This is a genomic window from Streptomyces sp. NBC_01197 (assembly GCF_036010505.1).
In the GTDB taxonomy this organism is placed as follows: Bacteria; Actinomycetota; Actinomycetes; order Streptomycetales; family Streptomycetaceae; genus Streptomyces.
In genome coordinates this window covers 4288137-4401927 of the sequence record NZ_CP108569.1, presented here as the reverse complement: position 1 = coordinate 4401927, position 113791 = coordinate 4288137, and the positions used below count along the sequence as shown (strand labels likewise).

Here is a 113791-nt window from a genome sequence, read left to right as displayed (position 1 = left end):
ATGGGTGGCGACCACCGGGTCCCACTCCTCCTCGGACATGTTGAAGAGCATCCGCTCCCGGAGGATCCCGGCGACGCAGACGACGCCGTCGATCCGCCCGTACTGCGCCAGCGCGACATCGACGATCCGCTGTCCGCCCGCCATCGTCGAGATGTCGTCGGCGACCGCGACCGCCTGGCCGCCCGCCGCGACGATCTCCTTGACGACGGACGCCGCGACTTCGCTCTCGGGTTCCCCGCCTTCGATCGGAACGCCGTAGTCGTTGACGACGACCCGGGCGCCCTCGGCTGCGGCCGCGAGGGCGACAGCCCTGCCGATGCCACGCCCTGCGCCTGTCACAGCGATGACTTTGCCTGCCAAGAAGTTCCCCATACCCGGCCCCTTCCCGCGGTTTCTGACGACCCGTTAGATTTTACGGGTAGTCAGACAGCCGAGCACAAGACCCCCGGAGGGCCCGATGTCACTGCCGGCCGCATTCCACGACATCGCCACACGCGTAAACAACTGGGGCCGTTGGGGCGCCGACGACGAGATCGGCACCCTGAACCTGATCACCGACAAGGTCGTACGGGAGGCCGCCGCGACAGTGCGCAGCGGCCGCCGCGTCCCGCTGGCGATCACTCTGGAACAGGACGGCGTACAGACCGGGATGATCCCGGGGCGGGTGAACCCGCTGCACGCGATGGTGCAGATCAACCAGGAGCTGTTCGGTCCCGGCACGGTGGCCACCAGCGACGACATCGTGACCATGAGCCTGCAGACGGGCACCCACTGGGACGCGCTCACCCACGCGTCGCACTCCGGGAAGCTCTACAACGGCCGCCCGGCAGATTCGATCACAGCCCACGGCGGAGCCGAGTTCAGCGGGATCGGCACGGTGCGGCACATCGTGTCGCGGGGGGTGCTGCTCGACGTGGCGCGCGCCAGGGGCGTGGACCGGCTGGAGGGCGGCCGGGCGGTGACGCCGGACGACCTGGAGGCGGCCCAGGAGCTCGCGGGGACCGAGGTACGCGCCGGGGACATCGCGCTCGTACGGACCGGGCAGATCCAGCTGTATTTCAGTGGTGACAAGACCGGCTACACCTACCCGTCGCCCGGGCTCTCGATCCGCACCCCGGAGTGGTTCCACGCCAGGGATGTGGCGGCGGTCGCCAACGACACCGTGACCTTCGAGATCTTCCCGCCCGAGAACGAGGAGCTGTGGATGCCCGTACACGCGCTGCATCTGGTCGAGATGGGGATGCCGCAGGGACAGAACTGGAACCTCGAAGAGTTGTCCACAGCCTGTGCGGAAGCGGGCCAGTACAGCTTCCTGCTCTCCGCGACACCCGAGCCATTCGCGGGCGGCACGGGGTCGCCGGTCGCACCGGTGGCGCTTCTCTGACCCGGCCCTGTCCATGGGGCCCGCCCTGACCACAGGGCCCGTCCGGGCCGTCGCGCCACCCCGACCACCGGGCCCGTCCGGCCGCAGAGCCCGCCCCGGCCGTGGTTCCGGGTGGCGGCGTCACGACAGCCGCCACCCGGAACGGCGCGGGCACCCGCCCCTCCCTGCCCGAGAGAGGCCGGCGCCGAACGCGATCCGTACACACCGAGATCCGAGCCCCCACACCCCCCGGCATCCCTGGCGTCCCCCCACGGGTGGATCGCTCCTGCAAGAGTGATCAGGTCGCCACTCCGCGTCAACACCAGGGCAGCGCTTTGTGAGTTACACCCGAAAGGTGACGGCGCGCGAGGGGTCATATGCCCCGGGCTCGCGAATAACCTCCATGCGCTCCGGCGCACTTCCGGCGGTCTCACATACGCCCGGATCAACCTGGCACGCCCCCCGGTCGACCTCGCACCAGATGGACTTGCCGCGCCCCTCGGGCTGCCAGCCCCAGCGGTCCGCGAGCCCGTCGACCAGTTCGAGACCGCGCCCGTTGGTGTCCTCGCCCTCCGCATGCCGAGGCCGGGGCGGACAGGCGCTGGCGTCGGCCACCTCGACCCGTACCGTGCCGGCGTCGTCGGACGGGCCGAACAACATCCGCAGCACCGCCGGACACCCCGTGTGCACCACGGCGTTGGTCACCAGTTCCGAGATCAGCAGAATCAGCGTCTCGGCGAGTGGTTCGTCAACCCTTATCCCGGACCCGACCAGCCTGGACCGCGCCCACCTACGGGCCCGCCCCACCTCCGCGGGATCGGGTCCGACCTCCAGCTGAACCTGAAGCACCTGCACCGCTCACACCATCCGAACCGGCCGGGGGTACCCCCCAGTGCTTTCCAAGCACCGGGGGAACATCGCCTAGCGCCTCTCAGGGATCACGGAACGTGATTCCCTTGAGAGACAGCATGGTTGACGTACAGTCACCGCAACAAGCGCTTCAGGCATATTCCAGCGCGAAGGAGTAGGCGTGGTGCATACTGTGCGACGCCTGCTGCGGACAGTCGAACGAAGGCACTTCTCGCACCCACGTACGGTACGAACGGCGCGCATTCCCCGGCCCGCTGCCACCTCAGAGGTGCCAACGGGGCATCCGAGCAACACGGTCATTCGCATCCCACGGAGCGTACCGGAGCGTGACGCCGACTCCGGCCCGTGACGGCCCTGTCGAAGGACACAACCCGGTATCAACGCACGGTGACGCTCCGGTAACCCTCACACCAGACCTCACAGCCGACCTCACAGGATCTCCCGGCAGACCTCCCGGCCGCCTCACAGCGCCGCGGCGATCAGCTCTTCGGCCTCGGCCCCGGTGATCCACTGCCCGGCCCTCACCCAGGCCCGTTTCAGATGAAGATGAACATCTGACTCCCAGGTGAATCCCATGCCGCCGTGTACCTGGAGACAGTCCCGGGCGTTGCGGACGGCAGCGTCGTCGGCGAGCAGCTTGGCCCCCGCGGCATCGGTATCCGCACCGCCCCAGCGCCCTTCGGAGGTCACCGCCGCCGCGTACACCGCGGCCCTGGCGAGCTCGGTCCGTACGAGCATCCCGGCGCAGAGGTGCTTGACGGCCTGGAAGGCGCCGATCGGCCGGCCGAACTGCTCACGCTCCTTCGCGTACTGGACGGCCAGTTCGGTGGTACGCGCCGCACTGCCGAGCTGGAGGGCCGCCGTGAGCACGGCCGCGGCGGACCGGCCGGGATGTTCGGGTCCGCCGGTCACCCGGTGCAGCGGTGTCAGCGGGTCCACCGACCGTACGGGGCGGGCATCGCCGGCCTCGCCCACCACCTCGTCGGCCTCCGCGAGCCACTCCACCAGCGCCCCGTCCGAGGCCGCGACGACGGTCCGCCCGGTGTCGGCGCCCGGCACCGTTCCAGCCGCGAGATGCGTGGCGACCAGCGGGCCCGGCAGCAGCGCCCGCCCCGCCTCCTCGAAGACGAGGACGGCCTCGGGCAGCCCGAGCCCGACCCCGCCGTCCGCCTCGGGCAGCCGGAGCGAGAAGAGCCCGGCGTCGCCCAGCTCCCGCCACAGGGCGCGGTCGATGGCCGGCCGCTCCACGGCGGCCCGCAGCGCCTCCCGGCCGAAGCGGCCGTCCAGCAGCGCGCGGAAGCCGGTACGCAGGGCCAGTTGATCGTCGGTGAGCCGGAACTCCATCAGCGCTCCTTGGGGAGGCCGAGGATTCGCTCGGCGACGATGTTCTGCTGAATCTGCGAGGTGCCCGCGGCGATCGTGTACGAGAGCGAGGACAGCCGGTCCTGGTTCCAGGGGTGCGCGAGGTCGAGGGCGTCGGGGCCCAGCACATCGGCGGCCGCCTCGTACAGCTCCTGGCGGGCCTGCGAGTAGCGGAGCTTGAAGACCGAGCCGCCGATCCCCGGCACCCCGAAACCGCCCCCGCCGCGGCTCCCCACGCCCCCGCCCTGCGACTCGCTCACATTCCACTGGGTGAGCCGCCACAGCGCGGCGAACTCGGCGCCGAGCCGGCCCAGTCGGCGGCGCAGCGCCGGGTCCTCCCAGCGGCCGTTGTCCCGTGCTGTACGGGCCAGTTCGCCCAGGGTGCGGCGGCAGGCGACGACCTCGCCCACGAAGGCGGTGCCGCGCTCGTAGGAGAGGGTGACCATCGTGACGCGCCAGCCGTCGTTCTCTGCGCCGACCCGGTCGGTGACCGGTATCCGTACGTCGTCGAGGAACATCTCGGCGAACTCGGTGGACCCGGCGAGCGTCCGAAGCGGCCGTACGGTCACGCCGGGGGCGTCCATCCGCATCGCGAGCCAGGTGATGCCGCGGTGCTTGGGCACCGCGTCGCTGACCGGTTCCGTACGGACCAGCAGCTCGCACCAGTCGGCGACCTCGGCGTGCGAGGTCCAGACCTTGGATCCGCTGACCACATAGTGATCGCCGTCCCGTACCGCCCTGGTCCGCAGCGACGCCAGGTCCGACCCTGCGCCGGGCTCGCTGAATCCCTGGCACCAGACCTCGTCCCCGCGCAGCACCGGCGGCAGCCAGCGGGCCCGCTGCTCCACGGTCCCCTCGGCGGCGATCGTCGGGCCGGCGTGCAGCAGCCCGACGAAGTTCGCCCCGACGTAAGGGGCTCCGGCCCGCTCCGTCTCCTCCAGGAAGATCAGGTGCTGGGTGGGGGTGGCACCGCGACCGCCCGCGTCGGCCGGCCAGTGCAGCCCCGCGTACCCGGCCTCGTACAGCATCCGCTGCCACGCCGTGTCGTACGCGCGCCGCCCCGGCCAGTCCAGCGGGTCCGGCGCGGGCGGCAGCGCCGGGAGAGCTTTCGCGAGCCACTCCTTCAGCTGCCCGCGGAAGACCTCCTCGTCCTGCGTGTACCTGAGGTCCATCAGGGTGTCCCTTCCGGCTGTCCGGTGGCCCGATATCCGCCGGGGCGGAGACCCGACGGATATCCATCGGGTACCCCGCCGGGGACCTGATGGGCCGTCAGATGACAGGCTAGCTCCGGCCCCCTGGACCGACAAGGCACGGAGCCCTACGCTCTCCACACGATCTGACTACCCGTCAGCTGGCTCGTCGGCATGAGGGAGTTCGGGGTATGGGAGTTCGGGGCATGGACGACACCGCACACGCACTGGGCGCGTCCCGCACGCTGTGGGAACTGGTCGACCGCCGCGCCGGGCTGACCCCGGACCGGCCCGTCCTGCTCCAGGGCGACCGCATCCTGACCTTCGGGGAGCTGCGGGACGGCGCCGAGCGCGTCGCCGCCGGGCTGTACGGGATGGGGGTACGGCCGGGCAGCGTGGTCGCCTGGCAGCTGCCGACCCGGATCGAGACGGTGCTGCTCTCATTCGCCCTGGCCAGGCTCGGCGCGGTCCAGTCGCCGGTGATCCCGTTCTACCGGGACCGCGAGGTCGGCTTCGCGCTCCGCGAGTCCCGGGCGGACTTCTTCGCCGTACCGGGCACCTGGCGCGGCCACGACCACACATCCATGGCGGAACGGCTGGGCGCCCGGGGCGTCTTCGAGGCGTACGACGCCCTCCCGGACGGCGATCCCGCCGTACTCCCACCCCCGCCCGCCGACGGCACCGCGGTCCGCTGGATCTACTGGACGTCCGGCACCACGTCCGACCCCAAGGGCGTGCTGCACACGGACCGTTCACTGATCGCGGGCGGCTCCTGCCTGGCCCACGCCCTGCACCTCACGGCGGACGACGTCGGCTCGATGGCCTTCCCCTTCGCGCACATCGGCGGCCCGGACTACACGGTGATGCTGCTCCTGTACGGCTTCCCTGCCGTGCTGTTCGAGCACTTCGCGATGGACACGGCGCTGCCCGAGTACCGCAGGCACGGGGTGACGGTCGCGGGCGGCTCCACCGCGTTCTACTCGATGTTCCTCACCGAGCAGCGCAAGGTGCCCGGACAGCGGCTGGTCCCCACCCTGCGGCTGCTGGCCGGCGGCGGTGCGCCGAAGCCGCCGGAGATCTACCACGCGGTGGTACGGGAGATGGGCGTCCAGCTCACCCACGGCTACGGCATGACGGAGGTCCCCATGATCACCATGGGAGCCCCCGACGACACGGCCGAGAACCTCGCCACCACGGAGGGCCGTCCGCCGGCCGGGATGGAGATCCGCATCGTGGACCCGGAGGGCAAACCGCTGCCCGCGGGGGTCGACGGCGAGGTGCGGCTGCGCGGCGAGGCGGTCTGCCAGGGGTACTCGGGCCCCGCCCAGGCGACGGGTGTCTTCGACGCCGACGGCTTCCTGGTCACCGGCGATGTGGGCCACCTCAAGGAGACCGGCCATCTCGTGCTGACCGGGCGGATGAAGGACATCATCATCCGCAAGGGCGAGAACATCTCGGCCAAGGAGATAGAGGACCTGCTGCACCAGCACCCGGCGGTCGCCGACGCGGCGGTCGTCGGGCTCCCGGACCAGGAGCGCGGCGAGCGGGTGTGCGCGGTGATCGAGCGGCGGCCCGGCGCCGAGGACCTGACGCCGGCAGCCATGTCGGCGTTCCTGCGCGGCGAGGGCCTCTCCGTACACAAACTGCCGGAGCAGCTGGAGCTGGTGGACGCCCTGCCGCGCAACGACGCGCTGCGGAAGGTACTCAAGTACAAGCTGCGGGAGTTGTACGGCTGAGGGGCGGGGACGGCTAGGGGGCTCAGCGCGGGAGCAGCAGGAGGCTTACGCGCGGCGCACCCGGACGGTCAGCGGGTTCACGATGTCGTTGGCGCCGCCCCCGTACTGCTTGTCGTGGAAGGTCTCGCCGGGCTGGGAGCCGTAGAGACGGAAGAACCACTTGCCCTGCCAGGCCAGTTTGTCCGTGCCGAGCTTCTGGAACTCCTGCTGGGCGTTCTGGCGCGTGGTGCCGGCGAGTTCCTGGATCATCGCGGTGACCTTGTCGCTGTCGAAGACGCCCTGCGGTGTCTTGCCCCGGTAGCCGTTCAGGACCGACCTCGTCTTCTCCTGATACGCCTTGAACAGCTTCTTCTCCAGGGCCTTCAGCGCACCCTGGGCGTTGTAGTTGCGGTTGTAGTTCTCCAGCGTGACCCAGGACTCCTCGTCCATGCTGCGGGCGACGACCCCGGCGAAGTGGTAGTTCCAGATGTCGTCGGCGGCGCGGTCCGTGAACTCCTCACCGTCGGGCACCGTGGCGAAGTCGCGCTTGTCGTCGTCGCCGACGGAGTGGGTGCCGAAGCCCTCCCCGACCAGCGGCCGGGCGTACTGGTTGACGCCCATCTCCTGTGCGGCCCGGTCCGCTTCGGCGGGCCGCTCGCGCAGGGTGGTTCCGTAGTCCCGGGCCACCTCCGGCTCCTTGGGGACCTCGGTGCCGCTCGCCGCCGCGGCGGCCTCCGCCGGGTTGGTCGTACCGCCGGAACGCGCGGTCTTGTCCAGGTGATGGGCGAGGTGCAGACCGACCTTCTCGCGCCAGGGCGCGGCGCCGCCGTTCCCGGACATCACCACCTGCATCTGGTAGGAGCCCACGACCTTGCGCGCCACGTCGATGCATTTGGCCTGCAGCAGGTCGGCGAAGCGGCCGGCCTTCTGCCGGGTGGCGGCGTCCGCCGTGACCGGGGTGACCTTGCCCAGCGTCCCCGCGGCCGTCTTGATCTGCGCGCCGCCCCGGACGAGCGTGTACGCGCTGCCGACCTCCTTCAGCCGAGCCACCGCGTGCTGGAACACCTCGTCCGACGCGTAGAACTCCTTGGGTTCCCGCTCGGTGTCGTGCACGGCGAGCGTGCCGTCGTCGGAGAACCGGAGGCTGACGTCGCCCGGGTGGTGGTCCTGGGCGTCCACATGGTCCACATGATGGCCGATCAGGCCGTCCGGCTGCCGGCGGCCGTCGCGCAGGACGCCCTCCGGGGCCTGTGTGGTGAAGTGCGCATCGTCGCCGCCACCGACGATGCCGGTCGGGGCGCCGGTCCGTACCCGCTGGATGGCGGGCGCGGCAACGGGCGCCGCGGAACCCGCACCACGGGACGCGAGACCGGCCACCGCCGCGTTCCCCGCTGCGCGTTGGAGGGCGAGAAGCCCCTGCGGGGAGCGGACCGCGAGGTCGCGCTGTACGGGGAGGGCGGGGACGCTCGGGCGCCTGACGGTGCCCGCAGCCGCGGGCAGCCCGCTCTCGCGCTTCGACTGTTGGCTGCGCATACGCCCTCCCGAGACGGCACCACGCCGGCGGATCCGGCGGCGGGTCCCGTCCGGCTCCGGGCCCCTGGTTCTCCCCCATCATTACCGCACGGCCGCCCAGTTCATTAAGGGCCCCAGGGGCAAACCTGCGGGCACAGTGGTTCGCCGGCCCGGCCCGGGGCGCTCGCTACGCCGAGATCGGCTGCGCGTCGTCCGCCGTGGCGTCGTACACGTCCGCGTACACCTCGAAGAGCCGCCGGACTCCCAGCGCTCCCAGCACCTTGTTCACGTGCGCGGCGCCGCCCTGGCCCGACATGCCGTCCACTTCGCCGCCGCCCGGCAGGATCAGCCGCAGCCGGCCCTGGCAGGAGCGCATCAGTCTGCGGGCCGCGATCAGTACGCCGACGCCGCTGGAGTCGCAGAACACCACGTCCGACAGGTCGAGCACCACGTCGTGGCAACCGACGGCCACCGCGTCATGGACACGCTGCCGGACCTCGGGGGAGCTCACCAGGTCCATTTCACCCGATATGCGCAGGACGAGCCATACACCGCGTTCGGCTTCGATCACGTTCAGCATCACGGGACTGGACCTCTCCGCTGTCGGTCTGCCGGTCCGGAAGATCCGGAAGTTTGCGTTCCACACGGGCGGCTGCCCCACCGATCGCTCATGAAACACCGCCCCCACCATAAACGCGCAGACGATTTCATACAGAAGAGATCACATTGAGTCGCCATCGACGTTACCGATCAAGGGAATCGGTCAAGGAAGCCGATCAAGGAGCGGTCAACGGCCGGACCGGCAGCGGAGAACCGGGCGGCGGAGAACCGAACGGCACACCGGGGGCGGCCGCCCCCCTATCACCCCGGGCCGGTCCGCGACCGTACTTGGTGCAAACAGGCGCACTCCGCAGGCCCTGCGGTTACTGTCGAAAGGTACGAGAGGCAGATGTTTGGGGGACTCATGCCGAAGGACGCACCACCCCGCTGGGACCGCAGGATGCAGCAGCGGCTCGCGCGGGGTGAGGCAGCCGCGCTGGGCGAGCTGTACGACCGGTTCGCCTCCCTCGTACACAGCCTGGCCCACCGCGTGCTGGACGACGACGACGCGGCCGACCGCGTCACCCGTGAGGTCTTCGTGCACGTCTGGGAGAACCCGGAGGAGTACGAGCCGAAGCACGGTTCCATGCGGTCCTGGGTCGCCACACTCGCCCACCGCCAGGCCGTCGAGCGACTGCGCCAGGCCGAGACGGCCTCCCTCGCCGCCCGTGGCGAATCCACCACGGAGGAGACGGAAGAGCTTGAGCAGAAGGTGCGCAAGGCGTCGGCTGCGGCCCGCGCCGACTACATCGTGACCTCCATGCCGGCACCGCTGCGCGCCGCGCTGGAGCTCGCGTATTTCCAGCGCAGGGACTACCGGCAGACCGCGGCCGACCTCGGAGTCACCGAGGACGAGGCCCGGCGGCGGCTCCGGCTCGGCCTTCAACTGCTCTCCACGGCCAACACCAGGCCGGCCGACGGGGCCTCTCCGCCCGGATACGGCCGTGCCCTGTGACGGGGCCGGCAGAGGAACCGGCCGGATGCCCCGATGAGGACGTTCCAGCGCGGATACCGGGTCCGCGCGAGGCCGCCGACGACCTGGCCTCCCTTCCGACGACGCCGACCCCGCCTCCGGTGAAGCTCTCGCACAAGGTCCTGAAGTCGCTGCTCGGCGCCTGGGCGCTGTCGGCCTGCTCCCCCGAGGAGACCGAGGGGGTCGAGGACCACCTCACCGACTGCGCGCCCTGTGCGGACGAGGCGCTGCGCCTGCGGGACGCCGTGGCGCTGCTGCACACTGAGCGGAACCTCGACCTGGACCCGCTGCTGCGGGGACGGGTCCTCCAGGGCTGCCTGGGCCGCAGGCCGGCCCGCATCCCGGTGCCGGAGTGGGCGGCGCCGTACGACGCGGAGACCGCCAGGCTGGACGCCCTGCTGAACGACTTCGGCGACGCCGAGTGGCACGCCCCGCTACGGCTGAAGTGGTTCGAGGACGAGCACGCCACCTCCCGGCGGACGACCGTCGCCGGCGTCATCGGGCATCTGCTGACCGTCGACGGCCTGGTCTCGACCGCGCTCGGCCTTGACGACGGACTGGACGGCATCCTGGGCAGCGAGCCGCCGCTTTCCCCCACGGAGCGCAGCGAGCGGTACTGGCGAGCGCTCACCGCTCCCCCGAACCGTACGATCCGCGAGCCGTGGCGCGAGCAGAGCCACACCCTGATCCGTACGGTCTCCTTCGCGGGCCAGGACGTCCCGCAGATCTCCGTACCGTACGGGGAGTTCAGCCTGCCGCTGCGGGACTCACTCCTGGACCGCGCCTTCGAGTGCTGGGTGCACGCCGGGGACATCGCGGAGGCCGTGGACTATCCGTACGACCCGCCGACCTCGGCCCATCTCAACCTCATGATCGACCTGGCGGCCCGGATGCTGCCTGTCACGCTGGCGGGCCGCCGTCGTTCAGGACTGGCGAACACGAGGCCGTCCGGGCCGGTGCCGGAAGGGCGGCCGGGCCGTTCGCTGCGGCTGGAGATCGAGGGCGCGGGCGGCGGCGACTGGTACATCTCACTGGACTCCCCGGCCGTGAAGGGCTCGCCCGACCACGCGGTTGCGCATGTCGCCCTGGACGGCGGGGAGTTCTGCCGGCTGGCGGCGGGGCACGTGGAGCCGGAGGAGGCGGTCGCCGGACAGGAGGGCGACCGCGAGGCGATCCGTGACGTGCTGTTCGCTGCGGCGTCGCTCAGCCGGATGTAGGGCGGCGGGGCGCTCACGCGATGCCGCGATGCTATCGGCGTTACCCCACGGCTTCCCAAGGGCTTCCCAAGGGCTTCCCAAGGGCTTCCGGGCAGCCTGCCCGTTCCGGACGAGAACGGCGGCGTCCTACGAGAACAACGGCGGCGTCCTACGAGAACAGAGGCCCTACGTGAACACCACCGTGCGGCGGCCGTTCAGCAGGATCCGGTGCTCCGCATGCCACTTCACCGCCCGCGCGAGCGCCTGGCACTCCACGTCCCGACCGATCGCGACCAGCTGGTCGGGGGTGACCGCGTGGTCCACCCGCTCGACCTCCTGCTCGATGATCGGGCCCTCGTCGAGGTCGGCCGTCACATAGTGCGCCGTCGCGCCGATCACCTTCACGCCCCGCGCATGCGCCTGGTGGTACGGCTTCGCACCCTTGAAGCTCGGCAGGAAGGAGTGGTGGATGTTGATGATCCGGCCGTTCAGTGCCTTGCAGAGGTCGTCCGAGATGACCTGCATGTAGCGGGCGAGCACCACCAGCTCGACGTTCTCCCTGCGGACCAGGTCGAGCAGTTCCGCCTCGGCTGCCGCCTTGTTGTCCTTCGTCACCGGGATGTGGTGGAAGGGGATGCCGTACGAGCCGGCCAGTTCGGCGAAGTCCGGGTGGTTGGAGACCACAGCGGCGATCTCGACGGGCAGCGCGCCCGTACGGGACCGGAAGAGCAGGTCGTTCAGGCAGTGGCCGAACTTGCTGACCATCAGGACGATCCGCATCCGGTCATCGGCGCGGTGCAGCTGCCAGTCCATGTCGAAGGCGTCACCCACGGCGGCGAAGCTCGCGCGCAGCTTCTCCAGGGACACCGGCTGCTCGGCAGCGAAATGCACCCGCATGAAGAAGAGGCCGGTGTCCCGGTCCCCGAACTGCTGGCTGTCCTCGATGTTGCACCCCGTGATGAACAGGTAGCTCGACACGGCATGCACAATGCCCTGTTTGTCCGGGCAGGAAAGCGTGAGGACGTACTGGTCGGTCATGACAGCAGGGTGCCACAACCGTCCGCCGTCAGGCGGCCCTGGTCACGATGCGGAGCACTTCCAGGGTGCGCGGCGCCACATCGGGGTCGTCACCGTCGGCGGTCGCCAGCCGGACATGGGCCTCGCGGGCGGCGCGTACCGCCTCCGGCCAGCCATGGTGCTCCATATAGACCGATACGGGAGCATCCGCCCCGACCTGGTGCATGATGCGCAGCACACGGAGCACGGCCACGTCCACGAGTGCGGCCTCGCCGGAGTCCCGGAAGACCGTCCCGACGTACTTCTCGGCGGACCAGTTGTCGAGCCAGGTGTCCTCGACCAGCCGGTACACGGCGTCGGTTATGTCCCCGTACTCCGCACGGCCCGCCAGCCAGCACTCCTGGTGGAAGGCCGGATCGGAGAGCATATGCAGCGCGGAGCGCACATTGGCGCGCCAGCGCCACCACGGCATGTCAGTCAACGGCATGCCGTCCATGGTGGTGGAGCGACGGCCGCGGCGGGAAGCGTTCGGGGAACCTTGCACGATTTCGATCGTACGTTCCCGCCGGACGGAGTCTGCCGGACCCCCGTAATTCACCCTGCCGTCACTCAGCGTTGAGGTCGGGCCACCGCCGCGTTACCCGCGGCGCGGCAGGGTTGCCGACCATGACCGGTTGGCGACGTTCCCTCACCGTCCTCGCGCTCTGCACGGCAGTCGGGGCCTCCTCCTCACTGGTCGCCGGCTGTGGGTCGCTGCCCGGGGAGCAGGGCGGGTCCAGCGGCACGGTCACCGTCATGACCTGGGCTCCCGAGTCCACCAGGGCGACCAATATGCCGGGGATGCCCGCCATGGCCGCCGCCTACGCCCGCTGGGTCAACGCCAGGGGCGGTATCAACGGCCACCGGCTCCGCGTCCTCACCTGCAACGACCACAACGACCTGATCGGCGCCGGGAACTGCGCCGAGGGGGCGGTCAAGGAGGGCGTGGTCGCGGTCGTCGGCTCGTACAGCCTCTACGGCCAGTCGTTCATGCCGCCGCTCGAAGCGGCGGGCATCCCGTACATCGGCGGGTACGGCGTCTCCAGCGAGGAGTTCAACTCCGCGCTCTCCTACCCGGTTAACGGCGGCCAGGCGTCCCTGCTCGCGGGCAGCGGGCGGCAGCTCGCCCGGGACTGCGACCGGGTCGCGCTGGTCAGGCCCGAGACCGTCGACGGCGACGAGCTGCCGAACCTCCTCGACACCGGTCTCGGGGAGGGCGGCCGGGGCCCGGCCAAGGACATCCCCACCACCGAGGACGCGAGTGAGTACGGCGCGCAGGCCGCCGAGGCGCTCAGGGCCGTGGGCACGGGGCCGGGTTCGCTGCCCTCCGGCGGCGGGACGACCGGTAGCGGGACCGGCACCGGATGTGTGGGTGCGGTGCTCGGCGACCGTACGCAGACGTTCGTCGACTCGTTCCGGCGGCAGGAGGGGGCCGGCCCGCCCGACGGGCCGGGCCGGCAGGTGCGGATCGCCTCGGTGCTGGGCAGCGTCGGGCAGGGCCTGGTCGACAGCACGGGCGGCAAGGACGGGCCGTACGAAGGCGCGTACGTCACCGGCTGGTACCCGGTGGCGGGAGATCCGCGCTGGCAGCCGATGCGCGACGTGATCGACAAGTACGCCTTCAACGACAACAGGATCGACCCAGCCGACGCCGGCGTGCAGACCACCTGGATCGCGTACACCGCGCTGAAGGAGGTCATCGAGTCGCTCGGCGAGGGCCACATCACGGCGGACGACCTGACCGGGGCGCTCGACGGCGGGCTCGCCGTACGGACCGGCGGACTCACCCCCACCCTGCGGTGGCGCTTCCAGGACATGCTGGCGTCGCGGGACTTCCCCCGGCTGGTGAACCACCAGGTGACCTACCAAGTGGTGCGCCGGGGGCGGCTGGTGGCGCTGCGGAAGGGCGCGGTGGATGTGGGGCCGACGCTGGAGAAGGCGTCACTGTCGGAGTGAGGCAGCGGGAATGCGCGCGGGCAGGCAGTCCGGGCCGCAGTGCGACAGGTGGGCAGGCGCGGGGGCAGGCAGTCCGGGCCCCTCCCCCGCCGTCCCCGCTGTCAGAGCTGGTCGCCCCTGCGCTGCGTCAGGCTGTACTTGTCCGCGATGGCGTTCCACAGGGTGGACGCCTGCTTCTTCGCCGCGGTGGCCTGGCCACTGGCCGCGTCCCCGCGGCCGGCCGCCGGAGTCCGCTTGGCGTGGCCGTGCTTGCACTCCTTCTTGCCGTTGGCCGCGACGGCGTGGGCCCAGTCCGCGTACTGCTCGTCGGCGGTCGCCGAGGCGTTCCACCCCGTGGTCAGCGCGCTGGTCAGCTTGGCGTGGTCCGGCAGCTTGTCGACCGAGAGCGCGCCGAGCCGGGTCACCAGCGCGTGGCGCTGCTTGGCCGCGCCGCGCAGGTCCGACGCCGCCTTCGGCAGGTCCTGGCAGGAGCGGATGTTGCCGACCGCCGCGATCACCGCTGAGCGGCTGTTGTTGCTGTCGGCGAGCAGCTTGTCGAGCGCGACGGCCTGCGGCTGCGCCGGATCCTTCGCCGCCTCGGGCGCCGCCTTCGAGCCGGTGGTCGATGTGGCGCCCGCGGGCTGCGTGTCGTCCTTCTTGCCCGAGCCGCCCCCGCTGAGCAGCGCACCCGCGCCCAGGCCGATGACGGCGCAGCCGACGACGACAGCGGCGATGATCGGCGTACGGGACTTGCGCCGGGCTGTTCCGGCGTCGGCCCGGGAGGACGGTTCCGGGGCGTATTGCGGCGGCTGCGCGCCGGATTGCTGCGGTCGGCCGTACGGGCCGTTGCCGGGCGGGGCGTTGTGCGGGGCGCCGCCGCCGTACGGGGCGTTGCCGTAGGGGGGCTGGGCGTCGAAGCGCGGCAACTGCTGCGTCTCACCGGCGGCTTGCGGCCCCGCCGCGTTGTCCGTACGGAACAGGTTGTCGAACTCGGCGGGCGGCTGCCGGTCCTCGGGGGCGCCAGGTCTGATGCGATAGGGAGCGCCGGAGGGGGCGGGCGGGACCGGCGGCAGGAACTGCGTGGGGTCCGCGTCCGACCCGGGGGCGGCCGGGGCGGGCCCGGACTGCTGGTGGTAGCCCAGGTACTGGGTGGACTCCGCCGGGCCCTCGGGCGGAGTGGGGACGGGGGCGATGAACTGCGTCGCGTCGCTGTCGCCCGCGCCCGGAACGGCCTCGGGGGGCAACGGCTGCGCGAATGAAGGGGTTTGCGGTGAACCGTGTGCGGGGTTGTGCCCCGGCCCGGACGGCTGCGCGGCGGGGGGCAGCGGCTGGTACGGCTGCGGCTGGTACGGCTGCGGCTGGTACGGCTGCTGCTGCTGCTGCGGCATGGGCTGCTGGAACTGCGGCTGCTGGTGCGGCTGCTGGAGCTGCGGTTGCTGCTGCGCCTGCTGCTGATACGGCTGCGGAAGTTGCTGCTGCTGGTGCGGCGGGGGCAACTGCTGCTGGTGCGGCTGCTGAGGTATGTGCGGAGGCTGCTGCTGGGGCGGCTGGGATCCGCCGTCCTGGGGCCCCCAGGGCTGGCCCCACGGCTGGCCACCGGCCGGGATCGTGTGCTCGCCCGCGACTTCCGGGATCCACGGACCACTCCCGTCGGACGGCAGTACGACACCTTCGTGCGCGCGCCGCACAGCTGGAAGCTGCGGCTCGTCGCCCTGTCCGTTCTGCGTCACCGGGACTCCTACTGCACGTGGACCTACGGAATCGTCGGTTCACGCTACCGGGTGAATCGACGCGTCTGCCACGGGGCGGTGGATGGGGGTGTGCGATGTAACACATGAGGGGTGCCTGGCGCTGTTCTTGGGGCGGTGGAGGTGCGCGTACGGGGCGGGTGGCTTGTTCTCGCCCCTGCCGTACGCGGGTTGCCACAGCCCGCACACAGGACAGGTCGATGAGTCGGGCCGGGCCACAACGGGTCGGGTCGGTGCCCAGCTCTCCGATCGCGGGCACCGGTCCGCACCGCCTCCTTCCCCCTTCCCCTTCCCCCGGTGCCCGAGCCACTACGCCGCCAGGATGTCCATCCGCGCCCCCAGCTCCCGGACCACCGTCTCCTCCCCGAACGGCTCCAGCCGCCCCCGCAGGTCGTCCAGGTAGTCCGCCCCCCGGCCCGACCGCACCGTGCCCAGCAGTTCCACCGCGCGGGTCCCCGCCCGGCAGGCCTGTTCCACCTCTCGCTGCTGGAGCTGCGCCGTGGCCAGCAGGACCAGACCGATCCCCCGGCGGCGGGCCTTCGTCTCCGGAAGGCCGGCCAGGGCCTCCTCGGCGCGGCTCGCGCCCGCCGCCCCCTGGCCCAGGTCGCGGTGGCAGTGCGCCAGTTCGTCCGCCAGATACGCGCCGTCGAAGTGGGCGATCCACTCCGGGTCGTCGCCCGCGTCCGTACCGGACTCCGCACGGTCCATCGCCGCCAGGGCCCGCCCCGCCACCGCTTCGGCGGCCCGTGCGTCGCCCATCAGCGCGTGGCCGCGCGCCTCCGCCGCGTAGAACATCGACTCGGCGCGCGGCGTGACCCGCCCGCGCGCGCCCTCCTGAGCCGCCCGCGCGAGCTGCGCGATCTCGCGCGGGGTGCCGAGTTCCGCGGCGAGGTGGCTCATCGAAGCGGCCAGCACATAGCCGCCGTAACCGCGGTCGCCCGCCGCCTGGGCCAGCCGCAGGGCCTGGATGTAGTAGCGCTGGGCGAGTCCGGGCTGACCGGTGTCGACCGCCATGTACCCGGCGAGTTCGGTCAGCCTGGCGACGGCGGCGAACAGCTCGCGGCCCACCCCGTCGCGGTACGAACCGGCCAGCAGCCCGGACACCACGCTGTTCAGGTAGTGGACGACGATCGGCCGCACATGGCCGCTGCCGAACCGGTGGTCCAGCTCCGTGAGCGCGGCGGTCGTCGCCCGCACCGCCTGGACGTCGGACAGCCCGACCCGCGCCCCGGCGGCCCGCGCCACCTGCGCATCCGCTCCGGTGATCAGCCAGTCCCGGCTCGGCTCGACCAGCGCGGACGCGGCGACCGTGGACCCGGAGAGGAAGTCACGGCGCCCGACGTCGCTGCGCCACAGCTCACAGACCTGCTCGATCGCGCCCAGCACGGTCGGCGAGAACTGCAGCCCGACCCCGGAGGCCAGGTTCTTTCCGTCGGCCATCCCGATCTCGTCGATCGTGACCGTACGGCTGAGCTTGCGGCCCAGCGCCTCGGCGATGATGCCGGGCGCCCGGCCACGCGGCTGCTGCCCGCGCAGCCATCGCGCGACGGACGTCTTGTCGTAGCGGAGATCGACACCGCGCTCCGCCCCCACCATGTTGACGCGGCGGGCGAGTCCGGCGTTGGAGCAGCCGGCTTCCTGGATGAGTGCCTGAAGCCGTTCATTGGGCTGACGGGCGACGAGAGGCCTGGCGGCCATGAATACCCCCTGATACGTGCGGCGATCACTGATCCGGTCGGGTTGATCACTGCCCGGGAAATGTCGGGAGAATGCGGTGAAAGACGGGAGTAATCCCGGCATTCTTCTTGACACCCCGCTGAGGGATACCCGCTCCAGGGGGTGCATTCGCCTGCGCGCCCCCGCCCATGCCTCCATGCGCCCCGTATGCCGTCAAACCGCCGCTCTCCCCGGCGTATTGACCCCGTAACCCCAGGTGACGGCGGGAGTTGAGCTGTTCGTGAAAGAGACCACCACGGGTACGCAAGCCGCACAGATCCCCCAGCAGCGCACGGAACTGCTGCTGGACAGCGCCGTACGGTACGCGGAGGAACGGCACTGGGACGTGCTCCCCGGCACCTGGCTGGAGGCGAGGGAAGGCGTCGAGCGGTGCTCCTGCGGTGACGTCGCGTGCTCCGCGCCCGGCGCACACCCCACGCGCCCCGACTGGGCGGCCGAGGCCACCGGCAGCGCCACAGCCGCCCGCGCCCGGTGGTCCAAGCAGCCGCGTGCCTCGATCCTGCTGCCGACCGGACGGACCTTCGACGCCATCGACGTCCCCGAGACCGCGGGCTTCCTCGCGCTGGCCCGGATGGAACGGCTGGACGTCACACTCGGCCCGGTGACCTGCACGCCGCACCGCCGGATGCTCTTCTTCGTACTGCCGGGCGCCGGGGCCAAAGTACCTGATCTGGTACGGAGGCTGGGGTGGGCGCCGTCCACGATCGACCTGGTGGTCCGCGGCGAGGGCGACTACGTCGCGGCGCCGCCCACCCGGGTCGGGGCCGCCGGGGCCGTGCAGTGGGCGCGGCGGCCGACGGCCGCCAACCGCTGGCTGCCCGACGCGGACGAGCTGACCGGCCCCCTCGCGTACGCCTGCGGCCAGGAGACCCGGCCGGTAGCCGATAGCCGGTAGCCGGTAGCCGGTAGCGAGTTGATTGCCACAGGCGGCCTGGAACCGGGTCCTGGATGCAGGGCCCGGCCGGGCGGCAAGCGACCGTAGGGTGGGCGCAAGAGCTGGGACTCCGAAAGGCGCTGCACCATGCCGGACCAGGCAGCCGTACGGGTTAAGGGACTGTGGAAGCGGTTCGGGGAGCAGATCGCGGTCGCCGGGATCGATCTCGATCTGCCCGCGGGCCAGTTCATCGGCCTGGTCGGCCCCAACGGGGCGGGCAAGACCACCACTCTCTCCATGGTGACGGGCCTGCTCAGGCCCGACCAGGGCACCGTCGAAGTGGCGGGCCACGACGTCTGGCAGGACCCCGTAGCGGTCAAGTCCCGGATCGGCGTACTGCCCGAGGGACTGCGGCTGTTCGAGCGGCTGTCGGGGCGTGAACTCCTCGCGTACAGCGGGCGGCTGCGCGGACTGCCCGGCCCCGAGGTCGACAAGCGGGCCACCCAACTCCTGGACGTACTCGACCTGGCGGGCGCCCAGCACAAGCTGGTGGTCGACTACTCGACCGGGATGCGCAAGAAGATCGGGCTGGCCGCCGCGCTGCTGCACAACCCCGAAGTGCTCTTCCTGGACGAGCCGTTCGAGGGCGTCGACCCGGTCTCCGCGCAGACGATCCGCGGCGTGCTGGAGCGCTACACCCGCTCCGGCGCGACGGTCGTCTTCTCCAGCCATGTGATGGAGCTGGTCGAGTCGCTCTGCGACTGGGTGGCGGTGATGGCGGGCGGCCGGATCCGCGCCCAGGGACCGCTCGCCGAGGTACGCGGAACCGCGCCTTCCCTCCAGGAGGCGTTCCTCGAACTGGTCGGCGCGCACGGCAGGCACGCCGGGGACAGCCTCGACTGGCTGGGCGGGAGCCCGCGATGACCGCGACGACCGCCACCGCCCCGGACACCCAGCGGCCCGCCCCCTCCCTCACCGCCGTCTTCATCGGGCTGAAGCTCTCCCTGCTCCGCAACGGCCTGCGCCAGTCGTCGGGCCGCAGGGCCGCGTACATCGCGTCGGTCGCCGGCTCCCTGTTCTTCGCGGCGCTGTTGCTTCTCGGCCTCGTCCTGCTGCACGGCCACCCGCACGCGGCCACCCTGACGGTCATCCTCATGCTCGTGCTCGCGGTGGGGTGGGCGGCGATGCCGCTGTTCTTCCCCGGCGGGGACGAGACGCTGGACCCGAGCCGTCTGGTGATGCTGCCGCTGCGCCCGCAACCGCTCGTACGGGCCCTGCTCGCCGCCTCGCTGGTGGGCATCGGGCCGCTGTTCACGCTCTGTCTGGCGGTCGGTTCCGCCTTCGCCGTGGCGACGAACGCGGCGGCAGCGGTGGCCGCCGTCATCGCCGTTCCGCTCACCGTGCTGAGCTGTGTGGCGCTGGCGCGGACGGTGGCCGCCGCCAACGTGCGGCTGCTCACCTCGCGCAAGGGCCGCGATCTGGCCGTACTGAGCGGTCTGGTGATCGCGATCGGTATCCAGGCGGTCAACTTCGGTGCGCAGCGGCTCGGCAGGGCCGGCGGACTTTCCGCACTCGACCCGACCGGGGACGTGGTGCGGTGGCTGCCGCCGGCCTCGGCGATCGGCGCGGTCGACTCGGCGAGCGCCGGCTCGTACGGAGCGGCCGTGGCCCAACTCGCCATCGCGGCGGCCTTCCTGGTGATCATGCTCCAAGCCTGGCGGCGCACCCTGGTCCGGCTGATGACCTCGCCGGACGGCTCGACGCTCGCGGCGGCCGGACCGAGCCGCAAGGAGTCGGCGGGGGGTTTCTCGCGGCTGCTGCCCGAGGGCCGTACGGGCACGGTGATGCTCCGGACCCTGCGCTACGTCTGGCGCGACCCGAAGACCAAGGCCGCGTGGATCGCCTCGCTCGCGATCGGACTGATCGTGCCCCTGCTCAACGCGGTGCAGGGCAGCGGTTCCATCTACTTCTCGTGCTTCGCCGCGGGGATGCTCGGCATCCAGATGTACAACCAGTTCGGCCAGGACACCTCCGCGTTCTGGATGGTCGCGCAGACCATCTCGTCGCCCCGGGACGCGTTCGTCGAACTGCGGTCGCGCGCCCTGGCCCTCGGCCTGATCACCGTCCCCTACACCGCTCTGGTCACGGTGGTCACGGCCGGTCTGCTCGGCGACTGGGGCGCGTTGCCCGAGGCGATGGGGCTGGCGTTCGCCCTGCTCGGCGCGATGCTGGGGACGGGCGCCGTGACCTCGGCCCGCTTCCCGTACTCGATCCCGCAGGACAACGCCCACAAGAACGTCGCCCCGGGGCAGGCGGGGCTCGCCTGGATCTCCATCTTCGGCGGAATGGTCTCGGCGGCGCTGCTCTGCTCACCGGTGATCGCCCTGCTGATCGCCCTGCACGTCACGGGCCACGAGCCCTATCTGTGGATGCTGCTGCCGCTGGGCGCGGTGTACGGGACGGCGGCGGCCTGGGCAGGACTGCGGGCGGCCGCACCCCAGGCTGCCGGCCGGCTGCCGGAGATCCTCCTGGCGGTCAGCAAGGGGTGAGCTCTGGGGCAGCGAGGGGCCTGGGGGGGGCCGGGGGGCCAGGGGGCTTGCCCGCCCGGCCCCCGCTACTGCGCGACCACCGCGTCCAGGAACGGCTCTATCGCCGCCCGCCACGCCTCGGGCTGGTCGTAGTGGATCAGATGGGCCGCGTCGGCCACTTCCGCGTATTCACCGCGGGGCAGCACCCTGACCATCTCCTGTGACTCCGCCCGGCCCAGCTCGCCGTCCAGTCCGCGGACCACCAGTGCCGGGCACTGCACCTGAGCCAGCTCCTCCCAGTGCGCGTCGAAGACCCAGGTCTCACGGGACTTCAGCATCTGGCGCCGGGAGAAGACCGGCCGCCAGCCGTCGGCGCTCTCCGCCATCACCTCGGCGAAGAACTCACCGCGGGACGGATTCGGGCGCTCCACCCAGGGGTCGTCCTCGCCGAACCACTTCCGTACGTCGGCGAGCGTCGCGAAGGGGACGGGCCAGGAGCTGAACCAGTCCTCCCATTCGCGCTGGGAGGCGACCCCCAGGGCGGAGGCCCGCATGTCGCAGATGATCACGGCCCGGACCAGGTCCGGCCGTTTGGCCGCGAGCTGCCAGGCGGTGAGGGCGCCCATCGAGTGGCCGATGAGGGTGACGGGGGCGAGCCCCAGCTGAACGATCGCGGCCTCCGCGTCGGCCACGTAGGCGTCCCGGGTGTACGGGCCTTCGGCCGGCTTGTCGCTGCGTCCGTGGCCGCGCTGGTCGAGGGCGACCGCGCGGTGCCGCTCGGAGAGCCAGCGCGCGGTGGACGCCCAGTGCGAGGCGCGGCCCATCAGCCCGTGCAGCAGTAAGACGCCGGGCGGGCGCTCGGCGCCCCCGTCGGTGTCCTTGGGCGGGTCGGCGAACTCCCAGGCGGCAAGGCGTACGCCGTCGGGTCCGGTCACGTCGATGCGCTGCACCATGTTCTGGCACCCCCTTCAGTCCCCCGGGTGGTCGGTCCGCACCTGCCGCAGGCCGCTCAGGTGGTAGATCCATGTCGCGTCACACAGGCTATCGAACTCGCATTCGAAAATACGGTTCCCCTCCTCAACACCCCACCTTCGAGTGACAACTCCCGAGGATTGAGGGTTGCTGCCCGGGGGAGATTTCGTGCGGGGGGCGGACCACTCGGGGATGAGGGTCCGCTCAGGCCGACCTTGAGAGCTCGGGGCTCCAGGTCGGCGCGGGGAGGTCAGGCCCCGGCGCTTCCGAGCGCCGGGGCCCTCTGCGTGCGGGGCCTCCTGGTGCGGGGCCCGGCATGGGACCCGCTGCGGGGCCCGGTGAGTCCGCGACAGACGCATGCATCTGCTCCCCTCCCTACCGGACGGGCGGGCCGCATCGGGCCGCGACAGGTCCGGACCTGACACCGTCGTCAGGTCATAGGCGTCAGCCTCGCACGGGTTACGTGCGGCCGGGGCCGTTCCCGCACCATTGCGCGGGCCGACCGCAACCGCCCGCCCAGCGCACGACGGACCTCTGCTTCCAGGACCTCTGCTTCTGCACTACCGCTACCGCACTACTTGCTGTCGCACTACTGCTACCGCTATTGCTGCCGCTCTGGCTACTGCTTGGCCACAAAGACGTGCGAAGCCACTTCGGGGTTGAGCTCGGCGGCCTCGCCGCCGCTGCCCACCAGGACCCCGCCGGGCGACTCCGTGACACTCACCACCGAGCCGGGCTGCACCCCCGCGCGACGCAGCGTGTACATCAGCTGGGCGTCGGTCTGGATGGGCTCGCCGATCCGGCGCACCACCACGTTCTTCCCGTCGGCGCCCGGATCCAGCTCGGCCAGGCTCAGCAGGCCCTCGTCGAGGAAGGGGTCCGCCTCGGCCTTCTCGCCCAGCTCCTCCAGACCCGGGATCGGATTGCCGTACGGCGACTCCGTGGGATGGCGCAGCAGCTCCAGCACGCGCCGCTCCACCGCCTCGCTCATCACGTGCTCCCAGCGGCAGGCCTCGGCATGCACCTGCTCCCACTCCAGGCCGATCACGTCGACAAGGAGGCACTCGGCGAGCCGGTGCTTGCGCATGACGCGCGTCGCCAGCCGCCGGCCCTCCTCCGTCAGCTCCAGATGCCGGTCGCTCGCGACGGCCACCAGGCCGTCACGCTCCATGCGCGCCACGGTCTGGCTGACCGTCGGCCCGCTCTGGTCGAGCCGCTCCGCGATGCGGGCCCGCATGGGGACCACACCTTCCTCCTCCAGCTCAAGGATGGTGCGGAGGTACATCTCCGTAGTGTCGATCAGCCCACTCATACGTGCCCCTATGCTCCGCTACCGCTATGGCCCTCATCCAATTCTGACGCATACCTCCGACAACCGGTCCGCGCAGGACGTGGGCGGTATTGACACCGCCCTGGTACGGACCGCACCGTGATGCGCATGAGCAGCGAGAACAGCGGGAGCAGCGGCCTTGCCGGCGAGTTCTTCGACGCCGCGATCGGCCTGCTTCGCCAGGTGCGCGACGAGGAGTCACAGAACGTGGCGGCGGCCGGTTCCGCGATAGCCGACACCGTGCAGGCGGGCGGCCGCCTCTTCGCCTTCGGCGCGGGCCACTCCTCGCTGGCCGCTCAGGATGTGGTCTACCGCGCGGGCGGCCTCGCCCTGATGAACCTGCTCGCTGTCCCCGGCACCCTCGGCGTCGACGTCAGGCCGGCCACGCTCGGCTCGGCCCTGGAGCGGGTCGACGGTCTCGCGAGCGCCGTGCTCCACTCCAGTCCGGCCGCGGCCGGCGACGTACTCGTGATCATCTCGCTCTCCGGGCGCAACGCGCTCCCCGTGGAGATGGCGATGAGCGCCCGTGCCCTGGGTCTGAAGGTCATCGGCGTGACGTCGGTGGCGTACACGAAAGAGACCACGTCACGGCACTCCTCCGGTACGTACCTCAAGGACCACTGCGACATCGTGGTGGACAGCAGGATCCCGGTGGGCGACGCGGAGCTCACCGCCGAGGGGGTCGAGGCCCCCTTCGCGCCCGCGTCGACCGTCGTCGCCAGCGCACTGATGCAGGCGATGATGGCCTCGGCGGCAGGCGCACTGGCCCACCGCGGCATCGAGCCACCGCTGCTGCGCTCGGGCAACGTCGACGGCGGGCACGAGTGGAACGGCCGGGTGTTCACGGAGTACCGCGACCGGATCTTCTACCAGCACTGAGGTTGGACGCCCCTTATTCCTCATTCCTCCGCACGCGAGCACGCGGCACCCCCGGCTGTGCTTTCATCCAGCAGGGTTGCGTACATATCAACCGGAACTCTCATTGAGTACACCGTGGTTCGGCCATAGGTTCGCGCCGAGACCGACACCGCGGTGTGTCCGACTGCCGGGATCACCGCACCCGCTCCCGCAGGAGGACAGGAACATGCTTGACGCCTTCACCCCCTGGCCCGAAGAGGAAGCGGCAGGCTACCGGCGGGCCGGGCACTGGCAGGGCCGCACGCTCGGCGATCTGCTGCGGGACTGGGCACGTGAACACAGCACGCGGACCGCTCTGGTGCACAGCGGCAGCCGCATGACGTACGCGAATCTGAACCGGCGGGTGGACCGCGTGGCCGCCGGTCTCCGGCTGCGCGGCATCCGTCCGGGAGACCGGGTGGTGGTGCAGCTGCCGAATGTGCCCGAGTTCGTCGTGACGGTGTTCGCGCTCTTCCGAACCGGGGCGATCCCGGTGTTGTGCCCCGTCGCTCACCGTGCTGCCGAGATCAGCCATCTCGTCCGCAGGACCGGGGCTGTCGGCTACGTCGGTCCCGATTCCTACCGCAATTTCGACCACGCCGGGATGGCTTCCGGCATCTCCGCCGAATTCCCCTTCCTGCGGCGCGTCTTCACCTGGTCCGGGGCCGGTACGCCGGCCGGCGGGTTCTCCGTGTCGTCGGACGGGTGCCTCTCCTTCCCGCTGAGCTCCATCGACGCCCCGCCCGAGCCCGACCCGCCGCTCGACGCCGGGTCGGTGGCCTTCTTCCTGTTGCCCGGCTTCCTGTCGTCCGGCTTGCTGATGTCCGGCGGGAGGGCCGCACTGGGAACGCCCGCCCCGCCCGAGCTGATCCCGCGTGCCCATGACGACTACGCGTACCAGACCCGCGCCACCGGCGAACTCCTCGGGCTCACCCGGGAGGACGTGTATCTGGCGGCTCTGCCTGCGGAGTCCAACTTCGCCTTCGGCTGCCCCGGCATCGTCGGCACTCTCGCCGTCGGCGGAACCGTCGTCCTGATCGAGGACCCGGGACCCGCGGAGGCCTTCCGCGCCATCGAAGGCGAACGCGTGACGTTCACGTCCGTCGTACCGGCCATCGCCTCGCAGTGGCTGGACGCCCTGCCCGGCGCGGCAGAGGATCTGTCGAGTCTGCGGGTGATGCAGATCGGGGGAGCACCTCTGCACCGTGCGTCGGCGGAACGTCTGGCGCCCGGATCGGGCTGCCGGGTGCAGAAGGTGTACGCAAGGGGCGAAGGGGTCTTGTCCGCCGTCCGCCTGGACGCACCCGGCAACCTCATCATCGAGCAGGCGTCACAGGCGTAAACAGGCTTCAGCGGCGTCACAGGCATCACCGGCGCCCAGGGGCCGACCGGCACACTCATCGCCAACTTGCAGCTCAGCGAGGTGGTCAGGCGCTGTCCTCCGGCCGGTACTCGCCGGCCCGGGGCGGCTGTGCCCGGTCCGCCAGTGCCTGCGCCAGGTCGATGGCGGAAGCCACCCGTACGGCGAAGCTCTCCGCGTACACCGCGTCGGGCCGTTCGAAGGCGAGGCGGCTCGCCCCGCGCAGGAACGTCACGACCCCCAGCGTCCTCCCCCGGCTCCGCAGCACCGTGCACAGCGCGTGCACGGTGCCCGGCGGCCACTGCCGCTCCGACGCCCACGCGGCGGATGCGCCCCTGGCCGTACCTTCCGCCGAAGCCGACGCCGAAGCTGACGCGGACGCGGATACGGGTGTGGATGCCGACGCCGACCTGGGCGCGGCCGCCGCGCTGGTCCGTACCGCTCCGGTCCTGGCCACCGCCTGGAGCGCCGGATGGCCCGCCTGGTAGCGCACCGGCAGGGCGGCGCCCGCCGCCGGCAGGCACGGCCCGGACGCGCCTCCGGATGGCGTCTCTGCCACCCGTACGAGCCGCTCGGCCGGCGCCCCCGCGGAGGAGGGCCCGGACGAGCCGGAGAGCGCGTCGGCGGATATGCCGGTGCTGTCAGCTCTGTTGCCGGTGCTGTCGGCTCCGTCGGCTCCGTCGGCTCCGTCGATGATGTCGATCAGCGCATGGTCGGCGAACCCGGCCAGCGCGAAGTCCAGATACGACGTCGCCGCCTCCATCGGGTCCTCGCACTCGGCGGCCACCCGCGAGGCGCGGTGCAGCTGGTTGCCCCGGAAGCGGAGCCGGCTCGCCTCCTGCTCGGCCTGCTTGGCCGCGGTGATGTCGCGGAACAGCCAGCCGACCCCAAGCGGAACCGGCTCCTCCGTAAGCGGTGAGGCCAGCCGCAGGAACCCGCTGCGCCAGCAGCGCCGCCGCTCACCCTCCGCAGTGCGCAGCGTCACCCACATATCGGCGGGCGCCGGAAGCGCCCCTTCGGCCAGTACGTGCTGGAGCGCGCCCTCCAGTTCCTCGACGCCCTGCACGATCAGGTCGCCCAGCGGGCGTCCCAGCAGCGTGGTGCGCCCCGCCGAGAGCGCCCTCGCGGCATGGGCGTTGACGACGGTCGGCCGCAGATCGACATCGACCAGGACGACCCCCCAGGAGGCGTCGTCGAACATGGCCTCGCTGAGCGCGATCGCCCGTTCCAGATCGATCTGCGCGTGGACCTCGCCGAACGCGCAGTACACCCCGGCCGGTGTGCCGTCCGGACCGCGCACCCCGGAGGACTGGGTCCGTACGAGCACCCGCCCGCCGTCCTTGCGCAGCAGCGCGAACTCGTGGACCTGGCGGCCCGGCCCGCGCATCGCCGTCATCAGCCGGCCCTGCACCTCGCCGGCGTCCGCGGCCCGTACCGCCCAGCCCGCGAAGCCGGTACGCCCGACGGCCTCGTCGGCTGACCAGCCGAGAATCCGCTCGGCCTCGCGATTCCAGTGCGTGACTACCCCGTCCGCGTCGAACGCGCAGAGCGCGGCGTCCATCCCGTCCAGCAGAGCCGCCAGCAGATCGGAGCCCGGGCTGCCCGGGTCACCGGAACCACCGGCACCGTCGGAACCACCGGCACCGTCGGGAGCGCCGGGCGGAACACCGGGACCAGGAACCCCTCCAGCCCCCGATGCCCCACCGGGCTCGGGCTCATCGGGCCCCAGCGCACTGGCTGCCTCGATCCGGGAACCACTCATCCGGCACCCCCAACAGGACGCGTCCGCCGCATGTACTGCATGTACCGCACGTCAGATCATTCAACGCGAACGTGACGCAGCGCACACCCGACTTACGGAAATAAGTTCCGGCCATGGCAAGTCCATACGGCCGGGGTGCCGGGTTCCAGCCGTTCTCCCCCGGCCTCGCCCCCCGCTGATTAATTCGGTTGAACCGGTCCGGAGGGGCTCCTAAAGTCGGCGGCACGCTAGAAGGGAGGTGTTCCGGAAGTGATTTCTTCTCGGACTTGCGAGGTGGCTGCGGGCTGACGGCCCGTCGTCGCACTCTGTGCAGTGCCGGCAGACCGCCGGCCGAAATCCCAAGCAGTCACCGACCCGCGGGCTCGCCGGTAAGTCCGGCCGGCTCCTCCGCAAGGAGGGACCAGAGCCCGCGGGTTTCTGCGTGCACAGCCCAGTGCAGGAACCCCGCCCGGAGGCCGCGCCGGACGCCGCGTGCAGAAGCCCGTTCAGAGGCCCCCGGGCGCACCCGTACGCATCCCCCTCAAGGGCAGAGCCGCTCCACACGCCACGCCGGACCCGTCTCGCCGCTCTCCGTGCGTACGTACCGCAGCCGGTCGTGCAGCCTGTTCTCGTGGCCCTGCCAGAATTCCGCCGTGCCGGGAGCCACCCGGTAACCGCCCCAGTCCTCCGGCACCGGGACCTCGGTGCCCTCCGGGTAGCGGGCCGCCAACTCCTCGTAACGGCTGGTCAGTTCCTCGCGTGAGGCGATCACCGACGACTGGGCGCTCGCCCACGCGCCGAGCTGTGAGCCGTGCGGGCGGGTGCGGAAGTACCCCACCGTCTCCTCGCGGGCGATACGGGATGCCGTGCCCGTGACCATGATCTGGCGGGCGATCCGGTGCCAGGGGAAGAGCAGCGAGACCTGGGGGTTGGCGGCCAGTTCGAGGCCCTTGCGGGAGCCGTAGTTGGTGAAGAAGACGAAGCCGTCCGCGTCGAAGTGCTTGAGCAGCACCGTACGGGCGGATGGGCTGCCCTGCGGGGTCGCGGTCGAGACGACCATCGCGTTCGGTTCGTGCAGTCCGCCCGCGACGGCGTCGGCGAACCAGCGGGCGAACTGGTCCATCGGAGCGGCGGCGAGGTCCGCCTCCGCGAGGACGGAGGAACGGTACTGCTCGCGCATCACGGCGGGATTCAGATCATGGTTCGGCACGGGACCATCCTGCCGCAAAGGGGATGTGTGCCGGATGTCACGCTTCCCCGCACCGGCGGGAGCCGTCAGACTCGTCCCTCCGCCCCCGGACATGCCAGCCGACATGTCCACCACACCGAACCGCCCTGAATCGACCCGAAGGCCGAACCCAGCCCGCCGAACCCAGCCCGCCGAACCCGTAGACCGAACGCATCACGAGGAGCCGCCCGATGTCCGACGCCGCTGCCGCAGCCGCTTTCGTACCCGGACTCGAAGGAGTCGTCGCATTCGAGACCGAGATCGCCGAACCGGACAAGGAGGGCGGCGCGCTGCGGTACCGCGGCGTCGACATCGAGGATCTGGTCGGCCAGGTGTCCTTCGGGAACGTCTGGGGTCTGCTGGTCGACGGCGCGTTCAATCCCGGGCTGCCGCCCGCCGAGCCGTTCCCGATCCCGGTGCACTCCGGGGACATCCGGGTCGACGTGCAGTCCGCGCTGGCGATGCTCGCGCCCGTCTGGGGCCTGAAACCGCTGCTCGACATCGACGAGCGCACCGCGCGTGACGATCTGGCGCGCGCGGCCGTGATGGCCCTCTCGTACGTCGCCCAGTCGGCGCGTGGCCAGGGCAGCCCGATGGTTCCGCAGAGCGAGATCGACAAGGCGGATTCGGTCGTCGAGCGCTTCATGATCCGCTGGCGCGGTGAGCCGGATCCCAAGCACGTCAAGGCGGTTGACGCGTACTGGACGTCGGCCGCCGAGCACGGAATGAACGCCTCCACCTTCACCGCCCGGGTCATCGCGTCGACCGGCGCCGATGTCGCCGCCGCACTCTCGGGTGCGGTGGGCGCGATGTCCGGGCCGCTGCACGGCGGGGCGCCGTCGCGGGTACTCGGGATGATCGAGGAGATCGAGCGGACGGGCGACGCGAGCGCGTACGTGAAGCGGGCGCTGGACCAGGGCGAGCGGCTGATGGGCTTCGGCCACCGCGTCTACCGCGCCGAGGACCCGCGGGCCCGGGTCCTGCGCCGTACGGCCCGGGAGCTGGCCGCGCCGCGCTTCGAGGTCGCCGAGGCGCTGGAGAAGGCGGCCCTGGAGGAGTTGCACGCCAGGCGCCCCGACCGGGTGCTGGCCACGAACGTGGAGTTCTGGGCGGCGATCGTGCTGGACTTCGCGGAGGTCCCGGCGCACATGTTCACGTCGATGTTCACGTGCGCCCGCACGGCGGGCTGGAGCGCGCACATCCTGGAGCAGAAGCGCACGGGGCGGCTGGTGCGGCCTTCGGCGCGGTACGTGGGGCCCGGAACGCGTAGTCCTCGCGAGATCGAGGGGTACGGCAGCATCACGGGGTGAGGGTGGCGGCGCCCTCCCGTGCCGGCGCCCGCAGTTGGCCGGGGAGAGCGGTAGCCGGGGCGGATCGCGGTGGCTACGGTCGATCGTGGGCAGAGTCGTACCGGAGTACGGAGAACCTACGGAGGACCTGTGCGCACCGGAAAGCTGTTGTCCCACGTCGATGAGCGTTGGCCCAAGGGGCGTCGGCTCGTGGTTGCCGGGTGGGCCCTGAGGCTGGCGGGAGCAGTGCTGGGCATCACGGGCTGGCTGGTCTTCCAAGCAGGACTGAACAGCGATCACCTGCCGGGCATGCTCCACCCGGCCTGGTGGCTGCGTGGGGTGGGGAGCCTAGCGGCGGTCGGTGTCGCCCTGAGGGTCTTCGGGGCCGGCCGTCGCCTCGTGGTGCAGGGCAAGCGGTACACAGCCGATGTGATCGACTCGTTCGACGCCCTGGCGGGCACCCGCTATGTCCTGTACCTGCGCCCATTCTCGAACGACGCGGTCATGGCCGCGCTGGACACCGACATCCTGGGCGGCGGGGCTGGCCCGGCCAACTTGTTCTTCCTCTCCGGGCTGACCCACGAGGAGAAGTTGGTGCACCGCTTCGGGCTCTTCGGCCGGGTCATCGCGGTCGGCAGGCCCGGGGAGCACCTTCCGCCGATCGGCGCGGTGCGCGGGCAGTTACCCCTCGATGACTGGCAATCCACCGTCAGCTCGCTGATCGAGGGAGCTCAGGTGGTGCTGATGGCGGCGGGCCTCGGTCCGGGGACGGTGTGGGAGTTCACGGAAGCGGTACGCCTCCTGCGACCGGCCACGAGGCTGGTTGTGCTGGTCTACTGCGATGCCCCCGCCTACGAGCGCTTCCGCGAGGCGGTCGCCGTTGAGTACGCGCGGCGTTCGCGGACCGAGCCGCAGACGGCCGGCACCGCGTGGCCGCCGTTGCCCGCGCTGCCGGACTATCCGCCTCCCGCCCGCCCCACGCGCCCACGCTGGGAAATCTGGCTCAACGGAGGCCGGAAAAGGCTGCGTTGGGACTTCGTCCTCAAAGGCATGGTGGTGTTCGATCCGGGCTGGGAGGCCACCTTCACACGCTTCGACCCGACGGCGTTGCGGATGCCGTCCTGGTTCACCTTGCGCCGCCTGGTCAAGCGGGAAACGGGGCCCATCATGGAGCAGTTGGAAGCACTGGCACCACGGAATTGACCGGGCACGCCCCGCGCACCGTTACGCCCCGCCCGCCCGCGCACCACGACAGAACCCAACAGCCCCGTACCAAAGGGGACTTCAACCACTTACTCTCGAAGCAGTGTGCCGTCGCACACGGGGAGGACGGGCCATGACCACCGACGGGGGACAGTGGGCAGTGGGTTCCGGCGGCTTCGGCGCCCCGGTGCCGACAGGCTGGGCGTACGCCCCCTCCGCGCCCCAACCCGGAACCGTGCCTCTGCGCCCGCTGGATTCGGGTGACATCATGCGCGGCGTCCTCACCACCATGCCGCGCTACGCCAGGCCGCTCTACCTCCCCCTGCTCGCCTTCGCTCTCGGCTTCACCGTGCTGCTCAGCGGCTGCGCCCTCGCCGCCTGGACGCTGATCACGCCACTGCCTGCGCCCGGCACCCGGACAACCACCCCTCACCTGCTGGAGATGGCCGAGGTCATCGGCATTGCCGCTCTCCCTTTGTTGATCTACGCCACCGTCGCGTACGCCGCCACCGCGACAGTCAGCACCACTGTGCTAGGCCACTACGCCGTACTCGGCCGCCCGCGCCCGATAGCCAGCCGGGCCTGGGCGGAGGGCCGACGCCACCTGTGGCGCGTGCTGGGCACCCAGCTTCTGATCAGTCTGACCACGGGGGCCATTCTGCTCGCCTCCACGCTGCCGGCCATCCTGCTCGGCACCATCCTGCACAGCACGACCGCCGCGGCCTTCAGCTTGCTCCTGCTCATCCCCGGTCTGCTCGGCGCCCTCTATGCAGGAGGACGGCTCCTCCTCGCCGTACCGGTGACGGTCCTGGAGAACAAGCGCCCGGCCGCCGCGATGCGCCGGTCCTGGACGCTCAGCCACGGAACCTGGTGGCGTGGTGTCGGCGTTGCGTGCCTGGCCCGGATGATCGGCTACGCAGCAACCCAGTTGATCACTACCGTGGCGGGAACGATCGCGACACAGCTCGCCCCGTTGGGTGCGCTCGACGGCACCCGGAGCGGTCAGTCGTTCCCGCTGTCGGCGTCCGACTTGATCCTTCCGGCCACCGTCGTCGTACTCGCCGCCGTGACCGCCGCGACGCTCAGGGCACCGCTGACCCCCCTCACCCTCGGCCTGCTGTACATCGACCGGCGCATCCGGCTGGAGAACCTCCACACAGGCCTTTTCGCAGCATCGGTCGGCACGGCCGACCACGCGGGCGGCCAGGGCCCTCCCTTCGCTTCGCCGGGACCAACCTGAGCGGTGGGGTAACTGCTCGCAGCTACGCGCAAACGGGTCCAGAGCGGCGGGGACTCAACAGAGTCGGGCAGTCCCGCGACCGTGGCCCACCGCTACGCCAAACGCGCTGCCTACTACACCGAACTTTGTTCGGCCCAGAATGAGGTGAGGGCTCGAGCGCTGCGGACTGGGTCTTGCACCATCCACCAGTGCCCCACCTCGTCGAGGGTTGCGACCCGGGCTCCTGCCCGGGCTGCGGACCGGCGGCGCATGTCCTGGGAGCCAACGAGATGGTCGTCGGTGCCGACGATGGCAAGGCCGGGGCGTGCTGCGGCGGCGGGGAGGTTCTGGCCCAGTTCGGCCATGACCGGTTGGATGGCGGAACGGTAGAAAGCGAGGATGGCCTGTCCCATTTGCGGCCCCTGAGCGGCGGCCAGCCGTGCGGCGACCGGCCTGTTGATGCCTCTGGCGACCATGCGCTCGGTGCGTTCGTCGAGCGTGCCGCCCAGCAAGTCCGCGACCGACTTCTCGCCAGTCTCGGGCATTTGCCATTGCTGGGCGAGGTCGTGCCAGACATAGTCCGGATCAAACACGCCCAGGGAGTCGCTGACCCAGGTCCGCAGCAGGTCGGGCCTTGTCATGGCAACGGAGACGACCGTGCTGCCGCCCACGTCGTGGCCGACGAGGTCGATTGGCTCGCCGAGTGTCTCCAACTCCGTGACGAGCCAGTCTCGGTAGGCGGACACGGTGCAGCCGAAGCCGGACGGGATGGGCGTGCCGAAGCCGGGCGGGGACAGGCGCAGGACGTCCATCCGGTCCAGTTCGGCGCACAGCGGGTCCCATATCGCGGCGGTCTCGGGGTTGCCGTTCACGAATACTGCAGTCATGAGGCTCCTGGGGCTCAGATGGCGAGCAAGGTCCCCCCATCCTCACAAACTTGTTGTTCGACAAGCAAGTTAGTTCCAGTGTGTGCGATATTCTCGCGATCATGCCGTCCGAACAGCGCACCCCGGCCCGCAGGGCACGTCGCACCCAGGAACAGCGGCGCACCGCGACGAGAGCCGCGTTGCTCATGGCGGCCGCGGAGCTGGTAGTGGAATCCGGAGTGCGCGCGGTGACCCTGGCTCGCGTCGGTGAGCGGGCCGGGTACAGCCGGGGAATCGTCACCCACCACTTCGGCTCGAAACAGGCGCTGCTCGATGCGCTGGCGAAGTCCATCCAGAGCGGGTTCGTCCCGGGCGCCGGCGACCTGCCGCCCGGGCTCGAACGCCTGGTACTCCTGATCGAAGGCTACGTCAGTGAACTCGGCCGCGACGGAGTTGCCAGCCGGGCGTTCCTGTTGCTGTGGGCCGAGGCGTCGACGGCTTCCGAACTCTCCTCGCTCTTCCGGGAACGCGACGAGGCATTCCGGGCAGAGCTACGCGACGACGTCGCCGCAGGTATCGCGGACGGCACGATAGGAGCGGACACCGACCCGCAGGACGTGGCCGTGGCGGTTCTGGGACAGTTGCGGGGCATCGGAATGCAGCGCCTGTTGGACTCGGACGCCGTCGACACCCAGCGGCTCAGCCGTACTGTCGCTGAGCAGTGGCGCCAGGCATTGTCGGCATAGACGGAAGGAGTAAATAGGGACGCCCCGCAGAGGTGTTGACCAACGGCCACCCACAACGACGTCAATCTGTCAGGACGTCTTAGTGTGCTCAGGTGACGGAATTCAGAGCCCTCGACGACAGCATGAACTGGCAGCAGGACTTCGAGCGGCGCCTGCGCGCCTCGTACACCGCCGCCGGGCTCGGTGCGGCTGCGGTGGAGCGCAGGATCGACGGCGTACGCGACGGCATCAGGGACTGGACCGTCGCCGAGATCACGGACGCCGAGACCCGGGTGGGACACGTCGTCGTGACCGTGGCCGATCGGAACGGCACCTGAATCGGACTGCCCATACCCCCGTGTACGCCGACCTGATCAGTCTGGAAGCAGAGGTCGAGTCGGTCGAGGCGTCGGCGGATGGAGCCGCCCGAGCCTCGGGACTCGGGACTCAGGTGCCGGGACTCAGGTACCCCGCCCTCACTCTTTTGGGCGTACGCGGAGAGGACTCCTGGCGGATGTGAGCTTCGGGACCCGGGCGTCGGGACGCGAGCTTCGGGATGAAAGAGCGATCCCGTGGCTGTCGAGCACTTTAGCCCTGCCCTGTCCGCGCCCGCATCACCGCGCCCGTACCCGATGGCCAAGCCCGGCTACGGCAAACGTTCTGCCCCAAATCAACTCCCCCGTTGCACCGACGACTTCACGTTGCTGCCGGAACGGGAGCGCTACATCGCCGGGTTCGTGGACCATCTGCCCGAGGGTGCGGCGATGAACGTAAAGAGCCTCGCCAAACAACTTCCGCTCTACGGACAGCAGGCCATCAGCACCGCGCTGACCGCGCTGTCGGTCGCCGGTCATCTCCGTCGCGTACGGCGTCTCGTCGGCGAAGGCGATCAGGTCCGCTGGGTCTTCCGCACCTTCTGGTCCCGCACCGCACGCGACAACGAATGGTGGGCCGCCCACCTCGTGGAACGGGATCAGCAGGACGTACGAGAAGGGGTGCCGTCCGCACCCGTGACGTCTGCACCCGTCGTGCCCGTACCGACCCTGGAACGGCCCACCCCGGAACGGCCGACCCCGGATCCGGCCCCGGACAGCAGCCCCTCGCCCGCCTACCTCGCTCTGGCCCAACTCGGCCGGAACGACGCCCGGCTGGCGCTCTCCGCCGTCGACTGTGCGGCTCTGGAGGGGTTGGCCGCCGACTGGCTGGCGCGTGGGGTGAACACGGACTACCTCACCCGGGCCCTGTCCGCCGGGCTGCCCTCCCACATCGCCTCACCGGTCGGCTTCGTGCGCCGCCGTCTCACCGACAAGATCCCTCCAGCGCTGCCCGCTGCCCCGGTCGCCGGCCCTGGCCTGCGCCTGATGGTGGAGTGCACCCGTTGCGGCACACCCGGACGTGCCGAAGCCCTTCCCGACGGTCTGTGCCGGCCCTGCCACCGGGCCGACGCCCCGGAGACCTCGCCGTCTCCCGGCGAAGGCCGCCCCGACTCCCCAGCCGGGCCCGATGTCCGGGCTCACGCGGGCCGCCTCCGTGAGTTGCTCAGGGCCACCTGAACCGGGGAAGACTCCCGCTCACCGAGCGCCCTCTCACCCCAGCGCCCCTTCCACCAGGGTGCCCCACTGCTCCACCACGCGCTCCCGGCGCACCCCGTCGTCCGTGAGCAGGTTCGCCAGGCCCAGCCCCCGTGCCATGTCCAGCAGGCCCTGCACCGTTTCCCGTACGCCGGGCACCGACTCGTCCGCCCGCAGCAGCTGTACGGCGATCCGGTGCGACTCGCGGCCGACCCGGGCCTCCAGTTCCGTGACGCGGGCGTGCAGCTGCGGTTCGTCGGACGCGGCCACCCACAGGTGCAGGGCGGCCCGGAACAGCGGGCCGGTGTAGAGACCGACCAGGGCCGCCACCACGGTGCGGCGGTCCTGCGGGGGCAGGGTACGCAGGGCGGTCGAGCGCTCCTCGGCCACGTACTCCACCGCCGCCGTGAACAGGTCCTCGCGGGTCGGGAAGTGGTGCTGCGCCGCGCCCCGTGAGACGCCCGCGCGTTCCGCGACGGCGGAGACGGTGGAGCCTGCCCAGCCGTGTTCGGCAAGGCAGGAGACCGCTGCTTCCAGCAGGCGCTGCCGGGTCGCGCGGCTGCGGTCCTGCTTGGGGCCCCGGCCCGTACGGTCCGGATCGCCAACACCGACCTGATTGCCGGCACTGCCCGGAACGCCGACACCGACCGGATTGCCGGCACTGCCCGGATCGCCGCCCATGTCCGTCACAACACCCATGCGGGATCCCGTCGTTCGAGGAAGGCCAGTACCCCCTCGTGCGCCTGGGCCGACGCGAAGAGGGCCGCCGAGTGGGCGATGAGGTCTTCCGTGTTGCGGTCGAAGTTCTCCAGCACCGTAGCGGTGACCAGGGACTTCGATGCGGCCAGGCCCTGCGGGGAGGCCCTGCGCAGTCCGTCCACGACTGGCGCGAGTGCCGCGTCCACGTCGTCGGCCGTGGCCGTGATCAGTCCCGTACGGGCGGCTTCGGCGGCGTCGAACCGTTCGCCCGTGAGGTAGTAGCGTGCCGCCGCCCGCGCGTCCATGCGCGGCAGCAGCGGTATCGAGATGACGGCGGGGGCCAGGCCGAGCCGGGACTCGGTGAAGGCGAAGGAGGCCGCCGGCCCCGCCATCGCGATGTCGCAGGAGCCGAGCAGTCCGAGTCCGCCGGCCCGTACATGACCGGTGACGCGGGCGACCACGGGCCGTGGGTGCGCGACGATCGCCCGCATCAGCCCCACGAACGCGGCCGGGTCCGGCGGCCCCTTGAGGTCCGCGCCCGCGCAGAAGGTGTTCCCGGTGTGGGTGAGGACCACCGCACGTACGGAGTCGTCCCCGGCTGCCGCCGACAGCGCCTGCTCCAGCTCCGCCACCAGCTGTGCGGAGAGCGCGTTGCGGCTCTGCGGTGCGTCCAGTGTCAGGGTGGTGATCCCCCGGCCGTCGTGCACCGTCCGGATCACGCCGGGCGGCGATGACGTGGGTGACATGGGTGGATTGGATGTCGTGGGTGCCACGGACGACTTGGGTGTCGTGGACGTCATGCGCTGTGCTCCCTGGTCTCCCGGCCGCTGGTCCGCCGTTCCCGTGCGCGCAGTTCACGCCGGAGGATCTTCCCCGATGTGGCACGCGGGACGGCCCCGATGAATTCGGCCCGCCGGACCTTCTTGTACGGGGCGACGCGCTCCGCGACGTACGCCATCAGCTCCTCCTCCGTGAGGTGCGCGCCCGCCTGCCGGACGGCGAATGCCTTGGGCACCTCGTTGCCGTCCTCGTCGTACACACCGATGACCGCCGCGTCGGCGATGGCTGGGTGGGTGAGCAGCAGCGCCTCCAGTTCGGCGGGGGCCACCTGGAAGCCCTTGTACTTGATGAGTTCCTTGACCCGGTCGACGATGAAGAGCCAGCCGTCCTCGTCCACCCGGCCGACGTCCCCGGTGTGCACCCAGCCGTCCTCGTCGATCATCCCGGCGGTGGCCTCGGGCCTGCCGAGGTAGCCCTTCATGACCTGCGGCCCGCGGATGGCGACCTCACCCTCCTCGCCCGCACCGAGATCACGCGCGGGCCCCTCCAGCGAGAGGATGCGCATCTCCGTGCTGGGGAACAGCTTCCCGACGGCTCCCGGCGGCGGGTTCTCCGCGTCGAGGGGCACGACGTGTGTACCGGGTGACAGCTCCGTCATCCCGTACGCCTGGCGCACCGGCGGCAGCCCGAGCCGGGCCGAACAGGCGGCGGCCAGAGCCGAGTCGAGCGGGGCGGCGGCGCTGACGATGTACTCCAGCGACGACAGGTCGTAGCGCGTGACGGACGGATGCTTGGCCAGGGCGAGGACGATCGGCGGGGCCACGTACAGCCCGTTGATGCGGTACTTCTCGATGGCGGCCAGGAACTGGCCCAGCTCGAACCGTGGCAGCACCACCACCGTCGCGCCGTACCGCAGCGGTGCGTTGAGCAGGGCGGTGAGTCCGTAGATGTGGAAGAAGGGCAGCACGGCGAGGATCCGCTCCCCGGGTCCCATCCGGGCGAACGGGTGCAGCTGGGCCAGGTTGGTGGAGATGGACCGGTGGGTGAGCATGACGCCCTTGGGGGTGCCGGTGGTACCCGACGAATAGGGCAGGACGGCGATGTCCTCAGCGGGGTCGATAGGGACGGCCACGTCGGGTGTGTGGGTGTGGGGACGATCCCGGGCCCCCGGCAGGGCGAGCACCGTGCGGTGTCCTTCGGCCCGGTCGCAGACGAATATCTCCTCGACCCCGCCGACCAGTTCGGCCGCCCGGCGGGCCACGTCGAGCAGCCGCGACACCGTGATGATCCACCGCGCGGCGCAGTCCCGTATCTGTTTGGCGAACTCCTCCGGCGTGGCGAGCGGGTGCACGGTGGTGACCGTGGCGCCCGCCCGGCTCGCGCCGTGGAAGACGACGGGGTAGGCGATGCTGTTGGGGCTGTGCAGGGCGACGACATCGCCCTTGCACACACCGGCGGCGGCCAGCCCTGCGGCGACCGCCCGGTGCCGGGCGTCCAGTTGGCGGTAGCTGACGGTGGTGCCGTCCACCGCGTCGATCAGTGCGGGGGCGTCGCCGTACTCGTGCGCCCGGCCGATTACCGCTTCGTGAATGGGCTGGTCGAGAACCGCTACATCCTCGTACTCGTTGTGGAACACCATCTCGCTGTGGAACACCATGCCAGTCCCCTTCGACGCGCGACATGTGCGTGGGCCCGGTGCGGGCAGGGCCCAGGTGGTCGGCCCAGAATCGCGCCTTTCAGTAGGACTTGGGGAGACCCAGGGACTGGTGGGACACGAAGTTCAGGATCATTTCCCGGCTGACCGGCGCGATCCGGGCCACCCGGGACGCGGTGATGAGCGCCGCCAGCCCGTACTCGCGGGTGAGGCCGTTGCCGCCGAGGGTGTGCACGGACTGGTCGACGGCCTTCACACAGGCCTCGCCCGCCGCGTACTTGGCCATGTTGGCCGCCTCGCCCGCGCCCGGATCGTCGCCCGCGTCGTAGAGCGCGGCGGCCTTCTGCATCATCAGCCGGGCGAGTTCGAGTTCGATGTGGGACTGGGCGAGGGGGTGCGCGATGGCCTGGTGGGAGCCGATGGGCTCCTTCCAGACCTGACGGGTCTTCGCGTAGTCGACGGCCTTCGCCAGGGCGTAGCGGCCCATCCCGATCGCGAAGGCAGCGGTCATGATCCGCTCGGGGTTGAGCCCGGCGAAGAGCTGGAGCAGCCCGGCGTCCTCGCTGCCGACCAGGGCGTCGGCGGGCAGCCGTACGTCGTCGAGTACCAGCTCGAACTGCTTCTCCGGTGCCTGGATCTCCATCTCGATCTGCGTGCGCTGGAAGCCGGGGGCGTCCCTGGGGACGAGGAAGAGGCAGGGCTTGAGGCGTCCGGTGCGGGCGTCCTCGGTGCGGCCGACGATCAGGGTCGCGTCGGCCATGTCGACGCCGGATATGAAGACCTTCCGGCCGGTGAGCAGCCAGTCTCCGCCGCTCTCCCGGCGGGCGGTGGTGGTGATGCGGTGGGAGTTGGACCCGGCGTCCGGCTCGGTGATGCCGAAGGCGAGCGTGAGCGAACCGTCCGCGAGGCCGGGGAGCCACCGCTGTTTCTGCGCTTCCGTACCGAAGCGGGCGATGACCGTACCGCAGATGGCGGGCGAGACGACCATCATCAGGAGCGGGCAGCCCGCGGCGCCCAACTCCTCCAGAACTATGGAGAGTTCGGCGATGCCGCCGCCTCCGCCGCCGTATTCCTCGGGGAGGCTGACGCCGAGGTAGCCGAGCTTCGCCGCAGCGGTCCAGAGGGCCTCTCGGTCGTAGTCGCGGTGGCTGGCGCCGGCGTGACGCCTGCCTAGGGCCGCTACGGCGGCGCGCAGGGCCGCGCGCTCCTCCGTTTCGATGGGGGTGTTGCCGGTGGGGGTGGTTCCGGCGGCGGGGCCAGGGTTTGCGGCAGTGCCAGTGCTTGTGCCAGTGCTCATGACTCCAGGGCCTCCTGTGCGTCCGGCTGCGTGTCCAGCGGCGTGTCCGGCTGTGTGTCCGGCTGTGCGGTCTGTACGACGGCGAGCAGCGCGCCGACCTCGACCTGGCGGGCCGGGGCGGCGTGGAGTGCGGTGAGGATGCCGGATGCCGGAGCCGTGATGCGGTGCTCCATCTTCATGGCCTCCAGCCAGATCAGCGGCTGCCCGGCGGTGACGGCGTCCCCGGCCGCGAGCCCGTCGGCGACCCGTACGACCGTGCCGGGCATCGGGGCGAGCAGCGAGCCCGGCATGGTGCGGGCGGCCCGGTCGGGGAAGCGGGGCAGCCGGGTGAGGGTGTGCGGCCCGACGTGGGCGCGGTCGCCGTGCACCTCGACGTCGAAGTGGCGTAGCACCCCGTCAACTTCGAGCGAGACGCGCCGGGGCGTGGCGGCGTGCAGCCGTACGCCGGGGAAGTCGTCGGCGCGCAGCCCGTCCCGGGTGAGGCGGTAGCGGATCTCGTACACCTCGCCGTCCGGCTCGGAGCGGTAGGTCTTGGTCTGCGGCTGGGACGGTACGTTCCGCCAGCCGCCGGTCCGGACCCCCGATCCTGTCGACGCGTCCGCGAGGGCGGCGGCGAGCGCGGCGAGCGGATCGGGGGCGGGGACGGTGAGTCCGGGGAGGTGGCGGTCGTAGAAGCCGGTGTCGAGCCGGGCCGCGGTGAAGTCCGGGTGGCGCAGGGACCGTACGAGCAGGTCTCGATTGGTGACCGGGCCGTGGATACGAGCGCGTTCGAGGGCGTACGCGAGGGCGCGCACCGCCTCGGTACGAGTGGGGGCGTGGGCGATGACCTTGGCGAGCATCGGGTCGTAGTGGATACCGATGGTGTCGCCGCCGGTGTACCCGGTGTCCAGCCGGACGGCGGGGGCGCCAGGGCGAGTACCGGTGGGGGCACCGGCCTCCGGGACGGCGCCTGGCACGTCGAGCCGGTGCAGGGTGCCGGTCTGCGGAGCCCATCCCGCGGCCGGGTCCTCCGCGTAGAGGCGGGCCTCCACGGCGTGGCCGCGCGGCGGCGGGGGGCCGCCGGGCGGGAGCGGTTCGCCCTCCGCCGTACGGAGCTGGAGCGCTACCAGGTCCAGCCCGAACACCGCCTCAGTGACGGGGTGTTCGACCTGGAGCCGGGTGTTCATCTCCAGGAAGTACGCCCGGTCGCCGCTCTCCGCGACGAGGAACTCCACGGTCCCCGCCCCCTGGTACTCCACCGCTCGGGCGGCGGCGGTGGCGGCCTGGTGCAGCGTGGCGCGCAGGGCGTCGGGGAGGGCGGGGGCCGGGGCCTCCTCGATGACTTTCTGGTGGCGGCGCTGGAGGGAGCAGTCCCGGGTGCCGAGCGCCCAGACGGTGCCGTGCGCGTCGGCCATGATCTGCACCTCGACATGGCGCCCGCGCTCCACGTACGGCTCTGCGAAGACCTCGCCGTCCCCGAATGCGGACCGCGCCTCAGCGACGGCGGTCGTCATCTCGCCCTTCAGCGAGCCGAGTTCACGTACGACGCGCATACCCCGGCCGCCACCGCCCGCCGCCGCCTTGAGCAGCAGCGGGAGATCATCATCCGTGGCGCTGTCCGGGTCGACGGGGGCCAGCAGGGGGACGCCGGCCCCGGCCATGAGTTTCTTGGCGCGGGTCTTGGACGCCATCGCCTCGATGGCGTCGGCGGACGGGCCGACCCAGGTGAGCCCGGCGTCGGTCACAGCGCGGGCGAACGCGGCGTTCTCGGAGAGGAAGCCGTAGCCCGGGTGGACGGCGTCAGCGCCCGCGGCGAGCGCCGCCGCGACGACGAGGTCGGCGCGGAGATAGGTGTCGGCGGGGGCCGACCCCGGCAGCCGTACGGCGGTGTCCGCCTCCCGTACGTGCAGCGCGTCCGCGTCCGCGTCGGAGAAGACGGCCACGGTCGCGATGCCCAGGGCTCGGCAGGTACGGAAGACCCGGCAGGCGATCTCGCCGCGGTTGGCGACAAGGAGGGAGGTGATCATCTTCGTTCTCATCTCTGTCCTCACATCCGGAAGACGCCGAAGCCGCCGCGGGCGCCCTCGACCGGTGCGTTGTGGATGGCGGACAGGCACAGGCCGAGCACGGTCCTGGTGTCGCGCGGGTCGATGACCCCGTCGTCGTACAGCCGCCCGGACAGGAACATCGGCAGGGACTCCGACTCGATCTGCTGCTCGACCATGGTCCGCAGCGCGGCGTCCGCGTCGTCGTCGTACGGCTGCCCCTTGGCCTGCGCGGAGGCGCGCGCGACGATCGACAGCACGCCCGCCAGCTGCTGCGGTCCCATGACGGCGGACTTGGCGCTGGGCCAGGCGAACAGGAACCTGGGGTCGTAGGCGCGACCGCACATGCCGTAGTGGCCCGCGCCGTAGGAGGCGCCCATCAGGACGGAGAGGTGCGGGACCTTCGAGTTCGACACGGCGTTGATCATCATCGCGCCGTGTTTGATGATGCCGCCCTGCTCGTACTCCTTGCCGACCATGTAGCCGGTGGTGTTGTGCAGGAAGAGCAGCGGGATGTCGAGCTGGTTCGCCAGCTGGATGAACTGGGCGGCCTTCTGGGACTCCTCGGAGAAGAGGACGCCCTGCGCGTTGGCGAGGATGCCGACGGGGTAGCCGTGCAGTTCGGCCCAGCCGGTGACCAGGCTCGGCCCGTAGAGCGGCTTGAACGCGTCGAAGTCCGAGCCGTCGGTGATGCGCGCGATGACCTCGCGCGGGTCAAAGGGGGTCTTCAGATCGCCGGGCACGATACCGAGCAGCTCCTCCCCGTCGTACCGGGGCGGCACGGCGGGGCCGGGCGGATCCGGCTGCGCCTTGCACCAGTTGAGGCGGGCTACGACGCGGCGGGCCTGGCGCAGCGCGTCGGGCTCGTCCAGCGCGAGGTAGTCGGCGAGACCGGAGACACGGGCGTGCATCTCGGCGCCGCCGAGCGACTCGTCGTCGGACTCCTCCCCGGTCGCCATCCTGACCAGCGGCGGCCCGCCGAGGAAGACCTTCGACCGCTCCTTGATCATGATGACGTGGTCGGACATGCCGGGCACATAGGCGCCGCCCGCCGTCGAGTTGCCGAAGACCACGGCGACGGTGGGGATTCCGGCGGCGGAGAGCCGGGTGATGTCCCGGAAGAGCGCGCCGCCGGGTATGAAGATCTCCTTCTGGGAGGGGAGGTCGGCGCCGCCCGACTCCACGAGGCTGATGCAGGGGAGGCGGTTGGCGTACGCGATCTCGTTGGCCCGGAAGGCCTTCTTCAGCGTCCAGGGGTTGCTGGCCCCGCCGCGCACCGTGGGGTCGTTGGCGGTGATCAGGCATTCGACACCCTCGACTGTGCCGATGCCGGTGACCATGGAGGCGCCGAGAGGGTAGTCGGTGCCCCAGGCGGCGAGCGGGGACAGTTCGAGGAAGGGCGTGTCGGGGTCGAGCAGCAGCTCGATGCGTTCGCGGGCGAGGAGTTTGCCGCGTTCGCGGTGGCGGGCGACGTACTTCTCACCGCCACCCGCGAGCGCTTTGGTGTGCTCGGCCTCCAGGTCGGCGAGTTTGGCGAGCATGGACTCGCGGTGGGCGGTGTATTCGGGGGACGCGGGGGCGAGGGCGGAACGGAGGGTGGTCATCGGGGGCTCCTTGGGTGAGGGACGGGACCTCTCAAGCCCGTCCGGCGCTTGAGGACACAGGGGTGCGGGGCCTTGCCGCCCGGCTATGGAGAAGGGGCCAGGACCTCCACCGGCACCTCCACCACCCGGCTCCGCAGCCACTCCCCCACCCCCTTCCCCTGCGGGTCGAACCGTTCCTGCCCCGCGACGCCCTCCCCCAGCAGCCCCTCCACAATGAAGTTCAACGCCCGCAGATTCGGCAGCACATGGCGCGAGACCACCAGGCCCCGTGTCTCGGGCAGCAGCTCCTGGAACCGTTCGACGGTGAGCTCGTGGGCCAGCCACCGCCACGCAGTGTCGGTCGGCACCCACACGCCCACGTTCACGTCGCCGCCCTTGTCCCCGCTGCGCGCCCCGGCGACCCGCCCGAGCGGGATGGTGTTCCCGGGTGACGCATCCGGCAGTCGCTCGGGCAGGGCGGACTCCATGACCGCCGTCAGCTCCGACGTACGGGGCGGATCCGGTACCACCACGCGTTCCCCGTCCGGGAGTACGGCCACCTGCTCCACCGCGCCCCGGTCCACGTACACAGCCTCGAAGACCCCGTACGGCGTGCCCTTCCCGGGTGGGGCGGTCACATGGAACCCGGGGTAGCTGCCGAGCGCCAGCTCGATCGCGGCCCCGCTCACCACCCGCCCGACCGCTTCCCGGTCGCTGTCGCGCACCACGAGGCGGAGCAGCGCGCTCGCGCACTCCTCGCTGTCGGCGTCGGCGCGATCCGTACGCACCAGCTCCCACCGCACGTCGGCCGGGCGGGACTTGCCCGGCCCACGGGCGTCCCCTGCCGCTCCGGTCTCTGCCCCTGCCTCTGCCCGCGCCCCTGCCCCGAAGGCGTCCTCCACCTGATGGCGGACCAGTGCGGCCTTGGCGTCGATGTCGAGTCCGGTGAGCACGAACACGACCTCGTTGCGCCAGCCGCCGATCCGGGTCACCCCTGCCTTGAGCTTCGGGGGCGGCGCCTCCCCCCGTACGCCCGAGATCCGTACCCGGTCGGGCCCGTCCTGCGTCAGCCGTACGGTGTCGAGCCGGGTCGTGACATCAGGGCCGGCGTACCGCGCGCCGCCCGTCTCGTACAGCAGCTGCGCGGTCACCGTGCCGATGTCGACCACCCCGCCCGTACCGTCGTGCTTGGTGATCACGGCCGAGCCGTCGGCGGCGATCTCCGCGACCGGGAAGCCGGAGTGGCGTATGTCGTGGGCGGTGAAGAAGGAGTAGTTCCCGCCGGTCGCCTGGGTCCCGCACTCCAGCACATGCCCGGCCGCCACCGCCCCCGCCAGCTGGTCGAGATCGTCGGGCCCCCAGCCGAAGTGCCAGGCGGCGGGCCCGGTGACCAGCGCCGCGTCCGTCACCCGGCCCGTGACCACCACATCGGCCCCGCCCCGCAGACACGCGGCGATTCCGGCGCCCCCCACATAGGCGTTGGCGGTCAGCGCGCCGTCCGGCAGCGGCAGGGCATCGCCCTCGACGTGCGCGACCCGGACAGGGACGCCGATCCGCTCACCCAACTCCCGTACGGCCTCGGCGAGTCCGGCCGGGTTGAGGCCGCCCGCGTTGCTGACGATCCGCACCCCCCGGTCGTGCGCCTCGCCGAGGCACTCCTCCAACTGGCGCAGGAAGGTCCTGGCGTAGCCGGCGCGGGGGTCCTTGAGGCGGTCGCGGCCGAGGATGAGCATGGTCAGCTCGGCGAGGTAGTCCCCGGTCAGCACATCCAGCCGCCCGCCGGTGAGCATCTCCTTCATGGCGCCGAACCGGTCGCCGTAGAAGCCGGACGCGTTGCCGATCCGCAGCGGCCTCACGCGTCGCCCTTCGGTGCGTGTCCCGGTCCGGGAGGTGCTTCCTCCGTCACGCGTCCAGGTCCAGGAGGTGCGTCCTCCGTCACGCGTCCAGGTCCAGGAGGTGCGTCCTTCGGTACGCGTCCTGCCCCGGGAGGCCCGGCGAAAGCCTGCGCGATCCCGAGCCACCGGTCGGCATCGGCGCCCGTGGCGCGCAGGGCCACATCGTCGCGGTGTGTGCGCTGGGTGACGAGCCGGCAGAAGTCGAGCGCGGGCCCGGTCACCCGCTGGACGGCGTCGGCGGGCCCGTACTCCCAGAGCTCCCCGCCCGGCGCGGTCAGCTCGACCCGGAACTCCTCCCCTGGCGCCTCAAGCCCCCGCGCCCCGAAGGCGAAGTCGCGGGCCCGCACGCCGATCCGCGCCACATGCCGCAGCCGCGCGGTCGGCACACGCTCCACCCCGAGCGCGTCCGCCACGTCCTGGCCGTGCGCCCAGGTCTCCATCAGCCGCCCGGTGGCCATGGACGCGGCGCTCATCGGCGGCCCGTACCAGGGGAATCGCGCGCCGGACGGGGCGGTCCGCAAGGCCCGCTGAAGCTGTTCGCGGCCGTCACGCCACCGGGCGAGCAGCACGGCCGGATCCAGCCCCGCGCCCTCCTCCGCACCGTCGTCCACGAAGGTCTCCGGTGCGGCGAGCGCCTTCTCGGCCTCTGCGCCGAAGGCGTCGGGCTCGGTGGCGGCCAGCAGTGCGGCCCGGTCGGTCCAGGCCAGATGGGCGATCTGGTGGGCGACGGTCCAACGGGGCGCGGGGGTGGCAAGCGACCACTGGTCGACGCTCAACTCCGCTACGAGCAGGTCCAGTTCGGCGCTCTCGCCGACCAGATCATCCAGTACGGCACCTGCATCGGACACGGAACGCTCCCTCCGGGGGGACGGCTTCGTGTCCGGGAGCATGGCAGCGACCGCGAAAACAAGCAAGCGTGCTTGCATTGTTTTCGGCGAAGGGACTCGGTATTCACCAGCCGTATCGACGACCCGTCACAAGCCGGCTGTCTCCGCACCGGCCGTCGCCCCGTCCGCCTTCTCGGCACATGCGGTCTCGGCCCCGATTCCGGCGGCCCGTCCTTCGGCTTGCCCCGCCCCACGGGCCGGGTTGCACGCGATCAGACAGACGGCGCTGACGAGCGCCATGGCCACGAAGGTCAGGGCGACCGGGATCCAGGAGTTGCCGAAGTCGCTGTAGAGCCACGTCACCGCGGCCGGGGCCAGGGTGCCGACGAGGCCGGCCGTCTGGAAGCTCATGGAGAGGCCCGTGTAGCGGACCCGTGGCGCGAACCAGCCGGAGACGAGTGTGCCGATCGAGGCGTACGCGATCGTGCTGGCCAGCATCGGCAGGCACATCGCCAGCCACAGGCCGGCCACCGAGTGGGTGTCGACGAGCCAGAACATCGGGAAGGCGACCACCACATGGAGCAGGATTCCGGTGAGGGTCACTTTGCGGAGCCCGTAGCGGTCGGCGCACAGGGCGGCCAGCGGGGTGCAGACGATGACGACGACCGAGGCCGCCGTACCGGCGCCCGCTGCCTGGGAGTCCGTGAACCCCAGGTCGGAGACGGCGTACGTCGACATGAAGGTGACGACGATGTAGTAGCCGGCGACCGTGATGAGGAAGGCGCCCGAGGCCAGCAGCCAGGTCTTCCAGGCGTCGCGGACCACGGCGATGAACGGTGCCGCCTGCTTCTCCTCGGCCTCCTCGGCCAGCCGGGCAGCTTCGAACTCCGGTGACTCCTCCATGCTGCTGCGGATGACCAGGCCGACGAGGACCAGTACGGCGGACAGCAGGAAGGGAACGCGCCAGCCCCAGTCGACCAGCGCCCGGTGGCCGACCAGGGCCATCAGGGCGAAGACGCCGGTGGAGAGGAAGTACCCCACGCCGTCTCCGACTTGGGGAAAGGATCCAAAGAACGCCTTGCGCCGCGGCGGGGCGTGCTCGACGGCGAACAGCACCGCCCCACCCCACTCGCCGCCGACCGCGAGGGACTGGATCATGCGGATCAGTACGAGCAGGATCGGCGCGGCGACACCGATGGACGCGTAGCCGGGAAGCAGGCCGACGCAGACGGTGGCCCCGCCCATCAGGGTCATCGACCAGATGAGAGCCCTCTTGCGGCCGAAGCGGTCGCCGATGTGCCCGAAGACGATGGCTCCGAGCGGGCGCCCCAGGGATCCGACGAACAGCGTCGTGAACGACATGAGGGTGCCCAGTGCCCGGTTCATCTCCGGGAAGAACAGCTCGGGGAACACCAGCGCGGCGGCCGTCGCGTAGATGCCGAAGTCGTACCACTCGACGCTGGTCCCGATCATCGAGGCCCCGGCGACTTTCCACGGGTTGGACCTGCTCAGGGGTGCCGTCCCGGCACCAGGGGCTGTGCTCATGCGCGTACTCCTTCACGGGCGGCCCATCACGGCCGACCATTGGGCTTGCGTGAGACCCAAAAACGATGGGCCGACGCTAAAGTGCCGAGATCGGGGTGTCAATAGGATCCGCGCCAGGTCCAATAACATGGGCCCCAGGGGCACGGCGGCAGGCGCACGGCCCGCGACCGGGGAGAGGGCACGTGAGCAGCAGCGGAAATCGGGACGAGCGGGCGGCCGTCGCGAAGCAGGCACCCTCGCACGCGGTGGTGGCCGAGGCCCTGCGCCAGCGCATCGCCCTCGGCGGTTTCGCTCCCGGCGACCGGCTGCCCACCGAGCGAGAGCTGGCCGGCGTCTTCGGCGTGGGCCGCAACACCGTACGGCAGGCGCTGCGCGAGCTGACCGAAGAAGGGCTGGTGAGCACCACCCTGGGGCGCTCGGGCGGCACCCGGGTCGAGGCCGTGAAGCCGGGCCGGGAGCGGGCGCGTGCCACCATCACGGCCGGCATCCGGGCCTCGCTGCGCGACTACATGGAGTACCGGCAGGCGATCGAGCCGTTCGCGGCGCGGCTGGCCGCGGAGCGCGGGTCGGGCACCGCCCGCCGTGAGCTCGTTGCGCTGCTCGACACCGAGGTGGCGGACCTCGGCGCGTACCACCGCGTGGACACCGCCTTCCACCTCGGCATCGCCACGACCGGCGGCAACGAGGTGCTGGCGGAGGCGGTGACCCGGGCCAGGACCGAGATGTTCGTGGGCGGCAACGCCCTGTGGCTGGGCTCGGACTGGACTCGGGTGTATCCGGCGGGCCGGGACTTCGGCTGCGCATTCCGCGAGGAGCACGAGGGCGTGGCGCTCGCCGTGCTGTCGGGGGACGGCGATGCCGCGGAGGCCCGGATGCTGGAGCACCTGCGGGCCTCGCACCGCCAGTTCCTGGCCCTGCTGGGCCAGTTCGCCTCGGACGACTGACCCGATCCACGCGACTGACCCGATCGACCCGACTGACCCGATCGACGCGATTGACGCGAACGAGCGTGGCCTTTACGCTCCTCTAATTGGGTCCAACGTAGACCCAATTAGAGATCCAATGAAAACGCTTCGCTTATCCACCGGCCGCGCACGACAGGAGAGACGCCCCGTGCACTCTTACGACGAGGACCTCACCCAGCAGGTCATGGATCACCTCCTGCACCGGCTCCGGCTCGACCCGCCGCCGCTCGGCCGCCTCGGCGACCACCAGGAGCTGGCCCTGGCCCTGAAGGACACCATCGGAGCGGCCCCGCGGGACCCCGCCGACGTGCTCCGCACCTACACCGAGGACCTCGAACCGACCGTCGTCTCCTGCGACCACCCGGCCTTCCTCGCCTTCATACCCGGCGCCCCGACCAAGGCCGCCGCCCTGTTCGACATGGTGGTCTCGGCCTCGTCCCTGCACGGTGTCTCCTGGCTTGAGGCCTCCGGCGCGGTCGCCGCCGAGAACTCCGTACTGCGTCTGTTCGCCGACCTGGCCGGCCTGCCCGCCGACGCCGGCGGCTGCTTCGTCAGCGGCGGGTCGGCCGGCAATCTCTCGGCCCTCGTCGTCGCCCGCGACACCGGCCGCACCCGCCTCGGCCTCGACGAACGCGCTCCGGTACGGATCGCGGTGAGCGACCAGGTCCATTCCTCGGTCGGCAACACCCTGCGGATCCTGGGAGTTGAAGCCCTCGTCGTCCCCACCACCGACCACCGGCTGACCGGAGAAGCGCTCACCACGGCCCTGGACGCGGCGCAGCGGGACGGCGGAGCACCCGTCGTCGCCGTCGTCGCGACCGCGGGCACCACCAATGCCGGGATCATCGACGACCTCGCGGGGGTGGCCGGGCAGACACGCGCCCGCGATCTGTGGCTGCACATCGACGCCGCATACGGCGGCGCGGCGCTCTTCGTACCCGAACTACGGGAGCGGCTGCACGGCATCGAGCACGCCGACTCCCTCGTGGTCGACCCGCACAAGTGGATGTTCGCGCCGTTCGACTGCGGCGCCCTGCTCTACCGCGACCCGAGGACGGCGCGCGCCGTGCACACGCAGGACGCCTCGTACCTGGACGCCATTCACGGGGACGACGAGGGCGGCGAGTGGAATCCGAGCGACTACGCCTACCACCTGACCCGCCGCCCCCGCGGCCTGCCGCTCTGGTTCTCGCTCGCCGTCCACGGCACGGACGCCTACCGCGACGCGGTCGCCCACGGCGCGGCGATCGCGCAGCGCACGGCCCGCCTGGTCGAGCAGTACGACGGCCTGGAGCTGCTGCGCGAGCCCGAACTGACCGTGGTACTCATCCGTCGCACCGGCTGGCAGCCCGAGGACTACTACGCCTGGTCCAAGGAGCTTCTGGCGTCGGGCGTCGCCTTCATCACCCCGAGCGTCTGGGAGGGCGAAACGGTCGCGCGGCTCGCGTTCCTCCACCCCGGCATCACCGAGGAGAGGGTCCGCGCCATCCTCGACTCGCTCGTCGTCCGGGAGGCCGAAGACGACGAGGGCAGCAGGGGCGAGCGTACGGAAAGGGTTACGGCGTCGGCGTTGTAAAAAGCAGCAAGGGGGCGGGTGCCGGTCTCAGCGACCCTGACCGGCACCCGCCCCCTTGCCTGCCCCCTTACCCGTCTCCTTACCCGCGACCTTGTCTGCCCCCTTACTCGCAACCCTGTTACCCGCGCCCCTGCCCGTCCCCTGGCCCGTCCCCGTAAGCGCTGCGCGGTCGATACCGAGCTCCCGCGCCAGCGCGTCGTCCGTCCACTCCAGCATCGTGGCGCGGGTGAGCGACCCGGCGTACCCGGAGTACGACGTCATCTGCACCGCGAGCCCGTCGAGCAGCGCGGTCAGCCGCCACGCCGCGGCCGCCGGATCCGCGCAGGGGAACTCACCCGCGTCGACGCCCTCCGCGATGACCTCGGTCAGCGCGGCCTTCCACTGCTGGTCGAGATCCCGGGTCACCTCCCGCAGGCCCGGGTCCCGCAATGCCGCCGACCAGCCCTCGATCCACAGCCGCCAGCCCTTGGCCTGCCCCGTCGGCGCGTACCAGCGCACCGCCGTACGCAGCCTGGCCACCGCCGGCGTACGGCGTCCGAGCAGTTTCCGCAGCTGGGCGAGGTCGCCTTCGGCGGCGTGGTGGAACGCGGCCGCCACGAGCTTCTCCTTGGTCGAGAAGTGGTAGAGCACCAGCGCGTTGCTCACACCGAGAGCCGCGGCCACATCGGCGATCCGCACGGCCGGGACGCCCCGCGCCTCGATCTGCTCGACGGCGGCGCGCAGCATCTCCCCGCGTCGCTCCTCCACGCTCAACCGCACTCTTGCCATGCCGTCACCCTAATTCCCGGCGCGGCGGCCATCCGCACGTCCTGCACACGACCGGGCCCAACGGACAGTCCAGACAGGGGCCGACGGAGTATTGACACCGGTACACGGCTGGGGACACAGTCTCTCTACTGACTGGCTATTCAGTCAGTTACATGTGCGCGCCAGTACGCTCCAGTACCGCCGTAGGAGTCCCTCCGTGACCCAAGCACCGCCTACCGCAGCCTCCCAGCCCGCCCCGCAGACCCCCGACCTGTCCACCGGCTGGGGCGAACAACGGGGCCGGCTGCGCAAGGACCTTCGCCGCCTCGACGTCCTGTTCTTCCTCATCTGCACCCTCGTCGGCCTGGACACGATCGGCTCGGTCGCCGCCCAGGGACCGCAGGGGCTGACCTGGATGGCGATCCTCGCGCTCGCCTTCTTCCTCCCGTACGGGCTGCTCGTCGCCGAACTCGGCTCGGCCTTCCCCGTACAGGGCGGCCCGTATGTGTGGACCCGGCTCGCCTTCGGGCGGCTGACCGCGGGTGTCAACCAGATCCTCTACTGGATGTCCAACCCCGTCTGGGTGGGCGGCAGCCTCTGCATCATCGCCCTGACGACGTGGGAGGAGTTCTTCACGCCCCTGCCCGGCGTCTGGAAGTACGCGGCCGGCCTCGTCTTCATCTGGGGCGGCACCCTCGCCATCGTCCAGTCCGTGCGGGTGGGCAAGTGGGTTCCGATCGCCGGAGCCGTGGCCCGGATCGTGCTGCTCGGCTTCTTCCTGGTCTCCGTCGTCGTCTTCGCCGCCGAGAACGGCCTGCACGGCCTGCCCGCAGCGCAGTTCACCCCCACGTACACGGGGTTCGTCGCCCTCGTCCCCGTACTCATCTTCAACTACGTCGGCTTCGAACTGCCCAGCTCCGCCGCCGAGGAGATGACGAACCCGCGCCGCGACATCCCCCTCGCCATCCTCCGCTCCGGACTCGCATCCCTCGTCCTCTACGGCGGCCCCATCCTCGGCATCCTCTTTGTCCTGCCGGGCAAGGAGATCGGCAGCCTCGGCGGGTTCATCGACGCCTGCAAGGCGGTGTTCACGGTGTACGGCGGCCACATCGCGGCCGACGGCACCGTCACCCTCACCGGCGCGGGCGCCGTCTTCGGCGGAATCGCCGCCGCGGGCCTCATCATCGGGCTGCTCACCTCCGGGGTCACCTGGGCGATGGGGGCCCACCGCGCTCAGGCGGTGGCCTGCGCGGACGGGGCCGGGCCGGCCTGGCTCGGCACCATCTCCGAGAAGCACGGCACTCCGGTCCGGGTCAACCTGCTCTCCGCCGTACTCGCGTCGGTTCTCTTCGTGGTGGCGCTCAACCTCACCGGCGGCAACGGCGAGAAGTACTTCGCGGCGGGGCTGAGCCTGACGATCTCCACGACGTTCATCTCGTACGTGATCACCTTCCCCAGCCTGCTGGCGCTGCGCCGCAAGTACCCCGAAGCCCCGCGCCCCTACTCCGTGCCGGGCGGACGCGTCGGCGCGTGGACGGTGACGGTGCTCTCCACCGGCCTGGTCGCGTTCACCGTGCTCGTGCTCATCTGGCCGGGGTTCGGCGTCGGCTGGTTCGGCACTTCGGGCTCACCGGCCGGCTCACTGCCCCCGTCCTTCGAGGGCCAGCGCCTCGCGTACACGCTCACCCAGACCGTGCCCATCGTGCTGTTCCTGGCCGTCGGGGTGGTCTTCTACGCGCTGGGAACGAAGACCCGCCGGGCAAAGGGATAGGAACGGGGCGGGGAGCGGGAGGGGTCCCGCGCCGGCTCAGCAGCCGGTGGTCAACGGCCGGCTGCTGAGTCGTCACGGCAAACACCGTGGCGGTACTAGCGCGTGGGAACCGAGCCGTCGTAGACGTTGTCGGGAGTGACGACCCCTGTGATCGCCCGGGCGAGAAGTGTGGACGGCTCCTGGCCTTCGCGCTGGCTGTCCGTGTTGATCACGATGACCAGGGTGGCCTTCCGCGAGGGCAGATAGACGGTCACGGTCTCGTATCCCGGGATCGAGCCGTTGTGCCCGATCCATCCGTTGGTATCGAAGATCCCCAGGCCGTAACCGGTACCGGGAAAGCCGGTCGGCAGCGTCCTGAGCCGCTGTGCCTGCGTCTCAGGGCTGAGCAGTTCGCCGGTGGCGACAGTCCTGGCCCAGCGGCGCAGGTCACCCAGATCCGAGATCATTCCCCCAGCCGCCCAGGCCCAGCTGGGGTTCCAGTGCGTGGCGTCCGCGGTCTCGCCACTGAGCGTCTGGTCGGTGTAACCGTGCGAGTGCGGCGCGGGGAACTCCGCCCCCGTCGGGAGCAGCGTGTGGCACAGGTGAGCCGGGCGGAGGACCTGCTGGTGGATGAAGTCGGCGAGTCTGTGACCGCTGACCTTCTCGATCACCAGGCCGAGCAGGACGAGGTTGGTGTTGGAGTACTGGAACTGCGTGCCCGGAGCGGAGGTGTTCGGGTGCTTGAAGCCGTACGCGAGCGATTCCTGCGGGGTGAAGGAGCGCTGTGGGTCGCTCAACAGGTCGTGGATGAAGTCGGGGTCGGCGGTGTACGGGAAGAGCCCGCTGCGCATCTCGGCGAGGTGACGCAGCGTGATCCGGTGACCGTCGGGCACGCCGTGGATGTAGCGGGAGATCGGGTCGTCCAGCCTGATCCGCCCCTGGTCCACGAGCTTGAGCAACGCGGTGACGGTGAAGGTCTTGGTCTCACTGCCGATCCGGACGAAGGAGTCGGCGGCCATCGGCTCGCCGGTGACCGTGTTGGCCACACCGGTCGCACGGACGTAGCTTCCCCTGCCCGGCATCCACAGTCCGACGACGACGCCGGGGATACCCGCCTGCCGGCGGACGTCCGCGATGGCCTTGTCCAGCCGGGCGGTGAGCTGGGGACCGAGGCCGCCCGGTGGCCAGTCGCCCTCGTCGTACCGGGCGATGCCCGCGGCATGGACGGCAGTGGCGGGAAACGCTGCCATCGGTGCCAGCGCGGACGCCACGAGCAGCGCTGCGGCAAGCAGACGGCGGGAGGGAGTACGTCTCATACGTGGGCACCTCTTCATGAGGGGACTTCGTGAGGGGACTTCGTGAGGGACGGAGGGCAGATCATCACCGTCCCGACCCGTGGCGGAGACGCCCTTCCCGATCCGCTGCTGAGGAGTCCACCCATTCGGAGCCCCACCGTCCGCACCCCGCGAGCCCGGCGTGATCCAAACGAATGCCCTGGAACGAAAGCCCTACGCCGACGTACTCCCGTACACCTGCTTGCCGAGCCACTGGCCGCCGTCCAGCGTCAGGCACTCGCCGGTCACGTACGCGGCCTTGTCGCCCAGCAGGAACAGGGACGCCTCCGCGATCTCCGCCGGATCGGCGAACCGGCCCGCCGGGACCGTCTCCAGCACTCCGGCCCGCGCCTCGTCCGTCGCCCACAGCGCCGCGCCCGCGCCCTCCGTCTCGGTCGGGCCGGGGGCGACGCAGTTGAGGCGGATGCCCAGCGGTGCGAGCTCGACCGCCAAGGTGCGCGTCATGGCCAGCACGCCCGCCTTCGCCGCGGCCGAGTGGACCGTCCCCGGGTGCCCGTGCCAGGCGTAACTGGCGATCACCGACAGCACCGATCCGCCGGTGCCCTGCTCGCGCAGCCGGCGGGCGACGGCCCGCGTGCAGTAGTACGAACCGTTGAGGACGATGTCGACGACCGCTCGCCAGCCGTTCGGGCTCATGTCGATTCCGGGCACCACGAAGTTCCCGGCCGCGTTGTTGACCAGGCCGTCCACCTGGCCGAAGTGGGCGACGGCGGCGGTCACGAGGGCGTCGACGGCCTCCGGATCCCGGACGTCCGTCGGCACGGCGAGGGCCCGGCCGCCCTTCTTCTCCGCGAGGACGACGGTCTCGGCCAGCCGTTCCGGGGTGCGACCCGCGACGACCACCTGCGCGCCCCGGTCGCTCAGGGCCAGCGCGACGGCCCGCCCGATGCCGCTGCCGCCACCGGTCACGATGTACGTACGGTCGCTGAACTCACCTCGCGGGAGCGGCTGTTCGTGCGGCACGGGCTGTTCACAGCGTTCGGGACTCATACCAGAACTCATGCCAGGACTCCATGTGCGTCGAGGGCGACCGCGCCGCCCGGGTGGACGAGCAGCGGATTGACTTCGAGCTCGGCGAGCTCGGGGTGTTCGACCGCGGCCCGCGCGAGCGCGCAGAGCGCGCCGGCGGCCGCGTCGAGGTGGACGGCGGGAGCGCCCCGCCAGCCGGTGAGCAGTGGTGCGTGGCGCAGTGAGAGCAGCAGTTCGCGGGCCCGTCCGGGGGTGAGGGGCGCCATGGCGAGGGTGGTGTCGGCGAGCAGTTCGGCGGTGACCCCGCCGATGCCGATCATGGCGACGGGCCCGAAGGCCGGATCGCGGCGCACGCCGGCGATGAGCTCGACGGCGTACGGAGGACGGGCCATCGCCTCCACCACGTAGTGGTCGGCGCGGGTCGCCTCCCGCATCCGGCCGAACGCCCTGCGCAGCGCCGCTTCGTCGGCGAGGCCGAGTGCCACCCCGCCCGCCTCGGTCTTGTGCGCCAGCCCCATCGCCTTCAGCACGAGCGGAAATCCGATGAGGTGGGCCGCGTCGGCAGCCTCGTCCGCCGTGCTGACGAATTCCGCCGCCGGGAAGACCATCCCGTACGAGCAGAGCAGCGCACGGACGGTCCGGTACCCCCCGTCGGGGACGCGGTGCGGAGCGGTAGCGATCGGCAGTGGGGACGGCGGCGGTGGCGGTGTCGCGGGCTGCTGCGGTCCGGTCCGTCGTAGCCGGTCCGTGGCCGCCAGTGCGGTCGCCGCCTGCTCGATTCGCTCGTACACGGGGACGCCGTGCTGCCGCAGGACTGCGAGGGCCGGTGTGTCACGGGCCATGGTGTGCACGACGAGCGCGCGGCCGGACTCCCGTACGGCTGCCGCCAGTTCGCGTGCGACATCGCATTCGCGCGCTGCCTGCGCGGGGTTGGCGGTGGCGTAGTCGCCGAAGTAGCCGGTGAGAACGGTGGCGTCGGCTTCGCCCGTGAGGAGCAGAGTCCGCGCGATGCGAGCGTAGTTGCCGATGTCGGCCTCACCGGCCCCCGCCAGGTCGACGGGGTTCCCGCAGCCGGCACCCGGGGGCAGATAAGCGCCGACGGCCGCCCGGGTCGCGGCGGAGAGCACGGGCACTTCAAGACCGCTCGCGCTCAACGCGTCGGCGGCCAGGGCCCCTTGTCCTCCGCTGTCCCCGACCACCGCTATCCGTCGCAGCCGGGCACCCCCTGGCGCCGCCGCCAGCAGGCACAGTGCGACGTCGGCCAGTTCCCCCGCCGTGTCGAGGAGGAGCGCACCCGCGTCCCGGCACACCGCCGCCACCACCGCACGGGCGCTGACCAGGGCGCCGGTGTGCGAGGCAGCTGCCCGGCCGGATGCCTCGCTGCGGCCGACGGTCAGCAGCAGCACCGGTTTGCCGGCCGCGTGGGCGGCAGCGAGGGTCCGGGCGAGCCTGCGCCCGTCCCGGAAGTCCTCCACGTACGCGGCGATCACCCGGGTCGCGTCGTGCGCGATCAGGGAGTCGAGCGCGTCCGCCGCATCGATGTCCCGCTGGTTTCCGAGCGACACGAAGCGGGAGAAGCCCTGTCCCGCGCGGGCCAGCAGCCGGCCGATCTCCAGGGCGAGATTGCCGCTCTGCGACACCAGACCGACCTGGCCGGACGGGAAGTCGCCCCAGCTGAGGCGGAGTTCACTCTCCGTGTCGACCACGCCCATGCAGTTGGGACCGAGGAGCCGGGCGCCGTGTGCGGTGACAAGAGAGGCGAGTCCGCGCTCCGTGTCCGCCGCGTCTTCGCCCGTACCGGCTCCTGTCCCTCCGGAGGTGATCACCGTGAAGCAGCGGGCTCCGATGGCCAGCCCCTCGGCCACCACCGGCCGCACATGCTGGGGCGGTACGGCCACCACGATGTGCTCGGGGGCTGCGGGCAGGGACGCGAGGGCCGGCAGGAACGGCACTCCGTCGAGGCTGCCACCGCGCCGGTTGACCAGATGGACGGTGCGGCGGTGGCGCCCGGCGAGTGCGCCGGACGCGAGCCAGTAGCCCCACTTCTCCGGGTTTCCTGAGGCCCCGACGACGGCTACGGACTCCGGGTCGAACAGCACACGGAGGGAGTCGGCCGGGACATCGCGGTCCTCCGCACCCGGCTCCTCCGCGCCTGCCACCGCCGCGCCTGACCTCGACGCGTCCGCCCGCTCCGCGCTCGCCCGCACCGCCCCCGCATCCAGGCGTTCTGTGGTCATCCGTACCACCCGAAGCGCTCGGCGATCACCGGCAGCCGGTCCGCGACGATCGCGTGGGCGGCCGCGCGCGGCGTCGTTCCGTCGGCCTCCGAGCGGGCCAGCATCTGGTCGATGAGGACCCGCATCGACCGCCGGATGTGGGCGAACGCCTCGTCCGCGTCGGCGCCGATGTCGCCGAACAGCGTCCACCACCACCACGCGTTCGTGGCGGAGTTGACGACCACGTCGGGCAGTACGACGATGCCGCGCTCCGCGAGCAGGGCCTCCGCATCGGGCAGTACTGGCATATTGGCGGCCTCGACTATCCAACGTGCCGTGACCCGCGCCTGGTTGGCGGTGTCGACGGCATAAGAGACGGCGGCCGGTACGAGCACCTCGGCGTCCACGGAGAGCCAGGCGTCGCTCCCCGGCAGCTCCGCGTCGCCGGGGGTGAGGGCGGCGCGGTCGACTGCCCCGTACGAGTCCCGCGCACGCAGCAGCGCCTCCACGTCGAGCCCGTCGGGGTTGGCGATGGTGCCCTTGACGTCGGCCACGGCCACGATCTTCAGACCGGCCTCGGCGAGGAAACGGGCGGTGGCCCCGCCCATCGTGCCGAGCCCCTGTACGGAAACCCGCGTGCCCTCGTACGGAACGCCCGCGCGATCGAGAACCGCGAGCACGGACTCGGCCACACCGCAGCCGCCCGCCAGTTCGTCGAGGCCGATGCCCGCCACCTCGACCGCGAAGGCGTCGGCCAGTCGCTGCCGGGCCGTCGCCTCGTCGTCGAGCAGCGGATAGACGGCCTGGATGGAGGAGACGAGGCCCGCCTCGGCGGCGGCCTTGTCCACGATGTCCTGGCTCAGCCCCAGATCCTCGCCGGTGGTCCAGAACCTCTCGATGTACGGCCGCACGGCTTGCAGGTACCGGACCAGGATCCCGTACGCGTCGGGGCTCCGCGGGTCGCAGTCGATGCCGCCCTTGGCGCCGCCCAGTGGGATGTAACGGGCTGTCGGGTCATCGCCGTTGAAGTGCAGGGCCTCCTTCATCGTCATGCCCCGGGCCAGCCCGGCGACCTCGTCGAGGGTGCAGCCCTCCCGCATCCGCAGGCCACCGCTGGACACACCGCGCACCAGCCGGTCGACCACCAAGTGGCCGGTGCGGCCGGTGACGTGGTCGGTCCAGGTCAACGAAATCAACGGGGTGGGAGAGGTGGCGGGGGTCGTGCGGCTGCTCGGCTGGGTGGTCATCGGGGGGTCTCCTCCGGAACGGTGATCAGGGTCGGGCCCGGCGCGGTCAGCGCCCGGGTCAGCGCGTCGGCCAGCTCATCGGGCGAGTGGGCCCGTTCGCCGTAACCGCCGTATGCGCGGGCGAGGGCGGGCAGGTCGACGCACGGGAGGTCGACGGCGGTGGGGGTGTCGCCGCGGGCGGTCATCTCGTCGCGGATCTCGCCGTAACCGCCGTTGTCGAACACCACAACGGGCAGAGGGAGACGCAGTTGCGCGGCCGTGGCCAGCTCCTGGACGGAGAACTGCAGGCCGCCGTCGCCGCTGAGAGCGAGGACCTGCCGGCCGGGGCAGGCGGTCTTCGCACCGATCGCGGCCGGCAGGGCATAGCCGAGCGTGCCGAACCCGGTGGGATGCAGATACCTGCCTTCGGGACCGACGGGCAGATGCGGCAGCGCACCGTAGTAGCAGCATTGGGCACTGTCGGATGTGATGACGGCGTCGGGGGCGAGCACCCGGCGGATGGCCCGCAGATAGGGCACCCAGCGGGTATCCCGTACGCGGGTCTCGTCGTCCCGGGCGACACGCAGGGCGGCGACGGCATGGGCGGCGCTCCCCTCCTCCGGCAGGGACGACAGGGACCGCTCGGCGGTAGTGGCGGCGGTACCACCAGCGCCCCCCGCCCGCAGCGCGTCGATCACAGCGCCCACCGTCACGCGGGCATCGCCCACCAGGGCGTGGTCGGCGGCCGGCTCCGCGTACATCTGCGCCGGGTCGACGTCGATCCGGATGAGGGCGCCGTTCAGTTTCAGGGGTGCGGACCAGAGGTCCGACTCCGCCAGCTCCGTGCCCACGGCGATGACGGCGTCGCGGTCCGCCAGCCACTTCTGGACAGCCGGGCTGTGCAGCGAGACCCCCAGTGCGAGGGGATGCGCCTCCGCGACGATTCCCTTGCCGTTCGCGGTGGTCACGACCGGGGCACCCAGCTCATCGGCGAGTGCCAGACACTCCTCACCGGCGCCGCGCGCACCGCCGCCGAGCACGATCGCCGGGTGCCGCGCCGCGCGCAACGCGTCCGCCGCCCGGTCCACCGCGGCGTGCGGTGGAACCACCGGCGCTGCGGGCGGGGTGAGCCGGATCCCGCTCACCGGTTCGGCGGTCTCCAGCAGATCGAGCGGTATCTCGATGTGCGCCGGCCTCGGCCGGCCGGAGGTGAACAGCGCGAACGCCCGCGCCACGGCCGCACCGATCTCGTCGACCGACGAGACCCGGTGGCTGAAGGCCGCGACGCCGCGCATCGCGTCCGTCTGGCTGCGCATTTCGTGCAGCAGCCCGTTGGACAGCCGGGGGTGCCGCAGCGGCATCCCGGGCGAGACGACGAGCAGCGGCACGCTGTCCGAGTACGCCTGCCCGACTGCGGCCGCGATGTTCAGCAACGCGGGCCCGGTGGTGGTGATGGCGACCCCGGGCCGGCCGCTGACCCGGGCGTACGCGTCGGCCGCGTAACCGGCGCCCTGCTCATGACGGGGCGTCACGTTGCCGATGTCGTACAGCCGCAGAAACCGGTAGATCTCCAGATTGTGGGTACCGGGGATGCCGAAGACCTCCCGTACGCCGTGCGCCGCGAGGGATCTGACGATCGCCTCGCCGCCGGACATCGCCGGCTCGCGGCCGTAACGCCCGGGGGCACCGGGGCGGTCGGGGCGGCCTGGGCGGTCGGCATCGTCGGAGAAGCGGGGTGCAGCACTGTGCTCGCCCATCTCACATCCCCCGCGAGATCACGAGGCGCATGATGTCCGACGTGCCTTCCTCGATCTCCTCCAGTTTGGCGTCGCGCATCCACTGCTCCACCGGGTACTCGCGGGAGTAGCCCCAGCCGCCGAGCGTCTGGACCGCCGCCCAGGTGCAGTACGCGGCGGTCTCCGAGGCCGTCAGCTTGGCCATGGCCGCCTCCGCCGTGGCATCGAGGCCGGCGTCCAGCCGCTTCGCGGCTCGCCAGGTCATGAGCCGCGCCTGCTCGACGCGTGTCCGCATGTCCGCGAGGCGGAAGGCCACCGCCTGGTGCTCGATGACCGGTTTGCCGAACTGCTGCCGGGTCTTCGCGTAGTCGCGGGCGTACTCGTATGCGGCCCTGGCCACACCGGTCGCGGCGGCGCCCAGCACGGTGCGGGAGATGTCGAAGGTGCGCATGAGCCCGTGGAAGCCCTGCCCCTCGGCGCCGAGCCGGTCCGAATCGGGCACGAACGCGTCGCTGAAGAAGATCTCCCGGCAGACGATGGCGCGCTGGCCCATCTTCCGCATCGGTTCACCGAAGCTGACCCCTGCGGTGTCCTTGCGGAGCAGGAAGGCGGTGACGCCCCGGGAGAGCCGAGCGGGATCGGTCTTGGCGAACACGACGTACTGCTCGGCCTCTCCGGCGTTGGAGATCCACGCCTTCTGGCCGTTCAGCAGATACCCGGCGCCGGTGCGCGTCGCCGTCGTCGAGATGGAGGCCGCGTCGGACCCGGAGCCAGGCTCGGTGACGGCCAGCGAGGTCATCGGTGTCTCCGGGCCGGCCAGCGGGGTGAGCCAGGCGCGCTGCTGTTCCTCGGTGCCGAGCGCGAGGAGGGGGTCGGCGAAGAAGCCGTTGGAGCAGAGCAGGTTGCCGATGCCCAGGTCACCGACGCACAGCTCTTCCTGGACCAGGCACTGCGTGAACACATCGGTGAATCCGCCGCCCCCGTACTCCTCGGGAAGCATGAAGCCGGTGATCCCGACCTTGGCGGCCTTGCGCCACAGATCCCAGGGAGTCTCGACATCGGCTTCGTCCACGGCGCGCGCCCTCGGGCGAATCTCGTCGCGCGCGAAGGCCCGGGTGAGTTCGACGATGTCGCGCTGATCGACGGTGAGCGGGACCAGCTCGGCGGGCAGCTCGGACATGGTGCCTCCAGACAGAGACGGCAGCAGAAGCGATTTACTGAACCGTCAGTCAGTATCAAGAGGCGCGAGCGGCTCTGTCAACGAGTGCGCTACTGAATCATCAATCAGTTAATGACGGCCGCCGGGCAGCTGATCTGGGCGCTGCCCGGTACCCGGTTCGAATTGGAGCAGAGCCGAACGGCCGTGCTCGTAAGCGTCAGATGAACCAGATCGGACGAGCCGGACGAGCCGGACGAGCCGGAGAAGGAGAGCAATGACGAACGAGCAACGCCGGAGGGTCCGGCACATCGAGCACTCCCCTCCGGCCGGAGCACTGAACCCCGAGGGCAGCGAGGGCACGCGCACCCTGCCGGTCCGCCACTCAATGAAGCAAGGCGTAGCGGGGACAGCGAACCCGACGCGTCAGTAGCGGGCAGCGCCGTCGCCGCGGCCGGTGACACCGGGCCGGGTGTTCCATGACCACATGTGCGTGCACCGCGGGCACTGCAGGTGGACGACCGGACCCTTGTTGGAGATCAGGTAGCGCCAGTGCTCGAAGCAGTTGCGGCGGCTGGCGCAGGTCGCGCAGTGGCGGGCGTCGTCGCAGACGGGGCAGGCCACCCAGGCGCGGCGGCTTGAGTCGGCCTGCGGATCAATGGGCAGCCGCACGGCCCGGCTCCTCCCCCGGCAGGACACCGGCCGCGACCAGCATGTCGTAGGTGCGCTGCTGCTCCGCATCCAGGCCCGAGTAGAGCAGGGCGTACGCCTCGTCCTCACCCCGTAGGGCTGCCACCGGGTCCCACTCGGGCCCGAGCGCAGCCACGACCTCGGCCCGTCGCCGGACCTCGTCGGAGGTCAGGTCGAACGTGAAGGGGGTGAGGTCGGTGGTGTTGTCCGGGTTCATGGCGAGACTTCCGATGTACGGGCAGATTCCCACCATCTGTACCAGTCACCCACCGCACCAGGGAAGGGTGACCTAAGTCGCCCGGGAGCGGCCCGGGGCGACGCACCACCCGGCCCATCGACGGGATGCACCCGGATCGGCTGACAGGGGCGGGCCGTTACCGGCACCGAGCGGCGAGAGGGCGGACCCACCCCGCACGACCCTGTGACGCACTTCACGGCCCGCCCCGCCCCCCTGTCTCGCTCGCTCCCATCGACCGGCCGGCCGACCGCCGAGCTCGAAGCAGGATCGCCGGGTCCAGGCGCGGCGCCGAGCGGGCATTACGGGTAGTAACATTGTGGGACTACTTTTAATTTGAAACCACACTGGGTCATCGAAGAGGAGAAGCCGTGTCCGACCACAGGAGCCACGTCACATTCCAGCACGGGCAGGAGTTCCTGGCCGCGATCTCCGAGCGCTGGAACTACCAGATCCTGAGAGAGGTGTTCTTCGGTGTCGGCCGCTTCGGTGAACTGAAGCGAGCTCTGGGAATCTCGGCGAACATCCTCACCGCGCGGCTCAACAGCCTGACGGAGCTGGGCCTGCTCACCAAGCGCGCCTACCGCTCCGACAAGCCGTGGTACGAGTACGCGCTCACCGACAGCGCCCGCGAGCTCGTCGTCCCTGCCATCGCGGCCGTCACACGTTGGGCTGAAACCCACGCGACCGATACCGACATCACGCACCACCCGCTGATGCACACGACATGCGGCAACCCGACCAATCCGTACCTCGCGTGCAGCAGCTGCCGTCAGCCGATCGAGGCCTCGACCCTGCGCCCGACGGCCGCCGAGGAGGGCGGTGCCGGTCGACAGGGAGGGGTGGCTCCTGCGGCGCCGGGCGACTGAGCGCCCCACTCCGAACCTAGTAGCGTTTTGGAACTAGTAGCGTTACGGTACTAGTGACTGAACGTTCCCCTGGTTACGGAGAGGACCGACCATGACCGCGAATTGGCTCGAAGGGGTTACCGAGAAGCTGATCCCCACCTCACTGGGCCTGATCAACGTGCGCGTCGGCGGCCGTCGCGACGGCCCCGCCATGGTGTGCTGGCCGAGCCTGATGATGGACGGCACCATGTGGCAGTACCAGTACGAGCACTTCGCCCCGACCCACCGCGTCGTGCTCATCGACAGCCCCGGACATGGCAAGTCCGACGCGCTGCGCAAGATCATCGACCTCAAGGACTGCTCCGACGCGCTCGTCGAGATCCTCGACGCGCTCGACATCGACAAGTGCACTCTGGTGGGCAACAGTTGGGGCGGTATGCTCGCCGGCGTCTTCCCGGCCTACTACCCGCAGCGGACCGCGGCGGCGGTCGGTATCAACTGCACCGCCTCCCTGCCCACGACGGTCGAGAGCGTCTGGGCCAGCGCGCTGTCCACCTTCCTCTCGCTGCACGCGAAGATGCCGCCGCTGGCCGCCAAGGCGGCCGAGGCGGCCTTCGCCGGCCCCACCGCCGAGGCCGCCAACCCGGAGTTCGTGGAGTTCACCAAGTTCGTTCTGCGGGACGACCCGAAGTCGGTGGCGTGGGCGCTGCGCAGCATCCTCATAGGACGCAAGGACGAGCACCGCCGCCTGAACACGATCAGGAACGTGCCCGTCCTGATCGTCGCCGGCGAGGAGGACAGCCAGTTCCCCGTGCACGTGGTGCGGAAGATGGCGGACGCCATCGAGGGCAGCACCTTCCGTGTCCTCCAGCACACCGCGCACCTCGCCGCCCGCGAGAACCCCGAAGGTGTCAACGCCGAGATCGACGCCTTCCTCACCTCCCTGCCCGCAGCAGCCTGATCAGGAGACCAGCACCATGGCAGACACCGCACACGCAACGGCCGTACCCGACTGGGTCCTGAAGTTCATGGACGCCATCGACACCCTGGAGTTCGATGAGGGCTTCGCGCCGCTGACCGAGGACAGCGACATGTTCTTCGGCACCGAGCGCATTCACGGCGTCGAGGCCATCAAGGCGTTCTTCGTCAAGATCGACGAGCCACTGAACATCACCCACGAGGTCCTGGAGTACTGGACCGCGGGCGACGGCGTCCGCCTGCTGCGCGGCGAGGCCACCATGGCCAAGAAGAGCGCGCCGGACCAGGTGGTGCGCGCCCCGTTCATGCACATCTTCTATCTCGACCAGGAAGAGCCGGTCCGCATCCGGACGCTCCGCGTCACCGCGGGCCCGCTTCAGACCGACGCCGTGATGTGACCACGTCCCGGGCCCGCCGCGAGTGCCCGGGTTCCGGAACCGAGGACGGACAGGGCTAGCGCTGTCCGTCCTCGCTGCTGCGGGGGGGCCGTTCAACGGTCGCCCCTCCGCAGGAACAACGACGCGAGGCGCCCATAAGAGGCCCGATGCCGGCGCGAACCCGTTCGAGACAGGGGTATCAGCATGCTTGCGGTATCAGCATGCTTGCATTAGACCCCATGCGCTTATATTGTATAAGCATGCTTACAGACGGGCGAATTTCAGGTTCCCTCACCGCGAAGGCCGGACCATGACGACTCTGTCCCTTCCCGACGCCCGCGCACTCGTCGCGGACGCGCTGACCACGTGCGGATATTCCGCCACCGACACCGAGGCCATCGCCGACCACCTGCTCGACTGCGAACTGCGCGGGCTGTCCTTCGGGGGACTCGCCCGCGTGCTGTCCATAGCGGAGCGGAGGCGCACTACCGAGACGCCGCCGCAGCCGATTCGGACCGTGGCCGAGACGCCGGTGTCCGCCACCGTGGACGGTGGCGACCAGGTGGGCTACCTCGTCGGCATGCACGCGCTGGAGCTTGCCGTGGCGAAGGCCCGCGCCCAGGGAATCGCGGTCGTCGGCGCCCGCAACACCTGGTACACCGGGATGTTCGCGTACTACCTGGAGAAGGCCGCACTGGCCGGCCTCGCCGGGATGATCGCGGGCAGCGGGCCGGCGGTGGTGGCCCCGCACGGCGGCACCGAAGGCCGGTTCGGCACCAACCCGATCGCGTTCGGTTTCCCGGCCGACCCGGCTCCGGTCATCTGGGATATCGGCACCTCCACCGTGATGTACGGGGAGGCGAAGCTGAAGGCCCGGCTCGGGGAGAAGCTGACGCCCGGACAGGGCTACGACGTGGCGGGAGTCCCGACGCTCGAGCCGGCCGCCGCGCTCGAGGGCGCGTTCGGCGTGTGGGGCGGCCACAAGGGCTCGGGCCTCGCTCTGGTCGTCCAACTGCTCGGCATGATGGCGGGCGCCGCTGCCGACCCGCCCGGTGTTTCGGACTGCGGCTTCTTCGTCGTGCTGTTCGACCCCGGCGTACTCACCGACCCGGACGACTATCGCCGACGGGTCGCGGCCTTCGCCGAATCGGTCCGCGTCACTCGTCCCGTCGAGGGGAGCGGCCCGGTCCGCGTACCGTTCGACCGTTCGGTCACCTGTCGGGACGAGACACTCCGGCGCGGCACCATCGACGTGCCCGAAGCAGTGGTCGCGGCCTTGCGCCAGGTGGCCGGAGGTGCCTGAGGTGGACCTCGACGCCTTCGCGGTCGAGCCCTCCGCGTCGGGCCGGCTCCTGTGCGGGGGCTGTGCTCCGTACGACGCCTGCCGCCTGGGCGTCGAGATCGCCGACACCCAGGACGACGAGGTGCACTTCGACGTCGTCTGTCCACGGTCCTGGCACGGCGGGCCCGGCGTCGCGCACGGCGGTTGGACGGCCGCGGTCTTCGACGACGTCCTCAACGTCGTCGCGCTACGGGTCGAACCGCGGCTGGTCACGAAGTCGCTGACGGTCTCCTACCTCCGCCCCGTCCCGGTCGGGCGGCACCTGCACGTGCTGGCGCGGATCGAGCGGCACGTGGGCAGGCGGTGGGAGGTCTCCGCCGAAATGACGCTCCCAGGCGCGGTGTTGGTCACCGGCCGGGCCGAACTGCGGACACGCCCTCCGCACCATTTCGCCCGGCACGAAGCCTGGCTCGCCCGCCAACCCGGGTCCCGTAACGGATCCCACGCAGAAAGCTGAGGAAGCCATGATCGAATTCTTCACCGGGCTGCAGCCCCTTCAGGCCGGCGAGACCGATCCCGGTCCAATGATCTCCAGGATCAAGGAACTTGACCGGTCGGAGGTCATCGACCGGGTCCTCGTCGGGTACTCGTCCACCTGGCCGCACAACCACGCCACAGCACCCTTTGCGGTGGCGGCGTCGGAGAAGTTCTCGCCCATCGTCGCGCATCGCCCCGGGGTCATGGCGCCGGTGGCCGCCGCGCGCTACTTCGCCACCCTCGACGTGCTGGCCCGCGGGAGGCTCGCCGTCAACGTGGTCGTCGGTGGCTCCGACAAGGACCTGCGCCGTGAATCCGATGACCTCCCCAAGGCCGAACGCTACCGGCGGGCGGTCGAGTACCTCGACCTCGTGCGCCGCGCCTGGACCGAAACCGAGCCCTTCGACCACCACGGCGAGTACTACACGGCCGAGGCGGTGAAACTGCAGACCAAGCCGGTGCAGGGTCAGGTGCCCATCTTCATGGGTGGCGAGAGCGACGACGCCGTGGACTTCGGCGCCCGCCATGCCGACCTGTACATGCTCTGGGGTGAACCGTTCGCCGGCACGGGGGAGCGCATCGAACGGGTCACCGCGGCAGCCCAGAGCTACGGCCGTTCGATGAGGTTCTCGCTGAGTCTGCGCCTGTTCATCGGTGACACCGACGAGGACGCCTGGGCCCGGGCCCGTGCCGTGCAGCGGCAGATCGCCGAGGCGGCCGGGACCCCGACCTTCCTGCGATCCACGTCGACCGACACCTCCGTCGGGCGGCAGCGGGCGCTCGCGCTCACCGACGAGGAGTTGCACGACGACTGCTTCTGGACCGGGCTGACCAAGCTCCTGGGCGGCTTCGCCAACTCGCAGGCGCTGGTCGGCACGGAGGAGCGCGTCCTGGACACCCTCGGCAGGTACCGGGAACTCGGAGTCGACACGTTCCTCGTGACGACCGGCGCCGAGGCGGCCTGGGACCCGTCATTGGAGGAATTCCTGGCCCGCGCGAAGAAGGAGCTGGCATGAAACCAACCATCGCCCGGGACGACGGCGCCCCGGGTCCGGAGAACCTCTCCGATCTCGCCGACGGTACGGTTGGCGGCCTCATCGCCGCCCGCGCCGCGGAACACCCGGACAGGACCGCGCTTGTCTGCGAAGACAGCGAACTGACCTACGGCGCACTCGACGCGGTGGTCACCGACGTGGCGCGCGGTCTCCTCGCGGTGGGCGCCCCCCAGGGCAGCTCGGTGGGGATCTTCCTGCCCAACCGGCCCGAACACCTGCTCGCCTGGCTCGGGTCGGCCCGCGCCGGTCTCGTCGAAGTCCCGATCAACACCGCCTACAAGGGCTCTTTCCTCGACCACGCGATCCGTAGCACCGACGTGCGCGTGCTGGTCACCGACACGGCCTTGCTGAAACTCGTCACCGAACTGCCCGAAGTGCCCCCGACACTCAAGACCGTCGTGCTGGTGGACGGCGGCCGTCCCCATCGCGTCGCGCCCTCGGTGTCGGTACGGAGCTGGAACGACCTGCTCGCAGCGGGAGGCACGGCGGCGGACCTCCCTCGCGTGGCGCCGCAGGACCCGGTCGCGAACATGCTCACGTCCGGAACGACCGGGCGGAGCAAGGGCGTGATCTACCCGCACCTGATGCCACTGGTCGCCGCGCGTGAGTGCGCGGTACAGATGGCCACGACCGCCGACGAGCGGCTCTACACGTGTCTGCCGCTGTTCCACGGTGCCGCGCGGATCAACATATCCCTGCACGCCTTCTACGCGGGGGCGGCCGTGATCCTCGGCCGCCGGTTCAGCGCCAGCAGGTTCTGGGACGAGCTGCGCGCCCACCGGGTCACCCAGTTCAACGCCCTCGGCTCCGTCCTGCCGATGCTCCTGGCGCGACCCCCCTCCGACCGCGACCGCGACCACCAGGCGACGAAGGTCTTCGCCGCACCCGCCCCGCCCCAGGTGCTCCATCCGTTCGAGGAGCGCTTCGGCGTACACGTCGTCGAGGGCTACGGGCTCACCGAGATCAAGAACGTCCTCTACAACCCGATCGGCGCGCGGAAGGTCGGCTCGCTCGGCGTGCCCACCGAATCGTCCATCGTGGAGATCCACGACGAGTCCGGGAACCGTGCCGCGCCGGGCCAGGCCGGGGAGATCGCGTACCGGCCCCGCCTGGCGAACATCATGTTCTCCGGATACCACCGCGATCCCGAGGCGACGCTCGCGACCACTAAGGATCTCTGGTGGCACACCGGCGACATGGGGTACACCGACGAAGACGGCTACTTCTACTTCATCGACCGCAAGAAGGATGCTCTGCGTCGCCGCGGCGAGAACATCTCCTCCCACGAGGTCGAGTCGGTCCTGCTGGCCTACCCCGGCGTCGTGGCCGCCGCCGCCGTCGCCACGCCCTCGGAACTGGGCGAGGACGAGGTCCTCGCCGTCGTGCAACTCGAACCCGGCCACGAACCGGACCACGCCGGCCTGTTCTCGCACTGCGACCGGTCGATGCCGCACTTCATGGTCCCCCGCTACTACCGCTTCGTGGACCAGCTCCCCGCCACCCCGAACGGCAAGATCCGCAAACACCAGCTGCGTGACCGGGGCCGCACTGACGCCTGGGACGCGCTCGCCGCCGGGCTCAAGCCCACCCGCCACGCCTGAGGAGCATCATGTCCCTGCCCGACGCGGTACGCATCCGGGAGATCGCCCCCCGGTTGGCCTTCCAGGACCATGAGGTCCCGACCGAAGTCAAGACCGAACTCGTGCGGCGGCTCGTCGAAGCCGGCGTCCGGGCGTTCGAGTTGTCCTCCTTCGTCAGGCCCGATCTCGTGCCAGGCCTCGCCGACGCCGCGGAGGTGTTCGCCGGCGTGCGGCACGTGCCCGGACTCAGTCTCGACTGCTGCGTCGCCAACCTGCGCGGGCTCGCCCGCGCGGTCGACGCGGGAACCGACACGGCGTACTTCCTGCTGTCCGCCGACGAGGAGTTCGCCCGCGCCAACACCGGACGGTCCCCGCAGGACTCGATGCGTGAACTGGAGCGCATGGCCGCGTACGCCGCGGACCGGAACATCGTGCTCGGCACCTACGTCATCTTCGCCTGGGGCGGGCCGACAGGCCCTCCACGGACCGGCGCGGACCTCCAACCGCTGGCCCGGCGGCTCCTCGACACAGGGGTGGACCGTTGGATTCTCGCGGATTCCTCCGGCTACGCGGCGCCGACCCAGATGTGCGAACTCGTCACCGCCGCGCTCGCGCATGTGCCGCCGGGGAACCTGACGGTGCAGGTGCACGACGACCGCGGCATGGGCCTCGCCGCCCTGCTGCCGCTCCTCGAACTCGGCGTCCGCGACATCGACACCTCCCTCGCCGGCAGCGGCGGCCATCCCGCGGTACCCGGCACCCAGGGCGGCGGCCTGTGCACCGAGGACGCCGTGCAACTGCTCGAACTGTCCGGGGTGGACACCGGTATCGACCTGCCCCGCCTGATCGAGACGGCGAACTGGCTCACCGGCGAGGCCGGCGTGCCCGGCGAGGGATTCGTCCGGCACGCCGGTCCCGTACCGAGCACCGCCCAGCCCGGCACACCACTCTCCTTCACCTGGTGACACCTATGAACGCCTTTCGCCATGTCCCTCCCCTGCGACCCGCACCTGCCCGTTCAGCGCCACTGCTCAAGGAGGACCAGTGACGGAAGCCCGTACGCCCACGATCCTCGTTGCCGGCGCCGGACTGACCGGGCTCTCCGCGGCGATCTCCGCCCGCGAGGCAGGCGCCCGCGTGGTCCTGCTGGAAAAGGGCAGCCGCGAGGATGTCGGCGGGAACGCCGCGTTCTCCGGCGGGTTGTTCCTGTTCTGCTATGACGGGCCGGACGACCTGACGTCGATCACGGAGGACTTCGAGCCGGGCATGGAAGCCGACCGGATCGAGGCACCCCCCTACACTCGCCAGGCCTACGCGGCCGAGCTGTTGGCGATGAGCGACGGTCAAGCCGAGCCGCGGCTGGTCGACCGGCTCGCTGAACGGTCATTGGACACGGTCCGCTGGTTGGTCACGAAAGGCGTGCGCTTCACGTTCAACCGAACCGTGGGGGCCGCGGTCCGCGACGGCGTCCTGCATGTTCCACCCGGCCAGATCCTGACGTGCACCGGCGAGGGGATGTCCCGCGGGTTCGAGGTGATCCGGCCCCTGCTCGCGCACGCCGAGCGGATCGGCGTGGAGATCCGCTGGTCGGCACCGCTTGTGGAGGTGGCGCGCAGCGACGGCCGGGTCACGGGTGCCGTGGTCGGCGACGGGGGCGGGATCGTGCCCGCCGATGCCGTGGTGGTGGCCACTGGAGGCTTCCAGGCCAGCCGTGAACGTCGTCGTGAGTACCTGGGGTCGCAGTGGGAGACGGTGCGCCTGCGCGGCACCCGTCTGGCCACGGGTGACGGGATCCAGGCCGCGCTGCGCGCCGGGGCGGAGAAGACGGGGACCTGGGCGAGCTGCCATTCGGCCGCGGTCGACCCGACCATGCCCTCACCGCGGCGCAGTGCGGCCTCGCCTCCGTTCCCGCTGCACGGCTTCTGGCTCGGCGTACTCGTCAACCGCGACGGCGAGCGGTTCGTCGACGAGGGCCCCGGCCCGTGGGTCAAGAACTACTCGAAGATGGGCAAGGCGATCATGCGTCAGCCGGGATGCGAGGCCTTCGAGATCTTCGACCAGCGCACGGCGGCCCGGGTGGCCGACGAGTTCGCCGGCGCCGCGGTGCCTGTTGTCGCGAACAGTGTCCCGGAGCTCGCCGAGCGGATCGGGGTGCCCGCCGACAGGCTGGCGCACACGCTTGAGACGTTCAACAACGCCTGCCTGTCCGGTGACGGCACGACGGAGGGTCGCGGCACGGCCGGCATCACACCGCCCAAGTCCCGCTGGGCCTTGCCCCTCGAACGGCCACCCTTCGTCGCCTACCGCGCCGTCGCGGGGCTCACCTTCACCTTCGGCGGCGTCCGGATCGACCCGGACGGCCGGGCGCTCGGAGCGGACGGGGCACCGGTGCCCGGCCTGTACGCGGCCGGCGAGGCTGTGGGTGGCCTGTTCTACGGCGACTATCCCGGTGGCGCCGCCCTCATGCGCGCCGCGGTGTTCGGCCGCGCGGCCGGAGCCACCGCCGCGGAGGAATCCAAGGCTGCTCCTCGTCCGGCCTGAGGAGGCCGGAGCAGGCCGGACGGGGACGGGCGCGGTGGAGCTCGCCGGTCCGGCCCGCCCTCGCCTGGCCGCCCGCCCGCAGATCGGGTGGGCAGCCAGGCGGGATCAACCGATGACCTCGTCCGCGGTCGCCGATGCGACGGTGATATTGCAAGAGCTCCTGAGGGGTCGCCCGCGTGACTACTCCTCGGCGCGGCCCATGTCCCGGAGTTCGTTCTCCACCACGAGCGCGGCCTGTCGCAGGCGGCCGTCGGTGGTGACGATGTCCTCCTGCCCCAGCGTGGCGTTCAGCGTTTCGCTGATCTTGAGGACCTCGTTGTTCATCTCGTCCAGAGCGGCCAGGCCCACGTCGGTGACCTGCAGCGAGATCGCCCGTTCACTTTCCGGATGCGCGTCGCGGGCGACGAAGCCCCGGTTCACCAGTTGGGTGACCATCCGTGTCATGGTCTGCGGCCGCGCGTGACAGCGGCGTGAGAGCTGAGCGAGGCTGAGATGAGGCTGGTTGGCCAGGATACGCAGGGCGGTGTAGCTGGACAGCGTCATCTTCCACGGCCGCAGTCGCGTGTTCCCGATCCTGGTGACCGCCCGCTCGAACCGGAAGGCGGCATCGATCATCGAGGACGCCTCGTCCATGCCGGCGACGGCCCCGGTCGGCGAGCGACCGTCGTCGAACGGGTTGATGTAAGGCAGAGCGCTTGTCACCCGTGCAGCATACGACCTGCCGGACCAGAGCATCAGGAAGCTTGCATTTTTGTAAGCATGCTTCTAGTGTATAAGCATGCTTACAACAGCCTCCCGGGATCCGGCCCCCGACACCGCGCGCTTTCGAGCCGTCCTCGGACACTTCCCCAGTGGCGTCACCGCCATCACTTCGCGCGACCCGCAGGGCAGGCCGGTGGGCATGGCCGTCGCCTCGTTCACCTCGGTCTCCCTCGCGCCCCCACTGGTGGCGTTCCTGCCCGGCAAGGCGTCGTCGACGTTCCCGGTCATCGCGGAGCGCGGCACCTTCTGCGTGAACGTTCTCGCCGCCGACCAGGAGCGGGTCTGCCGTGCGCTGTCGGTGTCGGGAGGCGACAAATTCGCCGAGGTGCACTGGCGGCCCGGGGCGCACGGTGACCCGGTCATCGACGGCGCGGTCGCCTGGATCGACTGCACGATCGAAGCCGTACACGACGCCGGTGACCACCACATCGTCATCGGACGCGTCAACGACCTCGACGCCGACGACACGGCGTCGCCCCTGCTGTTCTTCCGGAGCCGCTACGACCGGCTCGCCGCCTGATCGGCGAGCGCCGCGCAGCCGCAGGGGCGACTTCGGAGCAGGGCTGCCTCGGACCGTGACCGGAGAAGGGTCATCACCATGGACTACGGAGTTCCGCACGAGCTGCTCGACGATCTCGCGGCGGAGTACGGCTCGTTGCGGGCACTCGTCCCCTCAGGGACGGACCTGGGCCGGCCGACTCCGGCCGTTGGCTGGGACGTTGGAGCCAGCTTGTCGCACTTGATCGGTTGCGACCTCCTGGCCAGGGAGGCGGTGGATGCTCCCGCTGAATTCCTGCGCGCCCGCCCAGCGACGGACGTGGGTCTGGCCGAGCTCATCGAGCACCACATCGCAGCCCGCCGGGACCTTCCGGCGGAGCGACTGCAACAGGAATGGGCTGACGCCTTCGTGGCGCTGCTGACGGCTTTCAGGTCCTCGCGTCGGGAGCAGCGGGTTCCCTGGTTCGGGCCGCCGATGAGCCCGGCGACGCTGGCTACGGCTCGCCTCATGGAGTACTGGGCGCACGGCCAGGATTTCGCCGACGCCCTGAGGATCGTCCGCCGGCCCACGGACCGGGTCCGGCACGTCTGTCACCTCGGTTTCACCACCTTCGCCTTCAGTTTCGCCAACCGCGGCCTGCCCGTGCCGCCGTCCCCACCGCGCGTCGAGCTGCGCCTGCCCAGCGGCCGGTCATGGGCCCGCGGGCCGGAAGGCGCCGACGCCTTCGTCACCGGCGACGCGCTTGACTTCGCCCTGGTGGTCACCCGACGCCGGCACCGCCTCGACACCTCCGTGAACTGCCGAGGCGAGGTCGCCGAGCAGTGGCTGGCCATCGCTCAGTGTTTCGCGGGCCCGCCCAGACCGGGGCGGCCGCCGAGCGAGGTGGCGCACTAGCATCCAGCGGCATGACGATCACCACCGACAGCCTCCGGGCATTCCGCGTCAGCGTCCCGCAGGGCGAGCTCGATGATCTCCACGAGCGCCTGGACCGCACTCGGTGGCCCGACGAGCTGCCCGGCGTGGGCTGGTCCTACGGCATTCCGCGCGACTATCTGCGGGAGCTCGCGGACTACTGGCGGCACGAGTACGACTGGCGGGCAGCGGAAGCCGAGTTGAACGCGTGGCCGCAGTTCACCACCACCATCGACGGCACCAACATCCACTTCGCCCACATCCGGTCGCCGGAACCGGACGCGACTGCGCTGATCATGACGCACGGCTGGCCCGGGTCGATCGTGGAGTTCGCCCGGGTCGCCGGCCCCCTGACCGACCCACGGGCGCACGGCGGCGACCCCGCCGACGCGTTCCACCTGGTCCTGCCGAGCATTCCCGGGTTCGGTCTTTCGGGGCCGACCGCCGAGCCGGGCTGGGAGTACCGCCGGGTGGCCGCCGCCTTCGCCGAACTCATGGAGCGCCTCGGCTACCAGAGGTTCGGCGCCCAGGGCGGCGACTGGGGTGCGGCCATCTCCCGTGAGCTGGGCCGCATCCAGCCGGACCGGGTCATCGGCGTCCATCTCAACCTGCTGCCGGGCTCGGCCGCGGCGGAAGAGCCCACCGACGACGAGCTGGCCCCGCTGAGCCCGGCGGAACGCGCCCGCACCCTGGCGTCCTGGGAACGCAACCGGCGATGGGCGCGCGACCGGCAGGGGTACGCCGACATCCAGTCCACCCGGCCGCAGACGCTCGCGTACGGGCTGACCGACTCACCGGTGGGCCAACTGGCCTGGATCGCGGAGAAGTTCAAGGAGTGGACCGACTCCCGGGACCGCCCTGAGGACGCCGTCGACCGCGACCAGCTGCTCACCAACGTGATGCTCTACTGGCTGACCGGCACCGCCGGTTCGTCGGCCCGTATCTACTACGAGCGGGCGCACGCCGACTACTGGGGCGCCCCGCCCGAGCCGTCGACCACGCCCACCGCGCTGGCCGACTTCCCGCAGGAGAACTTCGTACCGCTGCGGCACATCGCGGAGCGGACGAACAACATCGTGCAGTGGACGGAGCACGACAGGGGCGGCCACTTCGCCGCGATGGAACAGCCGGGCCCTCTGGTGGACGACATCAGTACCTTCTTCCGGAAGCTTCCCCGGGACCCGGCCACCGGATGACCCGCGCGAATGGCGCCCGGCCACCGGATGCCCCGGCACCGGATGACCGCCCTCACCGGCTGACCCCCGTCACCGCCCGAGCCGCCCCCGCGTCACTTCCCCGTGATCTGTGTCCGTACCGCCCCCATGCTCGCCACGATCACCAGCGCGATCGCCAGCGCGTCCACTCCGGACAGCGCCTGGTGCAGGACGAGGAAGCCGGTCGTCGCCGCGATGGCCGGTTCCAGGCTCATCAGGACTGCGAAGGTCGACGCGGGGAGCCGGCGCAGGGCGAGCAGTTCAAGGGTGTACGGGAGAACGGACGACAGCACCGCCACCGCCGCGCCCAGACCCAGCGTGCTCGGGACGAGCAGCTTCGAGCCCGCGTCCGCGATGCCCAGCGGCAGCATCAGCAGGGCGCCCACCGTCATTGCCAGGGCCAGTCCGTCCGCGCGTGGGAAGCGGGCGCCGGTGCGGGCGCTGAAGATGATGTACGCGGCCCACATCCCGCCCGCCGCGAGCGCGAACGCCACACCGACCAGGTTCAGACCGCCGAAGCCGCCGCCGCTCAGCAGCACCACTCCGCAGAGGGCGAGCCCGGCCCACAGCAGGTTCACCAGCCTGCGTGAGGCGATCACCGAGAGGGCGAGCGGGCCCAGCACCTCCAGGGTCACGGCCGCGCCCAGCGGGATGCGGTCGGCCGCCTGGTAGAAGAGGCCGTTCATTCCGGCCATCGCGATCCCGAAGACCAGGACCGTGCCCCAGTCCGTCCGCGACAGCCCGCGCACCCGGGGCCGGCACACGATGAGCATCACGATCGCGGCGACGGTGAGCCGCAGCGAGACGACGCCGAGCGCCCCCGCCCTGGGCATCAGCCAGACGGCCACGGCCGCCCCGAACTGCACCGATATCCCGCCGGCCAGCACCAGACCGAGCGGCCCCAGCCGACCGCGCAGCCCGGTGGCGCCGTCGGCTCGGGGCCCACCGAAGCCGCCGGCGGTGACCGGGACGGCGTTCGTCGTGGCGGAGGGGTCGGTCAGCGCCGCGTCGAGGGCCTTGGCGTCGGCAGGGGCGATCGGATCCATGACGTCCACAGTAAGGGCCCGGAGCGGTAGCTCCCTCTTACGGTTCCTGGCCGCTTCCGTCCGCCCGCTCCTCCCCCGCCGCGGGGGCCCCCGCCGCGTACGGTCCCTGTGCCGGCCCCTCCCCCAGCGCCTCGGCCAGTACCTCCGCCAAGTGCCGTCCCGGCCGTCCGCCCAGCCCGGCCAGTTGTTCCAGCTGCGTGCGGCACGAGAAGCCGTCCGCCAGGATCTCCGTGCCGGGGCCCGCCGCCCGTACCGAAGGCAGCAGCTGCTCGTCGGCGCAGGCGACCGACACCTCGTAGTGACCGTGGCCGCGTTCGAAGCCGAAGTTGCCGGCGAGACCGCAGCAGCCGCCGCTCAGTTCGCCCGTCAGGCCGGCCTTGTCGCGCAGCCTGCGTTCGGCCGCGTCGCCGAGGACCGCGTGCTGGTGGCAGTGGGTCTGGCCCGCCACCTCGCGGTTCAGCACCGGGGGCCGCCACTGCGGGGCCTCCTCCTCCAGGGCCTGTGCGAAGGTCCGTACCGACGCGGCCAGCCGGTGCGCGCGCGGGTCGTCGCCGAGCAACTCCGGCAGGTCGGTCCTGAGCGCCGCGGCGCAGCTCGGTTCCAGTACGACGACGGGCAGGTCCGCTTCGAGCAGCGGCTCCACCCGGTCGAGTGTGCGGCGCAGCACCGTACGGGCCTGGTCCAGCTGCCCGGTCGTGACATAGGTCAGCGCGCAGCACACCCCGTCCGGCGGCAGCGCGATACCGAGCCCCGCCGACTCCAGGACCCGCACCGCCGCCCGCCCCACCTGCGGGGACAGATGGTCGGTGAAGGTGTCGGGCCACAGGACGACCCGCGCGGGCGGCTGCACCCGGGTGCCGAACCACCGCCGGAACGTCTGCGGTGCGAGCGCCGGGATGGTCCGCTCGGGGGCGATCCCGCCGAGGCGCTTGGCGAGGGAGGCCAGCGGGCCCACCCCTGCCAGCGCGTTCACCGCGCGGGCGTACGGCGCGGCCGCTCGCAGCCAGCGGGGCAGCCGGCCCATCGCGTAGTGCGCGGCGGGCCTGCGGCGGCCCGAGTAGTGGTGGTACAGGAACTCCGCCTTGTACGTGGCCATGTCGACGCCGACCGGGCAGTCACTGCGGCAGCCCTTGCAGGAGAGGCAGAGGTCGAGGGCTTCGCGCACCTCTTCCGAGCGCCAGCCGTCCGTGACGACCTCGCCCGCCAGCATCTCGTGCAGCAGCCGGGCGCGCCCGCGCGTGGAGTGCTGCTCGTCGCCGGTGGCGCGGAACGACGGGCACATGACGTCGGCCCCGGACGGCGTCTCCGTACGGCACTTGGCGACGCCCACACAGCGGCGTACGGCGGCGGAGAAGTCCCCCTTGTCGTGCGGGTAGCCGAACTCCACGTCCACCGGCTTCGGCGGCAGTACCGCGAAGCGGAGGTTCTCGTCCAGCCGGTGCGGCCTGGCGAGCACCCCCGGGTTCATCCCGCCCGCGGGGTCCCAGACGTCCTTGAACTGCCCGAAGAGGGACACGAGTTCGTTCCCGTACATCTTCGGCAGCAGTTCGGCGCGGGCCTGCCCGTCGCCGTGTTCGCCGGAGAGCGAGCCGCCGTGCGCGACGACTAGCGCGGCCAGTTCCTCGGAGAAGGTACGGAAGCGGGCGACGCCGCCCGGGGTGAGCAGGTCGAAGTCGATCCGTACGTGGATACAGCCGTCCCCGAAGTGGCCGTACGGCGTGCCCCGCAGCCCGTGCTCGGCGAGCAGGACCCGGAACTCCCGCAGATACGCGCCGAGCCGGGCCGGCGGCACCGCGCAGTCCTCCCAGCCGGGCCAGGCCTCCGAGCCGTCCATCGAGCGGGTCGCGGTGCCGCTCGCGTCCTCGCGGATGCGCCACAGCACACGCTGGGCCGCCGGGTCGTCGATGACCAGGGCGTCCAGTGCGCCGGCCGCCCGCGCGATCTCGCCGGCCCGGGCGCGGGCCTCGGCCCGGTCGGCGCCGCCCGTCTCGGCGAAGAGCCAGGCACCGCCGCGCGGCAGCCCGGCGGGCTCGCGCACCAGGTCGGCGGCCATGCCCTCGACGGTCAGCGGGTGGTGCGGGAGCAGCCCGGCCGCCGCGTCGGCCGCGTCGCCCTCGTGGGCGTAGCCGAGGAGGGCGAGCGCCCGTGCGCGGGGCGCGTCCACCAGCCGTACGGTCGCCTCGGTCAGCACACCGAGAGTGCCCTCGCTGCCGCAGAAGGCGCGGGCCAGGTCGGTGCCGTTCTCGGGCAGCAGGGCGTCGATCGCGTACCCGGAGATCCGGCGTGGCAGACCGGCCGGGTAGCCGGTGCGCAGCAGCGCCAGATGCGATCCGACGAGTTCGCGCAGGCCCGGCGGCGCGCCCTGCCAGCCCTGGCCGAGCCGGTGGGTGCCGCCCTGGTAGGCGGCGGTGGTCAGGGCGGTGACGTTGGCGGCCGTGGTGCCCCAGGCGACCGAGTGCGAGCCGCAGGCGTTGTTGCCGATCATCCCGCCGAGCGTGCAGCGGCCGTGCGTGGACGGGTCGGGGCCGAAGGTCAGGCCGTACGCGCCCGCCGCCGCCCGCAGCTCGTCGAGGATCACCCCGGGCTGGACCACGGCGGTCCTGGCCTGTGCGTCCAGCGAGACGATCGCGCGCATGTGCCGGGTGAAGTCGAGGACGACGCCGGTGCCGGTGGCCTGGCCCGCGATGGACGTACCTCCGCCGCGCGGCACCACGGGCGCCCCATGGGCGCGGCAGACGTCGAGCACGGCTGACACGTCGTCGGCGTCGCGCGGGGCTACGACACCCAGCGGAACGCGGCGGTAGTTGGAGGCGTCCATGGTCACCAGGGAGCGGGCGGTGACCCCGAATTCGATGTCCCCGCGTACGCCCTGGCGGCGCAGCGCGCGTTCCAGTTCGCTGCTGCTCAGGCCGTCGGCCCTGCCGTCCTGTCGCCCGTCCCGGTGCTCGCCCATGGTTCCAGCATGCCCCTGTGCACAGTGTGTATCTGAGTCAACAATTTCCGCACCTGCAACTTCCCAAACCGATCACCAACCCTCATATAGTTGACAGGTGTTACGCAGGAATACCCATGTCCCTTTAGCCAATTCATGACCGCTTTACCCCACTCTCACCCCTTCTGACCTATCCGTCCATGAGGACTCCGCCAGATGACAGAGCGCCCCCCGCTCCGCCCGACCGCGCTGGCTCTGCTGATCTCCGTGATCGCTTCGGGCCTGCTGTGCGTATGGGCGGTGGCCGCAGCCCCCGACCACATACGCACCCCACTCGCCTGGTGCTCGGCCGGGGCAGCCGTGCTGTTCAGTGCCGCTGTCGCCACCACCGTCCACGCGGTGACGTACGCCGGCAGAACGTCGCGGGCCCTCCGCGCCCGGATCGATCAACTCACGGGGGAGAACTCGCAGTTCGGCGCGCGGACCGCCCGCCTCACCGCCGAGTACGAGGCCCGGATCACCCAGCTCACCGCCACCCACGAGGCGAGAGAAGCAGAGCTGATCGGGCAGCGTGAAGCCACCGCCGCCGGGCTCACCGGCGAGTACAACGCGAGGACCGCCCAGCTGAACGCCCGGATCAGCCGCGCCGAGTCCGCGCGCTCCGCCGCCCTGTCGGCGGCCTCCAACGCCGCCGGCCGGATGCAGGCCCTGGCCACCGGGATGCTCGCCGACCTGCGCGAGATGGAGCACCGGCACACCGACGAGGACGTACTCACCGATCTCCTGCACCTCGACCACCGCACGGCCCAGGCGGGCCGGCTGGCCGACTCCATCGCCGTACTGGCCGGTGCGCGCTCCGGGCGTCGCTGGGCGAAGCCGATCGTCATGGAGTCGATCCTGCGCGGCGCGATGGGCCGGATCGCGGGATACCAGCGGGTACGCCTCCACTCCACCAGCGAGATCGCCATCGCGGGCCACGCGGCCGAGGGCATCATGCACGCGCTCGCCGAACTCCTCGACAACGCGGCGAACTTCTCGCCGCCCACCGCCGAAGTGCATGTGTACGTCGAGGAGGTCCCGGCCGGTGTGATCGTCACCATCGAGGACAGCGGCCTGGTCATGAGCGACGTCCAGCTGCGCCGCGCCGAACGGGCCGTCACGGCGGAGACCACCCAGCAGACCGACCTCGCCGGTCTCTCCGGGACCAGGCTCGGTCTCGCGGTGGTCGGGCGGCTGGCCCGTAAGCACGGACTGACCGTGTCCTTCCGCCCGTCGGCACGCGGCGGCACCGGTGTCCTGGTGCTGCTCCCGCACGAGCTGATCACCCGCACCCCCCGGCCGTCCGTCCCGGCACCCCTGGCCACCCCGGCACAGCACACCCGGCCGGCGGCCGCGCTGTCCCCTTCGGCCACCGAGGCACTGCTCACCCGGCGGACCGCCGAGGCCGCACAGGCCGCCGGAACCCCGCGGACCGCCGAGGCCGCACCGGGGCCGCTGCCCGTGCGCACACCCGCACCGGCCCCGCTGCCCACGCGCACACCCGCGCCCGCCCCGGCATCCGCATCCGAGCCCGATACCACCACCGCCAGTCCGGAGCCCGAACCCGACCACTCCACCCCGGAGTTGGGCGCGAGCGGCCTGCCCCAGCGGCGGCGCGGCCAGACCATGGCAGCGGCGCATCCGGACGGCACGATCCCCGGATCGTCCAAGCCCGTCGACCCGACCTCCTCCACGACATCCGCCGCCAGGTTCAGCACGTTCCGCCAGGCCGTACGTGGCGATTCACCGAACCCGGAAGGCAGCAGCTCATGAGCACGACCACCACCGACGAGAAGCTCAACTGGCTCCTGGAGAACCTCCTTGAGCGCACCCCGGGCGCCCGGCACGCCCTGGTCCTCTCCCGAGACGGCCTCAAGCTCTGCCGTACGTCGGCGCTCTCCGTCGACCAGGCCGACCAGCTGGCCGCCATCTCCGCCGGTATCCAGTCCCTGTCGCACGGTGCCTCCATCGAGTTCGGCGACGGCACCGGCGGCGTACGTACCGCGATGGCCGAGTTCTACGGCGGCGTGCTGTTCATCGTCGAGGCGGGCGACGGTGCCCATCTCTCGGTCGTCGCCGACGAGTCCGCCGACGTCGGCCTCATCGGGCACAACATGAGCGAACTGGTCGAGCAGCTGGGCGAACACCTCAGCGCGGAGCCACGCGCGTGACCGCCCCCGTCCCCAGGCCCAGGCCTGGCCGGGACGACGATCCGGACCGCCTCTACACCGTCACCGGTGGACGCAGCAGGTCCGACGCCACCACCTTCGACCTGGTGACCCTGGTCGTGGGCGAGTGCGACCCGACGCCCGGAATGCAGTCCGAGCACGCCACGATCCTGCGGATGTGCGGCCGCCCCACGGCCGTCGTCGAGATCGCGGCCGGACTGAAGCTGCCCGTGTCCATCACCCGGATCCTGCTCTGCGACCTGCTCGACACGGGCCGGATCAGCGCACGCCACCCGCGCACCGCACGCGGCGCCGACCGACTTCCCGACCCTCACATCCTGGAGCAGGTGCTCGTTGGACTCCGCAACCTCTAACCAGAACGCCCTGGCCGGCACCGCCGACAACGGTCTCAAGATCGTCATCGTCGGCGGGTTCGGCGCAGGGAAGACCACCATGGTCCGGTCGGTCAGCGAGATCCGTCCGCTGAACACCGAGGAGACGATGACGCAGGCGGGAGCGGCCGTCGACGACACCGCCGGGGTGCACGCCAAGACCGCCACCACCGTCGCCTTCGACTTCGGCCGCATCAGCATCGACGAGCGGACGATCCTCTATCTCTTCGGCGCGCCCGGCCAGGAACGCTTCTGGTTCCTCTGGGACCGGCTGTTCTCCGGCACGCTCGGCGCCGTCGTCCTGGTCGACACCCGCAGACTCGCCGACTCCTGGTACGCCATCGACCGCCTGGAGCACCACGGCACGCCGTTCATCGTCGCCTGCAACGACTTCGGCGGCCCGGTGCATTCCCTGGAGCAGCTCCGTGAGGCGCTGGACCTCTCCCCCGAGATCCCGCTGATCGACTGCGACGCCCGGGACCGTACGTCGAGCAAGTACGTACTGATCACGCTCCTCCAGCACCTGCACGCCCTGTCCTCAGCGTCCTCAGCATCCTCAGCCACCTCAGCGCCCTCCACGACCTCCACGACTGCCGCGACGTCCGCACGGGAGCCAAGCACCACATGAGCACCGACACCCCGCCCGCTCCGCCCACTCCGCTGAGCGGCCCGCGATTCCAGACGGACCCCACCCAGCTCTACCGGGAGATGCGGCGCGAACACGGCGCGGTGGCGCCGGTGCTGCTCGACGGCGACGTACCGGCCTGGCTGGTCCTTGACTACCGCGAGCTGCACCAGGTCACCGCCGATCCGGTGCTGTTCAGCCGGGACTCCGACCTGTGGAACCAGTGGGACCGGATCCCCGACGACTGGCCGATGCTGCCGATGATCGGCCGTAAGCAGCCGTCGATCCTCTACACCGTCGGCAAGCGGCACCGCGAGCGCGCCGCGATGATCGGCGACGCGCTGGAGGCCGTCGACCCGTTCGAGCTGCGGCGCGTTGCCGAGCAGTTCGCGGACGAGCTGATCAACTCCTTCTGCGGCAAGGGCGATACGGAGATCATCGGCCAGTACGCGATGCTGCTGCCGGTCCGGGTGCTCGCCCGGCTGTACGGCTTCCCGGACGACGAGGGCCCCGCTCTGGTCAAGGCTTTGAACGACATGATCGACGGCCGCGAACTCGCCCTGGCGGGACAGCAGTACCTCGGCCAGTCGATGATGAACCTGCTCGCCGCCCGGCAGGCCTCGCCCGCCGAGGACGTGGCCTCGCACATGCTGGGCAACGAGGCGGGCTTCACCGTCGAGGAGGTCGCCCAGGACCTGATGGTCATGTTGGCCGCGGGCCACCAGCCCACCGCCGACTGGATCGGCAACTCGCTGCGGCTGATGCTGACCGACGACCGGTTCGCCGCCTCGCTCTCCGGCGGCCGGCACAGTGTCGCCGAGGCAATGAACGAGGTTCTCTGGGAGGAGACCCCCACCCAGAACGTCGCGGGCCGCTGGGCCTCGCGCGACACCCACCTCGGCGGCCGGCACATCCAGAGCGGCGACATGCTGCTGCTCGGCATCGCGGCAGCCAACGCCGACCCGCAGGTCCGCACCGACGGTTCGGCGCTGACCGGCGGCAACAACGCCTTCTTCTCCTTCGGCCACGGCGAGCACCGCTGCCCGTTCCCGGCCCAGGAGATCGCGGAGGTCATCGCGCGTACGGGCATCGAGGTCATCCTCGACCGCCTCCCCGACGTCGACCTCGCGACCCCCGGGGAGAGCCTCACCCGGCGCCCTTCTCCCTGGCTGCGCGGCCTGTCCACCCTGCCCGTCACCTTCACTCCGGTCCCCGCGCTGTGACCCGAAGACCCTCGCAGCGCGGCCGTATCCGCCACAGGAGGCACAGATGAGTTGCCCGGTCGACCACGGAAGTCACGCCGAGAGCATCGCCCTGGACCCGTTAGTCCAGGATCTGAACGGCGAGAGCGCCGCCCTGCGCGCGGCGGGCCCGCTGGCCCGTGTCGTCCTGCCGGGCGGGGTGGCCTGCTACGCGGTGACGCGGCACGCCGAAGCCAGGAAGCTGCTCACCGACTCCCGTCTGGTGAAGGACATCAACGTCTGGGGCGCCTGGCAGCGCGGTGACATCCCGCTGGACTGGCCGCTGATCGGGCTGGCCAATCCGGGTCGCTCGATGCTGACGGCCGACGGCCCGGAGCACCGCAGGCTCCGTACGCTCGTCGCCCAGGCGCTGACCGTGCGCCGGGTGGAGCGGTTGCGCGCCGGCATCGAGAAGCTCACCACCGGGATGCTGGACCGGCTGGCGGAAGTACCGGCCGGGGAGACGGTCGACCTGAAGGCGGAGTTCGCGTACCCGCTGCCGATGAACGTGGTCAGTGAGCTGATGGGGGTCGACGCCGTCGACCACCCCCGGCTGAAGACCCTCTTCGAGAAGTTCTTCTCGACGCAGACGCCGCCGGAGGAGGTCCCGCAGATGATGGCGGACCTCGGCACCCTCTTCTCGAAGATCGTCGAGTCGAAACGGGCCAACCCGGGCGACGACCTGACGAGCGCGCTGCTCGCGGCCTCCGAGAACGGCGACCGGCTCACCACCGAGGAGATCACCAACACCCTCCAGCTGATGATCGCCGCAGGCCACGAGACGACCATCAGCCTGATCGTGAACGCCGTCGTCGCCCTCCAGGCCCACCCCGAGCAGCGCAGGATGGCGCTCGCGGGCGAAGTGCCCTGGGAGAACGTCATCGAGGAGACGCTGCGCTGGTCGACCCCGACCTCGCACGTACTGATCCGCTTCGCTTCCGAGGACATCGAGGTGGGCGGCAAGGTCCTGCCGAAGGGTGAGGGGCTGATCGTCTCGTTCGGCGCGATCGGCCGCGACGAGGAGGCGCACGGCCCGACGGCCGGCGACTTCGACATCACCCGCACCCCGAACCGCCACATCTCGTTCGGCCACGGCCCGCATGTCTGCCCGGGGGCCGCGCTCTCCCGGCTTGAGGCGGGCGTCGCGCTGCCCGCGCTGTTCGCCCGCTTCCCCGAACTGCATCTGGCGGTCCCCGCGACGGAGCTGCGCAACAAGCCGGTGGTCACCCAGAACGACCTCTTCGGCCTTCCGGTGAAACTCGGGGGCTGAACGGGCGGCTGAGGGCGCGGCCGAACGGGGGCCGAACCGGCGGCTGAAGATACGGGAAGAGGGACAGCACCGCCCCCGGGGTGTGCCGTCCCTCTTCCGTCTTGTCCCGCACCGTGGCTTCTGTCTCACCGGCCGGACCCTCTGTCCGCAAACGCCCCGAACCGGCTACGCTCCGGCCCGTGGCTGAGATCCGGATTCCCGCTGACATCAAGCCCGCCGACGGCCGTTTCGGCGCGGGCCCCTCCAAGGTGCGTACGGAGGCGCTGGACGCCCTCGCCGCGACCGGTACTTCCCTGATGGGCACCTCCCATCGCCAAGCCCCGGTGAAGAACCTGGTCGGCGCGGTGCGCTCAGGCGTACGCGACCTCTTCCAGCTCCCCGAGGGCTACGAGGTGATCCTGGGCAACGGCGGGTCCACCGCCTTCTGGGACATCGCGACCCACGGACTCATCGAGTCCAAGTCGCAGCACCTCAACTTCGGTGAGTTCTCGTCCAAGTTCGCGAAGGCCTCGAAGCTGGCCCCGTGGCTGGCCGAGCCGACCGTGATCGCCTCCGACCCGGGCACCCACCCGGACCCGAGGGCCGAGGCGGGCGTCGACGTGTACGCGCTGACGCACAACGAGACGTCGACAGGTGTCGCGGCGCCGATCAAGCGCGTCACCGGCGCCGACGAGGGCTCCCTCGTCCTGGTCGACGCCACATCGGGCGCGGGCGGCCTGCCGGTCGACATCACCGAGACCGACGTCTACTACTTCGCCCCGCAGAAGTCCTTCGCCTCCGACGGCGGCCTGTGGATCGGCGTGTTCTCCCCGGCGGCGCTGGAGCGCGCGGCGCGCGTCCACGCGTCGGGCCGGCACATCCCGGAGTTCTTCAGCCTGCCGACGGCGATCGACAACTCGCTCAAGAACCAGACGTACAACACCCCGGCCCTCGCCACGCTGTTCCTCCTGAACGAGCAGCTGACCTGGATGAACACCCAGGGCGGCCTGGACTGGACGGTCAGCCGCACGGCGGCGTCCGCGCGCACCCTGTACGGCTGGGCCGAGCAGTCCAAGTACGCGACCCCGTTCGTCACCGACCCCGGTAAGCGCTCGCAGGTCATCGGCACGATCGACTTCGCGGACGAGATCGACGCGACCGCGATCGCGAAGGCGCTGCGCGCCAACGGCATCGTGGACACCGAGCCGTACCGCAAGCTGGGCCGCAATCAGCTGCGGGTGGCGATGTTCCCGGCGATCGACCCGAAGGACATCGAGGCGCTGACGGCCTGCATCGACTACGTGATCGAGCAACTCTAGCGTTACCAGCAGTCCCAGCAGTTACGCCGTACAACACCAGGAAGGGCCCGTGCGCCGGCACCCCGGCGTACGGGCCCTTCCTGTGCGCAGGTGTGTCTCAGGCGTCGATCAACCGCTGGAGCGAGGGCCCGCAGAGGTCGGCCAGCCGCTCGGGCGTGGCCAGTTCACCGGCGCCGGGCCGGTGCAGGCTGAGCGCCGCGCCGATCCCCAGCAGCTGCCCGGCGATCAGCTCCGCGCGCAGTTCGCGCTCATCGCCGGTGAGGCGGGCGGCCAGCCGGGAGGTGACCTGGTCGCGGAAGCGCTCATTGATCAGGGAGCGCTCGTCCGCGTTGCCGAGGGAGAACACGACGCGCAGCAGCGGGTCGGCCTGCTGGGCGCGCCGGCTCCGTACCAGCGCGACCACCATGTGCCGGCCGAGCGAGCCGAGGGGTGCGTCGAACAGCTCGTCGGCGGCCGGACCGAAGTCGGTGACCGTGTTGAACAGCTCCTCCTTCGTGCCGAACCGCTTCACGATCAGTGAGGCGCTCACGCCCGCGTCGGCGGCGATCCCCCGCATGGTCACCTCGGCGTACGGGCGCCGGGTGAACGCGCGCCGGGCGGCGAGCAGGATGGCATCGCGCCCGCTGGTCCCCGCGTCGGCACCCGTACCCGTGCCTGTGCCTGTGCCTGTGCCTGCACCCATCCCCGTACCCGCATCCGTACCGCCAACGGTCATGCATCCTCCCGGACAGGCACCAGCGAACCCCGCTCTCCGACGCTACCGGCCGCGACCGCCGACCTGCCCGGGATGCACAGCGTGACGACCAGCGCGGCGAGTGAGGCGCCCGCCGCGATCAGGAAGACCAGCAGATACGCGTGCAGGGTGGGCGCGGTGCGGCCGCCGACCCGGAAGGTGACGTTGGCCAGTACGGCGGCGACCACGGCGGAGCAGAAAGCCTGCCCGACCGAGCGCATCAGAGTGTTGAGCCCGTTGGCCGCGCCGGTCTCGCTCACCGGGACCGCGCGCATCACCAGCGAGGGCAGCGCGGAGTACGCGAGGGCGGTACCGGAGGCCACCACGGTGGCGCCCACGATGATCAGCCAGAGGCTGTGGCTGGTGAAGAAGCGCACCACGTAACCGACGGCCAGGACGCCCGAGGCGAGCGCGAGCGTGACCTTGGGGCCGTACCGGGCGGAGATCCGTGCCGAGACCGGGGAGAGCGCGACCATGGCGAGCCCGCCGGGCAGCACGCAGAGGCCGCCCACCACGATCGAGGCGCCGAGACCGTATCCGGTGCTCTTCGGTTCCTGCACCATCTGGGCGGTGGAGAGGGAGTTGGCGTAGAAGGCGAAGCCGATGAGCAGCGCGGCGAGGTTGGCGAACAGCACCGCGGGCCGGGCCGAGACCCGCAGGTCGACCATGGGTGAGGAGACGCGCAGCTCGTAGCGGCCCCAGACGAGCCCGATCACGACCGCGCCGGCGAACAGCCCGACGACCCGGGCGGAGCCCCAGCCCCACTCGCCGCCCTGGGTGGTGGCGAGCAGCAGACAGACCAGCGCCCCGCTGAGCCCGAGTGTGCCCAGCACGTCGAACCGGCCACGCGTACGCAGCGAGGACTCCGGGACGAAGGCCAGCACCAGCACGATGTCCAGCACGCCGAGCGCGCCCGAGGCCCAGAACATGGTGTGCCAGTCGTAGTGCTCGACCACGAGCGCGGCGATGGGCAGCCCGACGGCCGCGCCGATCCCCAGCGTGGAACTCATCAGGGCGACGGACGACAGCACCCTGGCGGGCGGCAGTTCGTCCCGCATGATGCTGATCCCCAGCGGTACGACGGCGAGCGCGGCCCCCTGGAGCGCGCGCCCGGCGATCAGTACCCCGATGTCGGAGCTGACCGCGCAGAGCACGGACCCGACGACCAGTACCCCGAGCGCGGCGACGAGCACCCGTCGCTTCCCGTACATGTCCCCGACCCGCCCCAGCACGGGCGTACAGACGGCCCCGGTCAGGAGCGTGACGGTGACCAGCCAGCTGGCGGCGGCGGGGGTGGACCCGGTGAGCGCGGGCACGTGCGGCAGCAGCGGCACGACGAGGGTCTGCATGACGGCGACGACGACACCGCAGAAGGCGAGGACACCGACGAACATGCGGGGGTGGGGAGCCTGGTCGGCTTCGGCGGGTGCGCCTGCGGGTGCTTCGGGTCGGGGTATGGCCGGGGGCATGGCGCTCCTTCGGGCTCGCGCTGTGGCGTGGGACCCCTGCGCGACGTCGGGGGGTGCACAGGCGTTCACCCCTAGGGTAAACGTCTGTGCACCCCCGATGGGAAGCCCTCTGCGAGATCAGCGCCTGACGGGCACACCCAGTCGCGGGGTCGGCAGCAGATCGAGCCGCGCCGTGCGCATGACCGGCGGAGCAGCGGCGGAACCAGCGGCAGGGAGAGCGCTCGGGCTATTCATCGGTCCGTTCACCGAGCCGTTCACCGAGCCGTTCACCGAGCCGTTCATCGGTCCGTTCACCGGTCCGTTCGTCAGGCCGAGAGCAGGGCGAGGCGGCCCACCAGCAGCTCCACCCTCTGCTCGGTGTCCTCCGGCAGCAGCCGTCCCGCCCGGGTCAGGGTCGCGATCCCGTGCAGGGACGCCCAGAACACCTCGGTGAACAGCCCCGGGTGAACATCCTCCCCGGCGACCTCACCGAGGCACTCCAGCAGGGCGGCGAAGGCATCCTTGAGAGGTGCGGGGGTGTCCTCCTGTGCGTACGCCAGGCCGCCGTCGAGCTGGAACAGGGCGTCGTAGACCGCCGGGTTGCGCTCGGCGAAGTCGAGGTAGCCGCGGGCGAGGGCCGCGACCCGCTCGCGCGGAGTGTTCGCAGTGGAGGCCGCGGCGCGCACCGCCGCGGCCAACTCCGCAGCGCCGTCGAGGGCGACGGCACCGATGATCTCGCGCTTGCCTCGGAAGTGGCTGTAGAGGACGGGCTGGCTGTACTCGATGCGCTCGGCGAGCCGACGGGTGGTCACCGCGTCCCAGCCCTGCTGCTCAGCGAGTTCGCGGGCTGTCGCCACGATGAGTCGCTCGCGCTCCGCCCGTTCGCGCTGCTTGCGTTCCTGTACCGACATGATTCGATCCTAGCACCGCTAGACAAGAGAGCAGCAGCAGTACTAGCGTTGCCTCAACAGCTAGCAACACTAGATTCCAGGGGGACAACAGATGCTCGACACACTTGAGGTCGTCACCACCGTGGTCGTGGGCGTGATGGTGGGGGTGGAGTTCTCCGTCGCCTTCGTCCTCAATCCGATCCTCAACGCACTCCCCGAGGACAGCGGCCAACTCGGCCACGCTCACGGCGGCCGGATGCTCGGCGCCGTCATGCCGGTCTGGTACATCGGCTCGCTCGTCCTCGCCGCGGTCTGGGCCGTCGCCGGATGGAACCACCACGGCACCGGCCTCGTCGTCACCGCCGCCGGACTCCTGATCCTCAGCGTGATCATGTCGCTCCTGCTGCTCGTCCCGATCAACAACCGGAACAAGACGTGGACCCCCGAGAACCGGCCCGAGGACTGGAAGGAGCAGATGAACCGCTGGCTCCGCTGGCACTACGTCCGCGTCGCCGTCCTCATCGGCGCCTTCGCCCTGCTGGTCACCGCCCTCACCTGAGCCCGCGGGCTCACCCGCCCGGCCGTCAGCCGCAGCCGCAGCCGCAGCCGCTCGACCGTGCCCCCGAAGTGCGCTGGATGCTGCCGATCAGGGCGGCCGGCCCCTCGGGGGCCGACCCAGCCGGGTGCGTGGTGGGCAGCGACTCCGCAACCTGAGCCGGCTCGACATCGGCCCCCACCCGCACCGCATAAAATGAATCGCCCACCTGCGCCCGCACAGCCCCACCCAGCCACCCCGGAGGCTCCCTCCCCGTGCCCGACGACATACCGCTGCGCCCGCGCCTGCGAGGCGACTGCGCGAACTGCTTCGGGCTGTGCTGCGTCGCTCTCCCCTTCACCGCGTCCGCCGACTTCGCGGTCAGTAAAAGCGCAGGCAGGCCCTGCACCAACCTCCAGTCGGACTTCCGGTGCGGCATTCACACCCAGCTGCGCGACAAGGGGTTCCCGGGCTGCACCGTGTACGACTGCTTCGGCGCGGGCCAGCAGGTCTCGCAGGTCACCTTCGTCGGCCGGGACTGGCGGCAGGCGCCGGAGACCGCACAGCGGATGTTCGACACGTTCCCCGTCGTGCGCCGGCTCCACGAACTGCTCTGGTACCTGACGGAGGCGCTCACCCTCGCTCCGGCCGCCCCGGTCCATCCCGGCCTCCGGGACCTCCTCGAAGCCACCGAGGCACTCACGCTGCTCGGCCCGGACGAACTGGCCGCCCTGGACGTCGGCGCCCACCACCAGAAGGTCAACGAGCTGCTGCTCCGCACCAGCGACCTGGTCCGCGCGACGGCGTACCGGGCGGACAGTCCGAAGACGACCCGGCCGAAGACGAACCAGCCGAAGAACGACCAGGCAAGGAAGAACCGCTCGAAGAAGATCCAGGCGACGAAGAAGAACCTACGCGGCGCGGACCTCATGGGCGCCCGCCTCCGAGGCGCGGACCTGCACGGCGCCACACTGCGCGGGGCCTGTCTGATAGCCGCCGACCTGACGAGCGCCGACCTCCGCCTGGCCGACCTCATCGGCGCCGACCTGCGCGACGCCGACCTCACCGGCGCGGACCTCACCGGCTGCTTCTTCCTCACCCAGCCCCAGCTGAACGCGGCAAAAGGCGACGCGACGACCAGACTCCCCCGGTCACTGACCAGACCTGACCATTGGGGCGCGTAGAGACGGCCTCCCGGCAACCCCGTGCTCCTTGCTTCACCCGTCCGGGCGACCGTTTCGCAAGCCCGCCCAGCAGCCCGGCCCGGCCTACCATGATGTTCTCGACACCAGCCACCAGGAGGCCCTCATGTCTGCCGCAGCAGTCGAGCACCCCTGTGACGGCGAGCCGCCGACCCTGCTCGAAGAGGCCGACCTCCTCATGGAGCAGCTGCCCGGCTACCGCGTTGAGATCATCGGAGGCATCCTCACCGTGACCCCGCCCCCGGACGCCCCGCACGCGCGCGCACTCACCAAGATCATGCGCCCGTTCATCGCAGCTGAGCTGGACGACGGGGAGACCGAAGTGCTCCAGGGTGTGGGGGTGTGGCTGCCGACCGGCTCGGAAGACTTCGTCATCCCCGATCTTGTGGTGGTGGACGCGGACATCGACGCGCATGTCATCGCGCACAACTGCTACGACCCCGTGGTCTTCCGCCTCGTCCTGGAAGTCACGTCGAGCAACTACAACCAGGACCTGCGCGCCAAGGTGTCCGTATATGCCGAGGCCGACATCCCCGTCTACGTGATCGTGAACCGCAAGCACCACCGCGTCCACGTCCTCACCGAGCCGGTCGGCAGTGACTACGCCAGTCACCAGATCTTCGCCGCGGGCCAGCAAGCCCCGCTCCCTGCCTCGATCGGCGGTGACGTCACCCTCGATGTCGCCGCGGTCCTTCAGGCCGGGGCAATCGTCCGCACCAAGGACTGATCCCGCCCGCACCGCTGGGCGCGGCGAGAACGAACCTCACCTCCGCCGCCTGCCGAACAGCCGCTTCACCCCCATGAACAGCAAGAACAGCACAGCGAACACACCCACGCCCCACGCCGTCGGCGACCCCTCGGAGCCACCGGCCCCGCCACGCCCCGCATCGGATGAACCCCCGCTCCCAGTGGACGACTTGGCCCCCCCGCCCGCCCCCTTCGGCTTCGCCACCGGGAAGCGCAGCACCCGGCTCTGCGCCCCCTCGGAGCCCATCATCAGCGCCGATCCGTCCAGCGTGTAGGTCACCGACTCGGCCTGGCCCTGGAACGGCACGCCCAGTTGGTGTTCGGCGCCGAGTCCACCTCCGGGCTTCCAGTCGTACGACTCCGCGCCCAGGTAGCCCCGCAGTGTCAGCTGCTTGCCGTCCGGGGAGAACGCGCCGTCGGTCACCCACGGCACGTCGTCGATCCGCCGGAATACGTTGGTCTTCGACGCCGACAGCTTCGTGGGCCCCACATAGAGCCCGCCCTTGGTCTGGTTCTTCGACGCGATGTAGACGCGGCCCGTCTTCGGGTGGACCATCAGCGCCTCCGCGTTGCGCGGCCCGTCGGCGTACTTGACGGTGAACTGCGTGGCGTGGACCGTCTCTTCCTTCTTCAGCTGCTTCGGCTCGGGAAAGCGGTAGATCCAGACGTGGTCCCAGCTCCCGTCCAGGTTGTCGCCGATGTCCCCGACGTAGATGTCACCGTCGGGCCCGATCGAGATCGCCTCCACATCGCGCGGCGCTCCGACACCGCGCATCGTGACCCGGGCAACGGTCTGCCCGGTGTTCGAGTCCACCGCGTAGATGTACGGGCCGTCGCCACTGTCGTTGTGGGTCCAGTAGATACCGGGGTGGAGGCGGCTCGCGGCCAGGCCGCTGGACTCCGTGATCCGGGGATCCTTGATCGTGAAGCCGCCGTCGTCCGCCACCGCCGGCCCGGCCGGGACGAGGGCGAACAGGACGGTGGCCGCAGCCCCGGCGACGTACTGAAGCGAACGCATGCCCCCAAGACTGCCACCCCCGTGCCATCGGCGATGATGACGGGATGCGTCTGAGGATGATGTTCGTCGGCGACTCGATGACCATAGGCCGGGCCGGCGACTACACCTGGCGCTACCGCATGTGGCAGCACCTGGGCGACAGCTGCGAGATCGTCGGGCCGCGCACCGGGCTGTACGAGTCGAGCACGGCGTACGCGGACCCCGCTTTCCCCGCCGGGGCCCGCCGCCATCTGTCGGGCTGGGGCGAGGGCTGGCAGCACATGGCCCCGGTGATCCGCGAGACGGTGACCGCACACCGGGCAGACCTGCTGCTCGTCTCCCTCGGCCTGATAGACCTCGGCTTCTACACGGACGCCGAACAGACCGCGCTCCACGCCCACCGCTTCCTGACCGAGGCGCGCGAGGCGAACCCGCACATCCGCGCGGTGCTCCTCCCGGTGATCCCGAACATCCGCGCCGAGACGGACGCGCCGTTCGCGGCGCAGGTCGCCCACTTCAACGTACTGCTGGCGAAGACGCTCGCGGACCTGGACGAACCACGCTCACCGCTCCTGCTGGCCTCGCGGCCGGAGACGTACGACATCCACACGGATACGTACGACGGCACGCACCCGAACGAGAGCGGCGAACGGAAACTGGCGGGCGCCTTCGCGGACGCTCTGCACCAGGGGTGGGGGATCGGCGGGCCGTCACCCTCGTCCCCCTTTCGTAGCAGCTGAGAAGTGTCAGATGTCGAGGAAGCGGACGTCCTTGGCATTGCGCTGGATGAAGTGGCGACGGGCTTCGACGTCCTCACCCATCAGGACGGAGAAGAGGTCGTCGGCCACGGCCGCGTCGTCGAGGGTGACTTGGCCCAGGACGCGGTGGTCGATGTCCATGGTGGTGACGCGCAGTTCCTCGGCGTTCATCTCACCCAGCCCCTTGAACCGCTGGATGGAGTCGTCCTTGACCCGGTGTCCGTCCTGTCGGCCGCGGTCGAGGAGCAGGTCGCGTTCACGGTCGGAGTAGGCGTACTGAACGTGGTCCCGGCCCCACTTGATCTTGTAGAGCGGGGGCCGGGAGAGGTAGACATGCCCGTGCTCGATCAGTGGCCGCATGAAGCGGAACAGGAAGGTCAGCAGCAGGGTGTTGATGTGCTGGCCGTCGACGTCGGCGTCCGCCATCATGATGATCTTGTGGTAGCGGAGTTTCTCGATGCCGAAGTCCTCATGGACCCCGGTACCGAAGGCGGAGATGAGTGCCTGGATCTCCTGGTTGTGCAGAATCTTGTCGATGCGGGCCTTCTCGACATTGAGGATCTTCCCCCGGATCGGGAGGATCGCCTGGAACTCGGGGTTACGGCCGGACTTGGCCGAACCGCCGGCGGAGTCGCCCTCGACAATGAAGATCTCGCTCTTCGCCGGGTCCTTGGACTGGCAGTCCGAGAGCTTGCCCGGCAGAGCCGCCGACTCCAGCAGGCCCTTGCGGCGGGTCAGGTCGCGGGCCCTGCGTGCCGCGACCCGGGCGGTTGCCGCCTGGATGGCCTTGCGGACGATGCCGACCGCCTCGACGGGGTTACGGCCGAACCAGTCCGTGAGGTGCTCGTGCACGACCTTCTGCACGAACGTCCTGGCTTCGGTGTTGCCCAGCTTGGTCTTGGTCTGGCCTTCGAACTGCGGCTCGCCCAGCTTGACGGAGATGATGGCGGTCAGACCCTCGCGGATGTCCTCACCGCTGAGGTTGCCGTCCTTCTCCCGCAACAGCTTCCGCTCGCGCGCGTAACGGTTGACGACCGTGGTCAGCGCCATGCGGAAGCCCTCTTCGTGGGTGCCGCCCTCATGGGTGTGGATGGCGTTGGCGTACGAGTACACGCTGTCGGCGAACTGGCCGTTCCACTGCAGCGCGACCTCCACCGACACCAGCCCCTCGGTGTCCTCGGCGGCGATGGAGATGACGGAGGGGTGAACCGGCTCGCCCTTGCGTCTGTTGAGATGGGCGACGTAGTCGATGATGCCTCCGCCGTACCGGTAGGAGACCGTCTTCGCCGCCTCCTCCCCGGCGGCGTCCGAACCGGCATCATCCGCTGCGGCCGTCGCGCGGGCGGACGGGCGCTCATCGGTCAGGGTCAGGGTGAGCCCACGGTTGAGGAAGGCCATCTCCTGGAAACGCCTGGCCAACGTTTCGAAGGAGTACTCAGTGGTCTCGAAGATCCCGCCGTTCGCCCAGAACGTCAGCGACGTGCCCGTCCTCGAAGTGGCCTCGTGGCAGGCAAGCGGCGCAGTGGGTGCCCCGTCCTCGTAGTCCTGGCTCCACCGGTGGCCGTCGGTCCAGATCTCCGCCGACAACCGGCTCGACAGCGCGTTCACCACCGACAGGCCCACTCCGTGCAGACCGCCGGAGACCGCATACCCGCCGCCCCCGAACTTCCCGCCCGCGTGCAGCACCGTCAGGACAACCTCGACAGCCGGCTTCTTCTCAACCGGGTGCATCCCCACCGGAATGCCGCGCCCGTTGTCGACCACCCGCACGCCGCCGTCGGCCAGGATCGTAGCGTCGATCCGGTCGGCCACCCCGGCCAGTGCCTCGTCGACGGAGTTGTCCACGATCTCCTGCACCAGGTGGTGCAGGCCGCGCTCGCCCGTCGATCCGATGTACATACCGGGCCGCTTGCGTACCGCGTCGAGACCGTCCAGGACGGTGATCGCGCCGGCGTCGTACGCAGCGGACCCGGCATGGCCGTTCCGCTCCGGGCCATGAGCACCGGTGGTGATCTGGGCGCCTGAACTGTTCACAGATGGTCTCTTTTCGGGCACGGCAACCCGCCGCTCCTGCACGACAGTGCGGAAGCGGGGGCGGGTCGCTGGACGGAAGAACGGGCCGAACGGTCTGGGGGCAGGCCGAAGAAGACCTCCACGGCCTGTGGGTCCCGGCACCCGTAAGGCACCGAGCCACCCGTCAAGATACCGAAGATCCTGCCCGAAGCTGGGGCGAGAAGGCCCTCACGTGGCCCCATGGAGCCCGATAACCCCGAAGGGCAATCCCCCCTGCGTCGAACCCGAGTAAATCTGCGAGAGGACCGCACAGGGGGCTTGTTGCCATCAGGGCGTGAAGGGCTACAGAGACTTTTTCGAGCGCGCCGCACCCTGCCGTGCGCCCTGGCCTCGGTCGGCCAGGAGGGGCCGGATCCGAGCCCTGGTCCCGGTCAACTACGTTGATCGTGTACGGACCAACCAGAATCGGAGAACAGCAATGCGGTACGAGTCGTCCGCACGGCCGGACGCGTCCGGTACGCCCTCCACCGGTACGCCCTCCACCGCGAGGCCGACCTCGCGCCGCCGGCTGCTGGGAGTGTCCGGCGCGGCCCTTCTCACAGCGGCGTGCAGTGCCACGAGTAAGCACTCGGGCGGGAAAGCGAGTAAGCAGCCGGGCCCGACGAGCAGCAGCGCACCCACCGGCGAGGCGCCGAACGGTGCGCTCGGGTTGAACTTCAACGAGGACCCGTCCGACCTGGACTTCGCGGAGATGACGGCCCTTTCGGCGAAGTGGGTACGCGGCTTCGTCCCGATGACGGACGATCTCGACACGCTCGCCGCGACCCAGCAACGGGCGGTCGCCAAGCTGCTCGACGCGAGCGGGAACGGCTTCCGGACGATCCTCTCGATGAAGTTCCAGTTCCGCACCCCCGCGCGGCCATTGCCCGAGGCGGGCAGCGCGGAGATGGCGGCGCAACTGAAGCGCGTGGACCGGGTACTGGACGCTGTGATGGGGAAGACGGACATCCTCACCATCGGCAACGAGCCCTTCCTCGAGACGATGAAGGACGAGCGCGACTCGCGGCTCAATGTGTTCTACGAGTACATCGCCGAACACGTCATCGCCTACCGCAAGAGAAAATTCCCGCAGGGCTGCAGGACCCGCCTGTACATGGGGGCGCTCAACCACCTCGACCGGAAGGAAGAGCGCACACAGGCCACTGAACGGTGGGTCGCCTTCGTCAACAGGAAGCCGGAGATCGAAGGTCTCGACATGCATCCGCACGTCGACTCCCTGCAGGCGGCCGGCCAGTACGTCCAGTACGTCGTCTCCCGCCTGGACAAGGGGAAGAAGTTCCTCGCCACGGAGTTCTCCCTGGTGCTGCTCTGGCAGAAACACATGGGCGACCCGATTCCGGCGGCCTACGCACAGAAGTACCGGGTACCCCCGAACACTCGCGTGTGGCAGGTGATCGGCAACGCGATCAAGAAGCCCTTCCCCCAGGAACGGTGGGACGACTTCCTCACGATGAGTCCCTGGTTCGTATCCAACAAGGACTATCTGACGCAGCAGGTACAGATGTTCCGGGAGACCGGGAAGCTCGCGGTGGCCACCTACGGGGCGGTGCAGATCGAATCCATGCAGACGGGCTGGGGCGCCGACAAGATGCCGTGGATCCTCAACCCCCCGTACGCGAACCGCACGGTCAGGGAGGAAAACGGAAGGGTCGGGCGGACCACCGTCTGGTACGAGTCGTTCCGTGGACTGCAGGATTCCTGAGCGGTCGGCGGTCGGCGGTCCGTGAAGCGAGTTGGCGGGCTGCGAGGAGAGTCGGTGGTCTCCGAGTGGAGTTGACGGCCTCCGAGTGGAGTTGACCCGGTCTGCGTCCACCGGCCCGCGGTGGCCGGTCCGAGTTGACTGGTCCGCGTCGACCGGTCCGCGTCGACCGGTCCGCATTGACTGGTCCGCGCGGAGATTCCGGGGCGTTGTCAGACCCTCATGTCACGCTCAGGGCATGGGATTCTTCGATGATCTGGTGGTGCCGGAAGAGCCGGCCGGCGAGCGACCCGTGCTGATCCGGTTAGGGCCGCCGGGGGAGGACGACGGTCGGCACACGCCGCCCGTCGACCGGTTCGCGCCCGTGGTGCTGCCGCACCTCGCCGTGGTCGGCGGCGGTCCGGATGTCCGGGTGCTCCTGACGGGATGGTCGGTGTGGCCACGGTCGGTCACCTTGCACCTGGCGGTGTTCCGCAAGGTGCGTCTGCAGAAGGCCGACTCGCCGCGTCAGTCCGGGCTCCGCGTGGGTCTGCTGCTCTCCGACGGCCGTCGGCTGACTTCGCTGGACGGTATGACGCAGCGGCGCACCTCGTTCACGGGGCCGCGAGGGGAGCCGGTAAGTGCGGTGCAGCCGCAAGCAGTCGGGATGGTCCCGCTCGATCCGGGCCTGCACCAGTCTCACCGCTCCCTGTTCAAGACTGATGTCGACCTCTACCTGGCGGAGCTCCCACCTCCAGGGGAGACGCAGTTGGTTGTCGAGTGGCCGGACGAGGGGATCGCCGAGACCCGCAGCCCGGTCGAAGTGGGGTCGCTCCACGCTGCGTCGGAGCGGGTGCTTGAGGTCTGGCCGGGGCTTGAGCCACTGGAGCCGGCGGAGCGGACGGGTACGTTCATGCACGTGGAGATGGGCGGACCGCCGTCGTTCCTGGCGCCACCCCTGACGGACTCCCAGCTGGAGACGGCGCGTCGAGAGGAGGAGGCCCGGCAGCGCTACGCACCGAGAGCCGACTGGGAGGGCATGGGATACCGGGACTGGGCGGATACGGCCCTGGTCCGGGCCCGGTTGGAGGGAGGTGCGCCGCCCGGCACCGAGGCCCGGCCGCTCGGGACCACGCCGCTGCACAGGGTGGCCGAGGCGGGGGCGGCGGATGCGGTTGCGGCGCTCCTGGCGTACGAGGTGGAGACCGACGTACGTGACCAGGACGGGCACACACCGTTGTGGTACGCCGCCCGGAGCGTGGACGAGGGCAGTGTCCGTGCGCTGATCGACGCCGGGGCGGATGCGTGGACGCCTCAGTCGGGTCCCTGGTCACCGGGCCGGTTGTTGCTGACCACACCGCTCGCACCGCTCGTCGCGGAACTGCCGGGTGCGGTGGAGCTGCCCGCCGACGAGGCCGCCGCCATGCAGGCGGCGGACGCGCTCATCACGGCTTTCGGCGAGCAGCCCTTGTGGACCGACGGGCTCGGTATCGCCTTCGTACGTGGCCTGAGCGAGGACGAACTGATCCGGCGGCTCGGTGCCGACCCCGCGCAGTGCCCCAGAGCGGTCCTCGACGAGGCGCCCTTCGGCGAGGAGGACTACGAAGCGTGCCTCCGCCATGTGGGCGTGACGAGGGTGGACGGTGACCCCGGCGGATGCGTGATCACACAGGACGGGTACATGCCGAGTGACGACGCCGTACTGGAAGCGATATCGGCGGGCACCTCCGCCTACGGCGTGTATTTCAACCCCAAGGGCGGGACGTTCGGCACCCTGGCCCGGGACGGCGAGACCGTCGCATACGGGGAGATCGGCCTCTACCCGCAGGAGTCGGACCCGGCCGCGTACTGGAACTTCCGTTTCTGGCAGACCGAGCACCCGTTCCCCTTCGGCGCCAACGCCCTTGCGTACGCCTGTGATGCGGCCGGCCTGAGGATCAGCGACGGCCGGGAAGCAGTGGACCGGGCCGCCCCGCGCCGCTGGGTGGCGCTGCCCGAGCGGCTGCAGCGCTGATCTGACAAGTCGGCCGCTTTGGCTGGGGCGAGGGGGTGGGAGCCGCGTGGCGCATCTGCCCAAGGCGCTCGACGCGCTCCTCACCCGCCTCAGACAGCCACTTCGGCACAGTCCCGGCCCCGGTCCCCGTCCCAGTCCCAGTCCCAGCCCCCCATGCCGCATCGCCGGGTGCCGTTTCGGTCACGCCCGCAATGCGTCGATCGCGGTGTCGATCGCGGCCAGGGCCGCGGTGCTGTCGAGGCCTGCCCGCGATACGAGCGAGAGGCCTTGGACGATGTAGAGCAGTAGCTGGGCTTGGGCCTCGGGGCGGGCGTTGTCAGTGACTTCCCCGGTGGCCTGTGCGCGGCGGAGTGCGTCGGTGACGATGTCGGCGAACCGGCGATATGAGCGGGCGACGAGTTCCGTGGCTTCGCTGTCGTGGGGTACGAGTTCCGCGGTGGTGTTGCCGACCAGGCAGCCGTGCGGTGCGCCCACCTCGGAGATCATTTCGTCCAGGCGTGCCGGGTGGGTCAGGATCTCGCGAAGCGCCGGCAGGAGCGGGTCGGTGTCGAGTGCCGGGATCAGGCGTTGCTCGTACACATCCCAGTAGAGCCTGACGGCGTCGAGATAGAAGCGGCGCTTGTCCCCGAACGTCCCGTAGAGGCTGCCGCGTTCGACGGCCAGCGTGTCGACCAGGTCTTGGATCGATGTCGCCCCGTAGCCCCGGGACCAGAACAGCTCAAGTGCGCGCCTCAGCGCCTGGTCCTTGTTGAACTCGCGAGGTCGTCCGGTCCGTGCCACCTGTCCGACTCTACGACTTCTTGACAGGGCGTTCAAGAAGTCTTAGCTTCGATCCCGTTATTTCTGGAACGCCCGCACGGAAGTCATGGCCTTGCGGTGTGGGCAAACCACGCGCCTTCTGGCGCCCAGTGAGGGGAACAAGTTCATGGGTCGTCTTGCGGGAAAGCACGCACTGATCACAGGCGGGACGAGCGGCATCGGCCTTGAGGCGGCCCGTGAGTTCCTCGCCGAGGGAGCGTCTGTCGCCATCACCGGCCGATCACAGGAAAGACTGGATGAGGTCGCCCGACAACTGGAGGGCCCGCTGCTGCCCATCGTCAGCGATGCCGGCGACACACCAGCTCAGGAAGCTCTCGCCGCCCGGCTGCAGGCGGAGTGGCCGAAGCTCGACATCCTGATGAGCAATGCCGCCGACGTCACCCACCTTCCGATCGAGGAATGGACCGAGGAAGACTTCGACAGGCTCCTCGCAACCAATCTCAAATCGCCGTTCTTCCTGATCAAAGCCCTGTTACCGCTCTTCTCGCGAAAAACATCGATCATTCTCGTCGGTTCGGTTTCCGCTTTCGTCGGGCACGAGCATGCGACGGTCTACGGTGCCGCCAAAGCCGGCCTGCTGTCCTATACCCGCGGGCTGACCTACGAGTTGAAGGACCGGGGTATCCGTGTCAACGGACTGAGTCCGGGGCCGACTGCCACCAACGCGCTCCAGCAGCTTGGTCCCGAGCGTCAAGCCGCCGTCTACGAGGAACTTCGGCGGACCGTGCCCCTCCACCGCATAGGGACCGCCACCGAGATAGCGAAGGCAGCTGTCTACCTCGCCTCGGACGAGTCCGCCTACACCGCCGGCACCGTGCTGCGCGTCGATGGCGGCATCGGAGAGCTCGCGTACTAAGGGCTGTCCCGCAATTCCCGGCGGGCGTCAGGCGCGCCACACACCAGTCACACATCAGTCGTAGAAGTTCCGCTGCCACCGGTGCTTCGCCAGTACGGCGAGCTGCTCCGCGGTGAGCACCCGGCCGTCGCTCAGCGCCGTGTTGCGCTCCACATTGCGTACGGTCCGCATCCCGGGGATGACAGTGGAGACCGCCGGCGAACTCAGTACGAAACGCAGCGCGGTCTCCGCGATCTCGTCCGGCGCGATACCGAGGTCGGCGACGATCGCCGCCACCCGCCGTTCGACCTGCGCCGGGCGGTCGTCGCGGAAGTACCGGTGCCGCCAGTCGCCCTCCGGGAACGTGCTGTCCGCGGTGATACGGCCGGTGAGGCCGCCCTCGTCCAGCGCCACCCGCACGATGACCCCGACGCCGTGCTCCTCACAGGCGGGCAGCAGCGCGTCGGCGGGCGACTGGTCGAAGATGTTGTAGATGACCTGCACGCTGTCCACGGCCCCGCTGCGTACGAGCGCGAGCGCGTTGTCCGGCTCGTGGTCGTTGACGGAGACGCCGAACAGGCCGATCTTCCCCTCCTGTTTCAGCGCGGTGATCGTCTCCAGCCAGTCGCCCCGGCCGACCCAGTCGTCGCTCCACACGTGGAACTGCAGCACATCGAAGTGGTCCAGCCCGCCGGCCCGCAGACTGGTCTCCAGGGTCTTACGGATGTGCGCACCCGGAAACACCTCCGCCGGGTCAAGACCGAAGGGCGCCGGCCAGACCCGGTTCATGGGCGGCACCTTGGTCGCGACGCGCACCTCGTCACCGGCCCGCTCCCGGACGACACGGCCGACGATCCGCTCACTCTCGCCGTAAAGGCGGGCGGTGTCGATGAAGTTCACACCGAGGTCGATGGCCCGGTGCAGAGCCCGGACGGACTCGTCCTCCGTGGCCCCCACCCAACTGCTCTCACCGATGCCCCAGGCGCCGTAACCGATCTCGGACACGGACAGTCCACTGCGTCCCACTGTGCGGTATCGCACCATCATCCCCAACGTCTCGGCGGAAATCTCCCTGACGGTAGGCGACTTGGCGGGCGGCCGCAGCCGGTTTTCCCGCACGGCGGTCCGCCACCCCCATCGCTCCAGCGACCGGGTTACGGGATGCGGGTTACGGAGCCGAGCTGAACTCCACTTCGGCCGCAGGCAGCACCCGTACGCGCCGACCCGGGAACCGGATGTTCCGGAAGATCTCGTTGTGGTGCGCGATCGACCGGTCCGGCGAGGCGTACGCCCCGGAATCGGGCCGTACGGAGGTGGTGTGGCCGTCAGCGACCAGCACCACGTCATACCCGTGGCTCAGTGCCTGCCGCGCCGTGGTGTCCACACACATCTCGGTCGCGAACCCGGTGACCACCACCTCGGTAGCACCCACCGCTTTGAGGGCCGCGTCGAGCCCCGTGCCGAGGAAGCTGTCCGGGCTGGCCTTGTGGACCACCAACCCGTCGCTGTCCGGGGCGAGTTCGGGCGCGATCTGCCATCCATCGGTGCCGGGATCCATCCCCCCGCCCTGGTCCTGGATCATCACGACCGGGACACCCGCCGCCAGGGCCCGTTCACGAAGCCCGGCGATCACCTTGACGGTCTCGGCTGCCCGGTGCGCGATCGCCACAGTGGCGTTCTGCATGTCGATGACGAGGAGGACGGAGGCTGGAGGCATGGCCACACGGTAACGGGGCTCAGCCGTTCACCGCCGCCGCCCGCGTACGCCAGGGCGTGACCGGTACCGCCTGTTCCGCCGCCCGGCTCGCACCCCCGGCCCGGCAACGGCGGCAGTGCGGTTCACTCGCCACCGGCCAGCAGACAAGCTGGTCACCGGGCCCCGGCACACGACCGGCCCGGCCGCCCCGGCCCTCTCCCCCGGCGCGGTTACGGGATCGGCCTCAGCGGGAAGTTCCGCCGCCAGCCGGTGCCGCAGGAAGCCGACCGCCGAGCGGATGCCGGCCGAACGCAGCCCCGCTGTCAGCGCGGTGCGCAACTCCCCCTCCGACACACCCCGCCGCAGCCACTCGGCCGCAGCTTCCGCGAGCTGCTTCCCGGTGCTCCGGCTCACCGGCGGCCGGAGACTGCGCCCTCGGAGGCCGCCCGCTCGGAGGTGGGGCGGGGCCGACAGCATGGACAGCGTCCGGTCCGGGCGACGACACGCCCTTCCGGAGATTGTCAGGGGTGTGTCACAGGACTTTGCGGCCCTTGGGGCAGCAGTTGCTGGTGTGATCAAATGCAAATGCCCCGGGGAAACCCCCGGAGCGCACCGGCTCTGTGCGGTCGCGACAACGCGGCTGCACCGGGTGCGAGGCGTACACCTGCGTCGTACCTCCCCGGCCCATGACATCGCGGCTCGGGACCGTACGGCGAATCGTGGGGTCGCCCGCATCCGACCCCACCCAGCGGCCGTGCGCCTTGCGGCGTACGTGCTCTCAGGCGAAAGGGAGCGAACAATGCACAAGACCTTGAAGACGGCCGCAGTTGTCGGCGCCAGCATCCTGGCGTTCTCCGGCGTCGCCGCCGGCGTGGCTCAGGCGACGCCGCGGCAGGGCGCGGACATCAAGGGGAACGGGAACCTCCAGGACTGCACGAACTGGGGCAACGCTTTGCAGAAGCAGGGAAGGATCGTCGGCTTCGCCTGCATGTTGAACCAGGGCGGCAAGACGTACGAGCTGACCCCGTACTACGCCAACTGATCCCCTCCCAGCGGGACGGCCTTTCCGGCTTCCCCGGCAGCGCGCGCCCGCCCGGGGAAGTGAGGCTTCGGTAACCGATGAGTGGCGATGCCGGGGAAGGTGAGGAGATCACCTCGAACACCTCGAACTCGTTTTAGAGCACTCCGGACGACTAGCGTTTTGCGCAATCGTTCTGCTCCCGGCCGCGTGATAGCCCCCGAAGGAGCAATGGGCCGAATAGGACATTGCACGCGTAAGGAAAAGGAAGTAGAAAGTCATGGCACAACCAGAGTCCGGCAAGAAGGTCATGGGCTGGGCCGCGGCGGCCACCCTGCTGGCGGCGGCGCCGTTCCTGGCTGCGTGCCAGGGCGGCTCGCACTCCTCTTCCGCCTCGCACGACAACAACAGCCCCTCCCCCTCAACCAGCGCGTCGGGTAACTCCGGTACATCGTCGGACGGCGGCTCCAGCACCCAGGCGGACGACCATTCCACTCCGTCCTCCGTAGTCGGCGCCTGGGTCACCGCGGTCATCGAGAAAGACGCGGAGCGGGTATGTCTGCTCTCCGCCGAGCCGGGCAACGGCTCGTCTCCGGCGAAGGCCACGACCCCCCAGACATGCAACGCGTCGACGACGCAGCAGATGGCCGTCGGCCTGCCTTCCATGAGCAAGGCGTTCACGCCGCAGAACGCCACCGGCAAGCCGACAGTGAAGGTCAACGGACCCACCCCCAAGGGCGACAAGGCGGTCGTCCCGGCTTCCAAGATCATCGTTGATGGAAAGCCCCTGCGGGCGATCATGCTGTCCCGCTCGCACGGCGTTGACCCGAAGTCCTTCAAGCCCAAGATGAAGGCCGTCAAGATCAACGAGAAGTGGTACATGAGCGACTTCGACGACAACAGCGGCACTCAGACACTCCACCCCCAAACACCGTCGTGAAGCGGCGGAGTGGCGCCCGCGGCACGGTGGCGGTCGTACGCCTCGCGGGCATCCGGGACGAAGTCCTCGCGGCGTACCAGGTTCGCTAGTTCGGGCTCGGTCACCCAGTGGTGCCCGGCGACTTCACGCGCGTCGGGCCGGGCCGGGGTCGTGACGACAGCCTCGTGCAGACCGAGCCAGTACGGGCTGATCACGCCGGAGCACAGGAACTTGAGCATGAGGCGCGGGGCGGCCCGGACCCCCAGCTCCTCCGCCAACTCGCGGGCTGCGGCTGCTTCGTAGGACTCACCCACACCGACGGCACCACCGAGCATCCAGTTGAGCTGCCCGGGGAAGCGCGAGGCGTGGCCGGGACGGCGGTGTACGAGGATCCGGCCGTCGCTGTCCCGGCGCACGATCGTCGCGACGCGGTGCAGCCACCCCTCCCGAATCGCCTCCGCCCGGTCGACGACGGCCAGTACCCGGTCCTGTTCGCCGACCCGCTCGACCAGTTCACCCATGGCGCCACGATGGCAGAGGGCTGTCCGTCGCCACGCGCGCGACCGAACACCCCGACCTCACGACCCCGGCACCTGAGGGGACGTCGGGAGGGGAGGTGATTCCGACGACGCCGGCCGGGCTGCCGGCCGGCCCGTCAGTAGTTCTGGTTCTCGCTCTCCGCGGTCAGCCACTCCATGTTGTCGTGGAAGTGGGCTCCCTGGCCCTGGAACTTGCCGTACTCGCCCCTGTTGAGACCGCCCTCGATGCCGAACTCGTCCCGCAAGTGCTCTTCCACTACCTGGAGGAGCGGGAACGGCCCGGACGCCACCGGGCCGGCCATGTGCAGTTCGTCGGCGCCCATCCCCTCGATCTTCGCGGCGATCTTCGCAATCATCTTCTCCATGACGGCGGAATTCTTCTGTGCGCCGATGAAGTGGTTTCCGTAGCCTCCGGTTTCCAGCAGATGAGTCACCGAGGCGCGGACCTGAGCAGCGGTCGGCTTACCGGTCGCCCGCTCGGCACCCGCCTGGTCCAGCGTCGCGTTCAGGCTCTGCTTGTCGCGGATGAGCGGGCCGAGCACGGGGACGTCCTTCTCCGCGAGCTTGGGCGTGTTCCCCTTGAGGTTGGCCGTCCCGGAGCCCAGGACCACATCGGCGTACACCCCGCCGTGCTTCTTGAGGATGCTGTACCTGGCGATGTCGGAAGCGAACGGATACGCCTTCTGCTTACCGGTGGTCGCCTTGTTGTAGGCGTCGGCGAGGCGGGGGTCGACGGCGTCCTCGATGAACCTCCGCTGCGGGCCCCTCGTGGTCCGGATCCTCGCCTGGTTCATGGTGCCCAGGTTCGAGTTGTGGTCCGTCCGCAGGTTGATGGTCCGGCCCGTGTTGGTGGCCCGGGCGGCCCACGCGAGGATGTTGAGCGCGGCCGGGGGGGATGGCTCCGCCGATCCAGATGAAATGGACCTGGGACGGGAACTCGGGGCCGTCGCCGGGACGGAGCGCCTCGACCTGCTTCTGGAGGTCGTCCAGGTAGGCCGGTTGCGGGGTCAGGGCCTTCAAGCGGTCCAGGAGCACGTCCACGGCTGCATGGTTGCCTTTGCCGAGCGAGGTGAAGACGTAGTCCCGTACGCGGTCCGTTTCCTCGGAGTCCAGCGGTGCCGGGGCGCCTCCGGGGGCCCTGCGTGGGAGATGCCCAGAGGAGCACGCTGGACAGCCGGGGCGGCGTGGCCGGAGCCGGGGGCGTGGGCGTGGCCCTGGGCGTGCTTGCCCATCGGCCGGGAGACCGCCGCGTTGCCCGCGGTGCGTTGCAGCGCCGTGACGCCGGCCGGACCGAGCGGGAGTCCGGGCGCCGGGAGCTCCGCTGTGAGCGCGGCGGCCGGCGAGGCCGACCGGCGCCGTACCGGGCTGCACCCGCTTTTCGCCCGCAGCCCTGGCCTGGTCTGCGATGTGCTCCTGCATCGATGGTCTCCTCGTGTCCGACACGCCCCGGGCGTGAGGTGTGGGGACACCCGGTGTGGCCGCTCCGACGCCGCGACTTCCAGGCCGGGGAGGACAACCATGAGGGCAGAGTTCGCTGCCCGCCCACCCTCGGGCCTCCGGTTCGGGCCCCCGGTGGCGTCTGCGAGTGGAGCGCCGGGTGCGTTGAAGGCGGGCCGTTCCGACGGCGATGGGCGGCCCGCCTGGAGCGCCGAACCCATGTGCGGATATTGTGAACAGAATGCGAGTTCGCTGACTCAACTGTGAGGAAGACATGGGGAAGGCCGCAGAGCGAAGCACCCTCTACCACGAGTTCCTCCGACTCGCGGGGCAGGTCGAGCGGCTCCTGAACACCGACCCGGCGCAGACAGCCGACGGCCGGGACGAACTGGTGCGCTGGCAGAACCGGTACCGCGAGCCGGAGGGGAAGACGGTCCTCTACCGACGCAACTCCCTGCTCATGCCGGGCTCCATACCCATGTCCGACACCCTCCGCGAGTGGAACGACCACGCGAGAGAAGTGCTGCGGACCGCACCCCCGCAGCCCGCGCACTGAGGCGACCGGGCGCGGATTGCCCGGCGGGGCCACGTGACGTACCCGCAAGAACGCGCCGTATGCCCTTCCACCTCTTGTCCCGCGCCACCGGTGTCGCCTAGACAGGTAGTTGACATGTGGTGCGAAGTTCCGAAGGAGTGGGTGGGTGCACGAGCGGAAGCAGGATCTGAACGCTGCGCAGCGGCAGGGGAGCGAGCAGCGCAGGCCCGCCGTGTTGCCGCGTCGCGAGGGCCCCGGGGCGGCGGCCGCCTTCGCCGGGCAGCTGCCGGGCGGGCAGTCGCCCGAGGCCGTCATGGCGCTCCAGCGTTCCGTGGGCAATGCCGCGGTCGCCCACATGCTGGAGGTGCAGCGGCACGCTCACGGGGCGTCCTGCGGTCATGGTGAGGCACTGACGGAGGAAGAGGCTCCGGTGCAGCGCCGGATGGCAGCACACGACGTACTGGGCATGCCCGGCCAGCCACTTCCCGGCGCGCAACTGCAGGACATGGAGGCGCGGTTCGGTGGCGTCGACTTCAGCGACGTACGGATTCATGACAACGCGGCCGCGAAGAAGTCGGCGCAGGAGATCGGGGCCCGCGCCTATACGTCCGGCAGCCACATCGTCATCGGTGAGGGCGGCAGCGACAGTCATACGCTCGCCCACGAACTCACGCATGTCGTCCAGCAGCGGCAGGGTCCGGTCGCGGGTACGGACAACGGCAACGGGCTGAAGGTCTCCGACCCGTCCGACCGTTACGAGGTCGCCGCGGAGGAGAACGCCCGGCGCGTCATGTCCGACGCCGCCGCGCCGGCGACCGAGCACACGGCCCAGCGGGCGGTGGACGACGAAGCGGAGCACGAGCACACGGTGTAACGCCGCAAGCTGCCGGCCAACGCGCCCGCGGATCGCTGCGCGGCCAGGGCGCGGGACCATCCCGAGTGGCCCGTGTTCCAAGAAGGCGGACGCGCAGGAGCGCGCCCGGCTTCCCCTCGGATGGCCCGCATATCCTTGATTCGAGCGCGCTCCAAGGGGTTGGCTGAGGCTCATGAAGTACACGCAGCTTGGACGCACCGGACTCAAGGTCAGCCGACTGGTCCTCGGCACGATGAACTTCGGGCCGCAGACCACCGAGGCCGACAGCCACACGATCATGGATTCCGCGCTCGCCGCGGGCGTCAACTTCTTCGACACCGCCAATGTCTACGGCTGGGGCGAGAACAAGGGCCGCACCGAGGAGATCCTCGGGACCTGGTTCGCCCAGGGCGGCGAGCGGCGCGACAAGGTCGTGCTCGCCACCAAGATGTACGCCAACATGGGCGCCGACGGCGAGGCCTGGCCCAATCACGACAAGCTCTCGGCGGTCAACATCCGCCGTTCCGTCGAGGCTTCGCTCAAGCGGCTCCAGACGGATCACATCGACCTGTACCAGTTCCACCACGTCGACCGGAACACCCCGTTCGAGGAGATCTGGCAGGCGATCGACGTCCTGATCCAGCAGGGCAAGATCCTCTACGCGGGCTCGTCGAACTTCCCCGGCTACAAGATCGCGCAGGCGAACGAACTGGCCGCCCGCCGCGGCTCGGTCGGCCTCGTCAGCGAGCAGTGCATCTACAACCTGATGGAGCGCCGCGCGGAGATGGAGGTCATCCCGGCCGCGCAGGAGTACGGCCTGGGTGTCATCCCGTGGTCGCCGCTGCACGGCGGGCTGCTGGGCGGGGTGCTCCGCAAGGAGCGGGACGGCGGCGGCGGGCGCAGCTCGTCGGGCCGCTCGGCGGACGCGCTGGCCGACCAGGCCGTACGGGCGAAGATCCAGGCGTACGAGGACCTGCTCGACAAGCACGGTCTGGAGCCCGGCGAGGCGGGGCTGGCCTGGCTGCTGACCCGGCCGGGCGTGACGGGTCCGATCGTCGGCCCGCGCACGGCGGAACAGCTGGATTCGGCGCTGCGCGCGGTCGAACTGGAGCTGCCGGATGCCGTGGTGTCCGGGCTCGATGAGATCTTCCCGGGTCCTGGCCCGTCACCGGAGGCGTTCGCCTGGTAGGCGCCACCTTCGGCCGGGCGTGGTGCACGTCAGCCGGAGGCGGCCGCCGTCACCGTCCGACGGCGGCCGCCACGGCGACGACGACGAACAGCAGCACAAGCGCACCGGCCATGATCCGGTTCCTGGTTTTCGGGTCCACACTCCGAGGTTACTTGCCGGGTCCCAGCGGCCAGGCGGCGACCACCTCGTACCGGGGCTCGCGCCCGCTTCGTACGAGCGCCAGCTCCCGCACGGTCCACGGGCTGCTCGCGAAGCCGGCCAGGGTCTCCGCGTACGGTTCGAGGCCGGTCAGGCCGTCGCCGCGGGCGAGGGTGAGATGGGGTACGTACGGATGCTCGCGCTCCATGGGTACACCGGCCTCCCGCACCGCCGCCTCCACCCCGGCGGCCAGCCGCCCCACCGCGTCCACACCCCCGGCGGCGCCCGCCCACAGCGCCCGGTCCCCGAACCGGCCGCCACCGGCGACGCGCAGCGCGAAGGGCGCGTGGTCCCGGGCGGTCAGCGCGAGCCGTGCTTCCAGGGCGGGAACGAGATCGTCGTCCACCTCACCCAGGAAGGCGAGCGTGAAGTGCCAGCCGGGCGGTTCGGTCCAGCGCAGCCGTCCGGCGCCGGGCAGCGCCCGCGCCCGGTCGACCAGCGCCCCGAGCTGACGGACCGCCTCCTGCGGGGGCAGCAGTGCCGCGAAGAGCCTCATGCGGACCAGTGTCCCGGGTGGGGGCGGCGGAACGGGCCCGGCCGTCTGGGCGTCTGGCCGTCCGGCCGTTCCCGGCGTACCCCCGTCACCGTGCGTATCGTTGTACCGCGCGACTGCCCGCACCCTGCGGCAGTGGGGGGGGAGCGCCACGATGACCGTCGTCGACGACAGGATCGAGATGGCCGACAGCCTGGACCTGCTCTTCGAGCAGGTGGAGCCCGTCCCCGAGGGCTACCACGTCGAGATTGTCGGGGGAACCATTCACATGTCGCCGCAGCGGGACGCGCACTGGCAGATCATCCGCAGGATCGTGCGGGCGCTGGAGGACGCGTTCGGAATGGAGGTCAAGGTCACTTCCGACGTCCGGATCGACTTCCCCGGCCATCTGAACGGCTTCGCCCCCGACGTGGCCAAGCTGCGGTCCGGCGCGGCGAAGGACGCCCGGGGCCGCTGGCGGTACCAGGACGTCGAGCTGATCGCCGAGGTGATCTCGGAGGGCACGGCTGCCAACGACTACGTCCCAAGAAGGCCGCGTACGCCGCTGCCGAAGTCCCCGTCTATTTGATCGCCGATCCGTACACCGGCGCCTGCCATGTCTTCACGTACCCCAAGGACGACGAGTACCACGGCACCGTGACCCTGGACTTCGGCTACCCCATCGACCTCACCGGCACCGTCGTCGGCCTCACCCTGGAGACCGGCGACTTCCCCCGCGACTGAAGCCGGACCGGCCCGGCGTACGCGGTGGGCCCGGCTCCGCGAAAAGGGCCGGGGCTGTCCGCCCCGGCCCTTTCGTGGAACCGTCCGTGCTCACGCCGCCGTGGCGAGCTGTTCGCGCGGGACGAAGCCCACGTGGCGGCGGCCGCGCCTGAGGTCGACCTCCAGGCGGAGGTTGGCCGCCCGGGCCAGCATCAGGCCGACGCCCATCGCCGCCACCGCGCAGATCGCGCCGCCCAGCGTGAAGCTCACGCGGACGCCGTACGAGTCGGTGAGCCAGCCGAACAGCGGGCCGCCCAGCGGGGTGCCGCCGGTGAACACCATCATGAACAGGCTCATCACCCGGCCCCGCATCTCCGGTTCAGTGCCCATCTGCACCGAGGAGTTGGCGGTGACGTTGACCGTCAGGCCGAGGATGCCGATCACGGTGATCAGCGGGACGAACATCCAGATCGACGGAGACCAGGCGGTGACGACCTGGAGGGCGCCGAAGGCGATCGCGGCCCCGACCAGGATGCGCAGCCGGGATGTGCCGCGCCGGGCCGCGAGCAGGGCTCCGACCAGTGAGCCGATGGCCATCAGGGTGTTGAACAGGCCGTACATACCGACGCCGCCATGGAACGTGTTGTTGGCGAACGCGCTGAGCCAGATCGGGAAGTTGAAGCCGAAGGTGCCCACGAAGCCGACCAGGACGATCGGCCAGATCAGATCGGGGTGCTTGGAGACGTAGTTCAGGCCCTCGCGGAGCTGCCCCTTGCCGCGTGCGGTGCGCTGCGTGTGGTGCAGCTCGCTGCTGCGCATCAGCAGCAGTCCGGTGAGCGGGGCGAGGAAGGAGAGACCGTTGGCGAGGAACGCCCAGCCGGGGCCGACGGCCGCGGTGAGCCCACTCGCGAAGGCGGGGCCTATGAGCCTGGCGGACTGGAAGTTCGCCGAGTTCAGGCTGACGGCATTGCGGACCTGGTCCGGGCCCACCATCTCGGAGACGAAGGACTGCCGGGTCGGGTTGTCGATGACGGTGACGAGGCCGGTGAAGAAGGCGGTCACATAGACGTGCCAGACCTGGACGTTGCCCGTGAGGGTCATCGCGGCGAGGAAGAGACCGCCGATGCTCATCGCGCCCTGGGTGCAGAAGAGCAGCTTCCGCTTCGGGAAGCGGTCGGCTATGACTCCGCCGTACAGGCCGAAGAGCAGCATCGGCAGGAACTGCATGGCCGTCGTGATACCGACGGCCGCGGACGAGCCGGTGATGCTCAGGACCAGCCAGTCCTGGGTGATGCGTGCCATCCAGGTGCCGGTGTTGGATACGACGGCACCGGTGGCGAACAGCCGGTAATTACGGACCTTCAACGAGCTGAACATTGAAGTCCGGGTAGCAGTTTCTTGCGGTGCGGGGGCGGAGTCTGCTCCGGGTCCCGAACTCAACAGGGGTCGCCTCCTGGGCATGGACAACAGATGTGGACAGGTGGGGGTGGGTCACCGGGGGCGACCGCGTACGAGGGTCAGAGCTGGGCGAGTTTCTCCAGGACGGGGGCGGCCGCGCGCAGTTTCACCCAGTCGTCCTCGTCCAGCCCCTCGGCCAGCTCGGCCAGCCAGACATTGCGGCGGCGCCGGCTCTCCACGAGCATCTCCTGCGCCTCCTCGGTCTGGCTGACCACTTTCTGTCTGCGGTCGTCGGGGTGCGGTTCCAGCCTGACCAGGCCCTTTGCCTCCAGGAGCGCCACGATGCGGGTCATCGACGGCGGCTGCACATGCTCCTTGCGGGCCAGCTCACCGGGGGTGGCGGAGCCGCAGCGGGCGAGGGTACCCAGCACCGACATCTCGGTCGGGCTCAGGGACTCGTCGACGCGCTGGTGCTTGAGCCGACGGCTCAGGCGCATCACGGTGGAGCGCAGTGAGTCGACGGCGGCAGCCTTGTCGGCGGGCGAAAGGTCAGGCATGTTTGTTAGCGTAACTCATTACCTATGCTAAAGACCAACCGGTATGCCATCCGGTGAGCGACATCACCCATACGAGTGAGGCAAGGCGCGAAAGTGACGCGCGGCGGCAGCCGGTCCCCCGACGCTGTCGGGTATCGACCGTGCTCAGCCTGCGCATAGACGGGGAGCTGCTCGCCCGTCTCCGGAACCACGCGGCCAAACGCGGAATGAGCGTCCAGGACTATGTGGTCCGGACGCTCATTCGCGACGACTTCGACGAACGGTTTCAATCGGCCGTCGACGAGACGGAGAGGTTCTACGGGCGTACGTGACCGCCGCCCGGCAAGCACCCTCGTGCGTGTGGGTGTTACGTCAGGCCGAGAGCCGGCATCGCGTAGTAGAAGACGAAGACCGCCGACACGATGTACATCGCCAGGGGCACCTGGCGCCAGCGCCCGACGACGATCCGCAGGACGGTGAAGGAGATGAAGCCGATCCCGATGCCGTTGGTGATCGAGTAGGTGAACGGCATCATCACCATCGCCAGGAACGCCGGGATCGCGACGGTGAAGTCGGACCAGTCGATGGCCCTGACCGAGCCCGCCAGGATCAGGAAGCCCACCGCGATCAGCGCCGGGGTGGCGGCCTGCGAGGGAACCATGGTCGCCACCGGCGTGAGGAACAGCGCCACCGTGAAGAGCAGGCCCGTCACGATGCTCGCGAGACCCGTGCGGGCACCCTCACCGACGCCTGCCGTGGACTCCACGAAGCAGGTGTTGGCGGAGGACGAGGTCGCACCGCCCGCGGCGACCGCGATGCCGTCCACGAACAGCACCCGGTTGATACCGGGGAAGGTACCGTCCGGCTTCGTCAGCTTCGCCTCGTCGCCGACACCGAGGATGGTGCCCATGGCGTCGAAGAACGACGAGAGCAGCACGGTGAAGACGAAGAGGACGCCGGTCAGCACGCCGACCTTGTGGAATCCGCCGAACAGACTGACCTGACCGACCAGACCGAAGTCCGGCGATGCCACCGGGTTGCCCGGCCAGTGCGGGGAGGTCAGACCCCAGCTGGGGACCGTGGCGACGGCGTCCACGATCATCGCGGCGATCGTCATCGCGACGATGGAGATCAGGATCGCGCCGGACACCTTGCGGACGATCAGCGCCAGCGTCAGCAGCACACCGACCACGAAGATCAGCACCGGCCAGCCGTGCAGATGACCGTCGGCGCCGAGCTGGAGCGGGACGGTGGTGTGCTCGGTGTCCGGGACACGGGAGACGAAGCCCGAGTCGACCAGGCCGATCAGCAGGATGAAGAAGCCGATGCCGATCGCGATGCCCTTGCGCAGGCTGAGCGGTACGGCGTTCATCACGCGTTCCCGCAGCCCCGTGGCGACAAGGAGCATGACGACGATGCCCGCCAGGACGACCATGCCCATCGCGTCCGGCCAGGTCATCCGGGGCGCGAGCTGGAGGGCGACGACGGTGTTCACGCCGAGTCCGGCCGCCAGCGCGATCGGCACATTGCCGATGACGCCCATGAGCAGCGTGGAGAAGGCGGCGGTCAGCACGGTGGCGGTGACCAGCTGGCCACCGTTGAGCTGATGCCCGTTCATGTCATGCGCGCTGCCGAGGATGATCGGGTTCAGCACGATGATGTAGGCCATCGCGAAGAAGGTCGCGAAACCGCCGCGGATCTCACGGGCGACGCTGGAGCCGCGCTCGGTGATCTTGAAAAAGCGGTCAAAGGCATTCTGCCGCTCGCCGGATGGCGATGGCGGAACAGCGTCGACCGGAGCGGTGGCCGAGGGTGACATGCGCGCGACCTCAAGTGTCATGTGATGAGAAACGGCCATATTTGGACGTTTAAACGAAAGGAACTAGCCAATCGAGAGCCGTTTCAGTATGAATACATAAGTCGAAGATCGCTATCTCCGCGCGTAGAGCCTTGGGCCACCTGGCCCGG

At 70.6% G+C, this 113791-nt stretch carries 101 protein-coding genes and 2 pseudogenes (1 of these 103 running past the window's edge); 53 read left to right on the top strand and 50 right to left on the bottom strand.

The annotated features are described in order from the left end of the window. Positions 1–372 carry the 5' portion of an SDR family oxidoreductase gene (locus OG452_RS20190; protein WP_327296978.1) on the bottom strand. It extends 543 nt beyond the left edge of the window, so only the first 372 of its 915 coding nucleotides appear in the window; the start codon lies at positions 370–372; its stop codon lies off the left edge, out of view. Positions 373–457: 85 nt separating this feature from the next. Between OG452_RS20190 and OG452_RS20185 the strand changes: the two genes are divergently transcribed. After that, positions 458–1384, top strand: a complete 927-nt coding sequence (locus OG452_RS20185; protein ID WP_327296977.1) for a cyclase family protein — start codon at positions 458–460, stop codon at positions 1382–1384. A gap of 321 nt (positions 1385–1705) precedes the next feature. Here OG452_RS20185 and OG452_RS20180 read toward each other — a convergent pair whose 3' ends face one another. The 3 genes from OG452_RS20180 to OG452_RS20170 all read right to left on the bottom strand — a co-directional run bounded on the left by OG452_RS20180 (position 1706) and on the right by OG452_RS20170 (position 4767). Further along, a complete protein-coding gene (locus tag OG452_RS20180) occupies positions 1706–2218 on the bottom strand; it encodes an ATP-binding protein (RefSeq protein ID WP_327296976.1) in 513 nt (170 codons plus the stop codon). A gap of 477 nt (positions 2219–2695) precedes the next feature. Beyond that, positions 2696–3577 carry an acyl-CoA dehydrogenase family protein gene (locus OG452_RS20175; RefSeq protein WP_327296975.1) on the bottom strand — a complete coding sequence of 294 codons (882 nt, stop codon included), beginning with the start codon at positions 3575–3577 and terminating at the stop codon, positions 2696–2698. Beyond that, positions 3577–4767, bottom strand: a complete 1191-nt coding sequence (locus tag OG452_RS20170) for an acyl-CoA dehydrogenase family protein (RefSeq protein ID WP_327296974.1) — start codon at positions 4765–4767, stop codon at positions 3577–3579. The genes OG452_RS20175 and OG452_RS20170 overlap by 1 nt, the downstream gene beginning before the upstream one ends. Positions 4768–4991: 224 nt before the next feature. Between OG452_RS20170 and OG452_RS20165 the strand changes: the two genes are divergently transcribed. Then, positions 4992–6521 carry a class I adenylate-forming enzyme family protein gene (locus tag OG452_RS20165; protein ID WP_327296973.1) on the top strand — a complete coding sequence of 510 codons (1530 nt, stop codon included), beginning with the start codon at positions 4992–4994 and terminating at the stop codon, positions 6519–6521. A gap of 45 nt (positions 6522–6566) precedes the next feature. Here OG452_RS20165 and OG452_RS20160 read toward each other — a convergent pair whose 3' ends face one another. After that, on the bottom strand, positions 6567–8033 hold the full coding sequence (locus OG452_RS20160) for a DUF4157 domain-containing protein (protein ID WP_327296972.1): 1467 nt from the start codon (positions 8031–8033) through the stop codon (positions 6567–6569). Positions 8034–8199: 166 nt separating this feature from the next. Then, positions 8200–8595, bottom strand: coding sequence for an STAS domain-containing protein (locus OG452_RS20155; RefSeq protein ID WP_327296971.1), 396 nt, complete (start codon positions 8593–8595; stop codon positions 8200–8202). A gap of 381 nt (positions 8596–8976) precedes the next feature. On the opposite strand from OG452_RS20155, the gene OG452_RS20150 reads away from it, so the two are divergent. Both OG452_RS20150 and OG452_RS20145 read left to right on the top strand, forming a co-directional pair. Then, positions 8977–9567 (top strand): sigma-70 family RNA polymerase sigma factor, encoded by a 591-nt coding sequence (locus OG452_RS20150; RefSeq protein ID WP_327296970.1) that lies wholly within the window; start codon positions 8977–8979, stop codon positions 9565–9567. Continuing rightward, the gene (locus tag OG452_RS20145) at positions 9564–10802 is read left to right on the top strand and encodes a zf-HC2 domain-containing protein (RefSeq protein WP_327296969.1); all 1239 of its coding nucleotides are present in this window, start codon (positions 9564–9566) and stop codon (positions 10800–10802) included. Before OG452_RS20150 ends, OG452_RS20145 begins: the two co-directional genes overlap by 4 nt. 165 nt (positions 10803–10967) lie before the next feature. Here OG452_RS20145 and purU read toward each other — a convergent pair whose 3' ends face one another. After that, on the bottom strand, positions 10968–11819 hold the full coding sequence (gene purU, locus OG452_RS20140) for a formyltetrahydrofolate deformylase (RefSeq protein WP_327296968.1): 852 nt from the start codon (positions 11817–11819) through the stop codon (positions 10968–10970). A 28-nt stretch (positions 11820–11847) separates the two neighbouring features. Next, positions 11848–12294: an SCO4402 family protein gene (locus OG452_RS20135; protein WP_327299705.1), complete on the bottom strand. Its 447-nt coding sequence runs from the start codon at positions 12292–12294 to the stop codon at positions 11848–11850. Positions 12295–12464: 170 nt separating this feature from the next. Here OG452_RS20135 and OG452_RS20130 point away from each other — a divergent pair, with 170 nt between their 5' ends. Beyond that, entirely contained in the window at positions 12465–13793 is a 1329-nt protein-coding gene (locus OG452_RS20130) for an ABC transporter substrate-binding protein (RefSeq protein WP_327296967.1), read from the top strand. A 101-nt stretch (positions 13794–13894) separates the two neighbouring features. Here the strand turns inward: OG452_RS20130 and OG452_RS20125 are convergent, their stop codons facing one another. Further along, a complete protein-coding gene (locus tag OG452_RS20125; protein ID WP_327296966.1) occupies positions 13895–15016 on the bottom strand; it encodes a hypothetical protein in 1122 nt (373 codons plus the stop codon). A 33-nt stretch (positions 15017–15049) separates the two neighbouring features. Between OG452_RS20125 and OG452_RS20120 the strand changes: the two genes are divergently transcribed. Next, positions 15050–15610 carry a hypothetical protein gene (locus OG452_RS20120; RefSeq protein WP_327296965.1) on the top strand — a complete coding sequence of 187 codons (561 nt, stop codon included), beginning with the start codon at positions 15050–15052 and terminating at the stop codon, positions 15608–15610. Between the two features lie 219 nt (positions 15611–15829). Here OG452_RS20120 and OG452_RS20115 read toward each other — a convergent pair whose 3' ends face one another. After that, positions 15830–17218, bottom strand: a complete 1389-nt coding sequence (locus OG452_RS20115) for a transcriptional regulator (protein ID WP_327296964.1) — start codon at positions 17216–17218, stop codon at positions 15830–15832. A gap of 259 nt (positions 17219–17477) precedes the next feature. Between OG452_RS20115 and OG452_RS20110 the strand changes: the two genes are divergently transcribed. The 3 genes from OG452_RS20110 (at position 17478) to OG452_RS20100 (ending at position 20680) form a co-directional block, all read left to right on the top strand. Continuing rightward, on the top strand, positions 17478–18152 hold the full coding sequence (locus tag OG452_RS20110; protein WP_327296963.1) for a bifunctional DNA primase/polymerase: 675 nt from the start codon (positions 17478–17480) through the stop codon (positions 18150–18152). 126 nt (positions 18153–18278) lie between these two features. Next, the gene (locus tag OG452_RS20105) at positions 18279–19055 is read left to right on the top strand and encodes an ABC transporter ATP-binding protein (RefSeq protein ID WP_327296962.1); all 777 of its coding nucleotides are present in this window, start codon (positions 18279–18281) and stop codon (positions 19053–19055) included. Beyond that, complete coding sequence (locus tag OG452_RS20100; protein ID WP_327296961.1) at positions 19052–20680, top strand: transporter; 1629 nt, start codon at positions 19052–19054, stop codon at positions 20678–20680. The genes OG452_RS20105 and OG452_RS20100 overlap by 4 nt, the downstream gene beginning before the upstream one ends. Positions 20681–20745: 65 nt before the next feature. Here the strand turns inward: OG452_RS20100 and OG452_RS20095 are convergent, their stop codons facing one another. Beyond that, positions 20746–21612, bottom strand: a complete 867-nt coding sequence (locus OG452_RS20095) for an alpha/beta fold hydrolase (protein WP_327296960.1) — start codon at positions 21610–21612, stop codon at positions 20746–20748. Positions 21613–22250: 638 nt separating this feature from the next. Next, entirely contained in the window at positions 22251–22943 is a 693-nt protein-coding gene (locus tag OG452_RS20090) for a metal-dependent transcriptional regulator (RefSeq protein ID WP_327296959.1), read from the bottom strand. 126 nt (positions 22944–23069) lie between these two features. Here OG452_RS20090 and OG452_RS20085 point away from each other — a divergent pair, with 126 nt between their 5' ends. Both OG452_RS20085 and OG452_RS20080 read left to right on the top strand, forming a co-directional pair. Then, positions 23070–23840 (top strand): SIS domain-containing protein, encoded by a 771-nt coding sequence (locus OG452_RS20085; protein ID WP_327296958.1) that lies wholly within the window; start codon positions 23070–23072, stop codon positions 23838–23840. Between the two features lie 205 nt (positions 23841–24045). Next, positions 24046–25200, top strand: a complete 1155-nt coding sequence (locus tag OG452_RS20080; RefSeq protein ID WP_327296957.1) for an AMP-binding protein — start codon at positions 24046–24048, stop codon at positions 25198–25200. An 85-nt stretch (positions 25201–25285) separates the two neighbouring features. On the opposite strand, the gene OG452_RS20075 is transcribed toward OG452_RS20080, so the two are convergent. Together OG452_RS20075 and pdxH are read right to left on the bottom strand one after the other, a co-directional pair. Then, a complete protein-coding gene (locus OG452_RS20075; RefSeq protein WP_327296956.1) occupies positions 25286–26980 on the bottom strand; it encodes a PAS domain-containing protein in 1695 nt (564 codons plus the stop codon). Positions 26981–27500: 520 nt separating this feature from the next. After that, a complete protein-coding gene (gene pdxH, locus OG452_RS20070; protein WP_327299704.1) occupies positions 27501–28139 on the bottom strand; it encodes a pyridoxamine 5'-phosphate oxidase in 639 nt (212 codons plus the stop codon). A gap of 239 nt (positions 28140–28378) precedes the next feature. Between pdxH and OG452_RS20065 the strand changes: the two genes are divergently transcribed. The 3 genes from OG452_RS20065 to OG452_RS20055 all read left to right on the top strand — a co-directional run bounded on the left by OG452_RS20065 (position 28379) and on the right by OG452_RS20055 (position 31919). Then, positions 28379–29497 carry a citrate synthase 2 gene (locus OG452_RS20065; RefSeq protein ID WP_327296955.1) on the top strand — a complete coding sequence of 373 codons (1119 nt, stop codon included), beginning with the start codon at positions 28379–28381 and terminating at the stop codon, positions 29495–29497. Positions 29498–29626: 129 nt separating this feature from the next. Then, complete coding sequence (locus OG452_RS20060; RefSeq protein ID WP_327296954.1) at positions 29627–30679, top strand: hypothetical protein; 1053 nt, start codon at positions 29627–29629, stop codon at positions 30677–30679. 133 nt (positions 30680–30812) lie between these two features. Next, positions 30813–31919 (top strand): hypothetical protein, encoded by a 1107-nt coding sequence (locus tag OG452_RS20055; RefSeq protein ID WP_327296953.1) that lies wholly within the window; start codon positions 30813–30815, stop codon positions 31917–31919. A gap of 113 nt (positions 31920–32032) precedes the next feature. Here OG452_RS20055 and OG452_RS20050 read toward each other — a convergent pair whose 3' ends face one another. After that, positions 32033–32785, bottom strand: a complete 753-nt coding sequence (locus OG452_RS20050; RefSeq protein WP_327296952.1) for an alpha/beta fold hydrolase — start codon at positions 32783–32785, stop codon at positions 32033–32035. Positions 32786–32886: 101 nt separating this feature from the next. Here OG452_RS20050 and OG452_RS20045 point away from each other — a divergent pair, with 101 nt between their 5' ends. From OG452_RS20045 to OG452_RS20035, 3 genes are all read left to right on the top strand, one after another. Continuing rightward, positions 32887–33510 (top strand): TetR/AcrR family transcriptional regulator, encoded by a 624-nt coding sequence (locus tag OG452_RS20045; RefSeq protein ID WP_327296951.1) that lies wholly within the window; start codon positions 32887–32889, stop codon positions 33508–33510. Positions 33511–33602: 92 nt separating this feature from the next. After that, on the top strand, positions 33603–33827 hold the full coding sequence (locus OG452_RS20040) for a hypothetical protein (protein WP_327296950.1): 225 nt from the start codon (positions 33603–33605) through the stop codon (positions 33825–33827). A gap of 234 nt (positions 33828–34061) precedes the next feature. After that, positions 34062–35042: a MarR family transcriptional regulator gene (locus OG452_RS20035; protein WP_327296949.1), complete on the top strand. Its 981-nt coding sequence runs from the start codon at positions 34062–34064 to the stop codon at positions 35040–35042. 33 nt (positions 35043–35075) lie between these two features. Here OG452_RS20035 and OG452_RS20030 read toward each other — a convergent pair whose 3' ends face one another. The 9 genes from OG452_RS20030 to OG452_RS19990 all read right to left on the bottom strand — a co-directional run bounded on the left by OG452_RS20030 (position 35076) and on the right by OG452_RS19990 (position 47364). Continuing rightward, positions 35076–35759, bottom strand: a complete 684-nt coding sequence (locus OG452_RS20030) for a TetR/AcrR family transcriptional regulator (protein ID WP_327296948.1) — start codon at positions 35757–35759, stop codon at positions 35076–35078. After that, on the bottom strand, positions 35747–36505 hold the full coding sequence (locus tag OG452_RS20025) for an enoyl-CoA hydratase family protein (RefSeq protein WP_327296947.1): 759 nt from the start codon (positions 36503–36505) through the stop codon (positions 35747–35749). The genes OG452_RS20030 and OG452_RS20025 overlap by 13 nt, the downstream gene beginning before the upstream one ends. Positions 36506–36555: 50 nt before the next feature. Beyond that, the gene (locus OG452_RS20020; RefSeq protein WP_327299703.1) at positions 36556–38178 is read right to left on the bottom strand and encodes a 4-coumarate--CoA ligase family protein; all 1623 of its coding nucleotides are present in this window, start codon (positions 38176–38178) and stop codon (positions 36556–36558) included. A 97-nt stretch (positions 38179–38275) separates the two neighbouring features. Next, positions 38276–39490, bottom strand: a complete 1215-nt coding sequence (locus tag OG452_RS20015) for an acyl-CoA dehydrogenase family protein (RefSeq protein WP_327296946.1) — start codon at positions 39488–39490, stop codon at positions 38276–38278. After that, positions 39487–41496 carry an acetyl/propionyl/methylcrotonyl-CoA carboxylase subunit alpha gene (locus OG452_RS20010; RefSeq protein ID WP_327299702.1) on the bottom strand — a complete coding sequence of 670 codons (2010 nt, stop codon included), beginning with the start codon at positions 41494–41496 and terminating at the stop codon, positions 39487–39489. Before OG452_RS20010 ends, OG452_RS20015 begins: the two co-directional genes overlap by 4 nt. Before the next feature lie 20 nt (positions 41497–41516). Next, positions 41517–43118 carry an acyl-CoA carboxylase subunit beta gene (locus OG452_RS20005; protein ID WP_327296945.1) on the bottom strand — a complete coding sequence of 534 codons (1602 nt, stop codon included), beginning with the start codon at positions 43116–43118 and terminating at the stop codon, positions 41517–41519. A gap of 83 nt (positions 43119–43201) precedes the next feature. Further along, positions 43202–44896, bottom strand: coding sequence for an acyclic terpene utilization AtuA family protein (locus OG452_RS20000; protein ID WP_327299701.1), 1695 nt, complete (start codon positions 44894–44896; stop codon positions 43202–43204). A gap of 53 nt (positions 44897–44949) precedes the next feature. Further along, complete coding sequence (locus tag OG452_RS19995) at positions 44950–45840, bottom strand: TIGR03084 family metal-binding protein (RefSeq protein WP_327296944.1); 891 nt, start codon at positions 45838–45840, stop codon at positions 44950–44952. Positions 45841–45966: 126 nt separating this feature from the next. Beyond that, on the bottom strand, positions 45967–47364 hold the full coding sequence (locus OG452_RS19990; protein ID WP_327296943.1) for an MFS transporter: 1398 nt from the start codon (positions 47362–47364) through the stop codon (positions 45967–45969). Positions 47365–47546: 182 nt separating this feature from the next. On the opposite strand from OG452_RS19990, the gene OG452_RS19985 reads away from it, so the two are divergent. Then, on the top strand, positions 47547–48308 hold the full coding sequence (locus tag OG452_RS19985; protein ID WP_327296942.1) for a FadR/GntR family transcriptional regulator: 762 nt from the start codon (positions 47547–47549) through the stop codon (positions 48306–48308). Between the two features lie 169 nt (positions 48309–48477). Continuing rightward, positions 48478–49905 (top strand): pyridoxal phosphate-dependent decarboxylase family protein, encoded by a 1428-nt coding sequence (locus tag OG452_RS19980; RefSeq protein ID WP_327296941.1) that lies wholly within the window; start codon positions 48478–48480, stop codon positions 49903–49905. A gap of 150 nt (positions 49906–50055) precedes the next feature. On the opposite strand, the pseudogene OG452_RS19975 reads toward OG452_RS19980, so the two are convergent. Continuing rightward, positions 50056–50673 (bottom strand): annotated as a pseudogene (locus OG452_RS19975) (TetR/AcrR family transcriptional regulator); the annotation flags it as partial. A gap of 196 nt (positions 50674–50869) precedes the next feature. On the opposite strand from OG452_RS19975, the gene OG452_RS19970 reads away from it, so the two are divergent. Then, positions 50870–52423, top strand: a complete 1554-nt coding sequence (locus tag OG452_RS19970; protein WP_327296939.1) for an APC family permease — start codon at positions 50870–50872, stop codon at positions 52421–52423. Positions 52424–52518: 95 nt separating this feature from the next. On the opposite strand, the gene OG452_RS19965 is transcribed toward OG452_RS19970, so the two are convergent. From OG452_RS19965 to OG452_RS19930, 8 genes are all read right to left on the bottom strand, one after another. Further along, a complete protein-coding gene (locus OG452_RS19965; RefSeq protein WP_327296938.1) occupies positions 52519–53718 on the bottom strand; it encodes a serine hydrolase domain-containing protein in 1200 nt (399 codons plus the stop codon). 192 nt (positions 53719–53910) lie between these two features. Beyond that, positions 53911–54759 (bottom strand): SDR family oxidoreductase, encoded by an 849-nt coding sequence (locus tag OG452_RS19960; RefSeq protein ID WP_327296937.1) that lies wholly within the window; start codon positions 54757–54759, stop codon positions 53911–53913. After that, a complete protein-coding gene (locus OG452_RS19955) occupies positions 54756–56963 on the bottom strand; it encodes an acetate--CoA ligase family protein (protein WP_327296936.1) in 2208 nt (735 codons plus the stop codon). Before OG452_RS19955 ends, OG452_RS19960 begins: the two co-directional genes overlap by 4 nt. Then, positions 56960–58189 carry a glutamate dehydrogenase gene (locus tag OG452_RS19950; RefSeq protein ID WP_327296935.1) on the bottom strand — a complete coding sequence of 410 codons (1230 nt, stop codon included), beginning with the start codon at positions 58187–58189 and terminating at the stop codon, positions 56960–56962. Before OG452_RS19950 ends, OG452_RS19955 begins: the two co-directional genes overlap by 4 nt. Beyond that, on the bottom strand, positions 58186–59925 hold the full coding sequence (locus OG452_RS19945; RefSeq protein ID WP_327296934.1) for a thiamine pyrophosphate-dependent enzyme: 1740 nt from the start codon (positions 59923–59925) through the stop codon (positions 58186–58188). The genes OG452_RS19950 and OG452_RS19945 overlap by 4 nt, the downstream gene beginning before the upstream one ends. 1 nt (position 59926) lies before the next feature. Next, complete coding sequence (locus OG452_RS19940; RefSeq protein ID WP_327296933.1) at positions 59927–61084, bottom strand: acyl-CoA dehydrogenase family protein; 1158 nt, start codon at positions 61082–61084, stop codon at positions 59927–59929. Positions 61085–61486: 402 nt separating this feature from the next. Next, entirely contained in the window at positions 61487–61732 is a 246-nt protein-coding gene (locus OG452_RS19935; protein WP_327296932.1) for a hypothetical protein, read from the bottom strand. Beyond that, entirely contained in the window at positions 61716–61967 is a 252-nt protein-coding gene (locus tag OG452_RS19930) for a DUF6400 family protein (RefSeq protein ID WP_327296931.1), read from the bottom strand. Before OG452_RS19930 ends, OG452_RS19935 begins: the two co-directional genes overlap by 17 nt. A gap of 389 nt (positions 61968–62356) precedes the next feature. Between OG452_RS19930 and OG452_RS19925 the strand changes: the two genes are divergently transcribed. The 9 genes from OG452_RS19925 to tcuA all read left to right on the top strand — a co-directional run bounded on the left by OG452_RS19925 (position 62357) and on the right by tcuA (position 71183). Further along, positions 62357–62854 (top strand): winged helix-turn-helix transcriptional regulator, encoded by a 498-nt coding sequence (locus tag OG452_RS19925; protein WP_327296930.1) that lies wholly within the window; start codon positions 62357–62359, stop codon positions 62852–62854. A gap of 91 nt (positions 62855–62945) precedes the next feature. Further along, entirely contained in the window at positions 62946–63794 is an 849-nt protein-coding gene (locus OG452_RS19920) for an alpha/beta fold hydrolase (protein WP_327296929.1), read from the top strand. Between the two features lie 16 nt (positions 63795–63810). Next, complete coding sequence (locus OG452_RS19915; RefSeq protein WP_327296928.1) at positions 63811–64209, top strand: nuclear transport factor 2 family protein; 399 nt, start codon at positions 63811–63813, stop codon at positions 64207–64209. 289 nt (positions 64210–64498) lie between these two features. Continuing rightward, the gene (locus OG452_RS19910) at positions 64499–65491 is read left to right on the top strand and encodes an Ldh family oxidoreductase (protein WP_327296927.1); all 993 of its coding nucleotides are present in this window, start codon (positions 64499–64501) and stop codon (positions 65489–65491) included. Then, complete coding sequence (locus OG452_RS19905; protein WP_327296926.1) at positions 65484–65987, top strand: PaaI family thioesterase; 504 nt, start codon at positions 65484–65486, stop codon at positions 65985–65987. Before OG452_RS19910 ends, OG452_RS19905 begins: the two co-directional genes overlap by 8 nt. A 7-nt stretch (positions 65988–65994) precedes the next feature. Beyond that, complete coding sequence (locus tag OG452_RS19900) at positions 65995–67023, top strand: LLM class flavin-dependent oxidoreductase (protein WP_327296925.1); 1029 nt, start codon at positions 65995–65997, stop codon at positions 67021–67023. Continuing rightward, positions 67020–68663, top strand: a complete 1644-nt coding sequence (locus OG452_RS19895; RefSeq protein WP_327296924.1) for an AMP-binding protein — start codon at positions 67020–67022, stop codon at positions 68661–68663. Before OG452_RS19900 ends, OG452_RS19895 begins: the two co-directional genes overlap by 4 nt. Before the next feature lie 8 nt (positions 68664–68671). Then, entirely contained in the window at positions 68672–69607 is a 936-nt protein-coding gene (locus tag OG452_RS19890; RefSeq protein WP_327296923.1) for a pyruvate carboxyltransferase, read from the top strand. A 79-nt stretch (positions 69608–69686) separates the two neighbouring features. Further along, the gene (gene tcuA / locus OG452_RS19885; protein ID WP_327296922.1) at positions 69687–71183 is read left to right on the top strand and encodes an FAD-dependent tricarballylate dehydrogenase TcuA; all 1497 of its coding nucleotides are present in this window, start codon (positions 69687–69689) and stop codon (positions 71181–71183) included. Positions 71184–71363: 180 nt separating this feature from the next. Here the strand turns inward: tcuA and OG452_RS19880 are convergent, their stop codons facing one another. Further along, on the bottom strand, positions 71364–71885 hold the full coding sequence (locus OG452_RS19880; RefSeq protein WP_327296921.1) for a MarR family winged helix-turn-helix transcriptional regulator: 522 nt from the start codon (positions 71883–71885) through the stop codon (positions 71364–71366). Between the two features lie 76 nt (positions 71886–71961). Between OG452_RS19880 and OG452_RS19875 the strand changes: the two genes are divergently transcribed. The 3 genes from OG452_RS19875 to OG452_RS19865 all read left to right on the top strand — a co-directional run bounded on the left by OG452_RS19875 (position 71962) and on the right by OG452_RS19865 (position 74552). Next, positions 71962–72465: a flavin reductase family protein gene (locus tag OG452_RS19875; protein WP_327296920.1), complete on the top strand. Its 504-nt coding sequence runs from the start codon at positions 71962–71964 to the stop codon at positions 72463–72465. Positions 72466–72543: 78 nt separating this feature from the next. After that, positions 72544–73338 (top strand): TIGR03084 family metal-binding protein, encoded by a 795-nt coding sequence (locus OG452_RS19870; RefSeq protein WP_327296919.1) that lies wholly within the window; start codon positions 72544–72546, stop codon positions 73336–73338. 11 nt (positions 73339–73349) lie between these two features. Beyond that, on the top strand, positions 73350–74552 hold the full coding sequence (locus OG452_RS19865) for an epoxide hydrolase family protein (RefSeq protein WP_327296918.1): 1203 nt from the start codon (positions 73350–73352) through the stop codon (positions 74550–74552). A gap of 92 nt (positions 74553–74644) precedes the next feature. Here OG452_RS19865 and OG452_RS19860 read toward each other — a convergent pair whose 3' ends face one another. Continuing rightward, positions 74645–75616 (bottom strand): EamA family transporter, encoded by a 972-nt coding sequence (locus tag OG452_RS19860; protein ID WP_327296917.1) that lies wholly within the window; start codon positions 75614–75616, stop codon positions 74645–74647. Positions 75617–75653: 37 nt separating this feature from the next. Further along, complete coding sequence (locus OG452_RS19855) at positions 75654–78569, bottom strand: FAD-binding and (Fe-S)-binding domain-containing protein (RefSeq protein WP_327296916.1); 2916 nt, start codon at positions 78567–78569, stop codon at positions 75654–75656. 195 nt (positions 78570–78764) lie between these two features. Here OG452_RS19855 and OG452_RS19850 point away from each other — a divergent pair, with 195 nt between their 5' ends. The 7 genes from OG452_RS19850 (at position 78765) to serC (ending at position 85581) form a co-directional block, all read left to right on the top strand. Continuing rightward, positions 78765–80360, top strand: coding sequence for an ATP-binding protein (locus OG452_RS19850; protein ID WP_327296915.1), 1596 nt, complete (start codon positions 78765–78767; stop codon positions 80358–80360). After that, the gene (locus tag OG452_RS19845; RefSeq protein ID WP_327296914.1) at positions 80357–80758 is read left to right on the top strand and encodes a roadblock/LC7 domain-containing protein; all 402 of its coding nucleotides are present in this window, start codon (positions 80357–80359) and stop codon (positions 80756–80758) included. Before OG452_RS19850 ends, OG452_RS19845 begins: the two co-directional genes overlap by 4 nt. Next, the gene (locus tag OG452_RS19840; protein ID WP_327296913.1) at positions 80755–81129 is read left to right on the top strand and encodes a DUF742 domain-containing protein; all 375 of its coding nucleotides are present in this window, start codon (positions 80755–80757) and stop codon (positions 81127–81129) included. The genes OG452_RS19845 and OG452_RS19840 overlap by 4 nt, the downstream gene beginning before the upstream one ends. Then, positions 81110–81775, top strand: coding sequence for a GTP-binding protein (locus OG452_RS19835; RefSeq protein ID WP_327296912.1), 666 nt, complete (start codon positions 81110–81112; stop codon positions 81773–81775). Before OG452_RS19840 ends, OG452_RS19835 begins: the two co-directional genes overlap by 20 nt. Further along, positions 81772–82995 carry a cytochrome P450 gene (locus OG452_RS19830; protein WP_327296911.1) on the top strand — a complete coding sequence of 408 codons (1224 nt, stop codon included), beginning with the start codon at positions 81772–81774 and terminating at the stop codon, positions 82993–82995. Before OG452_RS19835 ends, OG452_RS19830 begins: the two co-directional genes overlap by 4 nt. A gap of 46 nt (positions 82996–83041) precedes the next feature. Further along, positions 83042–84283 carry a cytochrome P450 family protein gene (locus OG452_RS19825; RefSeq protein WP_327296910.1) on the top strand — a complete coding sequence of 414 codons (1242 nt, stop codon included), beginning with the start codon at positions 83042–83044 and terminating at the stop codon, positions 84281–84283. Between the two features lie 179 nt (positions 84284–84462). Next, complete coding sequence (serC, locus tag OG452_RS19820; protein ID WP_327296909.1) at positions 84463–85581, top strand: phosphoserine transaminase; 1119 nt, start codon at positions 84463–84465, stop codon at positions 85579–85581. Positions 85582–85678: 97 nt separating this feature from the next. On the opposite strand, the gene OG452_RS19815 is transcribed toward serC, so the two are convergent. From OG452_RS19815 to OG452_RS19805, 3 genes are all read right to left on the bottom strand, one after another. Beyond that, positions 85679–86263, bottom strand: coding sequence for a TetR/AcrR family transcriptional regulator (locus tag OG452_RS19815; RefSeq protein ID WP_327296908.1), 585 nt, complete (start codon positions 86261–86263; stop codon positions 85679–85681). 29 nt (positions 86264–86292) lie between these two features. Next, complete coding sequence (locus tag OG452_RS19810; protein ID WP_327296907.1) at positions 86293–87783, bottom strand: MFS transporter; 1491 nt, start codon at positions 87781–87783, stop codon at positions 86293–86295. A 305-nt stretch (positions 87784–88088) separates the two neighbouring features. Beyond that, the gene (locus OG452_RS19805; RefSeq protein ID WP_327296906.1) at positions 88089–88673 is read right to left on the bottom strand and encodes a TetR/AcrR family transcriptional regulator; all 585 of its coding nucleotides are present in this window, start codon (positions 88671–88673) and stop codon (positions 88089–88091) included. A 91-nt stretch (positions 88674–88764) separates the two neighbouring features. On the opposite strand from OG452_RS19805, the gene OG452_RS19800 reads away from it, so the two are divergent. The 3 genes from OG452_RS19800 (at position 88765) to OG452_RS19790 (ending at position 91116) form a co-directional block, all read left to right on the top strand. Beyond that, positions 88765–89211, top strand: a complete 447-nt coding sequence (locus OG452_RS19800; RefSeq protein ID WP_327296905.1) for a DUF1772 domain-containing protein — start codon at positions 88765–88767, stop codon at positions 89209–89211. A gap of 251 nt (positions 89212–89462) precedes the next feature. Next, complete coding sequence (locus OG452_RS19795; protein ID WP_327296904.1) at positions 89463–90371, top strand: pentapeptide repeat-containing protein; 909 nt, start codon at positions 89463–89465, stop codon at positions 90369–90371. Between the two features lie 124 nt (positions 90372–90495). After that, a complete protein-coding gene (locus OG452_RS19790; RefSeq protein WP_327296903.1) occupies positions 90496–91116 on the top strand; it encodes a Uma2 family endonuclease in 621 nt (206 codons plus the stop codon). Positions 91117–91152: 36 nt separating this feature from the next. On the opposite strand, the gene OG452_RS19785 is transcribed toward OG452_RS19790, so the two are convergent. Further along, positions 91153–92154 (bottom strand): WD40 repeat domain-containing protein, encoded by a 1002-nt coding sequence (locus OG452_RS19785; protein ID WP_327296902.1) that lies wholly within the window; start codon positions 92152–92154, stop codon positions 91153–91155. 44 nt (positions 92155–92198) lie between these two features. On the opposite strand from OG452_RS19785, the gene OG452_RS19780 reads away from it, so the two are divergent. Beyond that, a complete protein-coding gene (locus tag OG452_RS19780; protein WP_327296901.1) occupies positions 92199–92873 on the top strand; it encodes a GDSL-type esterase/lipase family protein in 675 nt (224 codons plus the stop codon). 6 nt (positions 92874–92879) lie between these two features. Here the strand turns inward: OG452_RS19780 and gyrB are convergent, their stop codons facing one another. Continuing rightward, positions 92880–94904 (bottom strand): DNA topoisomerase (ATP-hydrolyzing) subunit B, encoded by a 2025-nt coding sequence (gene gyrB, locus OG452_RS19775; protein ID WP_327299700.1) that lies wholly within the window; start codon positions 94902–94904, stop codon positions 92880–92882. Between the two features lie 478 nt (positions 94905–95382). Between gyrB and OG452_RS19770 the strand changes: the two genes are divergently transcribed. Continuing rightward, positions 95383–96666, top strand: coding sequence for a hypothetical protein (locus OG452_RS19770; RefSeq protein WP_327296900.1), 1284 nt, complete (start codon positions 95383–95385; stop codon positions 96664–96666). Positions 96667–96901: 235 nt separating this feature from the next. After that, positions 96902–98656 carry an ankyrin repeat domain-containing protein gene (locus OG452_RS19765; protein WP_327296899.1) on the top strand — a complete coding sequence of 585 codons (1755 nt, stop codon included), beginning with the start codon at positions 96902–96904 and terminating at the stop codon, positions 98654–98656. Positions 98657–98836: 180 nt separating this feature from the next. On the opposite strand, the gene OG452_RS19760 is transcribed toward OG452_RS19765, so the two are convergent. Next, positions 98837–99436 (bottom strand): TetR/AcrR family transcriptional regulator, encoded by a 600-nt coding sequence (locus tag OG452_RS19760; RefSeq protein WP_327296898.1) that lies wholly within the window; start codon positions 99434–99436, stop codon positions 98837–98839. 145 nt (positions 99437–99581) lie between these two features. On the opposite strand from OG452_RS19760, the gene OG452_RS19755 reads away from it, so the two are divergent. Beyond that, positions 99582–100331 (top strand): SDR family oxidoreductase, encoded by a 750-nt coding sequence (locus tag OG452_RS19755; protein WP_327296897.1) that lies wholly within the window; start codon positions 99582–99584, stop codon positions 100329–100331. Positions 100332–100385: 54 nt separating this feature from the next. On the opposite strand, the gene OG452_RS19750 is transcribed toward OG452_RS19755, so the two are convergent. Together OG452_RS19750 and OG452_RS19745 are read right to left on the bottom strand one after the other, a co-directional pair. Beyond that, on the bottom strand, positions 100386–101351 hold the full coding sequence (locus OG452_RS19750) for an aldo/keto reductase (protein WP_327299699.1): 966 nt from the start codon (positions 101349–101351) through the stop codon (positions 100386–100388). A gap of 127 nt (positions 101352–101478) precedes the next feature. Further along, positions 101479–102027, bottom strand: a complete 549-nt coding sequence (locus OG452_RS19745) for an isochorismatase family protein (protein WP_327296896.1) — start codon at positions 102025–102027, stop codon at positions 101479–101481. Positions 102028–102805: 778 nt separating this feature from the next. On the opposite strand from OG452_RS19745, the gene OG452_RS19740 reads away from it, so the two are divergent. Together OG452_RS19740 and OG452_RS19735 are read left to right on the top strand one after the other, a co-directional pair. Next, positions 102806–103048, top strand: a complete 243-nt coding sequence (locus OG452_RS19740) for a hypothetical protein (RefSeq protein WP_327296895.1) — start codon at positions 102806–102808, stop codon at positions 103046–103048. 256 nt (positions 103049–103304) lie between these two features. Next, positions 103305–103964 (top strand): hypothetical protein, encoded by a 660-nt coding sequence (locus OG452_RS19735; protein WP_327296894.1) that lies wholly within the window; start codon positions 103305–103307, stop codon positions 103962–103964. Here OG452_RS19735 and OG452_RS19730 read toward each other — a convergent pair. Then, positions 103934–104464: an NUDIX domain-containing protein gene (locus OG452_RS19730; RefSeq protein WP_327296893.1), complete on the bottom strand. Its 531-nt coding sequence runs from the start codon at positions 104462–104464 to the stop codon at positions 103934–103936. The two genes, OG452_RS19735 and OG452_RS19730, sit on opposite strands and share 31 nt — an antisense overlap. A 134-nt stretch (positions 104465–104598) precedes the next feature. Further along, positions 104599–105276, bottom strand: a complete 678-nt coding sequence (locus OG452_RS19725; RefSeq protein ID WP_327296892.1) for a glycosyltransferase — start codon at positions 105274–105276, stop codon at positions 104599–104601. Positions 105277–106193: 917 nt separating this feature from the next. Between OG452_RS19725 and OG452_RS19720 the strand changes: the two genes are divergently transcribed. From OG452_RS19720 to OG452_RS19710, 3 genes are all read left to right on the top strand, one after another. After that, a complete protein-coding gene (locus OG452_RS19720) occupies positions 106194–106475 on the top strand; it encodes a hypothetical protein (protein ID WP_327296891.1) in 282 nt (93 codons plus the stop codon). 145 nt (positions 106476–106620) lie between these two features. Next, positions 106621–107328 (top strand): eCIS core domain-containing protein, encoded by a 708-nt coding sequence (locus tag OG452_RS19715; RefSeq protein WP_405561675.1) that lies wholly within the window; start codon positions 106621–106623, stop codon positions 107326–107328. Between the two features lie 172 nt (positions 107329–107500). Then, positions 107501–108496, top strand: a complete 996-nt coding sequence (locus OG452_RS19710) for an aldo/keto reductase (RefSeq protein WP_327296890.1) — start codon at positions 107501–107503, stop codon at positions 108494–108496. A 148-nt stretch (positions 108497–108644) separates the two neighbouring features. On the opposite strand, the gene thpR is transcribed toward OG452_RS19710, so the two are convergent. Then, positions 108645–109190, bottom strand: a complete 546-nt coding sequence (gene thpR / locus OG452_RS19705; RefSeq protein WP_327296889.1) for an RNA 2',3'-cyclic phosphodiesterase — start codon at positions 109188–109190, stop codon at positions 108645–108647. Positions 109191–109341: 151 nt separating this feature from the next. On the opposite strand from thpR, the pseudogene OG452_RS19700 reads away from it, so the two are divergent. Further along, positions 109342–109910: pseudogene (locus tag OG452_RS19700) on the top strand (Uma2 family endonuclease). A gap of 90 nt (positions 109911–110000) precedes the next feature. Here the strand turns inward: OG452_RS19700 and OG452_RS19695 are convergent. Next, a complete protein-coding gene (locus tag OG452_RS19695) occupies positions 110001–111329 on the bottom strand; it encodes an MFS transporter (protein ID WP_327296888.1) in 1329 nt (442 codons plus the stop codon). 77 nt (positions 111330–111406) lie between these two features. After that, a complete protein-coding gene (locus OG452_RS19690) occupies positions 111407–111844 on the bottom strand; it encodes a MarR family winged helix-turn-helix transcriptional regulator (protein ID WP_327296887.1) in 438 nt (145 codons plus the stop codon). A 140-nt stretch (positions 111845–111984) separates the two neighbouring features. On the opposite strand from OG452_RS19690, the gene OG452_RS19685 reads away from it, so the two are divergent. Beyond that, positions 111985–112155 (top strand): ribbon-helix-helix protein, CopG family, encoded by a 171-nt coding sequence (locus OG452_RS19685; protein ID WP_327296886.1) that lies wholly within the window; start codon positions 111985–111987, stop codon positions 112153–112155. A 35-nt stretch (positions 112156–112190) separates the two neighbouring features. Here OG452_RS19685 and OG452_RS19680 read toward each other — a convergent pair whose 3' ends face one another. Then, positions 112191–113642: an NCS2 family permease gene (locus tag OG452_RS19680; protein ID WP_327299698.1), complete on the bottom strand. Its 1452-nt coding sequence runs from the start codon at positions 113640–113642 to the stop codon at positions 112191–112193. Between the last annotated feature and the right edge of the window lie 149 nt (positions 113643–113791).

What these genes read in the sequence shown, in the direction of transcription:
- OG452_RS20185 (WP_327296977.1), top strand. Translation starts at nt 458, where the DNA reads ATGTCACTGCCGGCCGCATTCCACGACATCGCCACACGCGTAAACAAC.
- OG452_RS20175 (WP_327296975.1), bottom strand. Translation starts at nt 3,577, where the DNA reads ATGGAGTTCCGGCTCACCGACGATCAACTGGCCCTGCGTACCGGCTTC.
- OG452_RS20170 (WP_327296974.1), bottom strand. Translation starts at nt 4,767, where the DNA reads ATGGACCTCAGGTACACGCAGGACGAGGAGGTCTTCCGCGGGCAGCTG.
- OG452_RS20165 (WP_327296973.1), top strand. Translation starts at nt 4,992, where the DNA reads ATGGACGACACCGCACACGCACTGGGCGCGTCCCGCACGCTGTGGGAA.
- OG452_RS20160 (WP_327296972.1), bottom strand. Translation starts at nt 8,033, where the DNA reads ATGCGCAGCCAACAGTCGAAGCGCGAGAGCGGGCTGCCCGCGGCTGCG.
- OG452_RS20150 (WP_327296970.1), top strand. Translation starts at nt 8,977, where the DNA reads ATGCCGAAGGACGCACCACCCCGCTGGGACCGCAGGATGCAGCAGCGG.
- purU (WP_327296968.1), bottom strand. Translation starts at nt 11,819, where the DNA reads ATGACCGACCAGTACGTCCTCACGCTTTCCTGCCCGGACAAACAGGGC.
- OG452_RS20135 (WP_327299705.1), bottom strand. Translation starts at nt 12,294, where the DNA reads ATGGACGGCATGCCGTTGACTGACATGCCGTGGTGGCGCTGGCGCGCC.
- OG452_RS20130 (WP_327296967.1), top strand. Translation starts at nt 12,465, where the DNA reads ATGACCGGTTGGCGACGTTCCCTCACCGTCCTCGCGCTCTGCACGGCA.
- OG452_RS20115 (WP_327296964.1), bottom strand. Translation starts at nt 17,218, where the DNA reads ATGGCCGCCAGGCCTCTCGTCGCCCGTCAGCCCAATGAACGGCTTCAG.
- OG452_RS20105 (WP_327296962.1), top strand. Translation starts at nt 18,279, where the DNA reads ATGCCGGACCAGGCAGCCGTACGGGTTAAGGGACTGTGGAAGCGGTTC.
- OG452_RS20100 (WP_327296961.1), top strand. Translation starts at nt 19,052, where the DNA reads ATGACCGCGACGACCGCCACCGCCCCGGACACCCAGCGGCCCGCCCCC.
- OG452_RS20095 (WP_327296960.1), bottom strand. Translation starts at nt 21,612, where the DNA reads ATGGTGCAGCGCATCGACGTGACCGGACCCGACGGCGTACGCCTTGCC.
- OG452_RS20090 (WP_327296959.1), bottom strand. Translation starts at nt 22,943, where the DNA reads ATGAGTGGGCTGATCGACACTACGGAGATGTACCTCCGCACCATCCTT.
- OG452_RS20085 (WP_327296958.1), top strand. Translation starts at nt 23,070, where the DNA reads ATGAGCAGCGAGAACAGCGGGAGCAGCGGCCTTGCCGGCGAGTTCTTC.
- OG452_RS20080 (WP_327296957.1), top strand. Translation starts at nt 24,046, where the DNA reads ATGCTTGACGCCTTCACCCCCTGGCCCGAAGAGGAAGCGGCAGGCTAC.
- OG452_RS20075 (WP_327296956.1), bottom strand. Translation starts at nt 26,980, where the DNA reads ATGAGTGGTTCCCGGATCGAGGCAGCCAGTGCGCTGGGGCCCGATGAG.
- pdxH (WP_327299704.1), bottom strand. Translation starts at nt 28,139, where the DNA reads ATGCGCGAGCAGTACCGTTCCTCCGTCCTCGCGGAGGCGGACCTCGCC.
- OG452_RS20065 (WP_327296955.1), top strand. Translation starts at nt 28,379, where the DNA reads ATGTCCGACGCCGCTGCCGCAGCCGCTTTCGTACCCGGACTCGAAGGA.
- OG452_RS20055 (WP_327296953.1), top strand. Translation starts at nt 30,813, where the DNA reads ATGACCACCGACGGGGGACAGTGGGCAGTGGGTTCCGGCGGCTTCGGC.
- OG452_RS20050 (WP_327296952.1), bottom strand. Translation starts at nt 32,785, where the DNA reads ATGACTGCAGTATTCGTGAACGGCAACCCCGAGACCGCCGCGATATGG.
- OG452_RS20045 (WP_327296951.1), top strand. Translation starts at nt 32,887, where the DNA reads ATGCCGTCCGAACAGCGCACCCCGGCCCGCAGGGCACGTCGCACCCAG.
- OG452_RS20030 (WP_327296948.1), bottom strand. Translation starts at nt 35,759, where the DNA reads ATGGGTGTTGTGACGGACATGGGCGGCGATCCGGGCAGTGCCGGCAAT.
- OG452_RS20025 (WP_327296947.1), bottom strand. Translation starts at nt 36,505, where the DNA reads ATGTCACCCACGTCATCGCCGCCCGGCGTGATCCGGACGGTGCACGAC.
- OG452_RS20020 (WP_327299703.1), bottom strand. Translation starts at nt 38,178, where the DNA reads ATGGTGTTCCACAACGAGTACGAGGATGTAGCGGTTCTCGACCAGCCC.
- OG452_RS20015 (WP_327296946.1), bottom strand. Translation starts at nt 39,490, where the DNA reads ATGAGCACTGGCACAAGCACTGGCACTGCCGCAAACCCTGGCCCCGCC.
- OG452_RS20010 (WP_327299702.1), bottom strand. Translation starts at nt 41,496, where the DNA reads ATGATCACCTCCCTCCTTGTCGCCAACCGCGGCGAGATCGCCTGCCGG.
- OG452_RS20005 (WP_327296945.1), bottom strand. Translation starts at nt 43,118, where the DNA reads ATGACCACCCTCCGTTCCGCCCTCGCCCCCGCGTCCCCCGAATACACC.
- OG452_RS20000 (WP_327299701.1), bottom strand. Translation starts at nt 44,896, where the DNA reads ATGAAGGAGATGCTCACCGGCGGGCGGCTGGATGTGCTGACCGGGGAC.
- OG452_RS19990 (WP_327296943.1), bottom strand. Translation starts at nt 47,364, where the DNA reads ATGAGCACAGCCCCTGGTGCCGGGACGGCACCCCTGAGCAGGTCCAAC.
- OG452_RS19965 (WP_327296938.1), bottom strand. Translation starts at nt 53,718, where the DNA reads ATGAGACGTACTCCCTCCCGCCGTCTGCTTGCCGCAGCGCTGCTCGTG.
- OG452_RS19960 (WP_327296937.1), bottom strand. Translation starts at nt 54,759, where the DNA reads ATGAGTTCTGGTATGAGTCCCGAACGCTGTGAACAGCCCGTGCCGCAC.
- OG452_RS19955 (WP_327296936.1), bottom strand. Translation starts at nt 56,963, where the DNA reads ATGACCACAGAACGCCTGGATGCGGGGGCGGTGCGGGCGAGCGCGGAG.
- OG452_RS19950 (WP_327296935.1), bottom strand. Translation starts at nt 58,189, where the DNA reads ATGACCACCCAGCCGAGCAGCCGCACGACCCCCGCCACCTCTCCCACC.
- OG452_RS19945 (WP_327296934.1), bottom strand. Translation starts at nt 59,925, where the DNA reads ATGGGCGAGCACAGTGCTGCACCCCGCTTCTCCGACGATGCCGACCGC.
- OG452_RS19940 (WP_327296933.1), bottom strand. Translation starts at nt 61,084, where the DNA reads ATGTCCGAGCTGCCCGCCGAGCTGGTCCCGCTCACCGTCGATCAGCGC.
- OG452_RS19930 (WP_327296931.1), bottom strand. Translation starts at nt 61,967, where the DNA reads ATGAACCCGGACAACACCACCGACCTCACCCCCTTCACGTTCGACCTG.
- OG452_RS19920 (WP_327296929.1), top strand. Translation starts at nt 62,946, where the DNA reads ATGACCGCGAATTGGCTCGAAGGGGTTACCGAGAAGCTGATCCCCACC.
- OG452_RS19915 (WP_327296928.1), top strand. Translation starts at nt 63,811, where the DNA reads ATGGCAGACACCGCACACGCAACGGCCGTACCCGACTGGGTCCTGAAG.
- OG452_RS19910 (WP_327296927.1), top strand. Translation starts at nt 64,499, where the DNA reads ATGACGACTCTGTCCCTTCCCGACGCCCGCGCACTCGTCGCGGACGCG.
- OG452_RS19900 (WP_327296925.1), top strand. Translation starts at nt 65,995, where the DNA reads ATGATCGAATTCTTCACCGGGCTGCAGCCCCTTCAGGCCGGCGAGACC.
- OG452_RS19895 (WP_327296924.1), top strand. Translation starts at nt 67,020, where the DNA reads ATGAAACCAACCATCGCCCGGGACGACGGCGCCCCGGGTCCGGAGAAC.
- OG452_RS19890 (WP_327296923.1), top strand. Translation starts at nt 68,672, where the DNA reads ATGTCCCTGCCCGACGCGGTACGCATCCGGGAGATCGCCCCCCGGTTG.
- OG452_RS19875 (WP_327296920.1), top strand. Translation starts at nt 71,962, where the DNA reads ATGCTTACAACAGCCTCCCGGGATCCGGCCCCCGACACCGCGCGCTTT.
- OG452_RS19870 (WP_327296919.1), top strand. Translation starts at nt 72,544, where the DNA reads ATGGACTACGGAGTTCCGCACGAGCTGCTCGACGATCTCGCGGCGGAG.
- OG452_RS19865 (WP_327296918.1), top strand. Translation starts at nt 73,350, where the DNA reads ATGACGATCACCACCGACAGCCTCCGGGCATTCCGCGTCAGCGTCCCG.
- OG452_RS19860 (WP_327296917.1), bottom strand. Translation starts at nt 75,616, where the DNA reads ATGGATCCGATCGCCCCTGCCGACGCCAAGGCCCTCGACGCGGCGCTG.
- OG452_RS19855 (WP_327296916.1), bottom strand. Translation starts at nt 78,569, where the DNA reads ATGGGCGAGCACCGGGACGGGCGACAGGACGGCAGGGCCGACGGCCTG.
- OG452_RS19850 (WP_327296915.1), top strand. Translation starts at nt 78,765, where the DNA reads ATGACAGAGCGCCCCCCGCTCCGCCCGACCGCGCTGGCTCTGCTGATC.
- OG452_RS19845 (WP_327296914.1), top strand. Translation starts at nt 80,357, where the DNA reads ATGAGCACGACCACCACCGACGAGAAGCTCAACTGGCTCCTGGAGAAC.
- OG452_RS19830 (WP_327296911.1), top strand. Translation starts at nt 81,772, where the DNA reads ATGAGCACCGACACCCCGCCCGCTCCGCCCACTCCGCTGAGCGGCCCG.
- OG452_RS19825 (WP_327296910.1), top strand. Translation starts at nt 83,042, where the DNA reads ATGAGTTGCCCGGTCGACCACGGAAGTCACGCCGAGAGCATCGCCCTG.
- OG452_RS19815 (WP_327296908.1), bottom strand. Translation starts at nt 86,263, where the DNA reads ATGGGTGCAGGCACAGGCACAGGCACAGGCACGGGTACGGGTGCCGAC.
- OG452_RS19810 (WP_327296907.1), bottom strand. Translation starts at nt 87,783, where the DNA reads ATGCCCCCGGCCATACCCCGACCCGAAGCACCCGCAGGCGCACCCGCC.
- OG452_RS19805 (WP_327296906.1), bottom strand. Translation starts at nt 88,673, where the DNA reads ATGTCGGTACAGGAACGCAAGCAGCGCGAACGGGCGGAGCGCGAGCGA.
- OG452_RS19800 (WP_327296905.1), top strand. Translation starts at nt 88,765, where the DNA reads ATGCTCGACACACTTGAGGTCGTCACCACCGTGGTCGTGGGCGTGATG.
- OG452_RS19790 (WP_327296903.1), top strand. Translation starts at nt 90,496, where the DNA reads ATGTCTGCCGCAGCAGTCGAGCACCCCTGTGACGGCGAGCCGCCGACC.
- OG452_RS19785 (WP_327296902.1), bottom strand. Translation starts at nt 92,154, where the DNA reads ATGCGTTCGCTTCAGTACGTCGCCGGGGCTGCGGCCACCGTCCTGTTC.
- OG452_RS19780 (WP_327296901.1), top strand. Translation starts at nt 92,199, where the DNA reads ATGCGTCTGAGGATGATGTTCGTCGGCGACTCGATGACCATAGGCCGG.
- OG452_RS19770 (WP_327296900.1), top strand. Translation starts at nt 95,383, where the DNA reads ATGCGGTACGAGTCGTCCGCACGGCCGGACGCGTCCGGTACGCCCTCC.
- OG452_RS19765 (WP_327296899.1), top strand. Translation starts at nt 96,902, where the DNA reads ATGGGATTCTTCGATGATCTGGTGGTGCCGGAAGAGCCGGCCGGCGAG.
- OG452_RS19755 (WP_327296897.1), top strand. Translation starts at nt 99,582, where the DNA reads ATGGGTCGTCTTGCGGGAAAGCACGCACTGATCACAGGCGGGACGAGC.
- OG452_RS19745 (WP_327296896.1), bottom strand. Translation starts at nt 102,027, where the DNA reads ATGCCTCCAGCCTCCGTCCTCCTCGTCATCGACATGCAGAACGCCACT.
- OG452_RS19740 (WP_327296895.1), top strand. Translation starts at nt 102,806, where the DNA reads ATGCACAAGACCTTGAAGACGGCCGCAGTTGTCGGCGCCAGCATCCTG.
- OG452_RS19735 (WP_327296894.1), top strand. Translation starts at nt 103,305, where the DNA reads ATGGCACAACCAGAGTCCGGCAAGAAGGTCATGGGCTGGGCCGCGGCG.
- OG452_RS19730 (WP_327296893.1), bottom strand. Translation starts at nt 104,464, where the DNA reads ATGGGTGAACTGGTCGAGCGGGTCGGCGAACAGGACCGGGTACTGGCC.
- OG452_RS19725 (WP_327296892.1), bottom strand. Translation starts at nt 105,276, where the DNA reads ATGAACCAGGCGAGGATCCGGACCACGAGGGGCCCGCAGCGGAGGTTC.
- OG452_RS19720 (WP_327296891.1), top strand. Translation starts at nt 106,194, where the DNA reads ATGGGGAAGGCCGCAGAGCGAAGCACCCTCTACCACGAGTTCCTCCGA.
- OG452_RS19710 (WP_327296890.1), top strand. Translation starts at nt 107,501, where the DNA reads ATGAAGTACACGCAGCTTGGACGCACCGGACTCAAGGTCAGCCGACTG.
- thpR (WP_327296889.1), bottom strand. Translation starts at nt 109,190, where the DNA reads ATGAGGCTCTTCGCGGCACTGCTGCCCCCGCAGGAGGCGGTCCGTCAG.
- OG452_RS19690 (WP_327296887.1), bottom strand. Translation starts at nt 111,844, where the DNA reads ATGCCTGACCTTTCGCCCGCCGACAAGGCTGCCGCCGTCGACTCACTG.
- OG452_RS19680 (WP_327299698.1), bottom strand. Translation starts at nt 113,642, where the DNA reads ATGTCACCCTCGGCCACCGCTCCGGTCGACGCTGTTCCGCCATCGCCA.